Below are 115,343 nucleotides of genomic sequence, written 5' to 3'. Positions count from 1 at the left end.
ACGTGCCGGTCCGGTGCGTGCTGTTCCTCGACACGAGCGACGGGGTGCGGCTGGGGCCGCCCGGCAACACGCTGCTCACGCGGCTGGCCGGGGTCACCGCCGTCGTCGCGCAGGCCACGGCCGCGAACCGCGACCTCGTGGGGCTCACCACCTTCGACGACGAGGCCGCGCACCCGGTGCCGCCGGCACGCACGCAGACGCACATGATCAACGTGCTGCGGAAGCTGGCGGAGGTGTCGGCGCTCCAGCCCGGGACGGCGGGCGTGGAGACCGAGCTGCTCACCGCCCGGGCGTACCCGCTGGCGCACGAGCTGTACCCCGAACTCATGAGCCGCAAGACCAACACGGTGCCGCTGCGGCGGCTGTGGAAGCCGCTGCTCGACAAGTGGTGGGGCTGGCTCGTGTTCGCGCTCGTCGTGGTCCCGCCGGCCCTGCTCGCGTGGAAGGCGGCGTCCGTACTGGACCCCGACGTGGCCCGGCTCCCGCGGCCCGTCAACCGCGTGATCGTCCAGTGGCTCGCGGCCACCTTCGATTTCGGGGTCCGCACCACCGGGGGCCTGGTGGGGCGCGAGCCGCTGGCCGTGCGGGTGCTGGTGTTCCTGATCGTCTGGCCGGCGGCGCTGCTGCTGCCCAGCGTGCTCGCGGGGCTGTTCTGGCTGCTGCACGGGGTCACCGGGTTCTTCGGCGCCGCCGCGCAAGAGCTGAAGAAGCGCAAGCGGCTCGCGGCCCTGTTCTCGCTCCAAGACGGCGCCGGGCCGGACGCGGTCGAGCGCTACGTCCACGACGACGCGGCCTACGCCGAGCGGGCCGGCGCCTTCCTCCAGCACCACCACTTGCGGTGCCCGGTGCCCCTGTACGACGACCAAGGGAAGTACCGGTTCCGGTGCGAGGAGAAGGCCGAGGTGCTAGGCTCGGCGCTGATCCGCGCCGTGAGCCGCGCCCGCGACAACGAGCTGTACGTGATCCTCGCGGACCTCGCGGAACTCGGCCCCGACATCGAGCCGCTCGTCAAGGCGTGCCGCGTGGCGCGGGCGCGGCGGCACCACGTCATGGTGATCGTGCCGTGGCCCGCGGACGTGTCCGCCCCCGACGACGCGCCGGCGGCTCCCGAGCCGTCCGGCGTCGGCGCCCCGCGGCGCCGGTCCCCCGCCGACATGGCGCCCGGGGAGCGGCAGAAGCGGATCACGAAGCTCGTCCGGGACAACCTGACGCGCCAGTACCACGAGTCGTTCCGCCTGACGCGCCGGGCGCTCGCCGGCGTCGGCGCGACGGTGGTGCGGGCCAACGACGGCGACGCGGTGCGGCTGGTGCTGGACCGGCTCGACCGGCTGCGCGGGATGAGGAGCCGCCGATGAGCAACACCGTCAAAGCGCCCGGCGGGCAGCCCGAACTGACCCAGGGCGACGTGATCCGGCTCCTCGCCACCGACGCCGCGGCGCGGCCCTACGTGCTGGCCACGCTGGCCGCGCTGGCGATGATCTTCGTCGTCCTGTTCATGAGCGGGAGCGACCTGGGCGGCATCATCGTGGTGCTGTTCGGCGCCGCGGCGATGGCGCTCCGCTGGACCGCGGCGCCGCCGTTCCTGCTGCTCGTGATCGCGTACTTCCAACTGTTCCCGTTCGGCGTCCCCGACCCCGGGTCCGAGAACCCCTATCAGGTGCGCGAGAGCCACTTCCAGGTCACCGACATGGTGCTGGTCATGGCGATCCTGGTGTACCTGCGGGGCCAGTACCGGCTGTTCGGGCTCGTTCACCAGATCGTGCCGCCGGACAGCGCCCTCAAGCGCAAGGGCGACGTGCCGGTCCGCCGCCCAACGGCGCACATCCGGCCCGATGAACTCGCGTGGATGCTGGCCGTCGCGGGCGCGCTGGTGCTGATCGGCCAGGCGGTCTGGTGGCTCGTGAACGCGCTGGAGTTCGTCCCGATGGAGAGCGGGGTGCCGTTCCGGTGGGCGGACACGCGCTCGCTCCGCGCGTTCAGCCGGGACCAACCGCCGGGCGAGTTCCGCCCCGGCCAGAACCGCTTCTTCGTGCTGCTGGGCATCCTGTTCTTCGGCACGCTGCTGGTGCGGCTGGTGTTCGGGTACTGGCGGCTGCGGGTGATGAACGCCTCTGAGGGGGCGATGGTGCTCGCCGACACGAGCTGGAGCGAGTCGCACCGCGAGCGGGTGCGGCTGGAGAAGTGGCGCGTCTGGGGCCGGCGCCGCGCGAGCGAGCGGGCCGAGGCCGCCGCGCAGGACGCCCAGCGGCGCGAGAAAGAGGCCGCGCGCAAGCGCGCCGCCGAAGAGGAACGGGCCGCGCGCAAGCGTCCGAAGCGAGCGCGCCGCGACGACCAGAAGTGACGCAAAACACCACCGGGCCGCTCCCGCCGTCCGGCCGAGTTCCAAACCCGAGAGAGCGCATCAACATGAGGTTCGCGTACTGGAGCCGGGAGCTGGCCGGCTGGGCACTGATCGGCATCGGCCTGTGGCAGTTCTGGAACACCTACGGGCTGATCTCGAACCGCCGCATCTTCGAGGCCGGGCCGTCCGCGTTCATCGCGTTCATCATCTTCCGCTCGGGGCTGCACCTGCTGAAGGTGGCGGTGGCGGCGCAGGCGGCCCGGTCGCTCCCCGAGGGCGCCCAGCCGGCGACCCGTAAGGCGAGCCGGATGGCGGTGAAGTCGGTCGCGCCGACGCCCACAAAGTCCGTGGTCCCGGGACCGCGGAGCCGTGCCGCGTCCGCCAACGGCGCGGCGAACTGACGCCGTGGCACGAATCCCGTCCGGCGTGCGGGCCGTGTTCTTCGACGCGGTCGGCACGCTCATTTTCCCCGAGCCGTCGGCCCCGGCGGTGTACGCCGCGGTCGCACGCGGGCACGGTCTGGAACTCCCCGCGTCCGAAGTGCGCGAGCGGTTCCTCGCCGCCTACCGGCAAGAAGAGGCGGCCGACGCCGACCGGAACTGGGCCACCAGCGAGGCCCGCGAGCGCGACCGCTGGCGCACAATCGTGACGCGCACCCTCGCCGGCGTGTCCGACCCCGACGCCTGTTTCGCCCACCTCTTTGAGCACTACGCGCGCCCCGGTGCCTGGCGCGTTCATCCCGACGCCGCGGAGGTGCTCGGGGCGCTGTCGGCGCGGGGCATCGTCCTGGGTATGGGCTCCAATTACGACGCCCGGCTGCTCACCGTGCTCGACGGGCACCCGGAACTGGCCCCGCTCCGTGACCGCGTCGTGGTCAGCGCCGCAGTAGGCTGGCGGAAGCCCGCACGCGAGTTCTTTGCGGAAGTGAGCCGCGTCGCGGGCTGCGCGCCCGCGGAAGTGCTGTTCGTCGGGGACGACCTGCGAAACGATTACGAAGGCGCGACCGCGTCCGGAATGCACGCCCTCCTCCTCGATCCGGACGCGCGGCACACACACGTTCCCCACCGCGCGACCGGCCTCGCGGAACTGATCAGCTAGTCCGGGCCAAGTCTTCCGCCACCGCTTCGGCGGCGCGCCGGCCGCTGGTCAACGCGCCGTCGATGCTGGCGGTGTCGCGGTGGTCGCCGCACACGTACAGCCCGCTCCGCAACCGCACCGGGCGCTGCCACGGGTCGAGCGCGCCGGCGGGCTGGGCCGGTAGCGCGTGCGGAATACGGTACGCGCGCAGTAGCTTCCAGCCGGCGACCGCGGGGCCGAACCACTCCGTCAGTTGCTCTCGCGCCCGCCGGTCGAGTTCGCCGTCCCCGCCGGCCGGAACACCCACGACCGACGCAGCGACCAGCGCCTTGCCCGGCGGCGCGTACGCGGGCGCCGCCGCCGACATCACGACCACGTTGTTCACCGGGCCGCGCCCCTCCCCATCGAGCACCAGTATGGGCTCGGTAACGGGTGCGGCGTCGGCGGCGTAGTACAGCGTTACGGTGCCGTTCCAGGCCGGATCGGGCACCGCGGCGCCGAGCAGCCGCGCGGCGGCCGTGCCGTCGGTTGCCACGACAACGGCCCGCGCGCTCAGGCGCTCACCGCCCGTCAAGGTCACCGCCCCGTCGGCGACGGCCTCGACCCGCGCGTTCAGCCGCACCGAGCCGGCGGGCAGCCCCGCCGCGAGTTGTTCCGGGATCGCTTGCATCCCGAGGGCGGGGACCGCCCCAGGGCCGGCCGCGAACGCCTCGAACACGAACCGGAAGAACCGCGCGGACGTGGTGAGTTCGCGTTCGAGGAACACCCCGCCCAGGAACGGCCGGAACAGGCGCTCCACGAGCTTCGGGCCGAGCCCGGCCGCGCGGAGCTGGTTGGTTGTCGTGCGGTCGGGGTTCGGGGCGCCCGGGGCCTCGCGCCGAACGTCGCGGTAGAGCTTCAGGAGCTTCACTTTGTCGAGCGGGGAGCCGACCGCGTTGAACAGCGACGCGACGGCGGCGAACGGCTCGCTCCGCGGGTCCGCGACCCGGTGGAACCGGCCGCCGAACCGTACCAGCGCGCCCCGCGCGAAGGGCTTCAAATCGAGCGCCGGGAGGTCCAGCACCCGCCGCCCCTCGGGGTAGGCGGTCAGGTAGATCTGGAACCCGCGGTCGAGCCGGAACCCGTCTGCGAGGTCCGTGCGGACCCGGCCCCCAACCCCGTCGGCGGCGTCGAGGATGCGGAACGGCACCCCGCGCCGCGCCAGCTCCCGCCCGCACGCCAGACCCGCCAGCCCGGCGCCCACGATCAGCACGTCAGGGTCATTCATTCGCGACCTCCTCGCGACCGGTACGCGTGGCGCAGGATCAGCACGAACGGCGCCCACCAGATCAGATCGTTCGGAACGCAGGTGAGCAAACCTTCGGCGCTCGAGCGGCCGATGAGTACGCCGTAAGCCAGCCCGACCGGCCCGAAGAACTTACCGAGGAACCCGACCAGCACAACGGGCCAGTGGCGCGCGGGGTCGCGGGCCGCGATCAGGTACCCGACCCCGTACACGCCGACGATCATCCCGATGCACTGCCACAGCTCCGGGTAGTGGAGCGGCTGGTCCGGCCGCTGCATCCCCGAGTTGGCGAACGACCGCTCGGGGAGCAATACCGCCCACGCGCCCCACGCGAGGTTGTACACGCCCGCAAGGGCGAGCACGCCGCGCATCCACCGTGGAGCAGTGCCAGTATCAACTTTCATCTTCTTTCTTGGGGGCGATGAGTTGATCCAATAAATTCAGACCGGGATAAAAGTCCGGCTCGCTACACAACAACGTCGCGAGTTCAGTTCCGTCCGTGCCTCGGACACAACAAATGCCGTCATGAACGGCCCAACCAGCGATCTGCTTGTACGGAACGAAGCCGTGCCGACCGGGAACGGACAGGCCCTTGTAGGTGAACGTTACGCCACTGCACCACGCCCGCAACTTTTTATCGAACACTTGGCGGCGCCACTCTGCCGCCAACCGCCGGGCGAGTCGATCGCGGATCATTTCAACCGCGCGGTCCCGCGTCGTCGTGCTGAACTCGTAGCAGAACGTACCTCGGTCCCGCAACCATAAGCGGAAAACGACGAAGGTCCCAACATACGAAGTGACATGGTTCGTGGTAACGTGTTGCCGTACCACGGAATACGCAAACGAAATCACCTCATCAAAACAAACCTCCCGCTCTGCCAATGGCTGAGCTACTCTCAAACCATTGGCATAGGCACGCAAAACGGTTCGACGGGACGCGAACCAATATAGTGAGAGTGCAACACCCAAAAAGCTGGCAATCGCACCGAAAGCAAGTGTACCGGTCGCTCGGCTGTTGATGAGGGCCGTGCCACCCATGCCCAATAACATCAGTGTTCCGAGCCACCACAGCAACAACGATGACGGTGACCAGCGACGCTCGCGTTCGAAGAGTAAGCGGCCGAATCCGCTCTTGAGCTCCGGTTCGAAGTCGCTTGTGCCGATGATTTCAACCAGTATGGCAGCGTTCAAGCTCTCTTCGGGCACCCGAACCAGCGGTTCGGGTGCGCTACGCCCCCACACACAGGCGTGCCGGTCAATCACCTCGGCCGTGACAAGGTGGGCAAACGGAATCTTCCGCTCCGAACCAGCGGCACGCACATAAAGGCCGTCTGCATTCAAACGCCAGCCCGAACCACGAATCTCCCCGCCTGCGGCAAACGTCGCGAGCGATTCTTGGCGTACTTGACCACCCAACCGATCAAACAAAAAACCAAGCGGGTCCGCTTCGGGCTCGAAGCTGTAGCGAACTTCGATCTGCGGCAGAACGGGGTTGTTCGTGGCAATGACTGCCACACGAGCCGCAGAAACAGGTACGCCCGAGGCATATTCGAGGAGAACGTGAGAACCGATACCCACTACTTCGTGATCGTCGAACTTGATGGCACCGTTCACTGAATGATACACGAAACCTGAACCCGTATCGGTCAACCAGCGGCGCCCGCGCCGGGCCAACCGCCACCCGACCGCGAACCCTCCTACCACTATCGCTGTTGTCACAAGGCCGATGCGTCCCCTCGACGAGTTGTCGAGGTGGACGGCAAGCGACATTATCACGCCGGAGACAAGCGAAAAGACCGCCAGCAAGGCGAATAGGACTTCGGCTTTAGGCTCGCGAATCGGTATCTTTTGAGCCACCATCGCCCTCCTACCCTATTATCGCCACAAGATAAACTGTCCGAATGCGACCGACAATTGAGATAATGACCGTGCAAAAAATTCCCAATCATCAGCCTCATTCAACAAATTCATGCGTGGCCGCCTACGCCAGCTTAATCGATCAAATATCGACCGATAGGATCAGCCCGCGGGGACGGCCTCGGTCGGCACGTTGTCGGTCGGCTTGAGCCGGTCGCGGAGCTGGCGCGAGGCGACCCGGTTCACCACCTCCAGGTACGCCAGGGCGCTCGCCTCCACCACGTCCACGCTGACCGCCCGGGCGCGCGACTTCTTGCCCGCGTACTCGATCTCGATGCTCGCCTCGCCCAGCGCGTCCATGTCCTGGCTCACTGACCGCACCCGGTAGTCCACCACCCGCACGGCCGCCCCGGTGACCCGGTTGATCGCCTTGAACAGCGCGTCGATCGGGCCGTTGCCGACGGCGGCGTCGCGCCGCACCGAGCCGTCGAGGTGCTTGAGCGTCACCGCGGCCGAGGTCTGCGACCCGGTGCCCGCGGTGCTGGTGAACCCGACGAGGGTCCACAGGTTCCCCGTGCCCTCCTGGAGCTGGTTCTCCGCGAGCGCCTCGATGTCCGCGTCGTAGATCTCCTTCTTCTTGTCCGCGAGCTTCTTGAACTCCTCGAACACCTTGTTCAGTTGCTCGTCGGACAGGCCGTAGCCCAGGGCGGCGACCCGCTGCTTGAGCGCGTGCCGGCCGCTGTGCTTGCCCAGCACCAGCTCGGTCTGCGGGATGCCCACGTCCTCGGGCCGCATGATCTCGTAGGTGCTGCGCTCCTTGAGCATCCCGTCCTGGTGGATGCCGGCCTCGTGCGCGAAGGCGTTCTGCCCCACGATCGCCTTGTTCCGCTGCACCGTCTGCCCGGTGACGTGCGACAGCTTGCGGCTCACCGGGTACAGGTGCCGGGTGTTGATCCCGGTGGTCAGCCCGTAGTAATCGCGGCGGGTGTGCAGCGCCATCACCACCTCTTCGAGCGAGGTGTTGCCGGCCCGCTCGCCGATGCCGTTGATCGTACACTCGACCTGCCGCGCGCCCTCGCCCAGCGCCGCGAGGCTGTTGGCCACCGCCAGCCCCAGGTCGTTGTGGCAGTGGACCGAGAGCACGCAGTTGTCGATCCCGCGGACGTTCTTCTTGAGGTGCCGGATGATCGCGGCGTAGTGCTGCGGCACCGCGTACCCGACGGTGTCGGGGATGTTAAGCGTGGTGGCCCCGGCCTCGATCACGCGCTCGACCACCTCCGCCAGGAAGTCGAGCTCGGTGCGGGCCGCGTCCTCGGGGGAGAACTCGATGTCGGCGCACCGGTCGCGGGCGCGTTTGACGCCCTCGACGGCCCGCCGCGCCACCTCCTCCGAGGTCATCTTCAGCTTGAACTCGCGGTGGATCGCGCTGGTGGCGAGGAACACGTGGATGCGGGGCTTCTCGGCGTCCTTTACGGCGTCCGCGGCGCGGTCGATGTCCGTGGGGTTGCACCGGGCGAGGCCGGCGATGACCGGCCCGTGGATCTGCCGCGCGATGGCCTGCACGCTCTCGAAGTCGCCCGGGGAGGCGATCGGGAACCCGGCCTCGATCACGTCCACGCCGAGGTCCGCGAGCGCGCGGGCCATCTCGAGCTTCTCGGCGAGGTTCATGCTGCACCCCGGGCTCTGCTCGCCGTCGCGCAGCGTGGTGTCGAAGATGATGACGCGGTTCGGATCGGCCGGAACGGACATAACGCGCTCCTGAAACGAAATCGGCCCCGGAACTTGAGTTCCGGGGCCGCTGTTACCTCGTGGATCGGATCAGCCGACGCGCGAAGGACAATGGCCCCGTGACGGTCCAAGAAGCGGAAGGTTCAGAAGGAGCAGGGACGCGGCCACGGTATTCGTCTCGTGCGAAGGTATCACCGGTAGATTACAGCGCGCCGCGGCCGGGAGCAACTCCGAACGGCCGGGCGGCGGGCAGATTCTCGGCCTCACCCGACGAAGATGCCGCTGAGCACGTCGGCGACGATCTGCGAGCTGAGCACCCGGCCGGCGGAGTCGAACACGCGCCCGTCGCCCGCGGCCCCGGCCCCGCTGCCGGTGAGGATCTCGTCCCGACCGTCCCCGTCCACGTCGAAGCCCGCCACTCGGACGCCGCCGCGGAACGCCGGGGCGTACGCCAGGAAGCTCAACTGGGGCCGGTCCGCGGTGCCGTACACGTTCACCCGCGGGTCGGCCCCGGCGTCGGCCCCCACGAGGATCTCGTCGGTGCCGTCCCCGTCCAGGTCGGCGGCCCCCACGAACACCCCGCCGGTGGACCCGTCGAACGTGAAGAACGAGCGGATCAGGGCGCCGGTGGCCCCGTCGAACACCTTCACGTGCCCGCCCGCCGAGCCCGCACCGGCCCCGGCGACGATGTCCATCACGCCGTCGCCGTTGAGGTCCGTGGTGGCGACCCGCACCTCACCCTGGAACCCGTTAAAAGCCGGGATCGAGGTGCCGTCGCCGCCGGCGATCTGGACCCGCCCGTTGTTCCCGGCCCCCAGCACGAACTTGGGCGGCGCGGCGGCCGCGGCGACCGTGAGGGCGAACTCGCGCGAGCCGCTGGCCCCGCTCGAGTCAGTCGCCGCGACTGTGAACGTGTACGCCCCGACCGCCGTCGGGGCGCCGGTCAGCTGCCCGGCCGCGCTCAGCGTCACGCCGGGCGGCAGCGCCCCGGCGGTGACGGTGTACACGAACGGACCGCTCGCGCCAGTCGCAGTGAGCGCCACCGCGTACGCGGTCCCGACCGTGCCCGCCGGGAGGGCGTCCGGACCGATGGCGACCGCGACGAACTCGACCGCGCCGATGTCCACCCGGCCGCCGAGCACCCGGGTTTGTCCCCGCTGGTCCGTGGGCGGCAGGTTCGAGGCGTCCGGGTCGCCCATGTCGCGGGCCGGGCTGTCCGCCAGAAGGGCGTGCGTGTACGTCAGCCCGCCGTTATTCGCCAGCGGCCCGAGCCGCGGGTCGAGCGGGTTCGCCAATGTCCCGATCTGGTTGCCCGTGCCCACCGGCGGGGGGGCCAGCACCAGACTGTCACCCACGCCGATCAACGAGTAGTTGAAGAGGAACGGGATGCCGGAGTCCACGAACAGGTCGTCCGGGGTGGCTCCGGTCGGGTCCAAGTTGCCGGCGACGATCGAGTTCCGGACGGTGACCGCGATCCAGCCGTCGGCCGACAGCCCGCCTCCGTACCCCCGGTTGGCGGTCACGGTCGAGTTGGTCAGCGTCCCCTCCGCGCCGGTGAAGAGGGCACCGCCCCCGTAAGCGGCGGTGTTGCCGCTGACGGTGCTGTTTACCAGGTCGAGCGTGCCGTCGTTCCCGCCGTACAGAGCGGCGAGCCCGCCCCCGCCGTATGTGGCGGTGTTGCCGCTCACCGTGCTGTTGGTCAGGGTGGTCGCCCCACCGTAGTCAATGGCCGTGCAAACCGCGCCGCCGTAATCTGCGGTGTTCGTACTCAGCGTGCTGTTGGTCACCGACACCGTACCGGCGAAGTCTAAGCCCACCCCGACCGCGCCTCCGTAAAGTGCGGTGTTCGTACTCAGCGTGCTGTTGGTGATCGTCACCGACCCGCCGTAGTACGTCGCGATCCCGCCGCCGAGCAGGGTCGCCTAGTTGCCGGTGAACGAGCTGTCGGTGACCGTCAAGATGCCGCCGTAGAATATCCCGATCCCGCCGCCATATCCGGACTGGTTGTTGGTCACGTTTACGTTCGTCAGGGTCGCGGTGACATTTCCGTTGCCCCCGATGAGCGCGACCCCTCCGCCCAGATCTTGGGCCTGGTTGGCGAACAGATCGACGCCGGTGAGCGCCAGATGAGTTCCCGCGGAGCCGCCGTACGCTACGATGGCACCGCCGATATCGGTGACGTTTCCGCCACTGAGCGTCATGTTCGTGAGCGTCAGGTCGGCGCCGGCTCCGAGCTGGAAGAGGCGTGTGTTCGCGTTCGGCGCTCCGAAGCTGGCCGTGATGGAGGTCTGGCTTGCTCCGGCCCCGCCAATCGTCAGCTTCCCGGTCGTTGCCGCGTCGCCGATGTCCAGGTCGAAGTCCGTGGAGTCGGTGAGCAGGTAGATGCCGGCGGACAGCGTGATGGTGTCGTCGCCCGCCGCTTGCGCGTACTGGACCGCCGCCCGCAGGTTGCTGAACAGGTACGGGTCGTTCTGCGTGCCGCTCCCGGCGGTCGGCGGCCCGGCGGGGCCGTCGTACAACCCGGTTACGGCCAAAAATGCTGGGACACATCGGTCTTCCATCTGTTCGATCGCGAGGCGGCCGAACAGGCTCTTGCGCAGCGAACGGCTGTTATGAAACGCCATGATCTCTCGGTCTCTCCAATTTCGCAGGATGAAAAACACTCAACGGGACGGAAAGCGCCCGGCCGCAGCCGGGTCGTGGGGGGGTGGGTTCCGGCCGGGCGGTCAGGTCACCGCCCCGGCCGGTTGGTCGAGCAGTTCGCGGCAGCGGCCGACGATCGTTCCGAGCGAGCCGTCGGGCCACCGCCGGCGCAGGTCGGCGGCCACCTCGGCCGCCCGGCGGGCGAACGCCGGGTCGTCGAGCAACTGCCGCATCCCTTCGGCAACGTCCGACGCCGGGTACGTTCCGGCGAGGTAGTGGGCGACCCCGAGCCGGTGAGCGGCGGACGCGTACAACTGGTGCTCCAGGTGCTCCGGGAGGAGGAGTTGGGGGCGGCCGGCCAGGAGCGCGGCCTCGGCGGTGCCGAGCCCGGCGTGGTGGGCCACCGCCCGCACGCGGGGGAGCACGTCCGCCAGCGGGGGCGGGGTGTCGTGGACGGTCAGCCCGCGGCCCCGGAGCCGCTCGCGCTGCCCGGCCGTCGCCCCGCGCACATACACTTCCCCGTCAAGCCCGGCGGCCGCCAGCAGGGTCAGCGCCGGTTCGGTGCTGGCCACTTCGGCACTCAGGTACGCGAAGAAGCGCCGCGGGGCGATCCCGTCGGCCGCCACCGGGGAGGCGAGCGGCCCGACCGGCGGGCGGCGCCGGGCCTCCCGGTACGGATCCAACTCCGGAACGGTCGTGACGAACGCCTCGCCCCCCGCCGCGATCCCGGGCAGCGCGGCGGGCGCGGGCCGGCCGCGGGCGACCTGTGCGGCCCGGACCGCGGCCAGCAGGTCCTCCGGCGCGCCCCGCGGGACCCGGGGCAACTGGTCGCGGAAGTACGGCGGGAACGCCGGCAGGTCCGCCGGCGGCTGGCAGAACCCGTTCCCGATGTCCACGGTCGGCACCCGACCGGCCGCGGCGAGCCCGAGGGTGGGGGCGTAGTCGAGGACGACGAGGTCGGGCCGGACCACGTCCAGAATGCCGTCCCACTGCCGCAGCAGCGGAAGGAGCGTGCGGTCGGACGCGTAGCCGTGGAGCCGGAGGATGTCGGCGAAGGAAGCGGCGACGAAGCCCGCCGGGGCCGGCTCCGACCAGACCGGAATAGGGAGCACGGGGAACGAAGCGTCCCGCAAGAGGGGCCACGCCGCCACCGCCTCCCGGGCGGCAAGGACCGGCCGGTGCCCGTCGGCGGCCAACGCCCGGGCCACTCGGAGCAGGTTGTGTGCGTGCCCGAAACCGCCGCCCAGCTCCCACCCGAGCAAAACAGTCCGACCGCGCGGCGACCTTTCCACCGTGTCTCACCTTTCGCGACCGGTCCGGCCCGCGTTCGGGGGACCGTCGTTCACCCGTCCGTGGGGTGGTGCGATTCGCGGGTGCTCGAACCCACGGCGAACCGAGCGGGGCGCTCGCGGTTCACGCCGTAAGCTAATTCACGATTGCAATGCGGCGCGAATCCGGAGCCGAATTGAGGGGTAAAATTGCTCCCGCGCGAGCCGATTTGCTGCGAGCGCTGACAATTGATGCGCCGCGTCACCTCGAGGCCGACGGTCGCGCCCGGTGTCCTGTTCGCCGGGCGCAACTCGGGAAATTGGCAAACTTGATTGCTGGTTGAATGGTGCACCGGCAGACTGCGGCGGCCGGTGCTCGCCCCCGCCCGGTCCGAGAGTCTCAGGTGGTTACCGGTCCGGCGGGGGCGGCGGCAGGAACCCAGGCGCCGACCGGCTCGGGTCGCGCAAGATCAGATCATTGTCGAACAAATCTAGCCAGGCGTTGATCACCGGCTTGAGGCCGCCGTCCGTGATCTTCGGCTGGAACACCTCGAACACGAGCCGATCGCGGTCGCGCCGGACCGTCACCGCCGTCGGCGGCAGTTGGCCGAACGCGACCGTGAGTGCAGCGCGGGCCTTGTCCGCGTCCTTCAAAAGCACATCGGGTGGGATCAGCTCTGTCCCCGTGCCCGGCGCTGGTGCAGGGGGCGCCGGCCGAATCGGGCCGTCGGCTGGTTTCTCGCCAAGAGCACCGACGAGCGCGCCGAGGTCGAACGCGCCGGCAAGCGCCGCTCCCGGGGGAATGGTCGCTCCCTTTTCGCCGACGATCGAGCCGGCGGCGTCCGGGGTCAGCGCCGCCGCCACCAGTTTGCGGTCGAGCCCCCACGCCAGCACGGCGTCTTTGCGCGCGTAGTGGACCGCCGCCTTCCACGGCAGCCCGGTGCCCGCGAGCGAGCGCACCTGCACGCCGCCGACCGTTTCGGTCGACGGCTGGGCCGGCGCGGGCTCGCCCGAGATCTCGGCGATCAGCTTGGGAACAAGATCCTCCAGAGCGGCCGCCGCAGAGACGTCCGCGGCGTGGATCACGAACATCGGGACCGGCGTGGCGCCCTTCGGCAGATCCGGCTTTGCCGGAACCACGACCGTGACCGCGTTCACCTTGGCGAGCACGTCGTTGACGGCCACCTTGTGCTTCACGCCGATGTCTTTCGCGATATCGCTGGGGAGCCGTCCGAGCTGACCAGCACCCTTCGCGAGCGCGTCGAGGAACCCGATCAGCGCCGCGGCGCGGTCCTTCTCGGGCAGGGTCACCGTCGCTGCGAGCGCAGCCGGTTTGCGCGCGTGGTGCAGTGCCTCGACCTTCACCCCCGGCCCGGAGAAGAAGTCCACCAGCGGGCTCTTTTCGGCCGGATCGAACCGTCCGCCGGCCACGAGCGACAGCCCACCGTCACGAACCCGCGCACTCCCGGCAATCGACTTGAGCGCTTTGGGGTTGGTGGTCAGCTTGAGCCACGCTAGAAGGTCGGCGCCGGCGTCGGCCCCGCGGGCGCGGTCGGCCGCAGACGCGGCGGCGAAAAGCCCGGGCGCGGCCGCGTAGAAGAACAGCCCGGGTTTTCGGTACTCGGCCGCGGCCTCTTTGAACCCTGCCGTCGCGCCCAGCGCGTCCTTCTCTTCGGCTCGGAACCGTTTGATAACCGGGGCCAGGGCCGCCTTGCTCGTGCCCACGACGAACAGCCCCGGAGTGTACGCGCAGGTCAAATCGCGCGGCTCCTCCTTCGGCTTCTCGCCGCTCAGTTTTGGAGTGCCGTTCATGTCATACGTGACGACCGGCTGGCGGCGCTGAAACACCGGCACCTTCGACACCTCACCGACCGTCCGCACGTTCGGGGTCGCGGTAACGAACGCGCGGGCCGCGAGCCCTGCCGCGGCGCTGTCCCCGGTGAGCACCGCGAGCGCGAATTCGGGCTCGCCGCGTTCGGTGAACCCGAGCAGCCCGACCGCGACGCCGCCCAGCTTGCGGAACTCCGCGACCACCTCCGGCGACGCGAACAGTGCGAGCGCCGCGAGGTCCTCCTTGGCTCGGAGTTCGGGGAGCGTCTTCGCCTCGTCCTTCTTCCCGTGGATGAACGGCACGCTGTCTTGCAGCGGGGTGCCGTTCAGCGCCGCCGCGACCTGCGGCCCGATTTCGGCGGGGTTGTGCAGTTCGACGTAGGCGAGCGTGTTCGCCGGGAACACATCCGCCACATCGACCGGCCCGGCAAACGCGGGTGCGCCCGAGAGCGCGACGCATACCGCAACCGCGAGAGGATGGAGACGAGTCAAATGAAGCTCCAGATGGTATGGCAAACCGGCCGCCGGGTCACTTCGCCGGCTTCAGTTCGCCCTTCGCGGCCCAAGTCAGCCCGTTAACGAGCAGCCGAACGAAGTTCTCGTCCTTGAAATCGTCCGGGTGGCCCAGGGAGGTGTAAAACACGCGGCGCCCGTCCTTCTCGCGGGTCCACGCCACGGGTTCCGATTCCTTGCCCATAGTCCCCTGGAGCAGAACGTTAACATCGGTCGCGACGTTGGGGTTCTTGTACAGGCTCCCGTTCGTCTTAAACGACTTTACCCCCTTCAGGATAGGGTGTTCCTTCGCCTTCTCCACCGGCTTCACGTCCGCGACGCCGGCCCCGAAGTGCCCCTTGTAGTTGCCTCCGAACACCTCCGCATCCATTTCGAGCCACTTCTGGAACCCGTGGCTGGCGGTTCGGACGCCCACGAGCGGTTTACCGGATTTGACGAACGCCTTCACATGATCCAACGACGCGCCCTCGATCTGGAGCCGCCGAGTGAAGAACAGCGCAGCGTCGCACTTCTCCAACTGCTCCAACCCGGCGATCGCCCGGTCTTTTTCGGCCTTCGCCGAAATGAGCACGCACTCGACCGCGTAGTTCGCCTCCAGGTGCTTCTGGAACGCCGCGAGCGACTCGTCCGATTTGTACTCGAACGACCCGGACACGAGCGCGAGCCTGAGCGTCTTTGCCGCCGGTCCGTCGTTCCGAGGGGCGGGCGTCTTGGGCGCGTCCGCCGCCAGGTACGCGAACAGGTCGGCGATCTCCGGTTCCGTCAGCGAGTCGAGCAGCTTTTCGGGCATCATCGACACCGGCGACGGCTTCAGGTCCGCCACGTCCGCCTTCGCGATCGTGGCCTTGGTAACCTGGCCGTTAACGTAGTTGGTCACCACGATCGCCCCGCTCTGCTCCGTCACGATGCCCGACAGCTTACGGTCGTCGTTCGTCAGTACGGTGTGAACGACGTACTCGGGCCGGATGTAGCCGCTCGGGTCCACGATCTGCGCCAGCAGGTACCCGCGGTTCTTGCGGTCCGCGGTGGTGAGGTCCGGTCCCACCTGCCCCCCCGCTCCATGTAACTGATGGCACGCAGCGCAGTGCTTCGTGAACAGCACCTGCCCTTTCACCGGGTCGCCGGGCTTGGTGCGCCCGAGCGCGGTGCTGAGCCAAGCAATGCGAGCCTGTTTCTCCCCCGCGGTCGCCGGGGCCAGTTTCCCGAAGTGCTTCTCCACCAAAATCGTGACGCCTTTGTCGCCGAGTGCGGCGGCCGCCCGTGCGCCCTCAACCGGGAGGTCGGCCTTGGGGAACGTGCCGGCGTCGAGTTGCTTGAAGAGCGCCAGCGCCCAGGCCGGGCGAGTGAGAAGCAGTTGAACCGCCCGCTTCTTGACCGCGGGGGAGTAGCCGGCGTACCCCTCCAACACCGCCGCACCGACCGCGGGGCCGTCGAACGCCTCCAACCCACCGAGTAACCCGATCCGAACAGCGTCGGACCGCGCGGCGGCTAACTGCTCGAGGAACAGGGGTTCGGCTCTCGGGTCGCGCACGTCGCGCAGTAGCGCCACGGCCTCCAGCCGACCGGCGTCGCCTACCGCCCCGTCGGTCACGAGCCCCCGGAGAGCCGTGCGGGCCGCCTCGTCCCCCATCCGCGCCAGCACCTCCAGCACCAGCAAGTCTTTCGGGCGCTGCTTGCGAAGTTCGGCGAGCGGCTGACGCAGCGCCGGCGGCACCGCGTCGAGCGGCTTGGCCTGAAGCGCCGTCGCGACGCCCCGGAGTACCGGTTCGATGTCGTCGCCGTAGTCCGTCACAAGATTGAACAAGGCGCCGATGCGCTCGGTGCCGCGGGTGATGTTCCCGGACATGAAGCGTCGCGCGACCCGCTCGTTGAAAAAAGCCCTAAGTAGCGGGCTCAGCCCAACCGGGTACGGGAACCGCACCGTGTCGGTCGTATCGCGCCGGTTACTATCCTCCAGCCCCCACCACACGAGCAGCGGCAGTTGCGGGTCGTCGCCGAGGAGCGGGTTCGTCATGACGGCCGCGATGACGGCGGCCTCCTGCTGCGGGGCGAACCGGCGGGCGCTGCACAGGAGTTGGGCCACCACGACGTGGCTCTTCTCCGTGCGTGCGACGTTCGCGAGCACCGCCGGCGTCGCCTCCGACGCGCCCACCTCGTCCGCGATGAGGCGAACCATCCAGGCGCGCACGTACTCGTTGGGGTGCTCGCCGACGTTGTCGAAGTCGCCCTCCGCCCACCCGCCCGAAGCGGCTAGCGCCCACAGCGCCTCCAGCGCGAGCGGTCCCTTCTCGGTCAGCAGCCACTTGCGCAGTTTGGGGTGCGCGGCCGCGGCGTCGGGGCGCTCGGACAGCAGGCGGCGGGCCTCCTTGCGCCACCACATGTTCGGGTGCTTCAGCAGTTCGGCCAGCTCCGCGGCGGTCTTCTTGCGCAGGTCGAACGGCTCGCGTTTCGTGGCACCCCCGTACTCGATGCGGTAGATGCGCCCGGTGGCCTTGTCCCAGTTGTCGACCGGGTCCAGGTGCGCGGCGCGGCGGTCGTAAAAGTCCACGACGTACACGCAACCGTCCGGACCGAGCAGCAGGTCCACGGGCCGAAAGTGGGTGTCGTCGGTTTCCATCAGCTCGCCGCCGTGCCGCGCCTGGAACGACGACTTGCGCGGCTCGAGCTTGTGCCAGTAGACCGCGTTCGACAGGATGTTCGCCGCGATGTACTGCCCCCGGTACGGCTCGGGGTACACGTCCGCCTCGTACAGCACCCCGCCGCAGGTGACGTGACCGCCCTTGAAGCCGGTGTACGGGACGTGCTCGAAGTAGCCGTAGGTGTACGGGTTGTGCAGCGGGCCGTGCTTGCTGAAGCCCTTCACGTGGTAGGCGCCCTGCATCTGGTGCAGGCACGCGAACCCGCCCCAGTTGGTCCCGGCGATCACCTGCCCGTTCTTGTCGAAGTCGAGGCCATAGGTGTTGCCGCCGCCTTCGCTAAACAGTTCGAACCGTTTCGTCTTCGGGTGGTAGCGCCAGACGCCCTGCTGAAACTCGACCACCTCTTTGGGGTTCGCCGGGTTCGCGATCTTGCAGGTGCTGGTGCTGCCGGCGGCGCCGTAGAGCCAGCCGTCCGGCCCCCACTGAAGCGAATTCGCGAGCGAATGGGTGTCGTCCATCCCGAACCCCGAGAGCAGCACCTCCGGGTCGCCGTCGGGAACGTCGTCCTCGTTCTTGTCGGGGTAGAACAGCAGGTACGGCGGCTGCGCCACGTACACCCCGCCGTTCCCGATGCAGAACCCACTGGCGATGTTGAGCCCGGTCACAAAGTCCTTGGACTTCGTGAACACGCCGTTCGCGTCCGGGTCCGAGAGGATGGTGATCTTATCCAGCCCTTTCGGACCCCTGGGCGGCGCCTCGGGCACCTTGTCCCAGACGGTGCGCAGGTACTGGTCCTGCTTAACGGCCTTCAGTCCCGCGTAGTTTGGGTACTGGAGGTACTGGAGCACCCACATGCGGCCGCGTGCGTCGAAGCTGATGCTCGTGGGCTGTCGGACCGTGGGCTCGGACGCGACGAGCCGGGCCGAGAACCCCGCGGGCAGCTTGAACCGCTTCGCCGCCTCCTCGGGCGTGAGGCCGTCGGCCCGGGCGAGCGACGCGCCGGCGAGCAGCGCGCAAAACGAGAGCAGCGAGCGCAGCATGGGGTGGGCTCCGTGCGGGTGCCAGAGGTGCAGGATGAGGCACGGAGCGGCGCATTGCAAGCGCCTAACGGCGGCATGTGACGCGCCCCGCGGCGAGGCGGCGTCCGACCGTTCCTGGCTCGGTCGCGCGGGCTCCGGTCGTGGAACTTGCAACGCCCGGCCCCGATGCCGCGGTCACGTGCCCATCACGTTGTACCCGCAGTCCACGTACATGATCTGCCCCGTCACCGCGCTGGCCAGCGGGCTGCACAGGTACAGCGTCGTGTTCGCCACCTCCTCCGGCTCGATCGCGCGGCGCAGCGGCGAGTGGTCCGCGGCGTGCTGGATCAGCTTGTCGAAGTCCTTGTTGATCGCCCGCGCCGCCCGGCTCCCGTAGGGGCCGGCCGAGATCAGGTTCACCCGGACGTTCTTGTCCCCCACGAACCACGCCAGTTGCTTGGCGTCCATCTGGAGCGCCGCCTTACACGTTCCCATCCCGCCGCCGTAGTGCGGCACCACCTTCTCGCCCGCCACGTAGGTGAGGCCCACCACGCTCGCCCCGCCCGGCCGGTTCGCCATGTGCGGCGCCGCGGCCCGCACCATGCTCACCAGCGAGTACGCGCTGATCCCCATCGCCTCGTGGTACGCCTTGCGGCTCGTCTCGAGCAGCGACTTCGTGATCTCCCGGCTGAACGCCACCGAGTGAATCAGAATGTCGATCCCGCCGAACTCCTGGGCCACCGCGTTCACCGCGCCGGTGATGCTGTAGTCCTCGGTGTACTTCGAGTAGTGACGCCGCTGCGCGTCCGGCATCTCCTCCAGCTTCACGTCGGCCATCGTGTCGTAGCTGGCGTCGCAGCGGACCAGCTTCACCGGCGCGAAGTCCGAGCCGTCCGGCAGCTTCCGGGCCGCCACGTCGTCGGGGTCGCTGGTGGTGCGCAGCAGGTTCTGCACGATGTCCAGCACCCGCGGGTGGACCGCCAGCACCACCTTCGCCCCGGCCGCCTGGAGCGCCTTGCCGATGTACCACGCGAAGCTCTTGTTGTCACCCACGCCGGTAACCAGCGCGACTTTACCCGTGAAATCGATGGGGATCATTAACGTTGACCTCGGAAGCTGGACGGCACGCGAACGCTCGTGTCCGCGTGCCGTTTTATTGATCCCCTGCGCTCACGGCTTGCGCTCCCACACCACCACCGCGCCCGCACCGCCGCCCGCCGGGAGCCGCTCGAACTCGGACGCGCCGTACCCGGCCACGAACGACCGCCCGTCCGGCGCCCACGCAACCGAAGTCACCGGTGCCATCCGCCACAGCCCCGACGCCACCGCTTCGCCGTCCCGCGGTGCGAGCAGAACCACGCGCTGGGGGCACATGCCAGAGAGCATGTCCACGGCTGCCGCGACGGTGCCATCCGCGGGCGACACGGCCAGTGCGTGCACCCGACCGGCCGGCATGTCGCGCCCGTGGAACGTCCGTCGCCAGATCTCCTTGTCGGTCTTTGCGTCCCACGCGATCACGGTTCCGTCTTCATCGCCTGCCACGAAGAACGAGCCGTCCGGCGCCCACGCCACGCAGGTCACGGGCGCCTTCGGACCGGTCAGCACTCGCGTGGGTGCCCCCTCACCTTTGGGGCTGAGGCTGACGCCCCACGCACCCGAGTCTTGGCCCTTGGACGGAACGGCGAGCCACTTCCCATCCGGCGACCACGCGGGCGCGATACGCCGCGCCACCGACTCACCTTTCGGGCGCGGGTGCGACTGGAACGACCACAGTTCCTTGCCGGCGAGCGAGCGGACCCGGGTCACATACCCGTCGGTCGCAGCGAGGCGGGTGCCGTCCGGCGAAAACGCCACCTCGCTCACCCGACCGAATTTGACGTTGTTCTCGCTCCACGCCGCGAGCTTCGTACCCGGCAGTTCGTAGCCCAGAACGCCCGTGTCGCTGCCGACCGCAAGGCACTTGTTGTCCCGGGAAAACGCCACCCCGTACGCGCCCTTCGTGGCCCGGTTCACCGTGGCGAGCACCTTGCGCGTTTTGGCGTCCCAAACCGCAATCACCCCCATGTGATCGGTCGCGGCCAACAGCTTACCGTCGGGCGACACTGCCACCCCGTTCACATTCCCCTTGAGGTCGGTCAGAGTGGCCACTTCGACCCAATCTTGTGCTACCGCGGGAGCAGGTGGCGTCACGTCGTACAGCTTGACCGCCCCGCCCGGTCCCACAGCCGCACTGAACCCGGCCAGGAGCTGGTTGCCGTTGGGGGCGAATGCCAGGTGCAGCGCGGCGCGGTCCCTCCCCACGGCTCGCTCCGCGAACCGGTGCTGCTCTTTCCCGGTGGTCGCGTTGAACACTTGAATCACCGTTTCCCGAACGCGGTTCGCCTTCCCGCCGTCGCCACCCACTTCCTTCCGACTGCCAACCGCGATCCGCGTTCCGTCCGGCGAGTACGCGAGCGAGTCCACCCGCCACGACGATGCAAAGCGGTGAACCGGGTTCTTCGCACCGTTTCCGGTCGCCCAGATTTCGACACGCGTTCCGAACGAGATCGCGACCGTACCGCCCGACGGTGCGGGAACGGCCCACTCCATCTGTTCCTTCCCGTTGGGCACGAACGTGTCGAGCCGTTTGCCGTCCGTCGCCGACCACACACCCGCCCCGAGCGGCCCGTCGGCGGTGAGCTTCACCCGCGACACGATGAGCCCTTTCCCGTCGTCGGTGAACTGGACCGTGGGCGCGATCTGGTGTCCGGAGGACATGCCAGACGCTTCGAGCTGCCCTTCCAGCCAGAACGCTTCGGTGCCGGTCGCGGTATCGTACACCCGCACGTTCTGGCCGAAGTGAAGGGCGTACCGCTTACCGTCCGGGCTGAACACCGCGTGGCCCCACTTGGCCTTCGTGTTCGGGGGCCGCCGCCCGGCGGTCCGGTGGCCCCGCGCGTCGTACAGCGAGATCAGCCGGGGTTCCAGCACAACGAGCCCGTTGCCCGCGAGGAGGCGCCCCGCTTCGCCCTCAGCCGCGTACAGAGACTTTCCGGTGGCGGCGTCGAACACCTCGACAATGCCGTCACGGAAGACGAGGTAGCGCGAGCCGTCCGGGCCGAACGCGACGCCGCGCATGCCCCGCGCGCTCGGCTCTTCGACGTTCAGTAGGCGAAGCGTCTTCGCACCGGCAGGGGGATCGAAACCAATCACATCTGGGAAGTTGCCGGCCCCGCACACGATCCGCTGACCGTCGGGGCTGAACGCGAGCGACATCACCGGCAAATTGTCCGGGAACCCGTCGAACCACTGCAACTCGGCCCCGGTCCGCGCGTCGAGCAGTTGGACGCTGGCGGTGTCTCCCGTGATGACGCCGCCGGTCCGGCCGGGCGGACTGGTGCTGCGTTCGACCCGGCGCCCGGCCGCCAGGCGTTTGCCGTCCGGCGACCAGGCCAGCGCACTGAACCGCCCGGTCATTCGCTCCCACCCCGCGTCGAACCAGCGCGACAGTTTGAGCGTCTTTGCATCGTACACCTCCACGCTGTACCGGCCGACCGCCAGTTCCGTCCCGTCCGGCGACCAGGCGAACGAAAAGGCCGGAGCCTCGTCCTTCGGGAACGCAAGTGTCCCGGCCCGCGTGCCGGTGGCGGCGTCCCAAACGCTCAGAACACCGTTACCGTCTTCATGGGCGTGCTTCCAGTGGATGCCGGCGAACCGCGTTCCGTCCGGGCTGAACGCGCCGCCCCGCCCGGAGATCCGCTTGTACTCCTCCGGGGTGGACACCCTTTGCCCCGCGAGCACCGGCGCCCCGCCCTTGAAATCGCCGCGGAGGTGATGCACGTTGCCGTCGAACTCGACCCACTTCGATCCGTCGGCGGTGAACGCGGCGGTCGCTCCCCGGTAGATCGCCTCGGGCTTGTCCCGCTTCTTCGCGGCCTGCACCTTACCGGTGCCCGCATCGAGCGTGCGGAACTCATCTTCGGCCAGGACGAACAGCGACTTGCCGTCGGCCGAGAACGCCGCGAACTCGGCCGACGCGCTGAACCGTCGCTCCCGCGTTTCGGCCTCCCACACGACCGCGCGCCCGCCGCCGACCGAAACGAACGCCTTCCCACCTGGGGCGTAGGACACCGAATGGATGCGCCCGTCGTGGTCGAGGAAGCCGTTGGCGGCCGGTTCCGGCTTGGGGACCGGCGCGGCAACGGTCGTGAGCGGTGCCGCGGGCAAGCCCGGAACAGGCGGGCGCCCCGGCCACGCGGCAGCCGTCGCAACGGCCGCCAGCAGCGCCCCGACGGCACACACGCCAGCGAACAGCTTTTTCGGAGCGAGCGCGAAGCTTTTCATCACGCTCTCCGCGAGTGCGAGAACGAACGGTGACGCGCCGCGACCGGCTAAAGTGCCGACCGCAACGGAGCTCAGTTCGGCCGACACGGCGGCCGGCACCGCGACCGCCAGGAGCCCCGCGGCGGGCAACGCCACGCCGCGCCGCGAGAGCCGCGCGGCCAGTGCCTTGCGCCCGCGTGCGAGCCACGACGCCACGGTCCCTTCGGCCCGGCCCAACTCGCACGCCGCTTCCGCGCGGGTCTTGCCTTGAAGATCGCACAGCACGACTGCGGCACGGTGCGTTTCGGGCAGCGCGGCCAGTTCTTCGTCGATCACCGCGCGCAACTCGGCGTGATCGAGGTCACCGGCGACACCGCGACCGTCAACATTCGTCGGAGTGCTAACCGCCATCTCGTACCTCCGCCGCCGGGCGGCAGCGACCTTCGCCTTCCGGGCCGTGCGCACCGCAACACCGTACAGCCAGCCACCGACCGCGCCCGGCGGCCGAACCAGTTCCGCCTTCCGGGCGAGTACCAGGAACGCCGCCTGAAACGCGTCCTCTGCCGCGTGCGCGTCGCCGAGCACCCGGCGGCACACGCCCAGCACCATCGGCCCGTAGCGCCCTACCAGTTCCGCGAACGCGGCTTCGCGGTTCGTGCCCGGCGCCACGATCGCGCGGACGAGTTCGGCGTCGGTGAGTACGCCCCCGGGCTGAAGCCGTGAGACGACTCTGCGGACGGCGGTTGCGGACATCGCAGCTCCCTTCGGCGAACGACCGGTTCCGTCATTGTTTGCCCGGCGGCCGGCGAACTGATGCAGGAAATGCGCGATCACATCCGCCCTCCCCTTCCCGTACCCCGTGGTCGAAGCGTAACTACGCGGCGTATTCACGGTGACCTCGCATCATACGGCCGGCAGCACCAGCACTTCCGCACCCTATTTCGTCTCGCGCGGGAGTTCCAAAAACTCGCGCGACCTCGAACAGAGCCCGTGACCCCGATTCCCGTCCGCAGTGGCGAAGCTGCACATCGGACCGTAACCGCCGCAACCGATTTTCCAATAACACCTTACGGCACGTATCCCGCAGTGATTCCGGAAGCACCCTCCGGGCGAACGGGTGCGTTATTCGTGTTTTGCGGGCACGATTCGGTGGTAGCAACGCACCAGCGACCGGGTAGCGAATCGGCAGCGAACCGCCCGCGAATGTCCCGTCGCGCCCCCGTCAGTCCTGCGCGCCATGCTGTAACCTCCGTGACAGTCTCGCGGCTCAAGCTCGCTCGAATCACCCGAGCGGGCGTGGGCCGCGCACGTCGCGCGGATTGGCTCCCACGGTGGTGTGTCTGGCGCGATCCCATACCAGTCCGATGGCACCGAGTTGGTACGCGCGCAGTGTGACGCCGAATCCGGTTGATTCGTATCCACGCCGTATTCTGTAGCCGGCCTCTGTGAGGCCGGTGTGACATCGCTCGTATCGCACCGGCCTCACACAACGAATTTCAATCCTGGGAAGCCGAATCCGGGCAACCACTTAGGAACTGAGGGCCGGCGGGCTATTTGGGCGCTCGATGGCCGGCTTGATCTCGCCCGCGTTAGAGTGCCTCAATCCCCACAGATTTCATGACCATTCGCAACTTCGGCGTCCCAGGATTGAAATTCGCTGACAGAGGCCGGCTACAGAATACAAGCACTCGTCCGCGACCCGGGTGAGGTGCGGTGCAGCCCTGCCTTCCGGCGAACTGTTCCACCTTCACCCTTGACTTTACTTTGCGGTGCAAAGTATACTGCCGCCAACTTCCCTCTGACGGGTGACGAGCGAATGGAAGTCCGCGACGCGCTAGCCCAGCTCGACCGCATCCACGACCAGCTCACCAAGGGCGAGGTGTACCGCGGGTTCCGCGTGCCCGCGGTGGCGGTGATCGGCGCCGTGGGGCTCTTCGCCGCCGCGGCGCAGCGGTGGGTGCTCCCCGCGGGGGTGCCCGCCGCGTTCGCGGGGTACTGGTCGGCGGTCGCCATGCTCGGCGGGTGCGTCGGGTTCGCGGCGGCGGTGCGGTCGTACCTGTTCCGCGAAGACGACTTCGAGCGGCGCCGCACCCGGCGCGTGATGGGGCAGTTCCTGCCGTGCCTGCTCGCCGGCGCGCTGGTCACGGTCGCGCTCGCCCGCACGGACGGCTTCGTGCCGCTGCTCCCCGGTCTGTGGGCGGTGCTGTTCGGACTCGGGTTCATCGCCGTGCGCCCACACATGCCGCGCGCGATCACGCTGCTCGGGACGGGTTACGTGTTCGCCGGCGCAATGCTGCTCGCGTGGCAGCCGCCGGAGCCGCCCGGGTGGTGCGTCGGCGGCGTCTTCGGCATCGGCCACCTGTTAACGGCGCTCGCGCTGCACTCCACGAAGGAATACCGAGATGAGTGACGCCGACAAAGAGCCCGACGGCGACGCGGGCCGGTTCGCCTACGACGGCCTCGACCCGGTGCTGCACTCGAAGGCCCGCATCGGCATCCTCACGGCCCTCGCGACGCACCCGGACGGGCTGTCGTTCTCGGACCTCGCGCGGCTGTGCAGCCTGACCGACGGGAACCTGAGCAAGCACCTCGAAATGCTGGCCCGTGAGGACGACGCCAAGCACCCGCTGGTGAAGATCACCAAGACATTCCAGGACCGCCGCCCGCTCACCACGGTGGTGATTACGACGAGCGGGCGGAAGCGGTTCCGCGAGTACCTGGCCCAGCTCGAGCGGGTGCTGCGCGACGCCGCCCAGGAGGCCGACGCCACCGACACCGCGGGCGGGCCCGCCCGCCCCGGGCTGGCCGGGGCGTAACGCGAAGGAGCCTCCATGCTCGTTCAAGTGCCCGGCACCGCGGAACCCGTTCCCACCTCGACCCGGTCGCCGGGGTCCGAGTGGCAGTGGGGGTGGGCGCTGGTGGTGCTGGCGAACCTGCCGATCCCGTTCGCCTTCGGCCTCGCCGTCACCGCGAAAGGCGGCTTCTTCGGAATGCTCGCGGGCATCGTGGCCCTGTGGTTGGCGGGCGCCGTGACGGTCGCGCGGGTGCCGTGGATACGACGGCCACTTGTCTCCAGCGCCGGAGTGTTCTCTTTATCACAGACCTTACCTATCGCACAATTCATGGCGGGTGGGGCGGCCCTTGAACTGTGCGCGCAGCGCGTGGCCCCACCGCCAGAAATGACTGAATGGATGGGCTTCCTTGTTACCGTCGTGACCGGCGGGTTGCTCCTCGCGACCGCGCTCGCGGGCGGCCTCTTCTTCCGGATGCTCGTTGCGGTGTTCGCAGGGCACCCGCACCGCCACCCGTCGTAGCGCTATTTGGTCCAGTGCGGGCTTTCGCCCGCTTCTTTTTTGGCTTTTAACTTTGCAACGCAAAGTATTCTGCACCGCTATTGGAGTAACACATGCGAAGTGCAATGCTGGAAGCTCTGGGCCTGAGTACCGAAGACGCCGCGACCGCTGTGCCCGTGAAACCGGTCGTGTGGACGTCCGAGGAGTGGGTCGCGTACTTCGAGCATAACGCGACCAACCTCATGCCGATTCCCTGGGGCGCGGGCGCCGGTGCAACGCGCGAGGAGTTGGCCGAGATCATCGAATCGCTGCGGGCGTGGCAGCTCGGCGAAACGTCCGACGGGGCGCGACTGACGCGGGCGGCCGAGCGGCACGCCGCCCAGACCTACGACCCCGCTTACGTCGAAGCGATCAGGCGGTTCATCGCGGAGGAGCAGCGCCACGGGGAAATGCTCGGCCGGTTCCTCGACCTCGCCGGCGTGCCGCGGAAGGGCCGCGATTGGGGCGACTCGATCTTCCGGCTGTTCCGCCACCTGCGGTTGCGAATGGAGGTGTGGACGACGGTGGTCGTCATGGTGGAGGTCCACGCAATGCTCTACTACGCGGCGGTGCGGCGCGCGACGGGCTCCGCGGTGCTGCGCCGCATCTGTCACCAGATCTTGCGGGACGAGGTGCCGCACCTGCGGTTCCAGTGCGAGCGGCTCGCGATCATTCACCGCAACCGCGGGCACGCGCTCCGCGCGCTCACGATGGGGGTTCAGCGGGTGCTGTTCGCCGGGGTAACGCTCGCGATCTGGGCGGGGCACCGGCGGGCGCTGCGGGCCGGCGGGTTGACGTTCCGGCGCTTCTGGGGCGGCGCGTGGGCGCAGATGGGGAAGGCGTGGCGGGCGATGGACCCGCGCGGGTACACGTGGCCGAAGGGGCGCGGAGGCTAAGAACGCACGGCGGAATGCGCCCGCTCGGGGTAACGCGGATGGCCCCACACAATACGTGTAACTACTAAAGCTCAACAGGAAAGGCCAAGAAGATTTTGACAGGATCAACAGGACAAACAGGATTTCAAATCCGATCTGTCTTCATCCGGTGAATCCTGTTAATCCTGTCAAAATTAGTCTTATGAGCATGCACCCAGCACAGATCGGAACGAATCCGTGACCGCCCATTCCGCCACACGTTTCAAGCACGTACACAAGGCTGTTTGTAACGTTTGAAAACGAGCCGCGACCGCCAGGAAGCGGTTTACGTGGCACCGCTCCCTGGCGGTCGCGGCTCGTCAAAAGTGCTGTATGTCCGCGGCCGTCTGCTTAGCTCCCCGCGTGGGCGGCCTTGACACGCGCGGCCGTCGCGACCGGATCGAACGGCCCGACGCGGCCGGCGACCACGTCCTCGTCCGCCTCGTCCAGCGGCGCACGCAGGTCGGCCTCCTTGCCGGCCTCGGACCGCTGGAGCATGCGCAGGCCGGCGGCAATCACCTCTTCCTGGGTTGCAAACTGGCCGGTCGCCAGTTGTGCGTTCACGATCCGCTCCAGCTCCGGAGTCAGCGTCACGGTCATGGCCGTTCTCCTCTTCGGTCCGTGTATTATCCCTGCCGCTGTTTCCTGGTCAAACCGAGTTCCGGCCATGCCGACTTACGCCTGCGATCTGGCCGCCGTTCGCGCCGCCGCCGAGCGCCTCAAGGGGGCCGCCCACCGCACCCCGGTGATGACGAGTGCGACCCTCGACCGCCTCGCGGGCCGGCGGCTGTTCTTCAAGTGCGAGAACCTCCAGAAGGTCGGGGCGTTCAAGTACCGCGGCGCCGCCAACGCGGTGCGCAAGCTGTCCGACGCCGACGCCGCAAAGGGCGTGGTCACGCACTCCAGCGGCAACCACGCGCAGGCGCTCGCCCTGGCGGCCCGCGAGCGCGGCGTGCCGGCGTACATCGTCATGCCGAAGACCGCCCCGGCGGTGAAGCGGGCGGCGGTGGAGGGCTACGGCGGGCAGGTGACGCTCTGCGAACCGAACCTCGCCGACCGCGAGCGCGCGGCGAACGAACTGGTCGCGCGGACCGGGGCCGCCCTGATCCCGCCGTTCGACCACCCCGACGTGATCGCCGGCCAGGGGACGGTCGCACTCGAACTGCTCGAAGACGTGCCGGACCTGGACGCGATGGTCGTGTGCCTGGGTGGCGGCGGGTTGGTCTCGGGGTGCGCGATCGCCGCGACCGGCGTAAAGCCCGGAACCCGCGTGTTCGGGGCCGAGCCGCTCGGGGCGGACGACGCCGCCCGCTCGAAGGCGGCCGGGGAGTGGCTCCCGCAAACCGGCCCGAACACCATCGCCGACGGGCTGCTCACGAGCACCGGTCAGTTGACGTGGCCGGTGATCCGCGACCTCGTGGAGCGCGTCTTCACCGTGTCGGACGACGAGATCCGCGCCGCGATGCGGCTGGTGTGGGAGCGCATGAAGCTGATCGTGGAACCGAGCGGGGCGGTGGGCGCCGCGGTGGCGCTGAGCGAGGCGTTTAAGTCACTTCCGGGACTGGCGAAGGTCGGCGTGGTGTTCAGCGGCGGGAACGTGAACCTCGACAAGCTGTGGTGGTAACCCCGGGCGCGGGCCGGTCACTTGGTCAGTTCGAGCCACAGTTGGTGCGATTCCATTCGCGCGTTCGCCCAGGCGGCCCACACCAGCGACCGAGCTAGGCCGCCGCTCCCGTCGAGCGCGAGCAGCCATTCGAGCGCCGCCGCCTGAGCGGTGGCGAACCGGCCCACCCGCGCGAACTGTTTGTCCAGCGGGGGCGCGCCGACCGACTCGCGCGGCGTCGCCGCGGCCACCTCCTCGGCGACGGCCTTGAGCGCCAGCACCTTCGCGCGCGCCGCCGCACGCTGCTGCGGCGGCGCGTCCGGGGAGCGGCGCAGGGCCAGCAGCTCGCGCTCCTCGGGCAGCAGTTTCACAAGCGTGCGGCTCCTCGTGATGCCGTTCGGGTCGGCCGGCATCAGTCGCGCCAGCCGCGGCCCGATCTGGCGGGCGTAGGTCTCGTGGGCGGCGGCCAACCGCTCCCCGCCCTCCGTCACACTGCGCTCGGCCGCGAGCTGCTGCCGGAGCTTCCGCCAGCCGGGGAGCCCCTCCGCCCCCATCGCGCCGGCCACCCCGGCCACGCAGAGCGCGGGCAGCATCGTCAGCAGCATCCACGCCCCCAGCCGCCGCGGGCGGTCGCCGAACCGCGCCGCGTTCAACAGCCCGGCGGTCAGCAGCCCGGCCAGCCCGCCGCCGAGGTGCCCCTCCCAGCTCACGTTCGGCAGGAAGCTCACCGCCCCGTTCAGCAGGAACACCACCATGAGCCGCCGGAACCAGTCGGCCGCCACGTCCGTGGGGAGCCGGTCGCGGAACGTGTGCAGCCACACGAACAGCGACATCTGCACGCCCCAGATGGCCCCGGACGCGCCCGCGAGCAGCGCGTTGGGCTGGAGCGCCATCGCCAGCGCGCTGCCGGCCAGGCCCGATATCGTATAGATGAGCAGCAGCCGCCAGCGGCCCCAGAGCAGTTCCGCCAGCGGCCCCATCATCGCGAGCGCGAACAGGTTCCCCAGCAGGTGCAGCGCGCCGACGTGGACGAAGCAGCACGTGAACAGCCGCCACCACTCGCCCGCGAGCAGGTCCATCCCGCTGACCGCCCCGAACCGGTGCAGCACCTCGGGGTGCCCCTCGCTCAGGCTGCGCGAGAGCGTCAGCCCCCAGCGGATGCCCCACACCGCGCAGATGAAGAACCACACCGCGTTCGCCATCAGCAGGGCGGGCACCACGACCGGCGGGCGCGTCGCACCGTCTTCGACGCCGACGGCCGGGTGGCCGAGGTCGGCCGGTTCCGCCGTCGCGTCCTCTTCCGCCGGGGCGGCCTGCGCCGCGACGGCGGAGGCCGGTACCCCCTGGCTCAGGCGCTCCAGCGCGCCGGCGTCCGCAACGGTGATCTTCCCGGCGGGCGTCAGCGCGAACCCCTGGCCCACCCCGCGGACCCACTCCGTCGCCAGAACCAGCCCCGCGAGCCGGAGCTCGGACAGGGGCTCGTCGAGGCTGTCGCGCGAGGTGCCACTTTCGGCCGCGAACCGGCCCGGGAACCACGGGCCGGGGGTGCTCGCGATCTGGAGCAGAACGAGCACCGCCGTCGGGGCCGCGGGAACCGGTGCGGGCGCGGCGGCGGGCGGCACCACCAAGCCGACCTGAATCGGCATGGGGGTTTCGTCGACGTTCGCGGGAGTTTGGGTCTCGTGTCCCGGTTCCATAGCTGGCATTATGTGTGCTTCCGCGCGGCCTGTCGATGCGGACCTTTTCAAATTCGCCCGGTGAACGCCTTTGCACCAGACGCAAACGATTCCAGAATGGTTAGCCGTTAGCGACGAGGTACGGGCGGCGGTCGCGGCCGGCGGCCCGGTGGTCGCGCTCGAGTCCACGCTGATCGCCCACGGGCTCCCCTACCCGGTCAACCTCGAAACGGCCCGCGCGGCCGAGCGCGCGTGCCGCGCGGTGGGGGCGACGCCGGCGACGATCGCGGTCCTCGGCGGCCGGCCGACGGTGGGCCTCTCGGGCGCCCAACTCGAGGCCCTCGCGACGCTCCCGTGTGTGCGAAAGGCGGGCCGGCGCGACCTCGGCGCCGCGGTCGCGCTCGGGCACCACGCCGCGACCACCGTTTCCGCCACGATGGCGCTCGCGCACGCCGCCGGCGTCCGGGTGTTCGCCACCGGCGGGTTGGGGGGCGCGCACCGGGAGGCGGAGCCGTTCGACATCTCCGCCGACCTCACCGAACTGGCGCGCACGCCGGTGCTGGTGGTGTGCAGCGGGGCGAAGAGCATCCTCCACCTGCCGCGCACGATCGAGATCCTGGAGACGCTCGGCGTGCCGGTGGTCGGTTACCGCACGGACGCGTTCCCGGCGTTCTACGTGGGCGACCACGCCCCGCCGCTGCCGGTGTCCGCGCGGGTCGATTCTCCGGGCGAAGCGGCCGACCTGTTCGCGGCGCACGTGCGCATGGGCGGCGCGGGCGCCGTTCTCGCGCAGCCGTGCCCGGCCGATGTCGCGGTGCCCGCGGAAGAGTTCGACCGGTGGCTCACCGAGGCGAGTCGCGAGGCGGGTGCCGCGGGTGTGACCGGGGCGAAGGTGACGCCGTTCCTGTTGTCGCGCCTCGCGGCCCTGAGCGGCGGGCGGACGCTGGCGGCCAACCAAGCGCTGATCGTGGCCAACGCCCGGCTGGCGGCCGAAGTCGCCGCGGCGCGGTCAGTCGCGCAGTAGCAGCGGCCGGCGCTCGGCAACCGTCAGCTCGCCCCCGACCACGTCGGCCCGGGCCGCCGCGCGTTCGGCACCGGCCGCGTGCCGGTTGCCGGCGCGCTCGTGGGCCTCGGCCAGGTACACGAGCACGCGGGCGTCGCCGGGCTTGCGGGCCTTCGCCTCGGTCAGCGCGGCGAGCGCCTTGCACAGCAGCTCCTCGCAGAACGCCGCGTCCCGGGCCTTCGCCCCGTCCTGCTCCCGCACGAGCAGCAGCAGCCCCACGCCGCGGTGGAACGGTTCGGCGAACCGGTCCCCGGTGCGCATCGCGATCTCGCGCAACTTGATGTGCGCGGTGACCAGGTGCGGGTACAGGGCCGGCGGGCCGGCCTGTGCGTCGGCGGCGAACCGCTCGTAGTGCCCCCGGGCGTCTGTAACACGGTCGGCCTGAAAGTACAACTCCGCAAGCTGGAGCCGGAACAGGTGCTGGTCCGCGTGCCGGCTCACGTAGGTCTCGAGGTGCCCCGCGGCCCCCAGGTGATCGGCCCGCTCCAGGCACTGCGCGACCAGGGCGAGTTGGTCCTCTTCCGGCGGGTCTTGTGCGACCGCGGACTTTGCGGACGCGCGAAGCACCTCGGCCGCCGTTTTCGGCACGTCCGGGGGCCGGCCGACGACGCGCACCGGTGCCGTGACGGGCGGCGGCTGCTTCGGCGGGTCGGGGGGCGCCGGGGCGTGCAGCGACTCACACCCGACAATCACTCCGAGCAGAACGAATCCTAGTGCCACCCGCATTGCAGCCCTCCGGTCGGCACCGGAGGAATCGACTGCGCGGTTTGTGCGAACCGACACGATCTGGAGAACGGGGCGAAGTCGCGAGCGAAGGTGGGTAATTTCTGCGTGTCGTTCCGCTCGTGCCGAGCGGGTCCGAACCGCCGCACGTGGCGAGGAAGTGATACCTAATCGGGTCGAGTCGTGCCGGCGCCGGAGCGCGGGCCTCTGGCCCGATGGTATGCGCGGGAAGTGAGCCCCAGGTCCCGCAGAGCCGAACCGAACCGCCAACGTCAAGCGGGCCAGAGGCCCGCGCTCCGGCGCCGGCCACAACACCGCCGCACATCAACCAGATCGGGCATGCGTCCGGCGCGCGAGTCGTTCGGACGGGACGCGGTCTCGGTACCGGCTCACTCGCCGCTCAGGTCCTCGCCGAGCTTGGCCAGCGCCTCGCCCTCGATCTGGCGCACCCGCTCGCGGGTGAGGCCGAGGCACTCGCCGATCTCCTTGAGGGTCTTGGGCTCCTCGTCGTTGAGCCCGAACCGCATCCGCAGCACCGTCGCCTCGCGCTGGTCCATCTTCTCCAGCAGGATCAGCACCTGCTTCAGGTCGTCGGTTTCGACCATCTCGGTGTCGGGCGTCTTGGCCCGGTTGTCCATCAGCATCTCTTCGATGCTCCAGCCCTGGTCGCCCTGGTCCGCCTGCGGGGCGGCGTTGTACACCCGGATGGCCTTCTTGATGATCGCGAGCTTCTTCTTCGGCAGCCCGAGCAGCTTGCCCACCTCCTCGTGGGTGGGCGCGCGGCCCAGCTCGTCGCTGAGCTTGTTGGTGGCCCGGCGCCACTTGGCGAGCAGCTCGACCATGTAGGCCGGGATGCGGATCGTCTTCGCGGTGTTCACCAGCGCCCGCTTGATGCTCTGCTTGATCCAGTAGCTGGCGTAGGTGCTGAACCGCGTGTTCATCGTCGGGTCGAACCCCTCCACCGCCCGCAGCAGGCCGAGGTTGCCCTCCTCGATGAGGTCCTGGAGGGCGAGCCCCTTGCCGGTGTACCCGCGGGCGATGTTGACCACCAGGCGCAGGTTGGCGCGGACCATCCGGTCGCGGGCCTCGGTGTCGCCCTGGGCGATGGCCCGGGCCAGCGACTTCTCCTGATCGGCGGTGAGCAGGGCCGTTTCGTTGATCTCGCGCAGGTACGTTTCCAGCGGGGACTGGACTACGTCCGGGCGGTAGCGGCGGAGTCGCGACATGGTAACGAGCATCCTGTCTGCAAAAGGTCCGATTCGGTCGCGGTCGTCGAGCGAGTCCGCAGCCACCTACCGGTAGCGAGCCGGGTCGGGAACCGCCGCGTGCGCCGTTACTCGCCCACGGACGAACCCGCAGGGACGTATCGACCGCTGAAACGATAACCTGGATCGGCGCGCGGGTGGAACGCCCAAGTAAGGGGGATTTCGGGCGTCGTCGAGCGAACCAAAACCACAACCCGACCGCCGCAACAAATCGCTACAGCCGGCAGGCGCCGCGGAACCCACACTGTCGGAGCGCGGGGCGGGCAAAACCCGAGACGGGAGGGAATTGCGACCGCACCGGACGTACAACTCGCGCCGACGCAACGAAACCGTTGCCCTGTTCCGGGCGGGCGTCCACTTGGCAACTAGCACAACCTACTCATCGACCAACGATTTAAAAACCCTCAAAGCCCGAAAAAGTCGCCGAAACCGCTTCGGTTCGTGCGGCGTTCAAGGCCCGGTCACAGGTTTGCAACCGGTATAAAAACACCCCGGCCCCGGGTATTCGCCGGGGCCGGGGTCAACGGATTCCGTATTTCCGCACCGCGGGCGGACGGCCCGCGGATCGGGGAACTCAGCTCTTGTCGCCGGGGAGTTGGAACAGCGGCCCGGCCGAGCCCATGCCGCCGCGCAGCCCTTCGCGCGGCTGCTCCTTCTCCTTGCCGCCGCCGCCGCCTTCCTTCTTGGCTTCCTTCTCGCGGGTGGCCTTCGCCCGCTCTTCCATCGCCTTCTCGGCCTCCGGCCCCTCGATCGGCAGGTCCGGCACGTCGTCCGGGACGGTGTTGTCGTCCACGTTCTTCATGCTCAGGCCGATCTTGCGGTCCTTCGCGTCCACGCGGAGCACCTTCACGTCGACCTCGTCGCCGACCTTCACCACCTCTTCCGGCGACTCGACCTTGGCGTCGGTCAGTTCGGAGATGTGGAGCAGCCCCTCCAGGCCCTCTTCCAGTTGGACGAAGACGCCGAAGTTGGTGAGCTTGGTGACCTTACCGCGGACCTTCTGGCCCGGCATGTAGCGGGCCGGGATGTCGGTCTCCCACGGGTCGTTGCCCATCTGCTTGAGGCCCAGCGCGACCCGCTTGCGCTCCTGGTCCACGCTCAGCACCACGCAGGTGAGCTTCTGGCCCTTCTGGACCACCTCGGACGGGTTCGACACCTTGCGCACGTAGCTCATGTCGCTGACGTGCAGCAGGCCGTCGATGCCCTCCTCGATCTCGATGAAGGCGCCGTAGTTGGTGAGGTTCCGCACCACGCCGGTGATGACCGTGCCGGTCGGGTACTTCTTGGCCACCTCGCCCCACGGGTTGCTCTGGCACTGCTTCATGCCGAGCGAGATTTCCTTCTTGTCGTGGTTGATGTTCAGCACCTGAACCTCAACCTTGTCGCCGATCTGGACGATCTCCTTGGGGTCGGCGATCCGCTTGATCCACGACATCTCGGAGATGTGGACCAGCCCCTCGATGCCCGGCTCGAGCTTCACGAACGCCCCGTAGGGCATGATGTTGACCACTTCCCCGGTGTGGCGGCTGTTGATCGGGTACTTGGCCTCGATGTTCTGCCACGGGCTCGGGGTCTTGTGCTTCAGCGACAGCGCGATCTTTTCCTTCTCGCGGTCGATGTGGAGGATGTACACCTCCAGCGTCTGGTCGATCTGCACCACGTCGCGCGGGTTGGTCACGCGGTGCCAGCCCATGTCGGTGATGTGCAGAAGGCCGTCGATGCCGCCGAGGTCCACGAACGCGCCGAACTCGGCGATGTTCTTGACCACGCCGGTGCGGATCTGGCCGACCTCGAGCTCGCCGAGGAGCTTGTCCTTCTGGATCTTGCGGCGGTCCTCGATGAGCTTGCGGCGGCTCACCACGATGTTGCGCCGCTGCTCGTCGATCTTCAGGATCACGCACTCGATGGTGCGCTCGATGTACTCGTCGATGCTCTGCGGGCGGCGGATGTCCACCTGCGAGGCCGGCAGGAACACGTTGACGCCGATGTTGACGAGCAGCCCGCCCTTGATCTTCTTGAGCACCTTCCCGGCGACCACGTCGCCTTCCTTGTGCTTGGCGAGGACCGCGTTCCACTCCTTCTGCCGCTTCGCCTTGCGGTAGGACAGTTGGATGGTGCCGTCTTCGCTCTCGGCGGTTTCGAGCAGCACCTCGACCGTGTCGCCCGGCTTGGGCGGCGGGGTGTCGGCGCCGTCCTCCTTCCACTCGTCCAGCTTGATGATGCCTTCGGACTTGTAGCCGATGTCGATGACGACGTCGTCGCCGCGGATCTCGAGGACCTTACCGGAAACGATCTTGTTCGCTTCGTAGTCCTGGTCCTCGCGGCCCACCCAGGCCGCGATCTCCTGGGTGAAGATGTCGTCCAGGCCCTCAATGTCTTCGTCGTGGGCTTCGAACTGGCGGAGAAGGTTGCGGTTGACCATAGTTTGGGGAAGGCGGTCGGCCCGAGCGGTCCGGTACGGAGCGGCAGGGACAGGGTTGAAGGTTGCCCCATTCCCGGCGCGCGAAACGCTGCGCGCGTCACACGGAAATGAAGTTTGGGAATTGTATCGACCGTTCGGAATTCGCGACAGGGGGCTTTGATAAAGGATGAAAGATCACGGGCGACGAACGAACCCGAAACCGTGGGAGCAGTAACCCGCGGCGGACGTTTCCGGTATGATTCAGCCGTCATCCTTCACCCGAACTTCCCCATGAACCCGATCCAGTTACTGAAGTTCGCGCTCGGCGGCCTGTGGCGCCAGAAGGTGCGCACCGCGCTCACGCTCATCGGCGTGACGGTGGGCACCTGCGCCCTGGCGTTCAGCATCGCCCTGGGGCTCGGGCTGCGGGCGTTCATCGACACGGAGTTCCAGGGCCGCGACGACTTCTGGCGCGTCCTCGTGCGGGTGGACGAGCCGCCGCCCGACGAGAGCACCATCCCGCCCGAAAAGGTCGCGGTTCAGGGGGCCATGTCGGACGAGCGGCGGGCGCGCATCCGCGAGGGGCTGGTGGACCGGTACCAGAGCAAGAAGGCCCCGAAAGCGCTCTCGCTGCTGACGCGCGAGAAGCTGGACGCGATCGCGGCCATCCCAAGCGTGTCCGAGGTGCGCACGTTCCGCACCGGCGAGGGGCGGCTGTGGGGCGGCACCGCCGACAAGCCCGCCCCGGTGTTCGTGACCAGCGGGCGGCTCGACGACCTCGCGCCGCGACTCATCGCCGGCCGGTTGCCTTCTTCCCCGGAGGCGGACGAGATCGTCGTGTCGGAGTTCGCGCTGTACCTCCTCGGCGTTCACGACGATGCGGACCTCGCGAGCGCGCTCGGCCGACCGGTGCGGCTCGAAGTGGGGGGGGGTGAGGAACAGCTCGTCGCTGGCACTGGCCCGGGCGCTGCTCGGGCAGCGCCCGCCGGAAGAGCTGACCCTGTCTCAGCTTCTGGTGCTGGAGAAGCTCCGCACGAACCTGCCCAACAAACTCGGCGCGTTCAACCTGAGCGCCGCCGAACAGGCGGAACTGAAAAAGCTCCTCGAACCGCCCGCGGAGCCGACCGACGAGCGCCCGGGCGAGTCTGGGAAGACCGCGACCGCGACGTTCCGCATTTGCGGCGTGGTGTCGCGCCTCACCCGGGTCGAGCGCAAGAAGCTCACCCCGCTCGACGCCTGGGAGTTGGGACAGGGGGACGCATTCCTCCCGCCGGCGACAGGCGACCGTCTGTTCCAGCAACTCCCGTGGCACAAGGAAGGCGGGTTCATGTCGGCGGACGTGCGCGTCACGCCCGGCGGGGACCTGCCGACCGTGGTCAAGCGGGTGGAAGATCTGGGGTTCCGCACGCACAGCGGGGCGAAGTGGTTCGCGGCGGCGAAGCGCGAGGTCACGCTGATCGCGGCGGGCCTGAACCTGTTCGCGTTCATCGCCCTGTTCGTGGCCGCCGTCGGGATCACCAACACGCTGGTCACGAGCGTCGTGGAGCGGACGAAGGAGATCGGCGTCCTGCGGGCGGTGGGGGCGACCCGTGGGCAGGTCATGGGGCTGTTCCTGTCGGAGGGCGCGCTGATCGGCGTGTTCGGTGCGGCGGCGGGGCTCGCGCTGGCGCGCGGGCTGGCGGCCTGGGCCGACGGGTGGGTGCAAGGGCTGATCGCCGGGCAGATGGATGGGCAAAAGATGCTCTCCACCACGATCTTCGTGTTCCCGGCGTGGCTGTGGGTCAGTTCGGTGGCGTTCGCGGTCGGCGTGACGACGCTGGCGGCCCTGTACCCGGCCCGCCGCGCGGCTCAAATTCACCCTATCGAAGCGCTGCGCTACGGGTAGCCCTCGACGGAATACGGTAACGCATGACGGAGCGAGGCCCACTCGGAGGGGCCTCGGCCAACCCGAGAAGAGCAAGGAATATTTTGACAGGATCGACAGGATAAACAGGATTTTGAATCCATCGATCTCCATCCTGTTTATCCTGTCGATCCTGTCAAAACCTGTCTTCGTAAAGGTGTGGCCCGCTTGGCCTGAAACGAAGCTGGGATCAGCGGCCCTTCGCCCGAGGTGTTGAGGAGCGAGCGGAACGGCCATAAGTCACCGGTTCCCGTTACGCGGCCGGTCTCACGCCACGAGCCGCTGCTCCGCCTGCTCGGCCAGCTTGATCGTACTCAGCCCGCCCCGCTCGGTCGCCACGTCCACCACCTTCAGCCGGGTGCCGGGGGCGAGGACGAATTCCTCTTCACCGGTGAACGCCGAGAAGGCGCGAATGCCGACCGCCGTGACCGGCGCGACCTCGAACAGCGTCCGCCGGCCCCGCGAGCCGAGGAACGCCCGCGCCACCCCCAACTCCGACGTGCAAGACGACACGCCCCACCACGTCACCACCCGGCCGACCGGGTACTGGCCCCGGAGGTCGAGCGGCACCCCGCGCCACAGGCTCGCGCGCCGCTGCGGCAGCCGCGCGACGGCCGAGAATAACAGTCGCAGGTAGTCGTGGTACGGCGCGACGACCGCCCGGTCGGGGTTCCGCAGCGCGGCGTTGATTTGCCGGTAGAAGGCCGATTCGCACGTGTACAGGTGAACGGCCGCGATCTCGTCGGCGGTCAGCCCGTGGGCGCCGGCCCCGCCCGCGCGGCGGCCCGCGAACTCTTGTGCCCGCCGGAAGTAGTCGTCCAGCCCGCGCAGCGCCGTTCCGACCCCCGCCGCCGCGTCGGCGAAGCTCGGGGGCGGTCCCCCGAGCAGCCCGGTGATGGCCGGCAGTTCGGCCAGCCCTTCGTCCTTAACGCTCTGCAACCGCTCCAGGTACAGCTTGTGGAGTTCCATCGTGGACGTGATGAACGCGCCCATCCGCGCAGCGGTTTCGTCCGCGGGCGCGTCGGCCGCAACCGAGGCGGGCCGGTCCCAGCCGACGCTCGGGAGCCAGTCGACGGGTTCGGCCCCGAGCGCGCGGAGGGCGTCGTTGACGTCGCCGAAGTGGTCGCCGTTGCAAAAGACGTCGCCCTGGGCGGCGGGGTTGGCGTGGTCGATGTGCCGCACCTTCACGTCCGGGTAGTGCCGCTGGAGCCGCAGCACCACTTCTTTCAGGCTGCGGGCGTGCTGCCCCCACCACACGAACACCACCCCGCGGTCCGACGCCGCGGCCGACTGCTTGGCGCGCAGGATGTGGTCCACCACCTTCTCGACGACGGGCCGCCAGAACGCGGTGTGCTGGTCGGTGGCGAGCGCGCCGTCGGCGCTGGCGGTGAGCGCGGCGTTGAGCAGCAGCACGCCCTGGGTGAGCATCGCCTGGAACCAGCCGGGCGGCTGGACGGTGTCGTGCTTCTTGAGCAGCGCACGGATGTCGGCGATCGGCGTGGCCTTGGGGATCTTGTGCTTCCACATCGCCGCTGCCTTGATGATGCAGCGGATGGTGATGACCTTGCCGAACTGGCTGTCCGCCCAGTTGCCGAACGCGTTGTCGAACATGGCGATGCCGGTGGCGCTCTCGGCCCGCGGGTATGGGTTCTGTCCGAACACCACCACTTTCCACTTGTGCGGCGGGTTGGGCTTGAGCGCCTGAAAGGTCAGTTCGCGGACCGGGACGACCTGTTGCCCGCGCTTCGGACCGATGAACGTGTGGGCGGCGGACTGCGACTCGATCACCGGCTTGAGAACGGGCAACCAGTCTTCGCCCCCGCCGGCGAACAGTTCGGCCAGCGCGAGCGGGTCGTTCGGTGGGGCGGGTGCGGGGGGCGTGTCGGCGCTCATTTCTGGGGCTCCTGAGTTGGTGGGTATTGTGCCACCGGCGGCCCGGCGTCGCGATGTCGGGTGGGCCGTCGCGCGCGTGCGCCCCGGCTGCAACCGACCTGCCGCCCCACACCCTGGCGCGGTACCGTTTCCGCACCAAATCCGTCTTCAACCCGGTTCCGCGAAGGGGCATATGACCACTTCTCAACTGCCCGCACTGAAGGTCGTTCTGGTGGACGTCAACCGAGCCGTTACCGACGCCTGGGAAGCCGTGTTCGCAGACGTGCCCAATGTCGAAATCGTCCGCGGGTCGATCACCGCCCGCCGCACGGACGCCTGGGTCACGCCCACCAACTCACTGGGGCGGATGGACGGCGGGGTGGATGCGGCCGTGAATCGCCACTTCCGCGGGCGCATTCAGGCACTGGTTCAGGACGAGATCGCGAAACGGTACGGCGGAACGATGCCGGTGGGCGCGGCGACGTGCGTGCCGACCGGCGGGCTCCGCCCGCGGTTCCTGATTTCCACCCCCACAATGGTGCAGTCCGCCCAGGACATCAGTGACACGTTGAACGTGGCTCTGGCGTGCGCGGCTGCCTTTCAGGCGGTCCACATGCAGAACGCGAAGGAACCGGGGAGCATCGAGTCCTTGGCGCTGCCCGGGCTCGGCGCCGCGACCGGCCGGGTGCCGCCGCGGGTGTGCGCCAACCTGATGTGGACCGCCTTCACCCTGTTCAGCGAGTACGTGTTCAGGGACTACGACACCCTGCGCACGGCGGTGTTGAGCCAGCTCGGCGGACACGACCTGGAAGGGGAAGAGCCGATTCGCGTGTCCGTCCCGAAAGAGTTGGACGCGCAACCGTTCGTCGTCGGGCCGAACGCGAACTGGTGAGGCGGTGCCACTCGGGCGAAGTGACTTCGCCCGTCCGCGTTGAAGGCGCTCCGGATAAGATGTGCGAAGCGCCCCCGAACGAGGAACCGCCATGAAATCGCGCACCGAGTACCTGACGTTCAACCTGCCGACGAAGATGGGGTTCCTGAACATCACCCCGCAGGTCGAGGACGCGATCCGCAAAAGCGGCGTGTCGGAGGGGCTGGTGCTGGTGAACTCGATGCACATCACCGCCAGCGTGTTCATCAACGACGACGAGCGCGGGCTGCACCGCGACTTCGGGGTGTGGCTCGAAGAGCTGGCCCCGTTCAACCCGGACCCGAACCACTACCACCACAACCGCACCGGCGAGGACAACGCCGACGCCCACCTCAAGCGGCAAATCATGGGCCGCGAGGTGGTCGTCGCGATCACGAAGGGCAAGCTCGACTTCGGCCCGTGGGAGCAGATCTTCTACGGCGAGTTCGACGGCCACCGCCCCAAGCGGGTGCTGGTCAAGATCATCGGGGAGTGAACAACGAATTGCCCCTTCCGCGAGCGACCTCATGCCGCAGCGACTTAGCGATGTGCCGATGTCCGAACTGGTTCCAGAGACACAGCAGTGGAACGGCGGTCACGGCATCGACCTCTTGACGTGGTTCGGTTGCGTCGGGAGCATCGAGCACGCCATCGCCTATGGCGAGTTGTTTTGGCCGGATTTCGTGGAGTATGACGGCTGCGTCCTGTTCGCCGGGTTCAACGAAGCCAGCTACCGGGGGTTCATGTCTCAAACGGGCGACGACCGCCGGGCAGTCGAGGCGGTGATGAACCACCGACACATCATTGACATCTTCTCGGGGTCGGGACAGGAGCCGACCCGCCATCAGGTGGTTTACCTCGGTCGCCTGCTCCGTGAGATGTGGACAGCAAAATTGCGCCAAAACTTCCCGACGAAGACCGTTGTGGTCAGCTTTCCTGAAGAACCGTCGGAGCGGCTTCTGGATTACGAGATCACCTTCTACCAAACCGAGCAATAGCCGTGCAGTCGTCCCCAAAAGGTCGGGAACTCCATTGGGGGCTGACGTTCCCATAAAAGGCCCGAACAGTTCGATACCCGCGGGGAGCGCCACAACAAGCTCTCTGTCCGGAGACGGCCCCCAATTAAAAGCGAGGTTTGGTCGAGATCACAGGGAGTAAGCTGAGGGAGGAGCGACAGATGAAAGCAAAGTTCCCCGGCTTCAAGAAGTGCGTGGCAATGATGAGGGCGCGTGACCCGGCGACGCAGGAGGACGGGTTTCACTGGCTCCGACCGCACGCTGGCGAGCATGTTCACGAACTCATCGGGGAGTTCGGCCAGGAGAAGGACCACGGCCTCCGGTGCTGGCTGCTCGAACTCATTGGCCTCGCCAAGTCACCCGCCGCCTTCGAGTTCCTCGCCGGACAACTTCGGAGTGCCGACGAGCGGTTCCGGTTCTGGGCGATCTCGGGGCTGAAGAATCTCGACACCAAGGAAGCCCGGACGCTTCTTTGGGAAGCCCGCTCCTACACCTTCGGGTCGCCGGCGGAAACGGAAACGTTCCGCTCGGAACTCGAAGCCGTCTTGAAGCAGCAATCGTAGCGGCAGTACTCCAGAGCCGCCGTACCAAAGGTCATCAGGGAGTCCCCACTGCCCGCGAACCCCGGAGCCGTGCGGCAAGTCATTCGCACCGAACCGAGACCGGAGGCATTCGGTCATGAATGACGAACAGGCGCTGCTGGCGGCAATCCAATCGCACCCGGACGAGGACGCCCCGCGCCTTGCTTACGCGGACTGGCTCGACGAACACGCGCGTTCCGAAGCCGACCGCGCCAGGGCCGAGTTCATCCGCACGCAGATCGAAAGCGCTCGCCTCCCCGCAGATGACGACTACCGTGCCGAGTTGGAAGCTCGCGCCGAGAAACTGCTACACGCTCACCAGCGTGATTGGCTCCCCCCGGACCCCGTCTGGCTTGCTCTGTTCTACAAATGGCAGCGCGGGTTCGTCGCCGCCCTCGACCCATGCTCGCGAGGCGTCTTCAACGGTGAAAACCATCTAAAAGACCTTGCCGCGTTCCCACTCGCCGAAGAGCTTAACCTCAGCTTTTACGTGGCCGACGCAGAATTCCGTCACATGCCCGATCTTCCTAATCTGCGGTCGCTCGACATCGGCGGGAACGCGCGGATCACCGCGGATTCGGTCCGGCGCATCGGTCGGTGGCGAACGCTCCGTCGGCTCTCCCTCACCGGCGATACCATCACCGATGCCGCTCTACCACATCTAGCGCAGCTTAACGGGCTCGAAGAACTGGATCTGAGCTACACCCGCATAACGGATGAGGGATTACAGCACCTTGCCCCACTCACCGCGCTGCGCGCGCTCAACCTCAGCCGCACCGCTCTCACCGCACGCGGGTTGCGCACGGTAGCGGCACTGCCACGCCTGCGCAAACTGATACTCCGGGATATGCCTTTGGGCGCCGCCGAGCTAAACGAGTTGACCCGAATGCCGGCGCTGGAGGAACTCGATCTGTGGGACGATTTCCCGAATCGACAACTTGATGCCGCGTTTCTCGCTCCGCTGGAAGATGTACCCGCACTTCACTCCCTTGCGCTCAACGGTTGGGGTGATCCGAGTTGGACAGTACCCGAACGCCTCCTATCGCTCCGACGGTTGCGCGGGTTGGAAGAGTTGAAGACCTGGGATCTTGAACTCGGGAACGATGGGCTGGCGGCGGTATGCGAGCTACCACGCCTCGCGCGGCTCCATTACGCCGGCCACTTGGTGACCGGTGGGCTCCACGTACTCGCTGGGGTACCGGGGTTGTTAGCACTGAAACTGGATTGCACCGGAATCACAGACAACGAATTTACGTGCCTTGGTGTGCTGCAATCCCTTCGGTGGCTTGATTTGTCAAACAGCCCAATCACGGACGCCGGTTTGAAATACTTGGAAGCATTACCCGCCCTGCTCACTCTCATCCTCGATCACACCAGTATTTCCGATAGCGGACTCCACGCGATCAAGCTGCCTTCCCTGCGCCGGTTCAGCGCACGGGGAACGTCCGTCACCCAGGATGGGGCCTGGAACCGGCGGGCGGCGTGGGCGCCAGGGCTCCGTGATGCGTGCGGAGAGGGATGGTCCGTCGGCTCGCCGTCGTGGGCGCGCGGCGAGCGGTCGTGGTGAACGCTCCCCGCGCCTACGAATCCCGCACAGGGCTTCCGCCCTGTGCTACGTCCGGCGACCCCTCCGGGGTGCAAGACCAAGGCAAAAGAGTAAAGTCAAAAGGCAAAAAGGATGCAGCACTTTGCCGTTACACTTTCGCCTTTCAACTTGTTCTCCGCCCCGGAGGGGCCGGCGGACGTAGCACAGGGCGGAAGCCCTGTGCCACCAGCCCATCACACCGGCGTGGCCCCCGCCGGCGGGCGGTACAGCTTGAGCCCGTGCCCGCACACCTCCACCCCGCCCACGAGTTCGCTGCACAGGTCGCGCAGCGCCTTCCACAGCGCCGCCGACTCGTAGTGCTCCACCTCCGCCGGGATGTGGTCCAGCAGCGCCCGCGAACACAATACCACGAGCCGGTCCTGAACGCGCGAGAACGCCACGTTCGCCCGGTTCAGGTTCAGCACGAACCCCGCGTTGGCCGCGACCGCGGTGGGGTCGCTCACCGTGCCAGACACAATCACCGTCGGGCGCTCGCCGCCCTGGAGCCGTTCCACGGTGTCGATCACCCCGACCGCGCCGCCCGGCGCCGTGTGCGCCGCCAGTCGCGTCGCCAGCAGGCTCCGCTGTGCCCGGTGCGGAGTGATGACCGCCACCGAACCCGCCGGCAGTGGCGGCGCCGCAGCCAGTAGCGCCTCGATCGCGGAAACTTCAACCTGGTTGCTGCGCCGCGAACCGGCCTCGTCGTGGATCGCGAGGAACAGCCCCACGTTCCAGCGCCACACCTCCGACCACACGCCCCCGCACCCCTCTGCGCCGGCAACGGGCGCGCGTGGCAACCCCGCGAGTTCGATGCGGTCCTTGCGGTAGATGCGCCCGATCAGCTCGCGCACGACGGGCGGAAGCCGGAACGTGAGCCGCAGCCCGGACCACATCGCGCCGCCCGCCGGCACGTGAGCGTCGATGATCCGCCGGACCGCGTCGTAGGCACTGGCGAACGGCTGGTACAGCACCGCGGGCGGGCGGTCCTCGGCCTCCCAGTCGTGCGCCGTGATCGGCGCCAGTTGGCGGTGATCGCCGGCGAGCAGAATCTGCCCCTTCGGGGCCACCAGCGTGGCGAGCGCGAGGAAGTGCGGGAACACCATCATCGACGCCTCATCGACCACGAGCAGCGATGTCTGAAGCCCTTCCCCGCCGTTGTAGGTCTTGAGCTTCTCCACCAGCGGCGCAAGCTTCAGCAGCCCCGCCGTCGTCCCGCCGATCACCGCTACGCCGCCCGCCGACAGCTCCGTCAGCTTCTTCTTGGTGCCCAGCAGAGCAGCCGGAATGTTCTCCACCGCCCCGCCCGCGATGTGCTGGCTCGGGTCGTTGGTGTGAACCTTGACCAACCGTACCGGAAGGAGCCGGAGCCCGGCGCCCGCGGCGTGGGTGCGGAACGGTTCGAGGTAGCGGTCGATGCGCTCGAGCAGGTTGTCGAGCGCGGTGTGCGTGTGTGCCGACAGCAGCACGACATCTCCGGGGCGCCCCGCGACCAGCACCCGCAGGAGCACCGCCAGAGCGGTCGTGGTAGTCTTCCCAGTCCCCGGCGGCCCCTGGATCAATTGCACTCGCGTCGAAAGGCCGTCCACCGCCGCACGCGCCTGGTCGGGCGACGCCGGGTACATTCCCCCGGGCGGGAGCAAGAACGTATCCAGCAGCTTCTGAAGCGCGGCGGATTCCGCGTCCGGAAGCGGCGGCACGACCGGCGGGCGCGGGTCCACCGGGTCGAACCACGCGTACACGTGGCTCGGGCGCTGGAGCCGCTCGTCCACCCGCCCCGCGACGTAGTCCGACACGTTCTCGTCGAGCGTCGCGTACCCGCGGTCGAACAGCACCTCGGCCTTCTTGCTCGCCCCGCTCGACAGCAGGTAACGGTCCTCCTCGGCGTACATCGCGTCGAGCGTGACCTGCCCGGTCTTCCAGTTCACGTCACGCACCACACAGGTGCGCCCGACCGCCGAAGTGAGCTGCGCGACCGCTTGGCCCTGCTTCGGGTCGCCGTTCCAGGGCGAGAGGCGCGCGAACGCGCCCGGCCCGAACTGGCACCGGGCTTCGAGGTCCGCGAGTTTCAGCCCGCCGAACGCGAACAGTTCGATCACGCCCGTGATCGTGCTCTTGTCCGCACCCACCTTCACCTGCTTGAGCGGGAGCGTGCGGCCGGCCGGCACACGCCCGATCGGCGGCACGAGGTGCATCGCCACCCAGTCCGAGCGCCGCACGTGCTGGTCGAGCCGGAGGAAGTCCGTGGCGGCGCGGGCCACCCCGTCGCGGCCGAGTTTGAACGCCGGCAGCGCCTTCGGGTCGAGCGGCGCCTTCTCGATCCCCGGGTTCTTCGGCCCGATGCCCTCTTCGAGCCAGCGGAGCGCCTGTACGCGGGCCAGCAGGTACGCTTCGAGCAGCCCCGGCGCCCCGGCCACGCGGTAGCGCGTAACCGCCTCTTGCGCCCGCGGGTCGCTGTCGGGCAGTGTGCCCCAGACGGCGTGCCAGTACGGCGCCGGTAGCCCGTCGCCGAACCGGGCGCGCACTTCAAAGGTGTGCTTCGCCCCACTCCCTTCTGCGGTCCAGTCGCCGTTGGGGGCGATGTCGAGATCGGCCACGAAGTCGAAGATGCCTTGCGCGAACACCCGGGACAGGTCGCACGCCGCGCCGTTCACCGCGCGCGTCCAGTGGAACCGGCGCCCGGACCACTCCAGCGAAGCGACCACGCCCAGCCCGCGCCCGGTCCAGCCGAGCGCGTACCGGCGGTTCACCTCTTCGCGAACGGCCGAGTACATCTGCTGTTCCAACCCCTCGCGGCAGCCGAACAACTGGCGCACCGGCCCGAGCAGTTCCGGCCCCGCCCGGCAGCACCCCTCAATGAGGTAGCGCACGTCCGACCGCGACCACACGTAAAAGTGAACCGGCGTCGGCTCGCCCCCGGCCACCCGGGCGATCACCCCCGCGAGCCGGTCGAAGAACCGGCGGATCAGCTCGCCCTCGGCGGCGGTGTCGGCCGCGTAGTCCGTTCCGCTCCACGGGACCGGTTGGAACTCCACCACCTCGCCCTCACCGTGGAGCGGGCGGTACTCGTGAACCGGCTTCCCGAAGCGGTCCTTTCCGCTCTCGGTCAGCTCCTGAACACCCGGAACCGGCGCGCCGTCGGCGAACGGCGTGTCGATGCGCTGGGGGCCGCGGGTGACGTGCGCGGCCAGCGCCCCGACCCGGTTCTCGGTGTAGTCGTAATCGACCGCCAGATACACGCGCAGGAGCCGCGTGCCGTTCGCCTCGTGCGGCGGCAGGTGCCCGACGCCGGTGTTCGGAACCGGCTCGACTCCGGAACTCGGCACCGGGCGCGTGCCGGGGAGAACGGGCAGCGTGTGCAGTCGCGCGCGGGCGCGCAGGCGGAGCACGTCCAGGCTTTCCGTGAACCCCGGATCGCGGGCCAGCGCCTCGATCTTCGGCTCGAACATCGGCGGGTTGGCGAGCTGGTCGAGGGTGCCCAGCCCGGCGCCGCGGAGCAATCGCGTGGTCACGGGGTCGATGCCGAGCAGCTCCACCTGGCGCAACCGCGCGCTTTCGGCCATGCAGTGCGGGGCGAACGTGCAGCCGTCGCACTTGGTATCGATCTGGAACCCCAGCTCCGCGAGCGAGTGCGACGCCGCGGAATCGAGCCGCCCGCCCGGCGCCAGCAGGCGCACGAGGTCCGCCTCTTCGTGCGCCAGGTCGAGCGCCGGGAGCGCGAGGATGGACTGCGTGGTGTTGCGTTCGGGGTCGAGGCGCGCGACCACGCACTCGATCGCCTCGGGCGCCACCGCCGCGCCGCCGATCACCACCGGTCGGCCGCCGAGCAGCCCGCGGAGCAGCACCCGGTACGCGGTCACCTGCACGCGGTGGTAGGTGCGGTCGCGGCGGCTGGCTTTGCACTCCACCAGCACCAGCACCGGGCCGGCGCTGGTCCACTTCACGAGCATGAAGTCGATGAGCCCGTACACGCGGAACGCGCCGACGGTGCCCCCGACGGCCACCTGGCGCGCGTACCCCGACGCGCCGGGCGGGAGCGCTTCCAGCACCGCCGCAATGGCGGCCCAGGTCACCTCATCCCGCTTCCCTTTCGGAAGCGGCGCGGCCAGGTCGCGAAACCCCGCGGCGGTCAGCTCCGCTTCCCACTGGTTCTCGCGCTGGCGCCCGAGTTCGGCCAGCACCGGGTCGAGGTCGGTGCGCAGCCGGTCGAAGAACGGGAGCGGTTCCGTCTCGCGCGCGGCGTGGACCGCGAGGTGAAACCGGCGATCGCAGGAGTGGTGGCGGACGTACTCCCCGAGGTCGGTGGCGGTGATCGTGAGCCCGGATGGTGCGTTCAACGGCGATCCCTGCGCGGCGATCCTAGAAAACCAACCAATACCACCGAACGCGCGCGGGTCGCAATCTCAGCCGACGCGCCCCGGACGCGCTATTTCTGCGAGCGGCGGAACTCCTGTTCGAGAAACTTCATCCCCTCCACCTCGCCGTTCGTACCCAGCCGGAACTGTACCTCGAACGTGCTGCGGTCCAGCGAGACGATGTCGCCCTTCGGCTCGACGGGGACCAGCGTGAACGTGTCGAAGTGGTAGTGCTCCGCGCGGAACGTGTACCGCCCCCACTTCACGTGCAGTTTGTCGCCCTCGACCGTCACCTCCGCGCGACCGTACGCGCGTTCCTCGTAGCCCCCAACGAACCGCGACAGTTCCAGGCTCGGCTTCGTATCCCGCTTGCGGGCGGTTTCGCGCCGCTGCTTCGCCGCGGCGGTGTTGAAGTCCGTCAGCGCCAGTTGCGTCTTGTGGAACGCAACCCAGTCCTCCGCGGGCAGTTCGAGCAGCGCGTCGAGGGCGGTCTTGGCCACCGCCTCGCACACCAGCGACGGGCGCAGGTTGCACAGCACCATCACCCCGACCTTTTTCTCGGGAACGAGCATGCACTGGGCGCGGAACCCGGTGAGCGTGCCGCCGTGCGACACGCACGTGACGCCGCGGTAGTCGTGAACGAACCAGCCCAGCCCGTAGCTCGCGAACCGCGTGACCTTCGGCGGCAGGTAGACCGCGAACGGCCCCTCCGGGATCAGCAGCATCTGCGGGGTGTGCGTCTCCTTCAGCGCCCGCTCGGTGAGCAGCCGGCGCCCGTCGAACTTGCCGCCCGCGAGCTGGAACCGCAGCCACGCCGCCAGGTCGCGCGCCGAGCTGTTCACGCACCCGGCCCCGCCCGCGTGGTCGATCTCGTCCCACCCGACCGCCGACACCGACTTGTCCAGCCCGTAGTAGTGCGGGGTGGCGTGGTCCGGCCGCCCGCGGCCCTCCTTCCAGGTGGCGCTGGTGCTCGTCATCCCGAGCGGGGCGAAGATGCGGGCCTTCACCGCGTCCGCCCAGGTGCCCTTCTCGTGCCGCCCGGCGATCACCCCGGCCGTCGTGAACGGGACGTTCGCGTACTCCCACTTCGAGCGGAACGAGGTCGAGGGCGCCGCCCTCCCCCACCGCTTGATCACGTCGGCGCCGTCGGTGCTGAGCGCGGCCCACAGCAGGTCGTGCCGGGGCATCCCGGTGCGGTGACACAGCAGGTCCCGGAGCGTCACGTCGCGGTCCGCCAGTTCGTCCGAGAGCCGGAAGTAATCGAGGTGGTCGCGCACCTTGTCGTCCCACTTCAGCTTCCCGTCGTCGGCCAGCATCGCCAGGAGCGTGGCGGTGAACGCCTTCGAGCACGACGCGATCGGGAACACCGTGTCGGGCGTGACCTTGGCGTCCGCGCCCTTCTCGCGCACGCCGAACCCTTTCAGATAGACCACCTCGCCGTCCTTCACCACCACCACCGCGCACCCGGGCGCGGAGAACTCCTTGAGCGCCTTCTCCGCCACATCGTCGATGATCTTGGGGTCGAACCCGGCGGCCCGCGCCGGGGCCGTAACAAGCAGGAACGCCAGCAGGACAGCGCAATAGCGCATGAGGGTCTCTCCGGAACGTGCGGGAGCCACCATCATTCACGGAACCGCATTCCCCGCAAGAGGCGCCGGGCGAATCGAAGCGGCCGTTTCACCGTTCGAGTACCGGGCAAGACCGCAACCGTTCGCTTCGCAAATCCGGTAATACCCCACCACTATTCCCCTCCACATCGCTACCAGAAGTTTGCCGCGCTCACCTCCGGCATCGGGCGGAGCAGTGGGCACGGAATTTTGGCCCCTACGGCGGAACCTGCGGCGCGATGCGAATCGCCGCAAGAGCCATCCCATAAACAGTTTGCCGCGTTCATTCCGCCCTCCGCCGCGTTACCTCGGTCTTTTGCTGCGACTGAAAGCCGTGCTTGCCGCGCGTGATTCGCGGGTAGCGATGTACCAGCTCGTGACCAGCGAACCGGTATCGAACGTCCCGTACCGGCCCCAGCGGAGCGGCAATGAACCCGAAACACACCCTTCTCAATCAGGGTCAACGCGCGGCAAAGATCCGCACAACACTGCCCTACGCGGTTGCGCAATGGTCCACTTGCAACGCTCCTTACTACCTGATGACAGGCCTGTAACTGATGAGCTCACCGAGTGGGAATGGCGAATTCGAGCATTGCACCGAATTTGCTGATATTTCGTGCGAGAACAGTACACCAGTGGCGCGCCGTTCGCTGCGACTGTCCCAGATACACGGGAGACAGAAATCGCATTTGATAGACAACCAAAGCCACGATCTAATGGGATCATCCGGCAGTCAGGCGCCTTTAGGGTACTGACCGGTCTATCAAGGTCGTGTACGTAGCAGCGTTACAATTGCCGCACTGCTCCCAACAGCAAAATACGGCCCATTCAGTCAGGCCGATACTTCTTAAATACCCCAAACTACTTGAACTGCGCCTTTTTCCGTCTAACGTTAACTGCGGTTGCTATTACTTTCCGACCAAAAGTCACTCCGCTTTTGTCCGGAAAAATGCCGACACGCACTGGCAAATGGTTCCGCGACTCGCGCCCAATGCGACCTGACCGATCGCCCGCCCCCGGCCCCGCGTCGAGGGCTCATCCGTTTGCCCATCCCGAACCCCGCTCATGCCACCTCGCTCGCGGGGCCGGGAACGTTCCACGCACCGCTGTCCGACCTCATGAGGTAAGCCGTAATGCTGTTCTCGACCCTCTCACGCCGGTTCCGCGACACGTTCACGCCCCGTACTCGCATCGGGGCGCGCCCGTGGCTGCAACTGACGGCCCTGGAGGACCGGTCCGTTCCCGCAACGCTCACCTGGACCGGCACAGGCGGGAACCTGCTCTGGTCGAACAGCGGCAACTGGTCCGGAAACGTCGCGCCGGTTACAGGGGACACGCTGATCTTCCCGACCGGGGTGACCGGGCTAACCAACAACAACTACCAAGCGGGCACGCTTTCCCTCAATGACATCCAGATCCAGGGCGATGGCTACACGCTGATCGGTAATGATGTCACTCTGGATGCTGCGCTCACGGACTCGGCCGCTTCAGGCTCTACCACGATTTCATTGAACATCAACGGCGCCGGGAGCATATCGAAGACCGGCGCCGGGGATTTCATACTCAACGCAAGCAGCACGCTCACGGGAGCGGTGACGATCAGCGCCGGCACCTTCACCATCGTCTCCCCCGAATCTCTTGCAGACACGGCGGCGGTGACCGTGGCCAGCGGGGCGAACTTCGTCCTGGACGGCGCCGACGAGACCATCGGATCGTTGACCGGTGGCGGCACGATCAGCCTGGGCACATCCACCCTGACGACCGGGGGCAACAACGGCAGCACGACCTTCAGCGGCACGATCACCGGCAGCGGCAATCTGGTCAAGACGGGCACCGGCACGTTCACCCTCTCGGGCACCAACAGCGGCTACACCGGCGGCACCACCGTCACCGCCGGCGCGCTGGTCGTCGCCAACGACAGCGCCCTCGGCTCCGGCGCGCTGACGCTCGGCGGCGGCACCCTGAGCTTCGACGCGGACCGGACCGTCGCCAACGCCATCACCCTCAACGCCGCCCTCAGCACCATCGTCGTCCCGCCGGCCACCGCGGTCACCCTCTCCGGAGTCATCTCCCAGACCGGCGGCGCACGCGGGATCAACAAGTTCGACGGCGGTACCCTGACCCTGTCCGGGGCCAACACGTTCACCGGCCCGGTCGCGCTCAACGGCGGCACGCTCACCCTCGCCGGCGGGGCCGCCCTGAACGACGCGGTGGCCGTCACCGTCGCCGGCGGCGCCACCCTCGCCCTGAGCGCGGACGAGACGATCGGCTCGCTGGCCGGTTCCGGCGCCGTGTCCCTCGGCGCGTTCAACCTCACCACCGGCGGCAACAACGGCAGCACGACCCTGAGTGGCGCCGTCAGCGGCACCGGCACCGTGTTCAAGAACGGCACCGGCACGTTCACCCTCTCCGGCACCAACACCTACGGGAACACCACGGTTCTCGGCGGCACGTTGAGCGTCGCGACCGACGCGAACCTCGGAACCGGTCCGATCGTCTTGAGCCCCGGCAGCACGTTCCAAATCACCGGGACGACCAACATCAACAACCCCATCGCAATCGGCGGGGGCACCGCGACGATCGACAACGCGCTCGCCGTCGAGCTCTCCGGTGTGATCTCGGCCCCCGGCGGCCTGACCAAAACGGGGGCCGGCACGTTGACACTGTCGACCAGTTCGTCCTACACAGGCGCGACCACGGTCGCGGCGGGCACGCTGCTGATCGACGGCAATTTCAGCAGCAGTTCCGGGTTCCAGGTGGCGAGCGGTGCGGTTCTGGGCGGCACCGGCGACCTCCCGGCGGTTTCGGTGGCGAGCGGCGGCACGCTGGCCCCGGGCGGGACCCCGGGGCTGCTCGCGACGGGCAACCTGAACCTGGCTCTCGGCTCGACGCTCGGCGTCGAACTGGTGGAGAACGCCCCCGCCACGCCCGTCGATCCGAACGACCGGGTGGACGTGACGGGAACGGTCACACTGACCGCTGCGACGCTGGCGGTGACGCTCGGGTTCATCCCGGCCGCGAGCACCAGTTACACGCTCATCAGCAACGACGGCTCCGACCCGGTGGTGGGCACGTTCCTGGGCCTGGCCGAAGGCGCGACGTTCTTCTCCAACGGCGTGGGCTTCACGATCACCTACGCCGGGGGCGACGGTAACGACGTGGTCATCACCACACTGCCCTCGGTGGCCTCGATCAGCGGCGCGACGACCGTCGAGGGCAACGAGGGCACCCGCGCGGTGACCTTCACGGTGACCTTGGAAAAGCCGAGCGCCCAGACGGTCACGATCAACTACGCGACGGTCGACGAGACGGCGGTGGCCGGCAGCGACTACGTGGCGGCCTCGGGCACGCTGACGTTCGCCCCGGGCGAGACCTCGAAGACCATCACCGTGCTGGTGAACGGGGACACGCTGGCGGAAGCCAACGAAACGTTCGCGGTGGTGCTCTCGAACCCGGTGAACGCGACCCTGTTCGGGCTCCGGGGGATCGGCACCATCATCAACGACGACACGGCCACGTCAACGGTGGTGAGCGTGAGCAGCGGCGGCGGCACCGCGGGTACGGTGCGCCTGGTGGACCCGGTGACGGGGGCGCCGGGGCAGGAGGTCGTGGCGTTCGCGGGGTTCGGTGGTGAGATCCGGGTGGCGTCGGGGGACGTGAACGGCGACGGCCGGTCGGACACGGTCACCGGCGCGGGCGCCGGGGCGCCCGGCGGGCACGTGAAGGTGTTCTCGCCCGACGGCACGCTGATCCGCAGCTTCCTGGCGTTCGACGGGTTCACCGGCGGTGTGTTCGTGGCGACCGGGGACGTGAACGGGGACGGGTTCGACGACATCGTGGTGTCGGCCGACGCGGGCGCGGCCCCGCACGTGAAGGTGTTCAGCGGCAAGGACGGGTCACTGCTGCGGAGCTTCCTGGCCTACGACGCGGGCTTCCGGGGCGGCGTCCGCGTGTCGGTGGCGGACGTGGACGGCGACGGGTTCGACGACATCGTGACCGGCAACGGCGCGGGCGCGGTGGGGCACGTGAAGGTGTTCAGCGGCAAGGACGGGTCGGTGCTGCGCAGCTTCTTCGCGTACGACGCATTTACCGGCGGGGTGTACGTGGCGGCGGGCGACCTGGACGGGGACGGGCGGGCGGACATCGTGACCGGCGCGGGCGCGGGCGCGGCCCCGCACGTGAAGGTGTTCAGCGGCCGGACCGGGGCGCAGCAGCAGAGCTTCTTTGCGTACGACAGTGGCTTCACGGGCGGGGTCCGCGTGGGCGTCGGCGTGATCGGCAACAAGACGTACGTGCTGACCGGCGCCGGCCCGGGCGCCGGCCCCCACGTGAAAGGGTTCGTGAACGGCGTGCAGGAGCTGAGCCTACTGGCCGGCGCCCCAAGCCTCACGGGCGGCGTCTACGTGGGATGAGGTCAGAAGTCGTCAGGTCAACAAGTCGTAAAGTCACAAGCATTTTCATCTAATGAATTTGTGGCTTTACGGCTTTCGACGAGCGGACATGTGACGGGAAGTTCTCAGCGATAGGCTCTGACGACACTACACTTCGTTTCTGGCCTTCCGTGCGGCCCGCTCGTTCCGCGAGCGGGCCGCACGCATTACGCTGGTGCGCCGTCGGCGAACGCGAAACGGCGATCGAGTCCACCTTGGCCTTCCCCGGGCAGCCGGTCGAGTCTGACGACGGTGAAAGCGTGCAGCACCGGGCCTCACCCGAGCGCCCCGGGCGCCCGCCCGGGGGTTGAGCACCGGAATGCAGTACGCGGTGCCGGTCGCGCTCCCGCCGGACAAGTAATCGGCGAGTTTCTCGGGCAGTACGGACGGGTCGGCGCCACCGAACTCGGCAAGCGCGTGTTGGGCGCCTTCCCGCACGTTGTTCAGCGTCACTCGCATCCCGCCCGTCATCGTCTCTCCGCACCGGGCGATGTAACGATAAGGATTATCGACCCGGGCGGCGGAGTTGCGACGCCGGCGCCCACCACACAGCCATCATCCCAAGCGATCCACGTCCCCTTCGCGCCGCCCGCTCCTTCGGGTAACCTTGAGAACTCAAGCACCCGGTGCGCCCTATCGTGCGAAGTGCGCGCACCGCGTATCGGGAGGACTTGCCGTGCTCCGAGCGCTCGTGATTCTCGCGACCGTCGCTGCGGCGCTGTCGGCCGGGGCGGCCCCGGTACCGACGCACCTGATGTCGAAGGCGCCACCGGTTTATCACGCCAGGACGCCCGGCACCCGGTTCGTATGGGACCACAAATACAGTTGGACGGCTCCGGAGGAGACGACCGTGATCATCACCGCCGCCGACGAGCAGCGCGAGGGGCACTTGGTGACCCTGGATTTCATCGCCGGCCAGCGCGAGCCTGCGGCCCTTCAGAAACTCAGCGCATCGGACCGCGGGCTCGCGCTTGTCGAGTACGGCGGGTGCAAGGTCGATCCCCCGCTGTGGCTCCTGAAGTTGCCGATCCGGCCCGGTGAACAGTGGGAAAGCACCACTTCGGTGCAAGACGAAGAGCAGAAGTTCCGGCACACCGTCGGGAAGCCCGAGTGGGTGGAGGTGCCCGCCGGCCGCTTCCACGCGGTCCCGGTGGTTCAAGAGCTGCTGTGGGCGGCCAGTGACGGAGACACGGAGTTCAAGCGGCCCCCGGAAACGAACTGGTACGCGCCCGGTGTCGGGTGCGTCAAAACCACCATCACGACCTCCCGAACGAGTGTGCTGCGATCCGTCACACACGACAAGAAATAGTCTCACACATGAACCCATTTGCGGCGTCGCTTTCCTGACGGCCGCGGCCGTCAAGAAAGCAGCCATACCGCCGGGTACGTGTATCAGAAGCGGAGGCGGCCCGGCGTCCGGGGTAACAACTGTTTCCCGGGACGAAGCGCGGGTCGCGGCGCCTCTCATACCGACTCCAGTCGTTCCCAGTTCGCGCAGCTGTTTTTTGTGGCACATACAAGAACGCCTGTGCCACAAAGGCAAAAATCAAAATGGGCAACAACAGTCAGTTCGTGAATCAGCTATGTCGCACCGGGCTCACAAAAGCTAGCTACAGGAAGCAGTTACTCTTCAATTAGATTGAATATCATTTCCGTCCGTTGCTCACTGGACCCGGGCTCGCAACTGTGCGAGCGGGCGTGCCCGGCTCTCCGGCGTCTCGCACCGAATCTAAACGAAGTGCGCAACAATAACGCAACCAACGATTATCTAACATGGGCAACGGGATCGCGAGTGGGTTGGAGCGACCGGGGCCACTCGCGGTGGTTTTACCAGGACCGCCCCGGCGAAACGCGGGACGGCCGTTCTCACCGGTTTCCGAGTCGGGCTTGCGGGCGCCGGGGCAGAGCGGGTAAAGTCCCCGCCCCCCCGCAGACGAAATACTTCCGTCAGGGAGGACGGAGGACCCATGCGCGCGGTCATTCTCGCCGGCGGTCTCGGCACCCGGCTCGCCGAGGAAACGGAGACGCGGCCCAAGCCGATGGTGGAGATCGGGGGGCGCCCCATCCTCTGGCACATCATGAGCCACTACGCGGCCCACTGGGTCACGGAGTTCGTGGTGGCGCTCGGGTACAAGAGCGACGTGATCAAGCAGTTCTTCGTGGAGTACGCGCGGTTCACCGGCAGCCTGTCCGTGAACCTGGCCCGCGGGGAGGTCACGCACCACGAGGCCGCCGGCGTGGACTGGACCGTTCACCTCGTCGACACCGGGCTGCACACCAACACCGGCGGGCGGGTGCGGCGCGTCGCGCCGTGGCTGCGGGACGAGACGTTCATGCTCACCTACGGCGACGGCGTCAGCGACGTGGACGTGCAGGCGCTGCTGCGGTTCCACCGCTCGACCGGCAAGCTCGCCACGGTGACGGCGGTCCGCCCGCCGGCCCGGTTCGGCGGGCTGGAGTTCGACGGCGACCTGGTGCGGTGCTTCACCGAGAAGCCGCAGACCGGCGAGGGGTGGATCAACGGCGGGTTCTTCGTGGCCGAGCCACAGGTGCTCGACTACATCGGCGGCGACGCCGAGAGCTTCGAGCACGACGTGCTCCCGCGGCTCGTGCGGGACGGCCAGCTCGCCGCGTACAAGCACGACAAGTTCTGGCAGTGCATGGACACGCTCCGCGATAAGCGGCAACTGGAGGCGCTGTGGCTGGAGGGCCGCGCGCCGTGGAAGGCCGCGTGAGGAACGGCGGTGGGCCTGATACCGATTCCGGCCGAAGAGCGCCTGTATTCTGTAGCCGGCCTCTGTGAGGCCGGTGCTACTTGAATGGTGTCGCACCGGCCTCACAGAGGCCGGCTACAGAATACGGCTTGGATACGAACCAACCGGATTGGGTATGAGGTGCGCGGGTTCACGTGCCCTTGTGCCACAAAGGCTGAGATCGGACCTGCTATTTGGGGTACGGGCCGACCGCATGTGACCGACCGCGGGGCAAGCAACCAGGAACGGAGGGCCGCATGAGCGGGTTCTGGCTCGATCGACCGACGCTCGTCACCGGCGCCACGGGGTTGGTGGGCGGGTGGGTCGTTCGCCGGCTCCTGCGCGCGCAGGCGGACGTGGTGTGCCTGGTCCGGGACTGGGCGCCGGACAGCGAGTTCGAGCGCAGCGGGCTCTCGAAGCAGGTGAAGTCCGTCCGCGGCGACGTGTGCGACCAGGCGCTGCTGGAGCGGGTGTGCGGCGAGTACGAGATCGACACCGTCATCCACCTCGCGGCGCAAACGCTGGTGCCCGTGGCGAACCGCAACCCGGTCGCGACCTTCGAGAGCAACGTCCAGGGCACCTGGGCGCTGCTGGAGGCGTGCCGCCGCAGCCCGAAGGTGCGGCAGATCGTCCTCGCCTCTTCCGACAAGGCCTACGGCGACGCCGAGAAGTTGCCCTACGACGAGAGCACCCCGCTCCAGGGCCGCCACCCCTACGACGTGAGCAAGTCCTGCGCGGACCTGATCGCGCAGAGCTACGCCACCACCTACAACCTGCCCGTCGCGATCACCCGGTGCGGCAACTTCTACGGCCCGGGCGACCTCAACTGGAACCGGATCGTCCCCGGCACCATCCGCTCCGTGATGCGCGGCGAGCGGCCGGTGATCCGGTCCGACGGGACCCACATCCGCGACTACTTCTACGTCGAGGACGGGGCCGCCGCGTACCTGATGCTCGCGGAGAAGTTGGCCGCCGACCCGACCCTCCGGGGCGAGGCGTTCAACTTCTCGAACGAGACCCAGGTGACCGTGCTGGACCTCGTGCGACTGCTGCTCGACCAGATGGGGACGCGCCTCACGCCCGACGTGCGGAACGAGGCGAGCCACGAGATCAAGCACCAGTCGCTCAGCGCCGCGAAGGCCCGCGCCCGGCTCGGCTGGGCGCCGCTGTTCACCCTCGAGGAGGGGCTGAGCCGGACGGTGCCCTGGTACCGCAACTTCCTGGGAGCGAGAAAAGCCGCATGACCGCGACCGCCGCCTCCCCGTCCTGCCGGTCGTGCGGGGCGGGCGCGCTCTCCCCGGTGCTGTCGCTCGGGAGCACGCCCCTGGCCAACGCGCTGCGCGACCCGGCGGCCCCGGCCGCGCCCGAGCCCACGTTCCCGCTCGACCTCGCGGTGTGCCCGCGGTGCTCGCTGGTGCAGATCACCGCCGAGGTGCCGCCCGACGACCTGTTCCGCGACTACGTCTACTTCTCGTCGTTCTCCGACACGATGCTGCGGCACGCCGCGGAGCTGGCGCAGCGGGTCACGCGCGACGAGCGCCTGGGCCGCGACAGCCTCGTCGTGGAGGCCGCGAGCAACGACGGGTACCTGCTCAAGAACTACCAGAGCGCCGGCGTGCGGGTGCTCGGGGTCGAGCCCGCGCGGAACGTGGCGCGGGTGGCCGTGGAGCGCCACGGCATCCCGACCCGGACCGAGTTCTTCGGCCGCGCGTACGCGCACCAGCTCGTTTCCGAGGGCTACCGCGCGGACGTGTTCCACGCGCACAACGTCCTGGCCCACGTGCCGGACCTCAACGGCTTCGTCGCCGGCGTCCGCGCCCTCCTCAAGCCGAGCGGCGTGGCGGTGATCGAAGCGCCCTACGTCAAGGACATGCTCGACGGGTGCGAGTTCGACACGATCTACCACGAGCACCTGTGCTACTTCTCGCTCACCGCCCTGGACGGGTGCTTCCGGCGGCACGGCCTGACCATTCGTGACGTGGAGCGGGTGCCCATTCACGGCGGCACGCTCCGCATCTTCGCCGCGCCCGCCGAGGGCGTGGCCGCGGTGTCGGCCCGCGTCACCGACCTGCTCGCCGAGGAGCGCGCGTGGGGCGTGAACACGTTCGAGCCGTACCGCGCGTTCGCGGAGCAGGTGTCGGCCATCAAGAAGGGGCTCCGCACGCTCCTCGCGCGGTTGAAGGGCGAGGGCAAGCGGATCGCCGCTTACGGCGCCTCCGCGAAGGGGAGCACGCTACTGAACTTCTGCGGGATCGGCGCGGAGACGCTCGACTTCGTGGTGGACCGCAGCACGGTGAAGCAGGGCAAACTCACCCCGGGCACGCGGCTCCAGATCCACGCCCCGGACAAACTGCTCGCGGACATGCCGGACTACACGCTGCTGCTCACGTGGAACTTCGCGGACGAGATCCTGCGCCAGCAGGCCGAGTACCGCGCGCGGGGCGGGAAGTTCATCCTGCCCGTCCCGCTCCCCCGCGTGGCGTGAGGTGGAGCAGAAGAGGTTTCACCGCAGAGGGCACGAGAGGGCGCAGAGAGTAAGACATTGAAATTTAATTCGCCCGCACACTTGGGTCTTTTTCTCTGCGCCCTCTCGTGCCCTCTGCGGTGAAACCTCTTCTGTATTGTCGGATCTTTGCCATGCTGTTCCTTCCCACCGAGCTGCCGGGCGTGTTCGTGATCGAGCCCGAGCCGACGGGCGACGACCGCGGGCTGTTCGCGCGCACCTACTGCGCGGAGGAGTTCGCCCGCCACGGGCTCTGCACGCAGTGGGCGCAGTGCAACGTGTCGTTCAACACCCGGGCCGGCACGCTCCGCGGGATGCACTGGCAGGCGGCCCCGGACGAGGAGGTGAAGCTCGTGCGCTGCACCGCCGGGGCCGCGCTCGACGTGGTCGCCGACGCCCGGCCCGACTCGCCGACGTACCGGAAGTGGGTGGCGGTGGAGCTCACCGCCGCGAACCGCCGGGCGGTGTACATCCCCGGCGGGTACGCGCACGGGTTCCAGACGCGCGCCGACGGCACGGAACTCTTCTACCAGATGTCGGCGTTCTACGTGCCCGGGGCCGCCCGCGGCGCCCGCTGGGACGATCCCGCGCTCGGGATCGCGTGGCCGCCGTGCGACCGGCGCGTGATCGCGCCGCGCGACCTGTCTTTCCCGGACCTGCCGACATGAACCGCCTGCTCATCACCGGCGCGACCGGCTTCATCGGCGCCCCGGCGGTCCGCGCCGCCCGCGGCCACTTCGAGGTCCACGCGACGGCCCGCGCGCCCCGGGCGCCGGTCCCGGACGGCGTGCGGTTCCACCGGTGCGACATCCTGAACGCGGCCGAGGCCGAACGGCTTGTTGCGGACGTGCGGCCCACGCACCTGCTCCACCTCGCCTGGGTCGCGACCCCCGGCGTGTACTGGACGACGCCCGAGAACCACCGGTGGGCGGAGGCGTCGAAGCGGCTGCTGTCCGCGTTCGTCCGGAACGGCGGGCGGCGCGCGGTGGTGACCGGGTCGTGCGCCGAGTACGACTGGGCGGCCGCCGGGGCGTGCCGCGAGACCGACCCGCCCGCGCGCCCGCATACCACCTACGGGCGGTGCAAGCTCGCGTTCGGGCGCTGGGCCGAAGCGCTGGGCGCGGCGCGGGGGGTGAGCGTCGCGCGGGCGCGGCTGTTCTTCCTGTACGGGCCGCACGAGCACCCGGCGCGGCTGGTCCCGTCGGTCGCCCGGGCGCTGCTCGCGGGCGCGCCGGCAGCGTGCTCTGCCGGCACACAGGTGCGCGACTTCCTGCACGTGGACGACGCCGCCGACGCACTCGTCGCGCTCACGCGGGCCGGGCTGACGGGCGCGGTGAACGTCGGCTCGGGAACGCCGGTCGCGGTCCGCGACGTGATCGGGCGGGTGGCCGCCGCGTGCGGGCGGCCCGAACTGGTCCGGCTGGGCGAGCGGGACACGCCCGCGACCGAACCGCCGCTCCTGATCGCCGACGTGACCCGGCTCCGCGACGAACTCGGGTGGCGGCCCCGGATCGACCTCGAGACCGGGCTGGACGAGACCGTGGGCTGGTGGAGGGCGAACCGTGCCGCGTGAGACCTGCCCGGTGTGCGGCTCGGCCGGCACCGAACCGTTCCTGTCCCGGACCGGCGTACCCGTTCACCAGAACCTACTGTTTGACGCGGCTGCGGCCGCCCGCGCGATCGCCCGCGGCGACCTGGAAATGCGGGCGTGCGGCGGGTGCGGGTTCGTGTTCAACGCGGTGTTCGACCCGGCTCTCGTGGAGTACGGGCCGAACTACGAGAACAGCCAGAACCACTCGGCCGCGTTCAACACGCACCTCGACCAACTGGCCGACCACATCGTCGTCGGGCGCGGGGTTTCGTCCGGACGCATCGTCGAGGTCGGGTGCGGGAAGGGCGCGTTCCTTCACAAGCTGCTCGCGCACCCGCGGAGCGCGTGCGACGCGATCGGGTTCGACCCCGCATATACCGGCCCGCTGGAGGCGCCGGGCGGGCGGGTCCGGTTCGTCCCCGACTTCTACGGCCCGGACACGGCGGTGCCCGCCGACGCCGTCGTGTGCCGGCACGTGATCGAGCACATCCCGGACCCGCTGGCCCTGCTCCGCACCGTCCGGGCCGGCGTGGGCGCGTCGGGCGCGACCCGGGTGTTCTTCGAGACCCCGTGCGCTGAGTGGATCCTGCGGAACCGCGTGCCGTGGGACTTCTTCTACGAGCACTGCTCGCTGTTCACGGCGGAGAGCCTCGCACTGGCGCTCGCGCGCGCCGGGTTCGGCGTCACCGACGTGCGGCACATCTTCGGCGGCCAGTACCTCTGGGCCGAAGGCACGGCGGTGCGGGGGGGCGAGCCTCCTCACGAAGCGCGGGAGCTGAAGAGCGGGGCGCACTCGGTCTCGCTCGCCCGCGCGTTCACGGCCGAGGAGCAGAACCTTCGCGCCGCGTGGGGCGCCCTGCTCGAAGAGGCGGGCGCGCGGGGGCCGGTGTTCGCGTGGGGCGCGGGGGCGAAGGGCGTCACGTTCTGCAACCTCGCGGACCCGGACGGGACGCGGGTCGCCGGGGTGGTGGACGTGAACCCCGCCAAGCAGGGCAAGTACCTCCCCGGGACCGGGCACCCGATCGTCGGCCCCGGGGCCGCCGCCGGGGCCGCCGCGGTGCTGGTGTTCAACCCCAACTACCTCGCCGAGGTGCGGGACCAGCTCGCCGCCCTCGGGAGCCGCGCCGAGGTGATCGACCCGATGCAGGAGGCCGTGACATGCGACTCGTGATCGACACCGACGCCCGGACCGTGACCGCCGAGCGCGGCGCGGCGCGGGAGGAGCACCCGCTGGACTCGCCCGCGGCGTTCGACCTCATCACCGAGCACTGGGTCACCGTCGGGTGGACGCAGAAGTACGCCTACGGCTTCACCTGGCTCGGCCGCCCGGTCATCCAACTGCCCGAGGACATGATCCGGATTCAGGAGGTGCTGCACCGGGTGAAGCCCGACGTGATCGTGGAAACCGGCGTCGCCCACGGCGGCTCACTCATCTACTACGCGAGCCTGTGCAAAGCGACCGATAAGGGGCGCGTGATCGGGGTGGACATCGAGATCCGGCCGCACAACCGGGCCGCGATCGAGGCGCACCCGCTGGCCGGGTACATCACGCTCATCGAGGGCAGCTCCACCGCCCCCGAAACGGTCGCGCAGGTGAAGAGCCTCATCCGCCCCGGCGAGCGGGTGCTGGTGCTGCTCGACTCGAACCACTCCAAGGCCCACGTCCGCGCCGAACTGGACCTGTACGCGGAGCTGGTCAGCCCCGGGTCGTACATCGTGGCGACCGACGGGATCATGGGCGCGCTGGCCGGGCGGCCCGGGTCGCAGCCCGGCTGGGAGTGGGACAACCCGACCGAAGCGGCCCGCGAGTTCCAGGCCGCCAACCCGCAGTTCACGCTCGAAGAGAACGTGTTCGCGTTCAACGAGGGGAAGATCGCCCGGCACGTCACCTACTGGCCGTCGGCGTACCTGCGCCGGGCGGCATGAGCCGGGCGCCTACTTCGCGGGCCGCAGCACGATCTGCCGCAGGTCCATCACCGCGGCCCCGGGCTTGGTCTTCGCCTTCACGGTGAGCGTGTGCCGCCCGGCCGCCGCGACCTTGAGCGTGCCCACGTCGCGGGCCTCGAACGCCTGGAACCCGCCGGTGTCCTTGACCGTAAAGGTAAGCTTCTCGGCCCCGACCGCGAGTTCCACCTCCGCGCCGCCGCTCCCCTTCCCGCACCCCTGGAGCACCTCGACGGCAAACGTGCCGCCCTTCTCCGTGGTGAAGTCGAACGCGGCGGAGTCGTCCCGGTTCACCCAGAACCCGAGCGTGTTCTTGTGCGGGAGCGGCTCGAACCGCAGCATCGTGCCGGTCACGAGCGCGGTGCGCGCGTGCAGCGTGATCGCCCCGTCCTTGTCCGGCGGGTTCGGCCGGTAGTCCGGGTTCGGGGTCGGCATCTTCGCGCCCACGTCCGCGCGCCAGGCGTCGAGCTTCGCGGCCAGGTCCCTCACCACGTCCGGCTTGTCCGCGGCGAGGTTGCGGCTCTCGGACAGGTCCTTCGCCACGTCGAACAGCTCGCGCCGCCCATCCTCGTAATACTCCACCAGCTTGTAGTTGCCGGCACGGACCGCCCCGCCGGGCCGGCTCCCCTGGTTCGCGTAGTGCGGGTAGTGCCAGTACAGTGACCGCGGCTTCAACTTCTCGCCCCCGAACGCCGGCACCAGCGAAACGCCGTCGCGCCGGGCCGCGCTCGTCGCCCCCGTCGCTTCGAGGATCGTGTCGAAGAAGTCGATGCTGCACGCGACCTGATCCGTAACGGTCCCGGGCTTGACCTTGCCGGGCCACTTCGCGATCAGCGGCACGCGAACGCCGCCCTCGTACAGGTAGCCCTTCCCCTCGCGCAGCGGGGCGTTGATCGTCGGTGCGAACGGCATCCCTTCGAGCGTCGCGAGGCCGCCGTTGTCGCTCGTGAAGAGCACCAGCGTGTTGTCGCTCAGCTTCAGGTCGTCGAGCCGCTTGAGCACCCGCCCGACGGCGGCGTCCATGCTCTCGACCATCGCGGCGTACACGGGGTTGCTCTGCCGCCCGTGGACGGCCTGAGTTTTGTACTTATCGACCAGCGGTTGCGGCGCCCGCAGAGGGGTGTGAACGCCGTAGTGCGGCAGGTACAGGAAGAACGGCTTGTCCTTGTTCGCGGTGATGAACGACTCGGCCTCCGCGGCCAGCCGGTCCGTGAGGTACTCGTCGGGCGCGGCCTTCTCCAGCCCCGGCATCGTCGCCCCGGCCTTGTTCGCGAAGGGGGCGAAGTAGCTCAGCGGGGTGCCGGTGTGGTCGCCGGCGACGTTCACGTCAAAGCCCTGCTTCTCGGGCTCGAACCCTTTCCCGCCCAGGTGCCATTTGCCGATGTGCGCGGTGACGTACCCGTGCGGCTTCAGCGCCTCCGCGATGGTGACTTCTTCGAGCGCGAGTTCGTTCTTCAGTTCGGGCCGCTTGAGCCGCTGGCCGGGCAGGTCTTTGCGCCCCGGGAGCCAGTCGGTGATGCCGACGCGCTGCGGGTACTTGCCCGTCATGATGCTCGCGCGGGTGGGCGAGCACACCGGGCATGCGGCGTAGAAGTCGGTGAACCGCACGCCGTCTTTGGCCATCCGGTCGATGTTGGGGGTCTTGTAGAACGTGCTGCCGTAGCAGCCGAGATCCCGCTGCCCGAGGTCGTCAATCACGATCAGCACGACGTTGGGCTTGCCCGCGGCCGAAGCCGGGAGGGCGAAAAAGCCGAGCGCCAGAACCGCAAACGCGCGTAACACGAGAGAGTCTCCAGGAGAGGCGGAAGGGGCCGCGAGAGCCGCGCCGGCTACGCGATGATTTCCTTGATGACGGCCCCGTGGTCGATGTCGAGGCGCTTGCGGCCCGGGATCTCGAGCTTCCGCGAGTCCAGGCCGAGTTGGTGCAGGATCGTGGCGTGAACGTCGGTGACGTAGTGCCGGTTCTCGACCGCGTGGAACCCGATCTCGTCCGTCGCGCCGTGAACGACCCCGCCCTTCAAACCGCCGCCGGCCATCCACACGCTGAACCCGTAGATGTGGTGGTCGCGACCGTCGCTCCCCTGCGACCCGGGGGTGCGGCCGAACTCGGTGCAGAACACCACGATCGTCTCTTTGAGCAACCCGAGCCGCTTCAGGTCTTTCAGCAGCCCGCCGACCGGCTGATCGACCGCGAGGCAGTTCTTCGCGTGGTTCGCCTTGAGGCCGCCGTGCGCGTCCCACACGCCCGCGCCGCCGGCCCCGTGCTGGATCTGGATGAAGCGGACGCCGCGCTCGACCAGCCGCCGCGACGCCAACAACTGCATCCCGAAGGGGCGCGTCTCGGGCCGGTCGATCCCGTAGAGCTTCTTGGTTTCCTCAGTTTCCTTCGAGAAGTCGAGCAGTTCGGGCAGCGACTTCTGCATTCGGAACGCCAGCTCGTAGCTCTTGATGCGGGCGTCCAGCGCGGGGTCGTTGGGGTAATCCTTCTCGCGCAGCTTGTTGAGCCTGCCGGACAGCGTGAAGCCGGCCTTCTGTTCGGCGGCGGTCACCGCCACCTCGGGCTTGCCGTAGTCGAGCGGGTTCGCCGGGTCCACGCGGACCGGGACGGCGTCGTGCGCCGGGCCGAGGTAGTGGCCGTCCTTGAGGTTCCAGTACTCGCGGCTGCCCATCGACACGAACTGGGGCAGGTTCTCGTTCAGCGTGCCGAGCCCGTAATGCGCCCAGGCGCCGAGCGTGGGGAACTCGCCGTCGAGCATGTGGCGGCCGGTGTGGAACTGCGTCTGGGCGCCGTGGTTGTCGTCGGTCGTCCACATCGAGCGGATCACCGCCAGGTCATCGACGCAGGAGCCGATGTGGGGCACCCAGTCGCTGAACGCGACGCCCGCCCGCCCGTACTGCCGGAACCCCACCTGGAGCGGGTACAGCTTGTTCCGCTGCTGGCCGTTCGCGTCGTTGACCACGGTGACGCGGGCGAGCTTGAGCTTCTCGGGGTCCTGCGCGTCGGGCACCGGACCTTCCTTGATGGTCTTGCCCGCGAACTTGGTGAGCGCCGGCTTCGGGTCGAACGTCTCCATGTGCGAGACGCCGCCGTTCATGAACAGCCAGATCACCGACTTCGCCTTGGGGGCGAAGTGGGGCTTCCCGTCCGGCGGCGCCCACGTTGTGTCGGAGGAGTAGCCGTCGCGGTGGAGCATCGCGGCGAGAGCGAGGGAGGCGAAATCGCGACGGTTCATAAGGCACCGGGACGGAAGATAAAGGGCCGCAAAAAGACCACAGAAGAGTTCAAAAAGGCAAAAGAGGAATGGCCGCAAAAAAGCACAAAAAGCACAAAAGAAAACCAAAGACATTGAGCGGCGAATCAATTAAGAGCGTCGGCCAGGATGTACTTCTTGATGTAGTAGCGCGGGCCACCGAAGTTGATCAGTAAACCGTGTTCGACACGTGAGCAGCGGAGGTATCCCAAAAGTTGGGCGGCGTGCTCATCGACGATGTGCCGAACGGCCTTCAGTTCGACCAAAAGCACGTTTTCAACGAACAGGTCCGCGAAGAACTCGCCCAGAACGGTACCGTCTTCGTCACGCACCGAGAGCGGGTGCTGAGCGACGACTGAAACGCCCTGCTTACGGAGCCGGTGAACGAGAGCGTTCTCGTACACCTTTTCGAGGTGCCCGTTCCGCAGGTACTCGTGGATCGCGAACCCTGTTTCGCGGACGATGTCGCACAGCTCGAACACGCTGCTCCAAGGTTTTATCGTGTTCATTCGCCACCTCATTTTTGCGACCGTTCCTCTTCTGTCTTTCGACGCTCTGTGGTCTTGGCTTCCTTTTGTGCTTTTTGTGCTTTTTTGCGGCCATTCCTCTTCTGATTTTTGCGGCCCGGCACCATTACACGCATCACCGCACGGTGACGAAGTCGTTGTGGTTGAGGAGCGCCTGCACCAGTTGGAGCCGTGCCCGTTTGCCCCGTTCGGGCTCCTTCACGTCCTTCAGCGTGCCCCGCAGTTCCGCGAGCGCCTCCAGGCAGGTTGCCAACTCGTCCTTCGTGGGAACGGTCCCCAGCACCGTCTCAAACGCGCGTGTCACGAACGCCGCGTCGGCGGCGCCGGCGAGCGTCGCATGAAGCCGGTCGTTGATCTTCGCGGCGCTCACCTGCGCGAGCTTGCTGTTCCAGAGCGCCAGCGCCTGCTGCGGCACGATGCTCTCGGTGCGGCGGTAGCAGTCCAGCACGTTGGCGTTGTCGAAGATGTCAAGCAGCTTGTTGTGCTCGTTGTGCGAGTGGAAGAAGTACAGCGACCGCCGCGCCGAGCCCTCCTGCTGCGCCGCCGGCACCGGCGGCCCGCCGCGGGTGAGGTCGAGGGCGCCGGAGAGGTGCAGCAGACTGTCGCGCACCGCGTTCGCGTCCATGCGCACCGGGTTCATCCGCCACAGGTAGCGGTTCTCGGGGTCGAGCTTCACGGCCTCGCCGGCGCCCGAACTTGAGGACGAGAGGCGGTACACGTCGCTCGTCACGATGAGCGTGTGCAGGTGCTTGAAGCTCCAGTTGCGGGCCGTGAACTCGGACGCGAGCCAGTCCAGCAGTTCCGGGTGCGTGGGGGGGCCGCCCTTCCGCCCGAACTCGAACACCTGGGGCGCGAGCGGCTGCCCGAAGTGGCGCAGCCACACGTGGTTCACCGCGACCCGGGCCGTGAGCGGGTTCTTCGGGTCGGCGATCCAGTTCGCCAGCGCGGTGCGGCGGCCGGTGCTCGTCGCCGGCAGCGGGCGGGCCTTCGATTCGGCCGTCTCGGCGTTCGATTCCGGCGCCTTCGTGTACCCGCGGAGGTGCGGTGGGAGCTTGCCCGGGTCGTTCTTGATCTTCTCGAACGCGACGTGCTCCGCGCGTGCCGCGTCGCTGCTGATCCGGGCCGCGACCATGACCCAGGGAGCATGGGCCTTCTTTCCGGCGGCGAGATCGGCGGTCAGGTCCGCCAGCGCCCGCGTCTGCCGGTTCGCCTTCTCGATTAACGCGCGTGCGTGCGCCTCCGCGAGCGGTTCGTGGGGCTTGTGAGCCGCTACCGGAAGTTCGACCGGTTGCACCTTCAGCCCGCCCGGGGCGAGGAACTTCGGCACCCCGGGCGTGACCACCTTGTCCTTGTCCGGGGTGCGCTCGTCGCCGCGAATGTGGAACGGCGTGCGCACATCCAGGTTGCCGTCGAACGCGCGCGGAATACCGTTCTTCGCCACGTCGGGCTCACCCGGAACTTGGTCGGTCCGCACTTGGTACGGCTCGAAGATCGCACGGAAGGCGTAGTAATCGGTCTGCTTGACTGGGTCGTACTTGTGGTCGTGGCACTTCGCGCAGTTCAGCGTGAGGCCGAGGAACCCCTTCCCGCTGTGCTCGATGACCTCGTCGAGCCACGTGGTGCGGTTGAAGAGGAAGTACGACCGGGCGAGGTAGCCCGTCGCCCGGAGCTTCTGCGGGTCGGTCGGGTGGAGTTCGTCCGCTGCCAGCATTTGGCGGATCATTTCGGCGTAGCTCAGGTCCGCGTTGAAGCTCTCCACGGTCCAGTCGCGCCAGTGCCAGATGTGGCGCTGGCTGTTCCGCAACTCGGCGCCCAGCCCCCACCAGTCGGAATAGCGCCAGATGTCGAGGAAGTGCCGGCCCCAGCGTTCGCCGTACTGCGGGGACGCGAGCAACCGGTCCACCACCTTCTCGTAGGCGTCCGGCGCCGGGTCGTTCACGAACGCGTCGATCTGTTCGGCCGTTGGTGGCAGCCCGATCAGATCAACGTACAGGCGGCGCAGCAGTACCCGCTTGTCGGCCGGGGCGACGGGCTTCAGCCCCTTCTCACGCCACTTCGCGGCGACGAACGCATCGATCGGGTGCGCGGCACCAGCGCCAGGCACGGCGGGGCGCGTGACCGGACGGAACGCCCAGTGGTCGCGCGGGTCCGGTTCGGGTGCGTCGTCGGCGGGCACCCTGGCGCCCTGTTCGATCCACAGCCGGATCTTCGCAACCTGTTCGGGCTTCAGCGGGTGCCCTTCGGGCGGCATACGGGTCGCGTCGTCGGTCGATTCGACCCGCAGCAGCAGTTCGCTGGCGCCGGGCTTGCCGGGCACGACCGACCCGGCCTTCACCATCGCGGCCGCGGTGTCCACCCGCAGCTTCGCCTTCTGCGCGAGCGCCCCGTGACAGGAGTAGCACCGCTCCTGGAGCAGCGGGCGAATGTCCTTGCGGTAGTCAACGGCATCGGCAGCCGGCGTGAGCGCGGGGAAAACGAGAGCGGCGCAGGTTGTGAGGGAGAATCGCATGGGAGTCGCGTTCCGGCGAGACGATGAGACGGCGGGACGGCGCGAAAGGCCAAAGGCGGTTGAGCACAGGCTAAACGACCCGAACGCCGCACGCAAGCGCCCGGCGTGATTGCGTGATTGAATCCAGGAGCGAAAGCCCCTGGGTCGATCGCCCCACCGCGCCCGTACCGCCCAACCTTTCCGGCTGGGTAATTTTGACCGGACGGAACGGATTGAATTGACTCCGGCCGGACAACCGACTATCCTCTACTACCTGCGAGAATGTTTTCTGCTGCCACAGCGTTCTCGCCGCACTGCCTGCCTACAATCAATCGCTGCCCGCCCTCCAGGCCCCGCCCTGCGCCAGCCGTATTGTCTCAACCGCACGAATTAAGCCCACAAAATAACCCACCAGTCCCGACGGGAGTAACCGCCGATGAATCTGCTGTCGCGTTGCATCGGATCGCATTCCACGCGGGGGGAACCCCTCCTGTTTAACCGCCGGAACTTCTTGCACGTGGGAGCCATCGGCGCCCTCGGTCTCACGCTGGACCAGTACCTGCGGCTCCAGGCCGCCGAGCCGCCCGCCAACAAGAAGAAGCCCAAAGCCGAGGCGTGCATCCACATCTTCCTGCCGGGCGGCATGGCCCACCAGGAGAGCTGGGACCCGAAGCCGTTCGCCCCGGTCGAGTACCGCGGCGAGATGGGCACGGTGAAGACCAAGATCGAGGGCGAGGTGTTCAACGAGTGCCTCGCCAAGACGGCGGCGGTCGCGGACCAGATCGCCGTGTGCCGGGCGATGACCCACGGCGAGGCGGCCCACGAGCGGGGCACGCACAACATGTTCACCGGCTACCGCCCCAGCCCGGCTCTCAAGTTCCCCAGCATGGGGAGCGTGGTGAGCCACGAGTTGGGCGTCCGCAACAACCTGCCGCCGTACGTCGCGGTGCCCACCATGCCGGCCCAGGAGGCCGGCAGCGGCTACCTGTCCTCGTCGTTCGCCCCGTTCAGCCTGGGCAGCGACCCGGCCAACGGCGGCTTCAAGGTGCAGGACCTGGCGCTGCCCGGGAGCGTCACCCCGGACCGGTTCGCCACCCGGCGCAACATGCTCGACGCGGTCAACGCCCACTTCGCCGGCAAGGAGAAGTCCGACAACCTGGACGCGATGGACACCTTCTACCAGCGGGCGTACGGCCTGATCTCGAGCGAGAAGGCCCGCGACGCGTTCGACATTAACAAGGAAGACGCCAAGCTCCGCGACGCCTACGGCCGCAACGCCGCCGGCCAGCGGATGCTCATGGCCCGCCGGCTCATCGAGGGCGGCGTGCGGTTCGTGACCCTCACCTACGGCGGGTGGGACCTGCACAACGGCATCGTGCAGGGGACCAAGAACCAGCTCCCGCAGTTCGACCAGGCGTTCGCGGCGCTGATCACCGACCTCAAGACCCGCGGGCTGCTGGACAGCACCCTGGTCATGGTGTCGAGCGAGTTCGGCCGCACCCCGAAGATCAACGGCACCGCGGGCCGCGACCACTGGCCCAAGGTGTTCAGCGTGGTGCTCGCCGGCGGCGGCATCAAGAAGGGGCTCATCTACGGCAAGTCCGACGCCACCGCGACCGAGCCCGAGGAGGACGCGCTGACGGTCGAGGACATGGCGCACACGGTGTACACCTGCCTCGGCATCGACGCCGACAAGCGGCTGATGTCGCCGGGCGACCGGCCCATCGACATCGTCCGCGAGGGGCACACCCGCAAGGACCTGCTGGCGTAACGCGGGAAGAGAAGGCGTGTTCACCGCAGAGAGCACAGAGAGCGCAGAGAGAAAGACCAGAACCCGGAGTTTCCAGCTATGACGTTCCGCTTCCTGTTCTCCCTCTGTGCCCTCTGCGCCCTCTGCGGTGAATCGTTTTCGGCGTCCCCGGCGCTCGGGGCGATCCAGCCGCGCGGGGCGCAGCGCGGCACCGAGGCCACGCTCACGTTCCAGGGCGGGCGCCTCGCCGACGCGCAGGAGGTGCTCGCGTACTACCCCGGGATCAGCGTCAAGAAGCTCGAGGTCGTCAACGACGCGACCCTGAAGGTCGCGGTGGCGATCGCCCCGGACTGCCGGCTCGGCGAGCACGTGTTCCGGGTCCGCACCGCGACCGGGATCTCCGACGCCCGCACGTTCTGGGTCGGCGCCCTCCCCGTGATCGACGAGGTGGAGCCGAACAGCGAGTTCGAGAAGCCCCAGCCGATCCCGATGAACGTGACCGTTCACGGGGTGGTACGGGCCGAGGACCAGGACTACTTCGTCGTCGAGGGCAAGAAGGGCCAGCGCCTGTCCGTCGAGGTGGAGGCGATGCGGCTCGGGAGCGCGTTCTTTGACCCCTACGTCGCCATCCTCGACGCCAAGCGGTTCGAGCTGGCCACCGGCGACGACTCCGCGCTGAGCGGGCAGGACGGCGGGTGCTCGGTGGTGCTCCCGGCCGACGGCAAGTACATCGTCCAGGTCCGCGAGAGCGCCTACGGCGGCAACGACGCGTGCCAGTACCGGCTCCACATCGGGAACTTCCCGCGCCCCACGGCCGTCGTGCCCGCGGGCGGCAAGCCGAACGAGGAGCTGGAAGTCACCTTCCTGGGCGACCCCGCGGGGCCGATCAAGCAGAAGGTGAAGCTCCCGGCGAGCGACGCGAACGCCTGGCGGCTCCACTGCCAGACGCCGGACGGCGTTCACCCCGCCGGCTTCAAGTTCCGCGTCGCCGACCTCCCGAACGCCTTCGAGACGCCGAACAACGGCGGCCCCGCGACCGCCAGCCCCGGCCCCGCGCCGGGCGCGTTCAACGGCGTGATCGCGCGGCCCGGCGAGACCGATTACTTCAAGTTCGCGGCCAAGAAGGGGCAGGTGCTCGACCTGCGGTGCATGGCCCGGGCGCTCGGCTCCCCGCTCGACCCGGTGCTCTACGTCGGCAACGCCCAGGGCGGCACGCTGGCGGGCAACGACGACAACGGCGGCCCGGACAGCTACATCCGGTTCACCGCCCCGGCCGACGGCGACTACACCCTCTGGGTCCACGACCACCTGCGCAAGGGCGGGCCGGACTACTTCTACCGCGTCGAGGTGGCGCCGGTCGCGGCGTCGGTCACGACCACGATCCCGAAGGTGGACGGGAACAACCTCACGAACCAGGACCGGCAGACGTTCACCGTCCCGAAGGGCGGGCGGTACGCGTCGCTCGTCATCGCCAACCGCGCCGACGTGGGCGGGCCGCTCGCCATCGGGTTCGACAAGCTCCCGGCCGGGGTGACGGTCAGCGCCGAGCCGATGGAGCCGGGGCTCAACGTCGTCCCGGTGGTGTTCGAGGCCAAGCCGGACGCGCCGACCGCGGGCACCCTGGTCGCGATCAGCGCGACCCACCCCGACCCGAACGTGAAGGCCCCGAGCCGCACCGCCCTCGACGCGGCGCTCACGCTGGGGCCGCCGAACCAGACGATCTACGCCCGCCACGAGCTGGACCGCACCGCGATCGCGGTCGCCGAGGCCGCCCCGTACTCGATCGAGGTGATCGAGCCGAAGGTGCCGCTGGTGCAGAACGGGACCGCCAACCTCCGCGTGGTCGCCAAGCGGGCCGAGGGCTTCAAGGGGGCGATCACGGTGTTCCCGCTGTGGACCCCGCCGGGCATGGGCATCCAGGGCTCGGCGGTGATCCCCGAGGGGCAGACCGAGTGCGTGCTGCCGATGAACGCCGCCCCCGACGCCGGCGCCCGGAAGTGGAAGACGGCCGTCCACGCGGTCGCGGACGCCGGGAAAGGTCCGGTGTGGACCGCGAGCCGGCTGTTCGCGCTCGAGGTCGTGGCCCCCATCGTCACGCTCACGATGGAGCGCCCGGCGGTCGAGCAAGGCGGGCAGACGCAACTGTTCTGCAAGGTCGCCGTCGGCGCGCCGTTCGAAGGCAAGGCGAAGGTGAACCTGATCGGGCTGCCCGCGAAGACCACCTCGCAGACGGTGGAGATCACCAAGGACACGAAAGAGTTCGCGTTCCCGATCACCGCGGACAAGACCAGCCCGGTGGGGCAGCACAACGTGTTCGCGCAGGTGATCGTCGAGCGCGCGGGCGAACAGATCGCGGGCAACACCGGCGGCACGCAGCTCCGCATTGATGTTCCGCTGCCGCCTAAGGTGGCCGCCACGCCCCCGCCGAAGCAGGAGGCCCCCAAGACGCCGACGCCGGCCCCGCCCGCCAAGGCGCCCGAGAAGCGGCTCACGCGGCTCGAACAGCTCCGCAAGGAGGCCGAGGAGCGCGAGAAGGCCGCGGCGGGCGGTGCACCGGCCCCCAAGAAGGAAGAGCCGAAGAAGCCGTGATATGATGGGCGCGTCCGCCCGCACGGAGAGAGCCATGAGTGAAGCCGCCGAAAAGCTGAAGCCGCTGCTGGACGCCCTGAGCGCCGCCGAGCGAACCGAAGTGGCCGCGTACCTCCGTTCGCTCACCGGCGGTCACGCCGAGCCGGACGCAGACGACGACGAAGAGCCGCTCACCCAGGACGAGTGGGAAGCGGCCTGGCTCCCGGAAATCGAGCGCCGCATCGCCGACTTCGAGAGCGGCAAAACGCAGGGTGTACCGGCCGATGAGTTCATGAGGCGCATGAAGGAGAAGTACGGGTGATTCCGATCGTCTCGCCCGACGCGCAGACGGAAATTGAAGGCGCACTCCTCGCGTCGCGCGACCCGGCGCGACTTCAGGCAGCCGTCACCGCTGCGCTCGCAACGATCGGCGCAAACCCGCGGATCGCCGCGCGCGTCGGAAAGTCACAGGTGAGGCGGTACATCTTCACCAACTTCCCGTACTCGATCATTTACACCGCGACGGCGACCGAGGTTCGTGTGTTTGCCTTCCCACACAGCAGCCGCAAACCCGGCTACTGGAAGAACCGCTTGCCGAAGACTTGAAGCCGGCCCTACCGCACGAGGCTCACCAGCATGCGCTACGCCTATCTGCTCGCGACGCTCGCCCTCGCCCTCGGCGGCCCCGCCCGCGCGCAGACGATCGCCGTCTACCCGCCGGACGTCAACCTCGAAACGGCGCGGGACCGGCAGTCGTTCGTCGTGCAGCTCACGCAACCCGACGGCATCACCCGCGACGTGACCGCCCAGGCGCAGGTCACCTTCGCGAACCCGGCGCTGGTGAAGCGCGAGGGCGTGTTCGTGCTGCCCGTCGCCGACGGCGCCACGGACATGCTCGTCGCGTTCGGCGGCCAGACGGTGAAGGTGCCGGTGAAGGTGACGCGGGCGAAGGAGGACCGGCCCGTCTCGTTCAAGCAGGACGTGATGCCGGTGTTCATGCGCGCCGGGTGCAACTCCGGCGGGTGCCACGGCGCCGCCCGCGGCAAGGACGGGTTCCGGCTGTCGCTGTTCGGCTTCGACCCGGACGGCGACCACTTCCGGCTCACCCGCGAGGTCAACGGCCGGCGGGTCAACCTGGCGGTGCCCGCCGAAAGCACCCTGCTGGAAAAGGCCACCGGGAAGGTGGCCCACACCGGCGGCGGGAAGATCAAGGAGGGGGACGAGTACTACCAGACGATCACGCGGTGGCTCGAGGCCGACGCCCCGACGGACGCCCCGACCGTGGCGCTGCCGGTGGGCCTGGAGGTGTACCCGCCGTCCGCGGTGCTCGACGGCCGGGACGAGAAGCAGCGGCTCGTCGTCCGCGCGAAGTACAGTGACGGCACCGACCGCGACGTGACCGCGCTGGCCCTGTTCCTCAGCAGCAACGACAGCGCCGCGAAGATCGCCCCGGACGGCGACGGCACCGCCACCGCGGGCGACCGCGGCGAGGCGTTCCTGATGGCCCGGTTCCACACGTTCACCATCGGGGTGCCGTTCATCACCCTGCCCAAGGACCTGAAGTTCGCCTGGACCAACCCGCCCGAAGCCAACTACATCGACACGCTGGTCCACAACAAGCTGAAGAAGCTCCGCATCGAGCCCTCGGGCGTGTGCGACGACCAGACGTTCGTGCGCCGGGTGTACCTCGACATCGTCGGCGGGCTGCCGACCCCCGAAGAGTTCGCCCGGTTCATGGTCTCGACGGTGCCGAACAAGCGCGAGCTGCTCGTGGACGAGCTGCTCGACCGCAAGGAGTTCTCGGAGCTGTGGGTGCTGAAGTGGGCCGAGCTGCTCCAGATCCGGTCGTCGAACGAGGTCAGCTACAAGGCGATGCTCCTCTACTACGGCTGGCTGCAGGAGCAGATCTCCCGGAACGTGCCGACCGACGTGTGGGTGAAGGAGCTGCTGGGGGCCAACGGCGGCACGTTCAAGAACCCGGCGACGAACTACTACCAGCTCGAGCGCGACGTGCTGAAGGTGACGGAGAACGTGGCCCAGGTGTTCATGGGCATGCGCATCGGCTGCGCGCAGTGCCACAACCACCCGTTCGACCGCTGGACGATGGACGACTACTACGGGTTCGCGTCGTTCTTCACGCAGATCGGCCGCAAGGGCACCGACGACGCCCGCGAGCTGGTGGTCTTCAACTCCGGCGGCGGCGAGGTGAACCACCCGGTCCACAAGCGGCCGATGCCGGCGAAGTTCCTCGGCGGCACCGCCCCGGCGGACGTGGCCGGCAAGGACCGCCGGGTGGTGCTGGCGAACTGGCTCGCCTCCCCGGAGAACCCGTACTTCGCGAAGAACCTGTCGAACATCGTGTGGAACCACTTCTTCGGCCAGGGGATCGTGAACGAGGTGGACGACGTGCGCATCTCGAACCCGGCGAGCAACCAGGAGCTGCTCGACGCGCTCGGGAAGAAGTTCACCGAGTACAAGTACGACTTCAAGAAGCTGGTGCGCGACATCTGCACGTCGCACACCTACCAGCGCGCCACGCAGCCCACCAAGACGAACGAGAGCGACACCCGGAACTTCGCCCGCGGCCCGATCCGCCGCATCCGCGCGGAGACGATGCTCGATGTCATCACGCAGGTGACCGACACGAAGAACAAGTTCCAGGGGCTGCCGCTGGGCGCCCGCGCGGTGCAGATCGCCGACGGCGGGGTGAGCACGTACTTCCTGACCACCTTCGGCCGCCCCACGCGGGAAACGGTGTGCGCGTGCGAGGTGCGGCTGGAACCGACCCTGTCGCAGAGCCTGCACCTCCTGAACGGCGGCACGGTGGAGCCCAAGATCGCGCAGGGGAACCTGGTGGGGCGGATGCTGCAAGAGAAGAAGCCGCACGCGCAGATCATCGAGCAGATCTACATCCGCTGCCTGAGCCGCGGCCCCAAGCCGGACGAGCTGAAGAGCCTGCTCGCCGTCGTGGACGCGGCGAAGGACAAGAAGCAGGCGCTGGAGGACGTGTTCTGGGCGGTGATGAACTCGCGCGAGTTCATGTTCAACCACTGAGAAGACCCTAAAAACCTGGGGTGACACCCCGGGCAATGATCCCGGGGTGAAAACCCCGGGCAATGATCCCGCGCCCCGTTGGGGCGAAAGACCCCGGGGTTGTCACCCCGGGATCATTGCCCGGGGTGAAAACCCCGGGACCACAGAAGACCAAATGCCTTCGCCCCAACGGGGCGCGGGATCATTGCCCGGGGTGACAACCCCGGGATCATTGCCCGGGGTGACAACCCCGGGACCACCAACCCGGCGCGCGGCCCCGGTTTGCACCCCGGGGTTGTCACCCCGGGCTATGAACAGCCGCCCCTCCGGGGCGAAGGCAGTTGGTCTTCCGCCCCAACGGGGCGCGGGATCATTGCCCGGGGTGACAACCCCGGGATCATTGCCCAGGGTTTTCACCCCCTGGGCTCGGCTGAAGACAAAGGCACCGTGAGGCTTCCTGATATGCGGCATCTGACTCTGCTGTGTGGGCTGGTGGCGCTGCTCGGCGGCGGGTCTCGCGTCCTCGCCGACGCGAAGAACCCGACCTTCGACGACGACGTGCTGCCCATCGTCAAGCAGCACTGCGTCAACTGCCACAGCAACGACAAGCAGAAGGGCGACCTCAACCTCGCCACCTACGCCGCGCTCCAGAAGGGCGGCTCCTCGGGCGCCGCGGTGAAGGCCGGCGACCCCGGGAAGTCGCGCATCTACACGCTCTCGGCGCACATCGAGGAGCCGAAGATGCCGCCGAACGGGAACAAGATGCCCGACGCCCAGCTCGCCACCCTCAAGCTGTGGGTCGAGCAGGGGGCGCGCGAGAACTCCGGCAGCAAGGTCGCGGCCGCGCCGAAGGCCAGCACCGAGATCGGCCTGAAGTCGCTCGTCAAGGGCCGCCCCGAAGGGCCGCCGCCGATGCCCGCGCTCGGGAAACTGAAGCTCGAGCCGGTGCTGACCGCGCGCCGCCCGGGCTCGATCCTGGCGCTGGCCGCCAGCCCGTGGGCGCCGGTCGTCGCCATCGGCGGGCAGAAGCAGGTGATCCTCTACAACACCGACACCGGCGCGCTGGTCGGGTTCATCCCGTTCGAGCACGGGCAGATCAACAGCATCAAGTTCTCGCGCAACGCCCAGCTCCTCCTCGTGGCCGGCGGCAAGGGCGGGCAGTCCGGCAAGGCGGTGCTGTACAAGGTGGAGACCGGCGAGAAGGTGATCGAGGTCGGCATCGAGTCCGACGCGATCCTGTCCGCCGACATCTCCGCCGACCAGACGCAGATCGCGGTCGGGAGCCCGTCGAAGCTGGTGCGCATTTACTCCACCGCCGACGGCAAGGTGGTCCGCGAGATCAAGAAGCACACCGACTGGGTGACGGCGGTCGAGTACAGCCCGGACGGGGTGCTGCTGGCGACCGGCGACCGCAACGGCGGGGCGTTCGTGTGGGAGGCGTTCACCGGGCGCGAGTACTTCGCGCTCCGCGGACACACGGCGGCGGTCACCGACATCGCGTGGCGGGACGACTCCAACGTGCTCGCGACCGGCAGCGAGGACACCACAATCAAGCTGTGGGAGATGGAGAACGGCGGGAACATCAAGAGCTGGGGGGCGCACGGGGGCGGGACCGCGAGCGTGCGGTTCACCCACGACGGCAAGCTCGCCAGCACCGGCCGCGACAAGGTCACGAAGCTGTGGGACCAGAACGGCACCGCGCTGAAGTCGTTTGAGGCGTTCCCGGACCTGGGGCTCAAGGTGGCGGTGACGCACGACAACGCGCGGGTCATCGCCGGCGACTGGGGCGGGGTGGTGAAGGCGTGGAGCGCGGCCGACGCCAAGGCGGTCGCCGTGCTGGACGCGAACCCGCTGCCGGCCGCCGAGCGGCTGAAGCGGGCCGAAGCGACCCTCGCCGCCGCCGCGACCAAGCTCCAGGTGGTGCAGGCGGCGTTCGACGCCGCAGCGCTCAAGGCGAAGCAGGCGACGGACGCGCACACCGCCGCGGTCGCGAACGCCAACAAGATCAGCGCGGACCTCGCGGCGGCCCAGAAGGCCGTGACCGATTTCACCGCGGCGGCGAACGCGGCGAAGCCCCTCGCCGACGCCGCGAAAGCGGAGGTCGATAAGGCCGCGCCGGCCGTGGCCCCGGCGGCGAACAAGGTGGCGGCCCTGGAAGCGACGGTGACGGCCGAGGCCGCCGCCGCGAAGGCGCTCGCCGCCGCCGCCGCGAAAGCGCCCGGCAACCCGGACCTCGCGGCGCAGTCGAAGAAGAAGGCCGACGCGGTCGCGGCCCTGAGCGCCGAACTGGCCGCCGCGAAGAAGGCCCACACCGACGCCGCCGCGGCGCTGAAGGCCGCCCAGGAGAAGTTCGCGGCGCAGTCGAAGGCCCATGCCGACGCGACGGCCCAGATCGCCGCGCACCAGCAAAAGGTAGCCGCCCTGACGCCGACGGTGAAACCGGCCGCGGACGCGGTGCCGCCCGCGAAGGCCGCGATGGACGCCGCGAACGCCGCGGTGGCCCCCGCGAAGGCGGCGCTCGACGCGGTCAACGCCGAAGTGGCCGGGGCGAAAGCCACGATCGAACAGCTCAAAGGGACGGCGCCGAAGAAGTGACGTTCGTGAGAGTCGGTTCCTGTGTTTCGGTACGGCTCACCCTCAGCGCGTCCCGATCGCGCGCCGAGGGGTCGGTGTCCCCTTAGCAAGCCCGGGCGGCCCGATATATTGTTCGCCCCGCGGACGAGCCGCACGGGGAGTGCGGAGCGTTACGGCCGCCCTGCCGGCCCACTTCGGCGGGGCGAGTTCGGACACAGATCAGCGAATCTCACGCTTCCCGAGCGCATGCGCCGCCCCATCTCCCGATAATTATCCACGAGCAAACAACTCGCAGTTGTGAACAGCGGAGTGGCCCCAAGGGCCGCGCAGCCAAGACGCAACCCCGGTCAGCCAACAGCCTGCCAACGGATAACGGCGTGAAGTACTTGCGCGTCCTCGCGCGCCGCCGCTCACTTCGATTCGGCAACCGTGACCAGCCAGCATACCGAGTATCGTATCAGCTCAATCTCACATGCGACAGCGACACGTAGTGGACAATTATCGCCCTTACGTGAGCACCCATTGGCCATACGCTCGGCGCGAGTCCGGGGTCGCCGATGTGGTCAAGCAGGGCTCAAACACTCTACGGGCCGAGGTCGGGCCAGTCGGATCAAGGCCACGGCCCCCCGATGCCTCCAGTACACCACGCCAGCAACCCGCAAAAATAAATCGATTTGACAATTAACATAATAACTCCGATTATCTTTTACCGATTCACTTTGACACGTTACACCATTAATCTTTAGCATGACACCCACTTAGTACAGGACAAGGCAAAGCGGGTGTAGCATTCACTCTCCAAGCCGATCTTGCGCGACGCCTGAGCTTGCCCAAAAGTCCTAAGTGCTGTCGGCAACAGCCGAACCGATCGCGTCTCAGCCACGGGTATGGCCCGTGATCTTCATCAGTGCCCCGGAGACCTCTCCCATGCGGTTCCTGCGTCTGCGGTCCAAACAGCGTCAGTCGTTCGGAGCGTCCCCGTCCCAGAAGCGCCCGGCCCCACTCACCCTGACCCAACTGGAAGCGCGTGACAACCCGGCCATCCCGGTCGGGTTGGCGGTCACGCCCCTCTACGCTTGGGGCATCGGATCGGCCCCTTCTGGGTACGTCGAAACACACACCGTGAGTCAGTCCGAGGCAAGCACGGTGACGGTGGACCAAGCGGGAAGCGGTTCGGCCGGCACGTTCACCATCGACGTGGTCGGGTCCGGATCTGCGAGCGACACCGCCAGCGGGTCGGGTAGCGGCAGCGGGGCGGGCAGCGGCAGTGGATCGGGCAGCGGTAGCGGGTCGGGAAGTGGCGGCAGCACCATCGTAAACGACGTCGGCGCGCGTCAGTCGTGGGTATCGTACCACCTGACGATAAGCGGTACTTACGCCAACGGCGTATACACTGTGTCTGCGGAGACGTATACGGAAACGGGCGGGGCCACTTCATCCGAGACGTACGACTGGACGTACCCGTTCGGGGTTGTAACTAGGAATGAATACTCCGGTTCGAAGAACTACTCGCTCTCGTGGTCAGCCGTCGGAGACGGATCGGGTGGGCTAACGTATACGTCTTACTCGTACTCGACGACTAGTAATTACCACACGTTCTATCGATACATCGATGCGTCGGGCGCAAAAAACGAATACACAACTGATCAGCAGGGCTCGACCTCTACGACTGGGTCCGGTGTTACAGCAACCGGTTCCGGCACGGTGTTGACGCAGACGACATCGGTCACTTACGCCGCCAACGGAACGTTAACCTCTTCGGCTCAGAACAGTTCGGCCGCCCCATTCTCCGGCACAGTCCCGTTAAACACCTCCACGTCGATCTCGATACCGTGGCAGGCAGGGACCAGCGCGGCCACCAACTTTAGCTTCCGTGGGGTCTCGTCCGAATCGGCGTCCTTAACCGAGTCTGCTTCCTTCGGAGCAACGAGCGCCGGGTTCGACGTGAACTCGTTCACTTCGACTTACCAATCGCTCATCTCGGTCCATACGATCGACGACGAACCAAGCCTGTCCGGTTCTGGGACTGGGACCGAGTCGTTCCACCGGGACGAAGCCTTCACGGAAGGCAATGACGTGACCGGAAGTGGGTCGTACGTGGGTGGATCGGGCAACGCGAATTATCACGCGGTGGAGACGACATCGTTCGAGACCGACGATCAGCTCACCGTCAGTGGTGACTATTCCACCGGCTACAACGCGGCCGGTGAGGCATACGACCTTGTGTTCAACTATTCTCTGGATCTATCAGGCAGCGGAAGCACTTCCGTCACGCACGATTATCACGACGGCGGCACCGGTCCGGCGCTATCCGGAGAGATCTTCACGGCGTCTGCGTCCAGTCAGGCTGATTCCTCGTGGTGGGGTTCGCTCGACGGACAATCGTTCTAGGACTCATCAAACACTCCGGACAGTCTGTCCGTCTCGCTCTCGTTGCCGGGTCAATCCGGCTCGGTGGCCGCTCTGGACGGGGCTCAAGGCACGTTTCCCCTCGCTGCAACGATCCCGAATCTCGGGGGCTTCGTACTGGCTGAAAAGAAAGACAACATACCCTGGTGGCTCCCCACGACCGTCGTCCCGGGTTTCCCGGGTATGGCCCAAAACATCTACAACAAGAAAGTGATTGCGCTCGGTCAGAAGGGTTTGAAGAAGGGGGCCAACGCACTCGTGACCGAGACAATTCTTCAAGATGTCTACAGCACCGCAACCCCGCGAGGCTATGGCGTCGTTACCCTCGGTCCGACGCCGCAAACCCCAACGGGATCGGGCCAGATGTTTGCTCTTTCCGTTGGACGTGCCAGGGACCAGGCCGACTACGAAAAAGATATGCTAAAAACGTTTAAAACATCAAAATACACAAACATCAAACTTGTTTCACGAGAAGTGCAACTCGGCTACCAACTCGACTCGATTAACACGAACCCCCGCTCCGGCGATTTCATCGTCGAGTACAGGGTCTGGTATAACTGGACCGCCACAACAAACACGGGCCAAAATATCGCTTTCCAGCGGCCATCTATAGCGGGCTCATTGTACTTGCACGATGCGAAACTTGAGAAGATGAACCTTTTCCCGTAACACGCAATGGCTCCGGAACCAACAATGGTCCCGGAGCCGCTGTTCGATCCAGCCGAATCACAGGTGACGTATGCCCTTCTTACGGTTCGATAGCATCGTTGCAGCCGGGCTGGTGGCACTGGTGACGCTGGCGCCCGGTCGGAACACCGGGCTCATCACGGCCGCCGACGCCCCCAAGCCTCGGTTCACCCGCGCTGGCGAGGTGCGCGTGGCCGACCTCAGCGTGCAGGCCGGGGCGGTGATCGACGAGGACGCGGTGGTCGTGGTCGGCACCACACACTGTGACGCGGAGTCCGACGACCCGAACAAGCACGATGCCAACCGGCTCGGCCCCAACGGAGCGATCGTCGACCTGCGCGGCAAGAAGGCCAAGCCGTTCACGAACGGGCACACGGCGGGCATCTTTAGCGTGTCGGTCGGCCGTGACCGGATCGTGACCACGAGCAACAGCCGGGACCCGATGCTGCGCGCCTGGGACCTGAAAGCCGGCCGTACAGCACCGGCGGTCGAGATCGAAACGCCGCCACCCGATCGGAGCAACCAACGTTACCGGGCCACCCTATTCCACAAGAGCAACCGGGTGGCGATTGCGTTAGACGATCACGTACTGGTTTTGGACCCGGCCAAACCGAACGCTCGGGCGAAGTTCGCCATCCCGGAAGCCGAATGGTGGCCCGGGGAACTGGCCATCAGTCGCGACGACACCCGGATCGCCTGCACCGCCGGAAAATGCGGCCTCGTGGTGTGGGACACCGCGACCAAAAAGGCGACCTCCGTTCCACTCATGCCGGCGAACGCCGACGAGGCCGATTCGTGGGTCTCGGGTCACGCCATGTTCGGGCCGACCGGGGCGCTGTACGCGCTGCGCCACGGCCCCACCGAGGTGCCGGAGAAGACGGCCGAGAAGGACGTGCCTGCGGACCGCCGGTCCGTGGTCGGCATCGACCTCCCCGACGGCAAGGTGCTCCCGCTCGGCCTGGGCACGTCCGTCTATACCCTCCACGCCGCGATCGACCCGGCCGGCACGTGGCTGGCCGTCGTGGGTACCGCCCACGCCGACAAGCGGCTCCCGGACGGCACCGTCACCGGCGCGGAACTGCGGGTGTACCGGCTCGGCACCTGGGAGCTGGTCCACCGCGAGCAGATGGACGGGCTGGGAGAGGTGTGGGTGGCGTTCACACCCAGCGGCAAGCGCCTCGTCACCGCCAACTACGACGGCCGCGTCCGGTGGTGGGATGTCCAGGGGAAGTGAACGTGTAACATTCTGAGGCGCGAGCGGCGAAATAACGGGCCGGCTCTTCCGAACACTCCGCTGACTGGTGATTGCCTTCACGATGCCGGCCGCGGTGTACCGAGCCGATAGGTCTTTTCCCGTCCGGCCCAAAAACGGGTGACTGATGCGCGTGTTGCGGTTACCGGCCGTCGTTTTAGCGGCCCCGGTGTTGGCTCTTCTTCCCACACCGGCTCGGCCCGCTCCGGTCCCGAACCGGCCTACCCTCCGGCTCGAACCAGCCGGCGAGGTGAAGGTTCCCGACCTGGGGAGCCATGCAGTTGCACTGGTTGACGAGGCGACCGTGGTCGTGGTCGGAACCAAGGGCGTCGCTCCGCTCGGCGACCCGAACGAGTTGCCCCCAAACGCGGCATTCGTGGACTTGGCCACCAAAGCGGTGCGTCCGTTCCCGACCGGGCACACGGCGCGGGTCAACAGCGTGTCGGTCGCCCACGGGCGGGTGGCGACGACGAGCATCAGCACCGATACGAGCCCGAACCGGGACCGGACCGTCCGGATCTGGGATTTGAAGGCCAAGAAGACAACTGCCTCGATCACGATCGAGAAGCCCGCCGATAATACCACGTCGTTCTATGAGGCCACGTGGTTCCGGAAGTCCGAACGGATCGCGGTGCTCGCGGGCGAGCGAGTGCTCGTGTTCGACCCGGCCAAGCCGGACGATCGGATCGAACTCGCCTGCCCGCCGGCCCCGAAGCGATGGTTATCGGGGCCAGTGGCCGTCAGCCCGGATGACGGCCGGGTAGTCGGCTCCACCGGCGGAGGCGAGCTGATCGTTTGGGATATGGCGACCCGAAAGGCAACTGTGATTCGGGACGTAACCCCGCCCGAGGAACGACCGTTTGAATGGAACTTCGGACCCCTGGCGTTCGGGCGCAACGGGCACGTATTCGTCTGCCGGACGCGGAGTGACGACGAAGTGCCGGAAAAGACGGCCGAGAAGGACGTGCCGGCGGACCGCCGGGGGCTTGTTCAGGTCGACGTTGAGAGCGGGCGCCTCACCGCTCTCGGGTTCGGGCACACGATCCGCACCCACGCCAGCGCGACCGACCCGACCGGGGTCTGGGTAGCAACGGTCGGTTTCGCCCGGCCGGACCAGCCGAACTCGGGCAAATCAACTACCGCAGGGGAGGTGCGCGTGTACCACCTCGCGACGAAGGAGTTGGCGTGCCAGAAGCAGGTCGGGACAAATCCGCTCATCTGGGTGTCGTTCACTCCGAGCGGAAAGCGACTCGTCGCCGCAACTGCGTATGGAGAGGTAATGTGGTGGGACGTTCGGGCGAATTGACCGGGAACCGGCCGAACCACAGGTGTTCCATGGACTTGTTACGGTTGTATAGCATCGTCGCAGTCGGGCTGGTGGCACTGGCGGCGCTGCCCGGGTCGGTCCGTTCGGCCCCGGTCAAGGAGCGCCAGGTCTTCCCGCTGGTCGCGGGCGGGTCGGTCCGGCCCGACGACCTGTCCGTCCGGGACCTCGCCATCGTGGACGAGAACACGGTGGTGGTCGTCGGAACGACGTTCGACAAGGATGATGACACCAACCCCATCAACCTTGGCCCGAACGGGGCCATCGTTGACCTCGCCAAGAAGACCTCGCGGCCATTCACTAACGGGCACAAGGGGTGCATCTGCACGGCCGCAGTCGGCCGGGGGCGAGTCGCCACCATCAGCACGACCCGCGACCCGTTCCTGCGGCTATGGGACCTGAAATCCAGCAAGTCCGCCGGTGCAGTCCAGATCGACGAGCCGGATGGCGGCGGCAGCGCATCAGGTCATGAGGTTGGGTGGTTTCACAAGAGCGATCGGGTCGCGGTGTCGGTCAAAGACACGCTGCTCCTGTTCGACCCGGCCAAGCCGGACACGCGCACCGAATTGGCTGTTCCGGATAAGCGCCACTGGCCCCATCGCCCGATCGTGAGCCCGGACGATGCTCGCATCGCAGCCACCGCTTCGTCCGACCTCGTCGTCTGGGACGTGGCGACCGGGAAGGCGGAGGCCATCTCAGTGCGGCCCGAGAAGGCGGACCCCGAGGACGACTGGTCCGCGGGTCGATGCGCCTTCGGGCCGAACGGGTTGCTGATCGCGTGCCGGTCGGACGGCAAGGACGTGGTGCCACAGGGGAAAGACGAGGCGGACGTGCCGGCCGACCTGTGGGGTGTCGTGAAGATCGAGCGCGGGAAGGTGGTCCCGCTCGTCCTCGGCTGCACGGGCACGACCTTCGACTGCGCCCTGGACCCGTCTGGCATGTGGCTAGCCGTCTGCGGCTCGGCGCACCCGGACAAGCCGCTGAAGGACGGCTCGACCTCGGTCGGCGAGTTGCGGGTGTACCACCTGGGGACCAAGGAGCTGGCGTTCCGCGATCAGGTGGAGGGGCTGCCCCTGACCCACGTCGCGTTCGCCCCGAGCGGCAAGCGGGTGGTGTGCGCCACCTACGACGGACACGTCCGGTGGTGGGACGTAAAAGGGAAATGAACCGGCCTGCCAAAGCCCTGTGGGCCAGATGATGCACGCCCCAGGGATGGGGCGAACCCGTCGAACGCCTCTCCCGATTACCGTTTCGCCGGGAGAGCGGCGGGCGTTTCGTTCCGACAGACCCGCCTGACGTGAGCCCGGCCCGTGAAACCGACCCACCCTGTCGTCCTCGTCCCCGTTGGCACATCCATCGACCCGGCCTGCGACGACGCCCTCCGGGGACTGGAGCAGCGCGGGTACACGGTCCGCCGGGTCCGGGGGCACTCGGCCGCCGACTCGGCCCGCAACCAGATGGCCACCGACGCCCTGGCCGACGGGTTCGATGAGCTGATCTGGATCGACCCGGACGTGGTGTTCCGGCCCGACGACGTGGACGCCCTCCGCGCCAACGGCTGGCCCTTGGCCTGTGCCCTGTACCCGAAGCCGGGGCTTCGGGAGTTCGCCTGCACGTTTCTACCGCGCACCCCGACCGAGCGCGGCCGAACGTGCGCCGCGTGGTCGATGAGTACGCGCTCCGCCTCGGCTGGGAGCGGATCGTTCGAGCGGACTACTTGGGGGTGTTCCAAACCCTGGCGCGAGAGGTGCGCGGAGCGTGAACACACGCCGGGCCGATTTCCCCACCCGGCAACGGCCGCGGGGCCGCTGGTCTAGCGGGTCGAAGAATGAGAGTTCCAAGAGAAGTCAACCGGTGCGGTTGCGGTGCCCGTTCCGTGCGGATAGTGTCGAGAGCGTCGCCCTCACTCTCTGGGACACCGCCGATGTCTCGTCTCGCCGCCCTCGCCCTGCTCTGCGGTCTGCTGCTGCTCAACGATGGCAGAGGCCAGGAACCCAAAGGGAACCCCTGGGGCAAATCCGCACCGGCGCCGAAGCTCCAGCGCGCCGTTTACGCCGTCAAGAACGCCGACCCGGCCGTGCTCGCCCAGGTGATCGGACAACACTTCAAGGGCGAGGCCAGCGCGTTCGCCGCACCGCCCGGGTCGGGCAACGCGGTGCTCGTCAGCGGTACCGCTGAAACCGTGCCCGAGGTGGTCAAACTGCTCGAACTGCTGGACCGCAAGCCGCGCACGGTCGAGATCGAAGTTACCATCGCCGAGGTGCCGGCCAAGGACTGGAAGGAAGCCGAGCCGAAGCCCGAGGAGCTGGCCAAGTGGGGGCAGCAGATCAAGCTGACGGCTATCGAGGGGCAACCGGTGTCGACCCAGATGGGCGCCAGCAAGCCGATCGTGACCAGCACCGCGGTCGCTCCCGGCGGGTTCGGCGGACCGGCGGGAGCCGGCGGACCGGGAGGAGCGGCCGGGGGCCGTGGCGGGTTCCAACAGCGATCGATCAGCTACCGCGATGTCGGGACGACCGTGAAGGCGGCGGCGCGGGTCGGGGCCGACGACATCGTGGCCGTCGAGTTGAGCGTGGAGGGCACCCGGGTCCGAACGGCGGACGCGGCCGATGAGCCGGCCGCGCCATCGGTGGAGACCGGCTCACTGACCACGAAGGTCAGCGTTCCGGCCGGAAAAAGCGTGGTGGCCCAGGCGGTGCGGACCGAGGGGAAAGGCGGGGCGACGATATCGGTTGTGGTCGTCACCGCGCGCCCGACTGCCAAGTAACCGCGCCGCCCGCCGCTCGCGCAGTCACGAACTCGTCCCAGGGAACCAGGACAAGTCACCTCCGGCCGGCTACCGCCAGTGCCGGTGATGATGGTGGTGCGGGTGGCAGCACCCCGCGGCCGACAGGAGCAGCACAGCGGCGAACACGGCGCAGCAGATCGAACGCATCGCATCACCTCGCGGACGAACGCAACCGTCCAATTGTACCCGCGTCACCAAGGCGCTGTGCGCCTTCACAACAAGCCGACGCGCCGTTCGCGGCCGTGGTCACGTTGCCCCGGCCCCGAAGCGCAAACCCCGATTGGCCGATCGACCGCTTCTTCACCTTTCCGAGCCGCAATCACCGAGAAGCGGGGCGGCCTCAACGTGCCCAAAGCCCCCATGTTCCGTACACGAACCGTCCGACATTTTCCTTGACGCCCGAGCTCGTTCGGGTATAGCCGCCGGTTCTCTGCGCCAGTCCGTGTACACTTGGGGGAGTACCGCATGGACGCGGTCCACACATCGGCCCGCGGCCGCACGCCCGCCGGGCGCCCGCGCCGCACGAAGGCGGGGCGAGCGGCTTTTCTGTTCCTGCCGGTTCTCCTGGCGCTGGTCGTGTGCGCTGCGGTTGCTTATGCCAAGCAGCCGCCCGCGCCGAAGCACCCGACCAACCCGGTCCTCCCGGCCGCCGGCGACGGCACCCGCGACCCCAAAGACCCCAAATGGTCCACCGACCCGTCTGACCCGTTCCCCATGCCGCCGGAACTGGCCAACGTCGAGCTGATGAAGCAGACGCCCGCGGAGGCCTACGCCAAGTCCGCCGGGTGCATGGCGTGCCACAAGGGGGTGGGCGACCCGCACGGCAAGGACACGCTCCGCATCGGCTGCACCGACTGCCACGGCGGGGACGCCACCACCACCGACAAGAGCCGGGCGCACGTGCTCCCGTCGATGCCGCAGTTCTGGCCGTCGTCGGGCAACCCGGTCCGCTCCTACACGCTCCTGAACAACGAGTCGCCGGCGTTCGTCCGGTTCATGAACCCGGGCGACTTCCGCATCGCGCACATCTCGTGCGGCACCTCCGGGTGCCACCCGAAAGAGGTGCAGACGAACCGCAAGCAGATCATGGCCACCGGGTGCATGCTGTGGGGCGCCGCGGCGTACAACAACGGCACCCTGCCGGTGAAGCGCGCGATCGTGGGCGAGGCGTACGGCATGAACGGCGCGTCGCTCATGCTCAAGACGTACCCGCCGCCCACCCCCGAAGAGGAGAAGCGCGGGGTCGTCGCGCAGCTCGTGCCGCTGCCGCGGTTCGAGATGAGCCAGCCGGGCAACGTGCTCCGCATCTTCGAGCCGGGCGGGCGGTTCCTCCCCGAGATCGGCATCCCCGAGCGGATGGACGAGCCGGGCCGCACCCGGGTGCGGCTGAGCCTGCGCGGGCTGGGCACCAGCAACCGCACGGACCCGGTGCTCGTCAGCGCCGGCAAGACCCGCCTGTTCGACCCGACGCTCAACTTCCTGGGCACCAACGACAACCCCGGCGACTACCGCTCGAGCGGGTGCAGCGCGTGCCACGTGCCCTACGCCAACGACCGGTCGCCGGTCCACTCCGGGTCGTACGCCAAGTTCGGCAACCGCGGGCTCACCGCCAACCCCGACCCGGCCATCCCGAAGAACGAGCCCGGGCACCCGATCGACCACAAGTTCACCAACGCCATCCCGACCAGCCAGTGCATGGTGTGCCACATGCACCCCGGCACCACGGTCATGAACAGCTACCTCGGGTTCATGTGGTACGACGAGGAGTCGGACGGGCGCCACATGTACCCCGCCAAGCAGAAGAACCCGACCGCCGAGGAGCTGATCCGCTCGATGCTGCGGAACCCGAACGAGTCGGCCGCCCGGGGGCACCTCGCGGACCCCGAGTTCACCGCCAACCTGGCCGACCTGAACCCGCACCTGTCGAAGGTCCACTTCGCGGACTTCCACGGCCACGGGTGGGCGTACCGCGCGGTGTTCAAGAAGGACAAGAAGGGGCACTGGACCGACCACCAGGGGCGGTTCGTCGGCCCGCCCACCGCGGCGAAGATGGCCGCGGCGGTGGACTGGTCGAACAAGGCCCGGGCGTTCCACCAGGACCACCGGTTCCCGGACCCCAAAACCGGGTCGGCGGAGGCGAAGAAGGCGGAACAGGCGCTCGGCGACTCGTGCCGCAGCGGCCAGCCGGTCCACATGCTCGACATCCACCTGGAGAAGGGGATGCACTGCGTGGACTGCCACTTCTCGCAGGACATGCACGGCAACAACCGGCTCCACATGGAGGTCCGCGCGGCCACCGAGATCGCGTGCATCGACTGCCACGGCACCCCGGCCCGGCACGCCACCCTGAAGACCAGCGGCCCCGCGAGCTACACCTCCGCGCCGGACGGCCTGGGGCGCAACCTGCTCGCCATGAAGACCCCGTTCGGGGTCCCGCGGTTCGAGGTCCGCGAGGCCCCGGACGGCACCCGGCGGTACTTCCAGAACAGCTCGGTGCAAAAGGGGCTCCAGTGGGAGCTGGTGCAGACGAAGGACGTCATCACGAAGGGGCACCCCCGGTACAACGAGAAGGCCGCGCACGCCAAGACGGTGCGGGTCGATAAGGCGACCGGGAAAATGGTGTGGGGCGAGCTGCCGGCCGACGGCCAGTGCGCCCACTCGAACGACAACATGACCTGCATGACGTGCCACTCGGCCTGGAACCCGAGCTGCTTCGGGTGCCACCTGCCGCAGCGGGCCAACGTCAAGGCCCCGACCCTGCACGCCGACGGGGACACGCAGCGGAACTACACCGCGTACAACTTCCAGACGCTCCGGGACGACGTGTACATGCTGGCCCGCGACGGCGACGCCACCGGCAACAAGATCAACCCGGCCCGGTCGAGCTGCGCGATCCACGTCACCTCGGCCAACGGGAACCGCGAGTCGATCTACGTCCAGCAGCAGACGCTGTCGGCCGAGGGGTACAGCGGGCAGGCGTTCAGCACCAACGTGCCGCACACGGTCCGCGGCAGCGGGGTGGGCGAGACCAAGCAGTGCAGCGACTGCCACCTGTCGAAGAAGAACGACAACAACGCGTGGATGGCCCAGCTCCTGATGCAGGGCACGGGCGTCATGAACTTCATGGGCAAGTACGCGTGGGTGGCGGCCGGCGAGGAGGGGCTGTTCGGCGTCCAGGTGACCGAGAGCAGCGAGCCGCAGGCGGTGTTCGGCAGCGACCTCCACTACTACGCGTACCCGGACCACTACAAGAAGCACGCCGCCGCCGGCGGGCTCCTGAAGAACGCCCACGAGCACCCGGGCCGCGACATCGCCAAGGGCATGACCCGGCCGCTCAAGAAGTCCGAGGTGCTGATGGTGCAGAACCGCGGCGAGTACTGCTACGCCGCGTGCGGCGAGGGCGGGGTCCGAGTGTTCGACATCGCGTTCATCGACGATAAGGCGTTCGCCGAGCGGATCACCACCGCCCCGGTGTCGCCCCTGGGCCAGAAGTTCTACGTGGACACGAAGTACGCGACCTACGTCGCGGCCCCCTGCACCCCGGCGGTGGACCCGACGCGGAAGATGATCCCGGGCAACAAGGAGCAGCCGATCCACCCGCTGTTCGGGTACCTCTACGTCTGCGACAAGTACGAGGGGCTGATCCTGATCGGCGCGGCCACCACGCTCGACGGCAACCCGGTCAACAACTTCCTCAAAAAGGAAGTGTGCTTCAACCCGGACGGGCTGCTGTACGGGGCCAAGCACGCGCACGTCGTCGGGCACTACGTGTACGTGTCGTGCGACGCCGGGCTGGTGGTGATCGACATCGACGACCCCAAGAAGCCGAAGGTGACGAGCGTCGTCGGCGAGAAGCACCTGAAGCACCCGCACATGGTGGCGACCCAGTTCCGGTACGCCTACGTGTGCGACGAGGAGGGCCTCAAGGTGCTCGACATCACCGACCTGGCGCGGCCGGTGCCGAAGTCGAAGGTCCTGCTCCCGGACGCCCACAGCGTCTACCTGGGCCGCACCTACGCCTACGTGGCGGCCGGGCCGCGCGGGCTCGTGATCTTCGACATCCAGAACGCCGCGGAGCCGAAGTTCGAGACGGCGTTCACCGCCGGCGGCCACATGAACGACTGCCACGACGTGAAACTGGCGATCACGTACAACAGTCTGTTCGCCTACGTCGCGGACGGGAAGAACGGGCTGCGGGTGGTGCAACTGTTCTCGCCCGAGACGCCCGGGTATGAGGGGTTCAGCCCCAAGCCCACCCCGCGCCTGGTGGCGACGTACCGGCTGCCGCACGGCGGGCACATCCTGAACGTGGCCCGCGCCCTTGACCGCGACCGCGCGGTGGACGAGAGCGGCAACCAGATCGGCGTGTTCGGCCGCGTCGGCGCCCGCCCGCTGAACGAGAAGGAGCAGCACAAGATGTACCTGCGGAACGGTGCCCCGTGGTACGTCAGCGACGACCCGAAGGACGCCCTCTACGAGGAGCGCCGGCAGAAGTAAGCAACGGCCAAGATTGAAGACAGGTTGGCCGCAAAAAAGCACAAAGGGCACAAAAGAAAACCAAGACAGAAGAGTGAGTTCAGACACTTCTTCTGTCTTGGTTTTCTTTTGTGCCCTTTGTGCTTTTTTGCGGCCAATCGTCTTCAATCTGCCGCATTCCGCGGCCGGTCACATTACTTCGGGGACACGTCGAAGTCGGTCGGCTTCAGTTCGGTGGTCGGGCCGGTGACCTCGATCGTCTCTCCGGCGCGGCCCTTCACGCCGCCGCGGAGGCCGTTCTCGTGCCAGTACACGATGCGCACCTTGCCGGCCGGGACGTTCTTGATCTCGAAGTTCCCGTTCTCATCGGTGACCGCGTAGTACGGGTGGTCGAACACGCGCACGTAGCCGGTCATCCACGGGTGGACGGAGCACTTGTACTGGATCGGCGCGGACTCCTTCACGAGCGGGGTCGGCATCGTCCAGTCGGTCTGCTTGGGGAGGTTCGGGTTGTGGGAGCCGTTGTTGCCGCTCTCCCAGTAGAAGTTGTGCGCCACCGGGGACGGGTTCTTCACCACCAGCTTGTCGCCCACCCGGGCCGCGGTGACCCGCTTCACGAACACGCAGCACGGCTGGTCGATCACCACCTCCCCCGGCTTCCGCTTGGCGTCGTCCGGGTGGAACTGGTCCTTCTTGAACTCGGCCTTCAGGTCGGTGTCGTCCGGGCGTAGGTACACGACCACGTTCTTGACGCCCCGGTTCTTCGGGTTCACCAGGACCGACTCGTCGAGCAGCGCGCCCTTGCTCAGGCAGTGCTCCTTGTCCTGGGTGACGTTGAGTTCACCGCGCTTGGGCAGGTCCTTGTCCTTCGGGAACAACACCTGGCCCTTGACCGTAACCCACTTATCGTCGGCCGAGGCGGCGAAGCCGGTGCCGGCGAGTACGACCGCCGCGCACAGGGAGGCAAACGCGAAACGTTGCATAACTGGAGCAACTCCGTCGGGAAAGGTAAGTGAGGCAGGGTGGCGAGAACCGACCCTGGTATTGTTCCCGCGAAGTGTCCGTTCGTCCAGAGGAGGAACGGAAGGCCGCCGCAAAGGCACAAGGGAAACACAAAGGCGCACAAAGGAGGCGGAGATGGGGTGTAAAAGAATAAAGACCGTTGGGCACCAAGAAGGAGGCCAATTCGCCCTGCTTCTCGGTGCCCAACGGCGCCACTTGCTTCGGTCCTAACCTGTTACTTGGAATCTCTTTGTGCGAATTCGCACCACTCTTCCCCAGCCCGTGGCGTCTCTTCTGCGGTCCGCTTTTTCGGCCTACCCCCGGAGGATAGCCAGCACGTCGGAGTGCAGCTTGCCGTTGGTGGCGACGACGTCGGGAGTGTGGATAGTGGGCACGCCGCCCCAGTCGGTGAACGTGCCGCCGGCTTCCTCGACGATGGATTTGGTCGCGGCCACGTCCCACGGGTTCACCCCGTGCTCGATCATCACGTCCGCGGCGCCCTCGGCCACCAGCACGAACCCGTAGAAGTCGCCGTGCCCGCGCTGCCGCTGGGTCTGCTTGTACAGGTTGTGGAACGCCTGCTCCCGGCCGGACCGGGTGAACCACCCCATGCTCGAGTAGCACAGCGAGCACTCGGCAAGTGTGGACACGTCCGACACCCGGATGCGGCGCTCGTTGTGGTACGCGCCGTCGCCGCGGAGGGCGCGGTACGTCATCCCGAACACCGGGATGTAAACCACGCCGCCGATCTGCTCGCCCTGGTACTCGAGCCCGACCAGCGTCGCCCAGATGGGCACGTGGCGGATGAACGACTTGGTGCCGTCGATGGGGTCGATGATCCACCGGTACCCGCTGGTGCCGGGCTGGTCGCCGAACTCTTCGCCCAGGAACCCGTCGTCCGGGAAGGCGGCGGTGACCGCCTCGCGGATCAGCTTCTCCGCGTTCTTGTCGGCCTCGGTCACCGGGCTGCTGTCGGCCTTGTGTTCCACCTGGAACGTGGACTCGTAATAGGCCCGGGCGAGGTCGCCGGCCTTTTGGGCCGCGTTCACGGCCAAGTCGTACCGGTTGCGCCAGTCCGCGTTCATCAGCACCTACTCCCGCCCCTCACCGCTGGGGAGGGGCCAACCCGTACCTTCGCGCCGCCGCAACACGGCCCTCCGGCGGCTCGCCCCGCGCGACAGGGAGAACCAGGGCATTGCGCACACTCAGGACTTCGGGTCAAAAGTCGTAAAGTCACAAACCATTATTAAAACTGAATTTGTGACTTTACGACTGTTGACCTGACGACTTTTGACCCGAAGCCTTTAAACCACTTCCGCCGGCGCCACGACCGGCGTGCGGCTCTTGGCATAGGCCGCGCAGCCGACGATCCCCGAGTCGTCGCCCAGTTGTGCCGCGACGCACCGCACGCCGGCCGCGGCGCCCGGGAGCGTGTACCGCTGGGCGATCTCCCAGATCCGCTCGATGAAGTTGTCGCCCAGCGCGCCGGCCACCCCGCCGCCGAGGACGATCACCTCCGGGCTGACGAAGTTGATGAGCCCGCCCAGCGCGGCCCCCAGCGCGCGGGCGGCGTCGTCGACCAGTTCGACCGCGACGGGGTCGTCCTTCTGGTAGTACTCGGCGAGCTGCGAGCTGCGGACGGCGCTCAGGTCCACGCCCTTCCACTCTTTGCGCACCCGCTTGGGCGAGTCGTCGAGCTTGTCCTTCGCCCGCTTCATCATGTACTTACGGCCGGCGATGCCTTCGAGGTGCGTCCCCCGCCGCCAGTGGACGACGAGGTGCCCGATCTCGCCGGCGTTCCCGTTGAACCCGGTGAACAGCTCGCCGTTGAGGATCAGCCCGCCGCCCACGCCGGTGCCGACGAACACGCCGAGCACGTTGCGGGCGCCTTTGGCCGCGCCGTAGGCGAACTCGCCGTAGGTGCCCATCCGCACGTCGTTCTCGACGACCAGCGGCCACCGCCACGACTCGGGCATCAAAGGCCGCACATCGACGTCGCGCCACTCGAGGTTGGGCGCGAACTTGACCCGCGTGGTGCCCAGCTCGATCTGCCCCGGGACGCCGATCCCCATCCCGCGGATCTGGGCCGGGTCGACGTTCGACTCGCGGACCACGGCATCAACGGCTTTGACGATGTTGCCGAACACGCCCGCCGGGCCGGTGTCGGCGGCGGTGGGCTGTTTGGAACGCGCGAGTAACCGCAGGTCGTCGTCGAACAGCCCAGCGAGAATCTTGGTTCCGCCGAGGTCGACGCCGAGCCAGTATCCGGTGCTCATGCCGGGCTTCCGTGAGGGTCTGTCCGGTCGTGGGCCGCGAGCCGTCCTGGCGCCGCTATTGTAAGACCGGGTTGCGCTTCCGCAACGAGAAACAATGCCGCAGTCATGTGCGAACGGCCGCGGTGGCGCGCCGCACGTTCTGGACGAACCGCGCCACCTTGTCCGGGTCTTTGACGCCCGGCGCGCGTTCGACCCCGCTGGCGACATCGACGCCCCACGGCCGAACGGTGGCAACCGCCTCTTCCACGTTTTCCGGCGTCAGGCCGCCTGCGAGGATGAGCGGCACGCCGACATCGAACTGTTGTAGCAACTGCCAGGGGGCGCGGTGCCCGGTGCCGCCCATCTGCCCGACCACAAACGAGTCGATCAGCACCGCCGCCGGGGGGCGCCCCGCGGCCACTGCGGCGTCCACGAACCGGCGCACTGAGTCCAGTCCCTCCCGATCCTTTACCCGGAACGCGGGGACGTGCGCGAAGGGGAACGTGTCCTCGGTCGGCGGGTGGTCGTCGTAGCTCTGAACGCCCCGCAAGCCGAGTTGGAACGCGATCGCACACGCCTGCCGCATCGGCGTACCGACGAACACCCCGACGGCGGATGTGAACGCGGGCAGCGCGCGGACGAGCGCGGCGGCCTGCTGGGGCGTGATGTAGCGCGGCGATTGGGGGTAGAAGTTCAGCCCGACGGCGTCGGCCCCGGCGTCGGCCGCGAACCGGGCGTCCTCGGGGGTGGTGACGCCGCAGATCTTGATGCGAACCATGCTGCTGTTGTATCTGGCGAGCGGGGGGCGTAAGCCCCCCGAGAAAAAGCCCGGAGCAAAGAGAACGATCCGGCGCACTTCTGCGGGCGTGAAGTCCGGAGTAACGCGCGCCCCGCACTTCCGCTGATCTTTGCTCGTCGCCGTTCGTCGAATCCGATTCGCTCGTGAAACCGCCCCACGCACGCCGCGCACTTCTGCTGACCTTTTGCTCGTGATCTGCCGTTGTTTGGTGGAAAATGTGACAGCCCAAACCACGCACGCCGCGCACCTCCGCTGACCTTTTGCTCGGGGGGCTTACGCCCCCCGCTCGCCGGGCAACTTGAAGATGTCCGCGACCTTGGCGACCAGCCCGGGCAGACCGTCCCCGCCGGTCGCACAGGTTACCCGCCGAGCTTCTGTCGCGCCAACGCCAGCGCGCCGTGGATCACCACCTCCTCGCCCAGCGCCGCGGGCACGATGTCGGTTAGCCCAGCGAACGGCGGGAACGTGCGCGCGGCGACCTTCTCGCGAATTGGTTTAAAGAACAGTTCCTCGCCGATCAGTGATACGCCGCCTCCGATCACGACGCGGGCCGGGCACAGAAAGGTAATCATCTGCGCGATGGCAGTCGCGAGAGAATCCGTTGCCCCTTCGAAAACCCAACGCGCGGTGGCAACGCCTTTACGTGCCAGATTCGCAATCTCTTTGGCCGTTAATTGCCCGTTGCGACACAGATCCGTGTGCCTGACGGCCCAATCCTCGATTCCACGGCCCGATGCAACGTCTTCAGTTGTGAGGTGCGGCCCTTCGGGCGCTTCCACGCTCGTCTCTTCGTCCGCTTGGTTGTTCCACACATGAACGTAGTGCCCGATCTCCGCGGCCCCTCTTCCGACGCCGCGGTAGATCTGGCCGTCGATGATGAGCCCGCCGCCGACACCTGTGCCGACTGTGATGTAGAAGATCGGCGACAGCCCCCTCCCCGCGCCGAACAGCGCCTCGCCGAGTCCGGCCACGTCGGCGTCGTTGCACAGCACCGCGGGGGCGCCCACAAGGTCACTGACCCAGTCCGCGAGCGGGAAGCCGTCCCAGCCTTGAATTTGATGGGATTTGATGACCGTCTGGCTGCGGTCGTCGGTGGGGCCGCCGAACCCGATCCCGACGCCCTTCAGCGCGCCGCGATCGGTGTTCGCTTTCGTGAGTAGTTCCGGAACGGCGCTGATGATCTGCTTGCGGATGCCTTCGCCGCCCTCCGCGGGGTTCACGGTGCCGCGCCAGAGGGCGTGAATGTGACCGTCGCCGTGGCCCAGCCCGAGTTGGAGCTTCGTTCCGCCGATCTCGATCCCGAGGAACATGCGTAGCCTCCCTGTACCCGTGGATACAGGGAGACCCTACCGACTTCCTCAATCGTCGTCATCGTCATCGTCGTCGTGATCTTTCTTCGCGGCCTTCAGCGGCACGAAGAACGCGGCCCGCACCGGCGGCGGCATCGGGCTCCGCTGGCCCCGCACCGCCTTCCAGATGATCTCACTGAACAGGATGTCGTCCAGCGTGTCCTCCTTCGCGAGGTCCTGCTTCTCCATCCACGCGGCCCCGAACCCGCCCGGCTTGTTCTTCTCGGTGAGGTCCACCTTCGGCGCCTCGTGCGTGTAGCCCGACAGGTCCGGCTTCGCGGTGAACGAGTTGTACATCGGCCGCGCCGCGGCGTCGAACTGGCTCATCGGCTTGACGCCGAGGATCAGTTCCATCGTCCGCAGCATGCTGGTCGTGGAGTAGAGCGTGCTGTCCACGAACTTGCGCTTGGTGTACGGCGACACCACCAGCGCCACGGAGCGGTGCGCGTCCACGTGGTCCGGGCCGTTCTGGGTGTCGTCCTCGATCACGAAGATCGCGGTCTCCTTCCAGAACTTGCTCTTGCTGACGCCCTCCACCAGGAGCCCGAGGGCGAGGTCGTTGTCGGCCACCATCGCGGTGACCGTGGGCGCCCCGACCTTCGTTCCGGCGGTGTGGTCGTTGGGCAGCCGCACCACCTGCATCCGCGGCATCTCGCCGGCCTGCTCAAACCGCTTCAACTCGCTGATGAACCGCTCCGCGCGTTTCACGTCGGTGTATTCGAGGTCGTAACCGCGGAACCGCGGGTCGATTTTGCCCTCGAGCGCCGGGACCGCGGGGATGCCGTCCTCGAACCCGCCGTCCGGCCGCCGCTTCCCGTTGTTGACCCACTCGCCGTAGGCGCGGTAGCTCACCTTGGCCTCCGCGCACTTGTCCCACAAGTAGCCGCCGCTGGGTCGGGCGATCAGGTCCTTGGCCCCTTCGCTCGGGTAGCCGAAGATCTTTCCGCCGCGGTAGCTGAGCGGCCAAATCTTCTCGACGAAGTCGGTCGCGTAGGCGCCCATCGTCCACTCGTGCCCGTCCGCGGACACCTCGCCGTCCACGTACAGGTTGTCGAGCAGCACGAACTGCTTCGCGAGCTTGTGGTGGTTCGGGGTCACGCTCTCCGGGAACAGGCACAGCGAGGCGTCGCCGTTGCCCTCCTTGATGTCGCCGAACACCTGGTCGTAGGTGCGGTTCTCCTTCACGACGTAGATGCAGTACTTGATCGGCGACGCCTCGCCGAGCTTCTTCGGGATCGGGTTGCCGGGTTCGACGGCTTCGGCCCGCACGGCGCTCTCGGTGCGGAGCGGGCTGCACGCGTAGGCGGTCTTGCTGTGCGTGGCCATTTGGTCGGGCGTCGGCACCCGCATCACCGTCAACGAACCCTTCAGAAGCTGGCCGATGTACTCGTTCAGGTTCCGCGACTGCGGCACCAGGGGGTTCGGGCCGTTGCGGTTCGACTTCGACGACAGGCCCTTACCGTTCGCGATGTAGAGCTGCTTGTCGCTGGCGTTGTACCGCACGCTGGTGGGGTACCAGCCGGTGGGGACGAACCCGAGCGAGACGGCTTTGGTGCGGTCCTTGACGGCGAACACGCTGAGGTTGTTGGCGTCGGCGTTGGCGACGAACAGCATCTCGCCGTCGGGCGTGAGGGTGAGGCTGTTGGGGGTGTTGCCGTTGGGCGCGTTCGGGTACAGCGCGCAGTTGATCGTTTGCAGCCCCTTACCGGTGGCCGGGTCGATCACACTCACCTTCGTGGAGTTCGCGCACGCGACGTAAAGCGCGTCCCCCTTCGGCGCGAGGGCCATCTCCGTCGGGTGCTCGGCGGTGGGCCAGGTTTCGACCACCGCGTTCGTCTCCAGGTCGATGACGGCCACGCCCGCCCGCGCCCACAGCGACACGAAGCACCGCTTCCCGCCCGGCTCGACGAGACAGGTGTACGGGTACACCTGCGGCTCCGGCTCCTTCGGCTCCTCGGCCGGGGCCTTCGCTTTGGGCTTCTCCTCCTTGCGCCCGTCCGGCGGGGACGGCGGCTCGCCCTTGCCCGGCTCCTTTTTCACCGGCTCGGGGTTGAACGGGATCACCTTCTTGTTGTCCGGGTTCACGAGCGGGACGCGGACCACGGCGTCGGCCCACGGGACCGCGACGAACAGGTCCTTGCCGGTCGGGTCGAACGCCAGCCCGCCCACGACGCCCTTCTTCTTGGGAACGCTCGCGTCAAGCGCCTTGCCCTTGGTGAGGTACCCCTTGTCGAAATCAAACACGTGAACGGTTTCGTCCTCGCCGCCGCTGGCGAAGACCTGCCTCCCGTCGGGGCTCCACGTCAGACCGTAGAACGCCTGATGGACCTGCACGCGCGACAGCACGCGGGTGCGTTCGGGGTTCAGGTCCACGATCACGATCTCGTGCGGGCCGTACCCGGCGCACAGCACCGCGGCGAACTCGCCGGTGGGGTGGAGGGCGACGTTCACCGGGAAGTCGCCGGTCTCGATGTGCCGGCCGGCGGGCTTCAGGGACCACTGGTTCGGGAGCTGCACGAACCCGTCGCGGCGCAGCCCGGGCAGCACCCGGTCGAGCGGCTTGGATTCCGTTTTCGGCGCGTCCTTGGCCGGCGGCTGGGCCGGCGCGGTGACGCCGAACAGTCCGACCCCGGCCGCGAGCAGCAGCCCGGCGGCCCACAGCGATTGCGCGTGCATGTAGATGTCCCCGGGAGGATGAAGGGGGCGGTTATTGTGCGAAGTCGCGGCCGGCGCGGCGCGAAGATGGCGCGAAGGTGCGTCCCGACGAACCGAACGCGCGCGGGCGGCCGATGTTGCCGGACCGCGACAGCCCCCAGGGCGCTCGGCCCGAGCGGGTGGCGGCAGCACCAGGATTGGGCGAGGTTTGGAACACCAGTCGCTTCCAGTTGGTGTGGCGTGCCCCGCACTGGTCTTTGAGTGTGGTCCGCTCATTCCGTGAGCGATCGCTCATTCACGGTCCGACTAGTTGTGTCTGTTTCTTGTGGCGCAGACATTTCTGTCTGTGTGGCCTTATCGCGCCGCGCAGGCAGGAATGCCTGCGCCACTAAGACAAAAACCAAAACGATCAGCAACAGCCGGTTCGTATATCAGGGTATCGGGTGAAAGCAGCGCATAACAAGGGGTTGCAAGCCTGCGGAGCGAATCGGACGCGCGGGCCGACCGCTCACGGAGTGAGCGGACCGCACTCAAGGGCGGGACCACGCTGCGCGAACTGGAAACGCGCTGGAACACCGAAAAGCGGCTCGCGGCCCAAAGGAAATGACGGCAGCGCGACTCACACAGGGGCGCCGATGGCCGGAAAGCCACTCACCACCCGGCGTCCTCGTCGTCGTACAGCGAGGGCCGGTCGGTGATCGAGTTCTCGCTGGCCCCGAACACCCCCACTCGTATCCCGTTCCTCCTCAGCTCGGCGCTGGCGTAACTGTTCACCAGCGTCAGGATGATGAGGCCCATACACGGTAGCACCGTCGCCGCCGCGAACATGAACGCCGCGAACGGCCCCTTCAGTTCCCACGACAGCAGGAACACGAACACCGCGCCAACGGCGCCCAATATGAACGTCAGGACCATCGGGAACTGCACGGCGGGGCCGCGCCGGCTCACGAACGCCAGCGCCACGAACCCGGCCCACAGGATGAGTTGCCCCAGCACCACCGCGATCAGCCACCGCTGGTAGCGGGCGATCCGCTTCAGCGCCGCCACCGGGCGTTCCGGCGGGCCGAACTCGTCGTCGAATGTGGACATCCGCTCCCCCCCGGAAAATGCCCCGAGCCGAGGTCACCTAGTCGCGCCGCCGCGCACCGCGGGAAGCGGAACAGGGACCCAGAACAGCTCTCGAACGCGCGACAGAATGGCCCCCACTTCGGTTGGCACGGCGGCCCCCGGGCGAGGGAGTGTACCACCAAAGCTCAATAGAGTGGCCCAGAAGATGTTGACAGGATTAACAGGATAAACAGGATCTATCTTTATCCCGTTCATCCTGTTAATCCTGTCAAAACCTGTCTTCATGAGCACGAGACTCGTGTGGGCCGGAACGAGCCGCGACCATCCGCCCACGCTCTCACCCGTTCTTAGCTCATTTACCGCGGGCGAGCAGCCGGGCACAGCCGGCGGCGCCGATGAACCCGGCGTCGGAGCCCAGGCTCGCGAACGTGATCTTGACCGACTTGGTCGGGAACGGCAGCCCGAACCGCTTCACGTAGTTGTCGATCTTCGAGCGGAACCACTCGCCTGCGGCCACCATGCCGCCCCCGAACACGATCACCTGCGGGTCCACGGTGGCGATCACCGCGCACGCGCCCAGGGCCAGGTAGTACGCGGTGTCGTCCACCACCTTGAGCGCCAGCTCGTCGCCCTCGGCGGCGTGCTGGAAGATGACCTTGGCGGTGAAGTCCTCGTCGTTGGCGGTGTAGTAGTTGCGGAGCTTGCTCGCCGGGCCGCGCCAGCACGCCATGTCCTCGCGGGCGCGGCGCACCACGTTGGTGGCGCTGCCGTAGGCCTCGAGGCACCCGCGGGCGCCGCACCCGCACTGCCGCCCGGTGTCCGGCATGGCGATCCGCAGGTGCCCGAGCTCGCCCCCGTGGCTGTGCTCGCCCTCGATGATCCGGTCGTCGATGATGATCCCGCCGCCCACCCCGGTGCCGAGGGTGAACAGCACCATGCTCCGCGCGTCGCTCGCGGCCCCGACCCAGAACTCGCCGTAGGCCGCCGCGTTGGCGTCGTTCTGGTACGCCGTGGGCTTGCCGAACGCCTGCGCGACGTGGTGGCGGACGGGGACGTTCTTCCACGGCTTGAGGTTCGGCGGGTCGAGGATCAGGCCCGCCTTGATGTCCATCAGCCCCGGGGTGGCGACCCCGATGGCGGCGATGTCCGCGAGGGTCAGGCCGGCGGCGGCGACGGCCCGGCGGATCGTCTCGCACATCGTCTCCAGCCCCTCCTCCTGCCCGCGCTCGGGGTTGGTGTCCATCACCACCGGCTTCGACAGCGGCACCCCGGCCCCGGTCACCACCGCGGCCTTCATGGTCGTGCCGCCGACATCGAGCCCGACGTAATTTTCCGGAGCGGCCATCGTTACCTCGTGGGTGGGTGTGCGGTGCCGGTGCCGACGGCCCGTGCGTTGCCCCGGTCCCGGAACGGAACACGAGACACCAAACGCCGCACACGTTCCACCCGTTTTACCGACGGCGCCACGGTTATGACAGGTGAAGCGCTAACGGCGGTTAACAGCGGTCGCCGGCGCTAACGCCCGGCCGCGGCCGGGGCAAATTGCCCGGTTCCGCGCGCCCCGGCCGCGGCCGGTGACCTACGGTTGGGGGGAGAACGTAAGCCCACCCGCGACCCGCTCAGCGGTCGCCCCGCTCGGAAGCTCCGGCACATGGAACCGCTCACCCCGCACGTGATGCACAAGCTGGTCTTCACGATACTCGTCCACGGCCTGCCGGACGCGCAGACCAACGTGGCATACGAGGTACTCATCGAAGCCCAGAACAACCCGAACCCGCAGGTGCGGGAGCTGGCGGTGGTGGCCCTGGCGGAACTGCCGGTGCCGGCCCCGAAGCGGGTGGCGGCGCTCTCGAAGGGGCTGCGGGACACCTCCTCCCGGGTGCGCCGCCGGGCCGCCCGGGCGCTGGGCGACTTCGGGGTGCAAGCGATCCCGGCGGTGCCCGCACTCGTTACCGGGCTGCGGGACGGCGACACGAGCGTGCGCCGCGACTGCGCCGGCACCCTCGGGCGGCTCGGCCCGGCCGCCGGCCCCGCGGTGACGTGGCTGGTGGCGCTGCTGTCCGAGCCAGAAACCCGGAGCCGCGTGGTGGCCGCGACCGCGCTCAAGCGCGTGGGGCGTGCGGCGGTCCCGGCGCTGCTCGACGGGCTGCGGGTCGCCGACCCGGACGTGCGGGACCGTTGTACCCGGCTGCTGAACCACCTCGCGCCCGACGACGACGAGGTGGCCGGCGCCATTCGGGCCGCGGCCGAGGACGCGGCCCGGATCGACCCGGGCGCCACCACCATCCTGCCCGCCCTCGCGATGGCCGGCGGCTGATTTCGGCGCGCGGCACGAAAAGAGCCGTTCCTGACGTGGCGTGACGAACCCGCCCCGGCCCCTACCCGATTGGGGAGGCGCCGAGGCGGGTTCGTCACTTCCACGTTCAACACGAACTCCTCAACCAGCCCGGCGCCGGAGCATCAGTTTCACGGCGCGGATCACGGCCCCCCGCGGCGCGAAGCGTTCCAGGAGCAACAGCAGCCGGTTCCGCCAGCCCGGGACAACCATCCGCCGACCGGCCTTCATTGCGCGGAGTCCCACCTCTGCAACCGCGCGAGCGCTGAGCGCCTGCCCGGCGCTGAACCCACCGGTCTCCGCGCCTGCGACGGTCAGGAACTCCGTCGCCACCGGCCCGGGGCACAGCACCGTCACCGTCACACCGGTCCCGAGCAGCTCGCTGTGCAGCGCCTCCGAGAACGAGTTCACGTAAGCCTTGGTCGCGTAGTACACGGCCATGAACGGCCCCGGCTGGAACCCGGCGACCGAGCCCACGTTCAGCACGTGCCCGCGGCCCCGCGCGACGAGTTCCGGGAGGAACAGGGCGGTGAGTTCGGTCAGCGCGGTCACGTTCACCTGAACCATCCGGAGGAGCTTCCCGGGTTCGGCGCCCGCGAACGCGCCCACGTCGCCGAACCCGGCGTTGTTCACCAGCACCTCGATCCCGCCCCCTGCGGCCCGCACCGCCTCGAACAGGTGCCGCGCCGCCCCCGGCTCGGACAGGTCCGCGGGGAGCACGCGACACGCGGCCCCGTGCGCTCGTGTCAGCTCCTCCGCGAGCGCCTGGAGCTGTTCGGTCCGGCGGGCGGTGAGAACGAGGTCGTGATCCGGCGCGAGGAGCCGCGCCAGCTCGGCGCCGATCCCGGCGCTGGCGCCGGTCACGAGGGCGACCGGGCGCGCCGCGGGTGCAGTGGACATAGGGGTGGTTTCGGGTGAGTGCTGTCGCGCGGGCGTTACGACACATTAGCCGGTTCGGGCGCCGGCGGCTCGTCTTCTGGTGATCCGTCTGCCGGTGGTTCGTCGTCCGGCGCGGGCGGCAGGGACGAAGCCGCGACGAGGAAGATGTCGCCGACCGGGTCGGGCTGGTCGAGCCCCAGCCCGTGGTGCCGGATCAGTTCGAGGACGGCGAGGAAGACGCCGATGAGCCGCGGTTTGGTGTGCGGCGGCGGGAACGCGTCCCGGAACGGCAGCCGCCCGCCGGCCGCCGCAACCCGTTCCAGGAGTTGCGCCTCGTGAACGTGCTGCGGGGTGTCGTCCACCGCGATCGTGGCGGGCTGGAGCGCCTGGGTCTCGCGCATGAGCCGCGCGAACGCGCTGACCAAGTCCCACAGCTCGACCGGGCGCACGTTCGGCGTGCGGTCGCGGACCGGGTTAGGGTCGGGCGGCTCAACGCGCGCGAGCCGCTCCGCCGCCTCCTCGGCCCGCGCCTCGAGCGCGGCGGCGGCGTCCTTGAACTTCCGGTACTCCAGCAGTTGCCGGACGAGCTCGCGCCGCGGGTCCGGCTGGTCGTCGGGCGCGAACTGCGCGTCGGCCGGGAGCAGCGTCCGGCTCTTGATCTCCATAAGTGTCGCGGACATCACCAGGAACTCGCCGGCGAACTCGATGTCGAGCTCTTTGACCGCCAGGACGTAACCAAGGAACTGCTCGGCAATGGTGGCGATCGGGATGTCGAGAACGTCCACCTCGTTCCGCTTGACCAGGTACAGGAGCAGGTCGAGCGGGCCGTGGAACGCGTCGAGCCGGACGAGGTGCGACATACCGCCGCAACATAACACCCCGCGCCGGAATGTCCAGGCGGGTAGGAATCGCGCTTCCCGCGTCGGTTATTCTTCCGCCTGAGCCGGCGCCCGAGCCCCGACTGCGTCACTTTGGTAATTGTAAAAGATTAACGCATGCGACCGGCTCATGAGTGCGAGACCGGACCGTTCTCGTTCACTCCGGTGAACGCGGTTACGCCGGTCGCTGAATTCCGGCGCGGGCGCAAAGAAGTTCTAACCCGTTCTTACTTGCCGGGCCTGAAATTCGCTCCGACGAGTTCTATGGTCCCAGTGAACGGATACGTCACCTGTCCCCCTCAGGCGTACACTCATGAACCAGCTCCTCGACGCGGTCCCGACCCGAGCCCACGAGCGCCGCCGCTCGGCCCGCTTCCAGCCCGCGTTCGGCACCGTGTGCCGGGTCGGCCCCGCCAACTCCCGCCGCACCAGCGGACTCGTGTGGGACCTGTCCGCGACCGGCGTCAGCATGTTGATGGCGGACCCGCCCGCGGAAGGTGAAATCGTCCCCGCCGAGCTGGTCATGGAAATCGGCACGGAGCGGCTCGCGGTGGAACTGATGATCGTCCACGTGCGCCCGGTTTCGACCGGCGACTATTTCGTCGGCGCCCGGTTCGAGCGGTCCCTGTCGGCCGACGAGATGGCCCCGTTCGTGACGCCGGACGCCTCGCGGCCCCTGCCCGCAGCGCCACTGAGCGCCTAACCCGCGAACCGGCGCGCCCGTGTTCTTCGGGTTCGGCGTACCGCCCGGCCGCCCCCGGCCGAGCGGGTTCAACGTGCCACACGGCCGTTTCCGGGGCGAAGCGCGCCCGCTTCTGCGTTCGGTCGGGCCGGACGCGCGGCTTCAGTTGTTGTCGCCGAGCCCGGCCGCCAGCGCGGACAGCGCGGCGCTCTCGATCTGCCGCACCCGCTCTTTGGTGAGCCCCAGCGCCTCCCCGACCTCTTTGAGCGTTTTGGGCTCTTCCCCGCTCAGCCCGAACCGCAGCCGCAGCACGTCCGCGTCCCGCGGGTTCAGCCGGCCGAGTTGCTCGAACACGAGTCTGAGTTGCTCCGCCGCGTCCGCGTCCGAGCCCGAGTCGCGCGTGTCCGGGATGAGCCCCTCCAGCCCGCCGTCGGCGTCGTCCGCCTGCGTCCCGGCGCCGGCCACCTTGAGCGCCAGTTGCACCATCACCAGCTTCCGCCGCGACAGCCCGAGGTGCCCCGCCACCTCCTCCGGGGCGGGCGCCCGGCCCAGCTCGTCGCCCAGGGCGGCGGTGGCGCGGCGCCAGCGGGCCACCAGCGCGGCCATGTACGTGGGCACCCGGATCGTGCGGGCGGTGTTCACGATCGCCCGCTGGATGCTCTGCTTGATCCAGAAGCTGGCGTAGGTGCTGAACCGGGTGCTCATGCCCGGGTCGAACCCCTCGACGGCGCGTAACAGCCCCATGTTCCCCTCGGCGACCAGGTCGTCGAGGGAGAGCCCGCGGCCGGTGTACCCGCGGGCCAGGTTCACGACCAGCCGCAGGTTGGCGCGCACCATCCGGTCCCGGGCCGCGGGGTCGCCGTCCAGAATGCGCCCGCCGAGCTCGCGCTCCTCGGTGGCGGACAGGAGCGGGGTACGGTCGATCTCGCGCAGGTAGGCGGACATGGCGGTGCCGCCGGGAGCAGAGGTGCCCATCGCTTTCTCCGGACCGTCGCGGGCGCATCGGGCGCCGCGCGGCAGTTGATTGAACCAGAGCGGGTCGCGCCACGCAAGGGGCCACCCCGCAGCATTCTCCGTGCCCGGGCCGCGGTCACGCGCCCGGCGCGCGGGTCACCCACGGCCGCACGTCCACCCCGAGCATCCTGGCCCGCCGGGCCGCCTCCAGCCCGATGTCGGTGTCCTCGAACACCACGCACCGCGGCGGCTCCGCGCCCAGCCGCCGGGCCGCCTCCAGGAACACGTCCGGGTCGGGCTTGTGGCGGGCCGTGTCCTCGGCGGTCACGATCGCGTCGAACCAGTCCCGCACGTTCAGCCGGTCCAGGGTCCGGGTGATGGTGTCGCGGTACCCGCCGCTGGCCACCGCGATCGGCACCTTGCCGCGGTGCGCCGCCGCGATCATCAGCACCGCCTCGACCGGCTCGACCGCGTCCAGGAACGTCAGGAACGTGGCCTCCTTTTCTCGCACCATGCCGTCCACGTCCGGCACCGCGACGCCGGCCTCGCCGGCGAGCACCCGGATGATGCTGGCGGTGGGCATCCCGCCCATCGCGTAGAACCGCGGCTCGGGGAACGGGATGCCGTACCGGCCCAGGAGCGCGAGCCACGCCTTGTAGTGCGCCGGCATCGTGTCCGCGAGCGTCCCGTCGCAGTCGAAAATGAGGGCGGCGGTGCCCGGGGGCGGGGTCCAAACGTGGGTCTGCATGTCGCGCTCGTGGCGTGCGTGGTAAGGCGGTCCTACGGACCAGTTTACCCGCCCGCGCCAACTTGTCGGGCCGGTTCGGCGTCATATCATTGTGATTCGTCCAACTCGGCGAAGCCGCCCGCTCTGCATCCACACAGGCCGCAACACGAACGGACGAACATGCAGACGCCCGCGATCGACGTTCAGAATCTGTGCAAGAACTACGGCCCGGTCCAGGCCGTGGACAACATCACCTTCCAGGTGCCGCACGGCGAGCTGGTCGGGTTCCTCGGGCCGAACGGGGCCGGGAAGTCCACCAGCATGCGCATCCTGACCACGTGGCTGCCCGCGTCGAGCGGGTACGCGCGGCTCAACGGCTACGACGTGATGTACGAGTCGATGCAGGTGCGCAAGCACATCGGGTACCTGCCCGAGAGCGTGCCGGTGTACGGCGAGATGCGGGTGAAGGAGTACCTGACGTACCGCGCCAAGCTGAAGGGCGTGGACCGCCGCGGCCGCGCCGCCAAGATCGACGAGTGCATGGCCAAGGGCCGCGTGCAGGGCGTCGCGAACCGGCTGCTCAGCACCCTCTCGAAGGGGTACCGGCAGCGCGTGGGGCTGGCCGACACGCTCCTGGCCGACCCGCCCATCCTGATCCTCGACGAGCCGACCAGCGGCCTGGACCCGGTGCAGATCGGCGAGACGCTGGCGACCATCAAGGCGCTCGGCGGCCGGCACACCATCCTGTTCTCGACGCACGTGCTGCCGGAGGTCGAGCGGGTCTACGACCGCGTCATCATCATCGACAAGGGCCGGATCCGGTTCGACGAGACGAAGAAGGCGATCGAGGGCCGCGAGGCCACGTACCTGCTGGAGGTGCGCGGCCCGGCCGACGCGGTCGCCGGGTTCCTCCGGGAGCAGCCCGAGCTGGCGGCCGTGGAGGCCAAGCCCGTCGAGCCGGACCTGACCGCCTTCGAGCTGAAGGCCCGAGACCGGAAGGACCCGCGCGAGCTGCTGGCGGCGCGGGTGGCGGCGAAGGGCTGGGGCCTCCGCCGGGTGGAGGTGCAGCGGCCGAGCCTGGACGCCATCTTCAACGACGTGGTCCGCCGCCGCGAGACGGTCGCGGTCGCCCCGGCGACCGAACCCGACGCGGCCCCGGCGGCGTAACAGGTTCGGCGGCGGGCGCCGCCGCCCGGTTCTTGGGTTCTTGAGTCTTGGTTTTCGATCCCGTCGGGGGGCCGACGCCCCCCGCTCGCCGGTTCGCAAGCAGCGGAGCACTATGAGCAGCACCCCGCCCGCGACGACCGACTCGCCCGCGCCGCCCCCCGCCGCGGCGGTGCCGCTGCCCGGCCCCGTCGAGGTGTCCGGCCCGTCCGAGCTGATGGCCGAGGGGCCGGCGCTCGCCCGGCTGGTCGGGTTCGTCGGCCTGTTCCTGCTGGTGCTCGGCACGGTCGTGGTGGTCGCCACCCGCGCCACCGGGCAGGCCCGGCTCCTGCCCGAGGGGTGGGGGTTCCTGTTCGCCGGCCTCGGCGTGGCCATGATGCTGTACCACGCGGTCACCGACGGCGAGCAGGAGGTGCGCCGGATGTACGGCCTCCTGGCCGCGACGCTGTTACTGGTGGCGCTGGTCGCGGCCGTGCTGCCGGGCGCGCCCAAGGGGAGCCCCGACAAGGTGATCGGGCACTACCTGCTCCCGTGGGGGCTCACCGGCGGGTTCCTGGCGCTGCTGTTCGCGATCCCGTTCGTGCGGCACGAGACCGACGAGCTGTTCCGCTCGATCGGGCTGAACGGCATCCTCGCGGTCGGCGCGCTGCTGTGCGTCGGGGTGCTGGTGAAAGGCGTCCAGGACCCCGACTGGCTGGCGGGCACGGGGCTGGCCCTGGCGGTGCTGGGGCTGAGCTTCCTCGCGGCGTACCTGGGGCAGGTGAACACCGACGAGGGCACCGGGTACACGGTCGCGTTCGCGCTCGGCGCGGTGGGGGCGGCGGCGGCGCTGTACGCGGCCGGCCGGGCGGCGTTCCCGGCGGTGCTATACGACGGCCCGTCGGTCTTGCGGAACGAGTTCCAGGCGCTGGACGCCTGGAAGGTCGCGGGCCGGGCGGGCGTAGTGCTGGCGGCCCTCGGGCTGGTGGCGCTCGGCGCCCTGGGCAAGTTCCCGGGCTGGCTCCGCGCGTCCCTGGCGGCCGTGGGGCTGACCACGACGGCCGTGTTCGTGCTCGCGAGCACGAAGGCGGTGCTGACGCAGCCGCCGGCCCCGTTCCTGGTGCCGGGCGGGCTGCTCATCGGCGGGATCGGGCTCACGTACCTGATGCTCGCCCTCGGGGTGTGCTCGGACGCCCAGTTCGTCACCCTCACCCGGCGCGAGTTCTCGACGTACTTCTACTCCCCCATCGGGTACCTGGTGCTGGCCGGAATGGCCCTGATCCACTGGGCCGGCTACGTCCTGTTCGTGAACCTGCTGTCGAGCGCGACGATGGGCGGCCGCGAGGCGATGCCCGAGCCGATCGTGCGGAACTACATCTTCGCGCTGTTCCCGGTGATCGGCGTCACGGTGCAGGTCGCGGCGCTGACGATGCGGCTGTTCGCCGAGGAGAAGCGGAGCGGCACCCTGGAGGTGCTGTTCACCGCCCCGGTGAACGAGTGGGTCACGGTGGCGAGCAAGTTCGTCGCCACGTGGGCGTTCTTCATGCTCTGCTGGCTGCCGGTCGGGCTGTTCCTGATCGCGCTGCGGATGGAGGGCGGGGCGCCGTTCGACTACCGGCCGCTGCTGGGGTACTACGTGGCGCTCGGGGCCACCGGGGCCGCGTTCGTGGCGATGGGGCTGCTCCTGTCGGCCCTTACCAACAACCAGATCATCGCCGCCATGCTCACGTTCCTGGGCATGCTCGGGTTCCTGCTGAACTTCGTCGGGGCGGCCATGAACATCGGCCTGAACCCGACCCTGATGGCGTTCCTCAACAAGCTGTCGTACCTGCGGCTGTGGGGCACGGCGCTGGGCGGGCAACTGCCAGTGCGCGACGTGGTCCTGTGGCTGTCGCTGGCCGTCTTCTTCCTGTTCACCTCGGTCAAGGTGCTCGAAGTGCGGCGGTGGCGCTGAGCCCCCCGCCCCGGACCCGAAGTGCCCCGAACACCCGACACCCCTGAACCGCCATGCAACCGACCAGCCCGACCCCGCCCGCGGCGCGCTCCGAACCGGTGATTGAGCTGGTCCGCACCCAGCGGCAGAACGTCGGCTACGCGCTACTCGTCGCGTCCGCGGTGTGCCTCGCGCTCACCGGCTGGCTGGCCCTCAAGACCAGCCGCATCTCCGCCCCGGCCGAGGCGCCGAAGAACGAAAAGGGCAAACTCGACGACCCGTTCGCCCGCACGGCCGAGCTCTCGCAGCCGAGCCGCTTCGACTACGTGATCGGCGCGCTGGGCGCGTTCGAGTGGTGCGTCACGTTCGGCGGCATCGGCGCGGCCCTGCTGGCCCGGCGGCCGAAGCTGACCCTGGCGGAGCAGCACACCGAGGCCCGGCTGGTGGTGCTGGTGCTCGGCTCCTCGCTCGGCTCGGCCCTGATCGTGCTCGGGGCCACGTACTTCTACAACTGGAGCGAGAGCGTCACCAAGTGGCTCGACCAGGGCGAGCGGGCGGAGGCCAGGTGGGTGCTCACGCCGCTGCTGATCGTGGTCGTGGGCGGCGCGCTGACGTTCGTCGCGGCGCAGCCGGCCCGGGCCGAGGAGCGCAACAACGCCCGCGTCCGGCAGTTCATCTACGGGTCGAACTTCGGGCTGACGGTGCTGATGCTGTTCGTGGTGCTGGTCATCGTCAACGTGGTGGTCGCGCTGCGGGTGCCGAACAAGCTCGACACCACCCAGACCGGGATGTACACGCTCAGCCCGCAGACCAAGCAGCTGCTGGAGACCCTGGAGCAGCCGATCCAGGCCTACTCGATCTTCCAGGAGAACGACCCGGTCGCCGAGGACCTGAACCGGCTGCTCGCCAACTGCCAGGACGCGGCCCGGGGCAAGTTCCGCGTGACCCTGCTCAACCCGGCGCTGAACAAGGCCGAGATCGCCAAGCTCCGCTCCGACTACCCGCAGGCCGAGCTGAGCCGCGAGGGGCTGCTGCTGGTGGCCGGCGGCGAGGGCGACCGCAACCGGCACTCGTTCCTCCGGGCCGACGAGTTCGAGGAGAGCAAGCCCGACGCCCAGGGGCGGCAGGTGCCGGTGTTCAACGGCGAGCCGAAGCTGCTCCGCGAGCTCCTGTTCCTGGCCGAGAACAAGCAGAAGCCGAAGGTGTACTTCACGCAGTCGTCCGGCGAGCTGGCGCTGGCCGGCGGCGCGGACCGGCGGCGGTCGGCGGCCGGGCTCAAGGCGTACCTGGAGAAGAACTACTTCGAGGTGGTGCCGCTGAAGGCCGACCCGGGCGCCCCGGCGCGGGTGCCCGACGACGCCACCGCGGTGGTGATCGCGGACCCGACCGCGACGCTCCCGCCCGCCCTCTCTGACGCGATCCGTGACTACATGACGCGGACGCTGCCGGACGGCCGCAAGGGCAAGCTGGTGGTGCTGGCGGGGCAGCAGCCGGGCGCCGACGGCAAGCCACTGGTGACCGGCGTGGAGCCCGTCCTCCAGAGTTTCGGCGTGCGGCTGTCGGACCGGTTCCTGTACGCCGCCCCGAACGACGAGCTGGGCGCGCTGGACCGCGCCCGCGGCACCCGGGTGATGCTGGGCCGGCTGACCCAGGAGGCGGTGGACGCCCGCAACCCGGTGGCCCTCGGGTTCAACCGGATGTCCGCCCTGGCGCTGCTGGACTGCCGCGAGCTGGCCGCGGCCCCCGGCGGCAACGCCAAGACGGTCACCCTGTTCCTGAGCGACCCCGGCCGGGAAACGTGGTCCCCGCCCCGGTACGAGCCCGACCCGGCCCGCGCGTGGGGGGAGTTCACCCAGCGGGTGAACCGCATCTTCGCGGGGGCGGGCACGCTGGACGAGAAGCGCCGGGCGGCCCAGCCGCTCGTGGCCGAGATGCAGATCAGCGACGAGCCGCGCCCCCTGGTGGTGTTCGCGTCCGAGGGGCCGACGGCGCGGGTCGCGGTGTTCGGGTGCGGGTGGTTCGCCAGCGACGACGCCGAGCGCACCGCCAGCGACCGGTTCGGCGCCCGCAACGCCACCGTCTGGCTGGACCTGATGGGCTCGACGCTCGACTGGGTGCGGGACCGCCCGACCGTCAGCGGGCCGAGCGAGAAGCAGTACACGGTGTACCAGTTGCAGCCCGGGTACAGCAGCCTGCGGCTGATCTGGGTGCCGCTCGGACTGGCGCTGGTGTCGGTCGCCGGGCTCGGCGCCGGCGTGTGGGTGATCCGCCGCAAGTGAGCCGCGCCCGGGGCACCGCTCTCCCGCGCCCCGCCGCGCAACACCACGTCGTCCGGGCGACAGACGAAGCCGAGCCGAGCACGGACCGGTCGTGCGTTCCCCCTCACGCGAGCGGGTAAAGGGGAACGCGGGGCCGAGCCCCGCCCGCGCCGCGGGGCCGAGCAGTAGCAGCGCCGCGGGCGGAACGCGCCCCGGCCCGACCATCTCCTGGTGACACGAAGCCGCAGCGCCAGACGCACCGACCGCCACGGGGGCAACCGCCGATGAACTTCCGCCTGACCGCCATCCTGTTCGGGATCGTTTTTGTAATCGGGGTGGTCCTGCTCATCCTGTCGTTCGACGCCCCCGACACGTCCCCCGCCGGGGTGCTGGTGGCGGAGCTGGACACGGCCGGCAAGAAGTCCGACGACGTGGACGAGATCGAGTTCGAGCGCCCGGGCGCCGAGCCGCTGCTCATCAAGCGCACCGACAAGGACCGCAACACCTGGCAGATCCAGAAGCCGATCGCCGCGCCGGCGGACGCGTCCCGGGTGCAACCGGTGATCGTCGCGCTGCTGAAGGCCAAGCCCACCACGTACGCGGGCAACACCGGCAACCCGGCCGCCCACGGGCTCGAACCGGTGGGCCTGAAGGTGACCCTGCGGGCCGGGGACAAGTCCTCGACCATCAACCTCGGTGACGTCACCCTGGGCGACAAGGGCGTGGTGTTCGTCACCACGTCCGCGCAGCCGAAGCGGTCGATGGCGGTGCGCCGGGACGACCTGATGGCGCTGTTCCGCGAGCCGAAGGACGGGTCGGCCGCGGCGCTCGCGAAGTGGACCGCCGATTACCGCGCCACCAACGTGTTCCCGGCGAACCCCCAGTCCGTCGGCGAGGACGTGGCGAGCGTGCGGCTCGAGCTGCCGAACAAGAAACAGGCGCTGGCGCTGACCCACACGACGAGCGGGCCGTGGACGTTCGACGCCCCGGCCAACTGGGGCGACGCCGACGTGGAGGGGGACGCGGTCCCGCTGCCGGGCACGTTCACCGGCGTGCGGCGGCTGCTGGGCGCGCTCACCAGCCTCAACGCGGCGACCCCGGCCGACTTCATCGACCAGCCCAAAGACCTGAAGGAGTACGGGCTCAACGCCGACAACCCGGACCTCGTGAAGGTGGAACTGAAGACGCGCGACGGGCAGTCGGCGACGGTCTTCCTGGGCAAGCGCGAAACGGCCCCGGCCGCTCCCGCGATGCCGGGAGCGGCGCCGCAGCCCAACTCCAAGGTCTACGTTCGGGTGGAAGGGCTGCCGGGGGTGATCCGGGCCACCGCGGGCGACCTGACCGGGCTGAACGGAGTGATCGCCGACCCTGCGCCGCTCCGCGACCGCACCCTGGTGACGGTGGACCGGAGCAAGGTGGACGGGATCGACATCGCGCTGCCGGGCCAGCCGGCGGTCACGAAGCTGCGCCGGGCCGGCGGGCCGGTGTGGCGGCTGTACGGTGCCCCGAACGACCCGCAGCCGGCCTACGGCGCGGCGGTGGACAAGTTCCTCGACGTGGTACTCGCCCGGCGCACGGTCAAGGACTTCCCGGCCGCAGCGAACTTCCCGGTCGCGGCGACGGTGTCCGTGTGGGCCGACGGGTTCTTGCCCTCGGCCGACCCGAAAACCGAACCGACCAAGAAGGGGGAGCCGATCAAGCTGGAGTTCGGCCCGCGGGAGGGCGACTCGGTGCGCGTCCGTCGCACGGCCCCGGGGCAACCGCCGGTGGAGTTCATCCTGCCGGCCCAGGTGCGGGTCGGGGCCGGGCTGGACGCCGCGGACGTCGAAGCGTCGGTGAAGAAGACGCGGCTGGATCTGCTGGACCCGTCGCTGCCCACCTTCGGCTCGGACGCGGTCACGACGCTGACCGTGAGCGGCGCGAACGGGTTCACCGTAACGAAGGACGAGAAGCCGGACCCGACCACGAAGGAAGTGCTGTGGCGGTACACGCCCCCGGAGGCGAAGAAGGGGCAGGTGGCCGACGCCAAAACCCTGGACGGGTTGCTGCAACTGCTGAGCACGACGCAGTCGGTGACGCGGTTCGTGGACGAGTCGCTCGACGCCGCCAAGCCGGACGAGGCCAAGAAGCTCGAGGAGTACGGGTTCGTTCCCGGCCCGCGGATGAAAGTGGTCGTGGGTCTGAGCCCGACATCACCGGACAAGGAACGGGTGTACGAGTTCGGAAAAGACGCCGCGGACCCGAACTTCGTGTACGCCCGGGTGGGCGGCCGGAGTGCCGTGTTCACGCTCCCGCGGCTGGTGTTCGACCGGTTCGTGAACCCGGACCTGCGCGACCGGCTGGTGCTGCGGGCGGTGCCGGCGACAGTGAACAAGGTGGAGTTGCGGGGCTGGGGCGACGCCGGGTTTGTGACCGAACTGATCTTCGAGAAGAGCAAGGAGGGCGGCTGGGTCGCGACGAAGGCGCCGCCCGGGTACACGGCGGACCCGGCCAAGGTGAGCGCGTTCGTGGACATCCTGACCCGCGAGCGAGCGAAGACGTTTGAGAAGGGTGTTCCGGAAGGTAAGCACGGCTTCGGCGACCCGAAGGCGTCGTTGCAGGTGGTTCTGCACTGGCCGGGCGGGGCGGTGCCGCTGACCTTCGGCTCGTCGCCGGATAACGGCGCGTCGTATTACATGTGGTCCGGCTGGTTGCCGAAGAGCGACCCGGTGTTCACGTTCGACGCCGCCCTGCTCAAGCCGTTCAAGGAGAAGCCGGGCGGGTTCGCGAAGTG

The 115,343-nt window shown here is 68.6% G+C and carries 83 protein-coding genes and 1 pseudogene (1 of these 84 running past the window's edge); 46 read left to right on the top strand and 38 right to left on the bottom strand.

What is annotated here, in order from left to right; genetic code table 11:
• The 4 genes from R5W23_RS01655 to R5W23_RS01640 all read left to right on the top strand — a co-directional run.
• A protein-coding gene (locus R5W23_RS01655; protein WP_320684830.1) for a DUF58 domain-containing protein crosses the window boundary here: on the top strand, positions 1 to 1,355 show its 3' portion. 727 nt of this gene lie to the left of the window's left edge; the window shows 1,355 of its 2,082 coding nt (coding positions 728-2,082); the start codon falls outside the window, past its left edge; it ends in the stop codon at positions 1,353 to 1,355.
• On the top strand, positions 1,352 to 2,341 hold the full coding sequence (locus R5W23_RS01650; RefSeq protein WP_320684829.1) for a hypothetical protein: 990 nt from the start codon (positions 1,352 to 1,354) through the stop codon (positions 2,339 to 2,341). Before R5W23_RS01655 ends, R5W23_RS01650 begins: the two co-directional genes overlap by 4 nt.
• Positions 2,342 to 2,406: 65 nt before the next feature.
• Positions 2,407 to 2,742: a hypothetical protein gene (locus R5W23_RS01645; protein WP_261189333.1), complete on the top strand. Its 336-nt coding sequence runs from the start codon at positions 2,407 to 2,409 to the stop codon at positions 2,740 to 2,742.
• 4 nt (positions 2,743 to 2,746) lie between these two features.
• The gene (locus R5W23_RS01640) at positions 2,747 to 3,439 is read left to right on the top strand and encodes an HAD family hydrolase (RefSeq protein ID WP_320684828.1); all 693 of its coding nucleotides are present in this window, start codon (positions 2,747 to 2,749) and stop codon (positions 3,437 to 3,439) included.
• On the opposite strand, the gene R5W23_RS01635 is transcribed toward R5W23_RS01640, so the two are convergent.
• The 11 genes from R5W23_RS01635 to R5W23_RS01585 all read right to left on the bottom strand — a co-directional run bounded on the left by R5W23_RS01635 (position 3,432) and on the right by R5W23_RS01585 (position 23,255).
• Positions 3,432 to 4,685, bottom strand: a complete 1,254-nt coding sequence (locus R5W23_RS01635; protein WP_320684827.1) for a protoporphyrinogen/coproporphyrinogen oxidase — start codon at positions 4,683 to 4,685, stop codon at positions 3,432 to 3,434. The genes R5W23_RS01640 and R5W23_RS01635 overlap by 8 nt on opposite strands.
• The gene (locus tag R5W23_RS01630; RefSeq protein WP_320684826.1) at positions 4,682 to 5,107 is read right to left on the bottom strand and encodes an alkyl hydroperoxide reductase; all 426 of its coding nucleotides are present in this window, start codon (positions 5,105 to 5,107) and stop codon (positions 4,682 to 4,684) included. The genes R5W23_RS01635 and R5W23_RS01630 overlap by 4 nt, the downstream gene beginning before the upstream one ends.
• Complete coding sequence (locus R5W23_RS01625) at positions 5,097 to 6,563, bottom strand: hypothetical protein (RefSeq protein ID WP_320684825.1); 1,467 nt, start codon at positions 6,561 to 6,563, stop codon at positions 5,097 to 5,099. Before R5W23_RS01625 ends, R5W23_RS01630 begins: the two co-directional genes overlap by 11 nt.
• Positions 6,564 to 6,722: 159 nt before the next feature.
• On the bottom strand, positions 6,723 to 8,309 hold the full coding sequence (locus tag R5W23_RS01620) for a 2-isopropylmalate synthase (RefSeq protein WP_320684824.1): 1,587 nt from the start codon (positions 8,307 to 8,309) through the stop codon (positions 6,723 to 6,725).
• Between the two features lie 242 nt (positions 8,310 to 8,551).
• The gene (locus R5W23_RS01615; protein WP_320684823.1) at positions 8,552 to 10,165 is read right to left on the bottom strand and encodes a choice-of-anchor Q domain-containing protein; all 1,614 of its coding nucleotides are present in this window, start codon (positions 10,163 to 10,165) and stop codon (positions 8,552 to 8,554) included.
• A gap of 45 nt (positions 10,166 to 10,210) precedes the next feature.
• A complete protein-coding gene (locus R5W23_RS01610; RefSeq protein ID WP_320684822.1) occupies positions 10,211 to 10,912 on the bottom strand; it encodes a hypothetical protein in 702 nt (233 codons plus the stop codon).
• 102 nt (positions 10,913 to 11,014) lie between these two features.
• On the bottom strand, positions 11,015 to 12,223 hold the full coding sequence (locus R5W23_RS01605; RefSeq protein ID WP_320684821.1) for a glycosyltransferase: 1,209 nt from the start codon (positions 12,221 to 12,223) through the stop codon (positions 11,015 to 11,017).
• A 384-nt stretch (positions 12,224 to 12,607) separates the two neighbouring features.
• Positions 12,608 to 14,521 (bottom strand): hypothetical protein, encoded by a 1,914-nt coding sequence (locus R5W23_RS01600; RefSeq protein ID WP_320684820.1) that lies wholly within the window; start codon positions 14,519 to 14,521, stop codon positions 12,608 to 12,610.
• Positions 14,522 to 14,558: 37 nt separating this feature from the next.
• Positions 14,559 to 18,221 (bottom strand): PVC-type heme-binding CxxCH protein, encoded by a 3,663-nt coding sequence (locus R5W23_RS01595; RefSeq protein ID WP_320684819.1) that lies wholly within the window; start codon positions 18,219 to 18,221, stop codon positions 14,559 to 14,561.
• 174 nt (positions 18,222 to 18,395) lie between these two features.
• The gene (locus tag R5W23_RS01590; protein WP_010046490.1) at positions 18,396 to 19,298 is read right to left on the bottom strand and encodes an enoyl-ACP reductase FabI; all 903 of its coding nucleotides are present in this window, start codon (positions 19,296 to 19,298) and stop codon (positions 18,396 to 18,398) included.
• Positions 19,299 to 19,370: 72 nt separating this feature from the next.
• Entirely contained in the window at positions 19,371 to 23,255 is a 3,885-nt protein-coding gene (locus R5W23_RS01585; protein WP_320684818.1) for a sigma-70 family RNA polymerase sigma factor, read from the bottom strand.
• Positions 23,256 to 24,318: 1,063 nt separating this feature from the next.
• Here R5W23_RS01585 and R5W23_RS01580 point away from each other — a divergent pair.
• The 4 genes from R5W23_RS01580 (at position 24,319) to R5W23_RS01565 (ending at position 26,730) form a co-directional block, all read left to right on the top strand.
• Positions 24,319 to 24,912 (top strand): hypothetical protein, encoded by a 594-nt coding sequence (locus R5W23_RS01580; protein ID WP_320684817.1) that lies wholly within the window; start codon positions 24,319 to 24,321, stop codon positions 24,910 to 24,912.
• Positions 24,905 to 25,318: a transcriptional regulator gene (locus R5W23_RS01575; protein ID WP_320684816.1), complete on the top strand. Its 414-nt coding sequence runs from the start codon at positions 24,905 to 24,907 to the stop codon at positions 25,316 to 25,318. Before R5W23_RS01580 ends, R5W23_RS01575 begins: the two co-directional genes overlap by 8 nt.
• 15 nt (positions 25,319 to 25,333) lie before the next feature.
• Complete coding sequence (locus R5W23_RS01570; protein WP_320684815.1) at positions 25,334 to 25,816, top strand: hypothetical protein; 483 nt, start codon at positions 25,334 to 25,336, stop codon at positions 25,814 to 25,816.
• Between the two features lie 92 nt (positions 25,817 to 25,908).
• Positions 25,909 to 26,730 (top strand): ferritin-like domain-containing protein, encoded by an 822-nt coding sequence (locus R5W23_RS01565; RefSeq protein WP_320684814.1) that lies wholly within the window; start codon positions 25,909 to 25,911, stop codon positions 26,728 to 26,730.
• Between the two features lie 369 nt (positions 26,731 to 27,099).
• Here the strand turns inward: R5W23_RS01565 and R5W23_RS01560 are convergent, their stop codons facing one another.
• Positions 27,100 to 27,348: a ribbon-helix-helix domain-containing protein gene (locus tag R5W23_RS01560; protein WP_320684813.1), complete on the bottom strand. Its 249-nt coding sequence runs from the start codon at positions 27,346 to 27,348 to the stop codon at positions 27,100 to 27,102.
• A gap of 67 nt (positions 27,349 to 27,415) precedes the next feature.
• Between R5W23_RS01560 and R5W23_RS01555 the strand changes: the two genes are divergently transcribed.
• On the top strand, positions 27,416 to 28,372 hold the full coding sequence (locus R5W23_RS01555; RefSeq protein WP_261189672.1) for a pyridoxal-phosphate dependent enzyme: 957 nt from the start codon (positions 27,416 to 27,418) through the stop codon (positions 28,370 to 28,372).
• 17 nt (positions 28,373 to 28,389) lie between these two features.
• Here the strand turns inward: R5W23_RS01555 and R5W23_RS01550 are convergent, their stop codons facing one another.
• A complete protein-coding gene (locus tag R5W23_RS01550) occupies positions 28,390 to 29,997 on the bottom strand; it encodes a rhomboid family intramembrane serine protease (protein ID WP_320684812.1) in 1,608 nt (535 codons plus the stop codon).
• A 121-nt stretch (positions 29,998 to 30,118) separates the two neighbouring features.
• Between R5W23_RS01550 and R5W23_RS01545 the strand changes: the two genes are divergently transcribed.
• Entirely contained in the window at positions 30,119 to 31,051 is a 933-nt protein-coding gene (locus R5W23_RS01545; protein WP_320684811.1) for a pseudouridine-5'-phosphate glycosidase, read from the top strand.
• Here R5W23_RS01545 and R5W23_RS01540 read toward each other — a convergent pair.
• From R5W23_RS01540 to R5W23_RS01525, 4 genes are all read right to left on the bottom strand, one after another.
• A complete protein-coding gene (locus R5W23_RS01540; RefSeq protein ID WP_320684810.1) occupies positions 31,037 to 31,816 on the bottom strand; it encodes a tetratricopeptide repeat protein in 780 nt (259 codons plus the stop codon). The two genes, R5W23_RS01545 and R5W23_RS01540, sit on opposite strands and share 15 nt — an antisense overlap.
• A gap of 386 nt (positions 31,817 to 32,202) precedes the next feature.
• Entirely contained in the window at positions 32,203 to 33,039 is an 837-nt protein-coding gene (locus R5W23_RS01535) for a sigma-70 family RNA polymerase sigma factor (protein WP_261189676.1), read from the bottom strand.
• A gap of 613 nt (positions 33,040 to 33,652) precedes the next feature.
• Positions 33,653 to 35,500, bottom strand: a complete 1,848-nt coding sequence (locus R5W23_RS01530) for a 30S ribosomal protein S1 (RefSeq protein WP_320684809.1) — start codon at positions 35,498 to 35,500, stop codon at positions 33,653 to 33,655.
• Between the two features lie 254 nt (positions 35,501 to 35,754).
• Entirely contained in the window at positions 35,755 to 35,916 is a 162-nt protein-coding gene (locus R5W23_RS01525; protein ID WP_320684808.1) for a hypothetical protein, read from the bottom strand.
• Between R5W23_RS01525 and R5W23_RS32555 the strand changes: the two are divergent.
• Together R5W23_RS32555 and R5W23_RS01515 are read left to right on the top strand one after the other, a co-directional pair.
• Positions 35,852 to 36,340 (top strand): annotated as a pseudogene (locus R5W23_RS32555) (hypothetical protein); the annotation flags it as partial. The gene R5W23_RS01525 and the pseudogene R5W23_RS32555 sit on opposite strands and share 65 nt — an antisense overlap.
• Before the next feature lie 16 nt (positions 36,341 to 36,356).
• The gene (locus R5W23_RS01515) at positions 36,357 to 37,364 is read left to right on the top strand and encodes an ABC transporter permease (protein WP_320684806.1); all 1,008 of its coding nucleotides are present in this window, start codon (positions 36,357 to 36,359) and stop codon (positions 37,362 to 37,364) included.
• A gap of 285 nt (positions 37,365 to 37,649) precedes the next feature.
• Here the strand turns inward: R5W23_RS01515 and R5W23_RS01510 are convergent, their stop codons facing one another.
• Positions 37,650 to 39,275 carry an ADP-ribosyltransferase domain-containing protein gene (locus R5W23_RS01510; protein ID WP_320684805.1) on the bottom strand — a complete coding sequence of 542 codons (1,626 nt, stop codon included), beginning with the start codon at positions 39,273 to 39,275 and terminating at the stop codon, positions 37,650 to 37,652.
• A gap of 172 nt (positions 39,276 to 39,447) precedes the next feature.
• On the opposite strand from R5W23_RS01510, the gene R5W23_RS01505 reads away from it, so the two are divergent.
• The 5 genes from R5W23_RS01505 to R5W23_RS01485 all read left to right on the top strand — a co-directional run bounded on the left by R5W23_RS01505 (position 39,448) and on the right by R5W23_RS01485 (position 43,328).
• A complete protein-coding gene (locus tag R5W23_RS01505; protein WP_320684804.1) occupies positions 39,448 to 40,146 on the top strand; it encodes a macro domain-containing protein in 699 nt (232 codons plus the stop codon).
• 91 nt (positions 40,147 to 40,237) lie between these two features.
• Positions 40,238 to 40,660 (top strand): secondary thiamine-phosphate synthase enzyme YjbQ, encoded by a 423-nt coding sequence (locus R5W23_RS01500; RefSeq protein ID WP_261189679.1) that lies wholly within the window; start codon positions 40,238 to 40,240, stop codon positions 40,658 to 40,660.
• Positions 40,661 to 40,691: 31 nt separating this feature from the next.
• The gene (locus tag R5W23_RS01495; protein WP_320684803.1) at positions 40,692 to 41,162 is read left to right on the top strand and encodes a hypothetical protein; all 471 of its coding nucleotides are present in this window, start codon (positions 40,692 to 40,694) and stop codon (positions 41,160 to 41,162) included.
• A 179-nt stretch (positions 41,163 to 41,341) separates the two neighbouring features.
• Complete coding sequence (locus R5W23_RS01490; RefSeq protein ID WP_320684802.1) at positions 41,342 to 41,743, top strand: HEAT repeat domain-containing protein; 402 nt, start codon at positions 41,342 to 41,344, stop codon at positions 41,741 to 41,743.
• Between the two features lie 115 nt (positions 41,744 to 41,858).
• Positions 41,859 to 43,328: a TIGR02996 domain-containing protein gene (locus R5W23_RS01485; RefSeq protein WP_320684801.1), complete on the top strand. Its 1,470-nt coding sequence runs from the start codon at positions 41,859 to 41,861 to the stop codon at positions 43,326 to 43,328.
• A gap of 212 nt (positions 43,329 to 43,540) precedes the next feature.
• On the opposite strand, the gene R5W23_RS01480 is transcribed toward R5W23_RS01485, so the two are convergent.
• The gene (locus R5W23_RS01480; RefSeq protein ID WP_320684800.1) at positions 43,541 to 47,680 is read right to left on the bottom strand and encodes an AAA domain-containing protein; all 4,140 of its coding nucleotides are present in this window, start codon (positions 47,678 to 47,680) and stop codon (positions 43,541 to 43,543) included.
• An 89-nt stretch (positions 47,681 to 47,769) separates the two neighbouring features.
• A complete protein-coding gene (locus R5W23_RS01475; RefSeq protein ID WP_320684799.1) occupies positions 47,770 to 49,287 on the bottom strand; it encodes a serine hydrolase in 1,518 nt (505 codons plus the stop codon).
• A gap of 1,151 nt (positions 49,288 to 50,438) precedes the next feature.
• Between R5W23_RS01475 and R5W23_RS01470 the strand changes: the two genes are divergently transcribed.
• The 9 genes from R5W23_RS01470 to R5W23_RS01430 all read left to right on the top strand — a co-directional run bounded on the left by R5W23_RS01470 (position 50,439) and on the right by R5W23_RS01430 (position 62,508).
• A complete protein-coding gene (locus R5W23_RS01470; protein ID WP_320684798.1) occupies positions 50,439 to 53,717 on the top strand; it encodes an autotransporter-associated beta strand repeat-containing protein in 3,279 nt (1,092 codons plus the stop codon).
• 694 nt (positions 53,718 to 54,411) lie between these two features.
• Positions 54,412 to 55,044, top strand: coding sequence for a hypothetical protein (locus tag R5W23_RS01465; protein ID WP_320684797.1), 633 nt, complete (start codon positions 54,412 to 54,414; stop codon positions 55,042 to 55,044).
• 658 nt (positions 55,045 to 55,702) lie between these two features.
• A complete protein-coding gene (gene rfbF, locus R5W23_RS01460) occupies positions 55,703 to 56,470 on the top strand; it encodes a glucose-1-phosphate cytidylyltransferase (RefSeq protein ID WP_320684796.1) in 768 nt (255 codons plus the stop codon).
• 275 nt (positions 56,471 to 56,745) lie between these two features.
• Positions 56,746 to 57,732: an NAD-dependent epimerase/dehydratase family protein gene (locus tag R5W23_RS01455; protein WP_320684795.1), complete on the top strand. Its 987-nt coding sequence runs from the start codon at positions 56,746 to 56,748 to the stop codon at positions 57,730 to 57,732.
• Entirely contained in the window at positions 57,729 to 58,973 is a 1,245-nt protein-coding gene (locus R5W23_RS01450) for a class I SAM-dependent methyltransferase (protein WP_320684794.1), read from the top strand. Before R5W23_RS01455 ends, R5W23_RS01450 begins: the two co-directional genes overlap by 4 nt.
• Before the next feature lie 152 nt (positions 58,974 to 59,125).
• Positions 59,126 to 59,659 carry a dTDP-4-dehydrorhamnose 3,5-epimerase family protein gene (locus R5W23_RS01445; protein WP_320684793.1) on the top strand — a complete coding sequence of 178 codons (534 nt, stop codon included), beginning with the start codon at positions 59,126 to 59,128 and terminating at the stop codon, positions 59,657 to 59,659.
• Complete coding sequence (locus R5W23_RS01440) at positions 59,656 to 60,564, top strand: NAD-dependent epimerase/dehydratase family protein (protein ID WP_320684792.1); 909 nt, start codon at positions 59,656 to 59,658, stop codon at positions 60,562 to 60,564. Before R5W23_RS01445 ends, R5W23_RS01440 begins: the two co-directional genes overlap by 4 nt.
• Positions 60,554 to 61,753, top strand: coding sequence for a class I SAM-dependent methyltransferase (locus R5W23_RS01435; protein WP_320684791.1), 1,200 nt, complete (start codon positions 60,554 to 60,556; stop codon positions 61,751 to 61,753). The genes R5W23_RS01440 and R5W23_RS01435 overlap by 11 nt, the downstream gene beginning before the upstream one ends.
• Positions 61,741 to 62,508, top strand: a complete 768-nt coding sequence (locus tag R5W23_RS01430; protein ID WP_320684790.1) for a cephalosporin hydroxylase family protein — start codon at positions 61,741 to 61,743, stop codon at positions 62,506 to 62,508. The genes R5W23_RS01435 and R5W23_RS01430 overlap by 13 nt, the downstream gene beginning before the upstream one ends.
• A 9-nt stretch (positions 62,509 to 62,517) precedes the next feature.
• On the opposite strand, the gene R5W23_RS01425 is transcribed toward R5W23_RS01430, so the two are convergent.
• The 4 genes from R5W23_RS01425 to R5W23_RS01410 form a co-directional block, all read right to left on the bottom strand.
• Positions 62,518 to 64,308 carry a sulfatase-like hydrolase/transferase gene (locus R5W23_RS01425; RefSeq protein ID WP_320684789.1) on the bottom strand — a complete coding sequence of 597 codons (1,791 nt, stop codon included), beginning with the start codon at positions 64,306 to 64,308 and terminating at the stop codon, positions 62,518 to 62,520.
• Between the two features lie 47 nt (positions 64,309 to 64,355).
• Positions 64,356 to 65,759: a DUF1501 domain-containing protein gene (locus tag R5W23_RS01420; protein ID WP_320684788.1), complete on the bottom strand. Its 1,404-nt coding sequence runs from the start codon at positions 65,757 to 65,759 to the stop codon at positions 64,356 to 64,358.
• Positions 65,760 to 65,884: 125 nt separating this feature from the next.
• The gene (locus R5W23_RS01415) at positions 65,885 to 66,286 is read right to left on the bottom strand and encodes a GxxExxY protein (protein ID WP_320684787.1); all 402 of its coding nucleotides are present in this window, start codon (positions 66,284 to 66,286) and stop codon (positions 65,885 to 65,887) included.
• A 133-nt stretch (positions 66,287 to 66,419) separates the two neighbouring features.
• Entirely contained in the window at positions 66,420 to 68,813 is a 2,394-nt protein-coding gene (locus R5W23_RS01410) for a PSD1 and planctomycete cytochrome C domain-containing protein (protein ID WP_320684786.1), read from the bottom strand.
• A gap of 415 nt (positions 68,814 to 69,228) precedes the next feature.
• Between R5W23_RS01410 and R5W23_RS01405 the strand changes: the two genes are divergently transcribed.
• The 6 genes from R5W23_RS01405 to R5W23_RS01380 all read left to right on the top strand — a co-directional run bounded on the left by R5W23_RS01405 (position 69,229) and on the right by R5W23_RS01380 (position 78,738).
• On the top strand, positions 69,229 to 70,563 hold the full coding sequence (locus tag R5W23_RS01405; protein ID WP_407936097.1) for a DUF1501 domain-containing protein: 1,335 nt from the start codon (positions 69,229 to 69,231) through the stop codon (positions 70,561 to 70,563).
• Between the two features lie 78 nt (positions 70,564 to 70,641).
• A complete protein-coding gene (locus R5W23_RS01400; protein ID WP_320684784.1) occupies positions 70,642 to 73,131 on the top strand; it encodes a PPC domain-containing protein in 2,490 nt (829 codons plus the stop codon).
• A 34-nt stretch (positions 73,132 to 73,165) separates the two neighbouring features.
• Positions 73,166 to 73,432 carry an addiction module protein gene (locus R5W23_RS01395; RefSeq protein ID WP_320684783.1) on the top strand — a complete coding sequence of 89 codons (267 nt, stop codon included), beginning with the start codon at positions 73,166 to 73,168 and terminating at the stop codon, positions 73,430 to 73,432.
• Positions 73,429 to 73,716: a hypothetical protein gene (locus R5W23_RS01390; RefSeq protein WP_320684782.1), complete on the top strand. Its 288-nt coding sequence runs from the start codon at positions 73,429 to 73,431 to the stop codon at positions 73,714 to 73,716. Before R5W23_RS01395 ends, R5W23_RS01390 begins: the two co-directional genes overlap by 4 nt.
• Positions 73,717 to 73,746: 30 nt before the next feature.
• Complete coding sequence (locus R5W23_RS01385) at positions 73,747 to 76,164, top strand: DUF1549 and DUF1553 domain-containing protein (protein ID WP_320684781.1); 2,418 nt, start codon at positions 73,747 to 73,749, stop codon at positions 76,162 to 76,164.
• 441 nt (positions 76,165 to 76,605) lie between these two features.
• Positions 76,606 to 78,738 (top strand): c-type cytochrome domain-containing protein, encoded by a 2,133-nt coding sequence (locus R5W23_RS01380; RefSeq protein ID WP_320684780.1) that lies wholly within the window; start codon positions 76,606 to 76,608, stop codon positions 78,736 to 78,738.
• A 1,106-nt stretch (positions 78,739 to 79,844) separates the two neighbouring features.
• Here R5W23_RS01380 and R5W23_RS01375 read toward each other — a convergent pair.
• Both R5W23_RS01375 and R5W23_RS01370 read right to left on the bottom strand, forming a co-directional pair.
• Complete coding sequence (locus tag R5W23_RS01375) at positions 79,845 to 80,030, bottom strand: hypothetical protein (protein WP_320684779.1); 186 nt, start codon at positions 80,028 to 80,030, stop codon at positions 79,845 to 79,847.
• A 450-nt stretch (positions 80,031 to 80,480) separates the two neighbouring features.
• Positions 80,481 to 80,675, bottom strand: a complete 195-nt coding sequence (locus R5W23_RS01370; protein ID WP_320684778.1) for a hypothetical protein — start codon at positions 80,673 to 80,675, stop codon at positions 80,481 to 80,483.
• Between R5W23_RS01370 and R5W23_RS01365 the strand changes: the two genes are divergently transcribed.
• The 8 genes from R5W23_RS01365 (at position 80,662) to R5W23_RS01330 (ending at position 91,674) form a co-directional block, all read left to right on the top strand.
• Positions 80,662 to 81,108: a hypothetical protein gene (locus R5W23_RS01365; RefSeq protein ID WP_320684777.1), complete on the top strand. Its 447-nt coding sequence runs from the start codon at positions 80,662 to 80,664 to the stop codon at positions 81,106 to 81,108. The two genes, R5W23_RS01370 and R5W23_RS01365, sit on opposite strands and share 14 nt — an antisense overlap.
• A gap of 63 nt (positions 81,109 to 81,171) precedes the next feature.
• Positions 81,172 to 81,795 carry a hypothetical protein gene (locus tag R5W23_RS01360; protein ID WP_320684776.1) on the top strand — a complete coding sequence of 208 codons (624 nt, stop codon included), beginning with the start codon at positions 81,172 to 81,174 and terminating at the stop codon, positions 81,793 to 81,795.
• Between the two features lie 70 nt (positions 81,796 to 81,865).
• Positions 81,866 to 83,047, top strand: a complete 1,182-nt coding sequence (locus tag R5W23_RS01355; RefSeq protein ID WP_320684775.1) for a WD40 repeat domain-containing protein — start codon at positions 81,866 to 81,868, stop codon at positions 83,045 to 83,047.
• Positions 83,048 to 83,315: 268 nt separating this feature from the next.
• Positions 83,316 to 84,371: a WD40 repeat domain-containing protein gene (locus R5W23_RS01350; RefSeq protein ID WP_320684774.1), complete on the top strand. Its 1,056-nt coding sequence runs from the start codon at positions 83,316 to 83,318 to the stop codon at positions 84,369 to 84,371.
• Between the two features lie 29 nt (positions 84,372 to 84,400).
• Positions 84,401 to 85,555, top strand: a complete 1,155-nt coding sequence (locus R5W23_RS01345) for a WD40 repeat domain-containing protein (RefSeq protein ID WP_320684773.1) — start codon at positions 84,401 to 84,403, stop codon at positions 85,553 to 85,555.
• A 144-nt stretch (positions 85,556 to 85,699) separates the two neighbouring features.
• The gene (locus R5W23_RS01340; protein WP_320684772.1) at positions 85,700 to 86,206 is read left to right on the top strand and encodes a hypothetical protein; all 507 of its coding nucleotides are present in this window, start codon (positions 85,700 to 85,702) and stop codon (positions 86,204 to 86,206) included.
• A gap of 107 nt (positions 86,207 to 86,313) precedes the next feature.
• Positions 86,314 to 87,156 (top strand): secretin N-terminal domain-containing protein, encoded by an 843-nt coding sequence (locus tag R5W23_RS01335; protein ID WP_320684771.1) that lies wholly within the window; start codon positions 86,314 to 86,316, stop codon positions 87,154 to 87,156.
• Between the two features lie 486 nt (positions 87,157 to 87,642).
• On the top strand, positions 87,643 to 91,674 hold the full coding sequence (locus tag R5W23_RS01330; protein WP_320684770.1) for a hypothetical protein: 4,032 nt from the start codon (positions 87,643 to 87,645) through the stop codon (positions 91,672 to 91,674).
• 173 nt (positions 91,675 to 91,847) lie between these two features.
• Here R5W23_RS01330 and R5W23_RS01325 read toward each other — a convergent pair whose 3' ends face one another.
• The 8 genes from R5W23_RS01325 to R5W23_RS01290 all read right to left on the bottom strand — a co-directional run bounded on the left by R5W23_RS01325 (position 91,848) and on the right by R5W23_RS01290 (position 102,126).
• Positions 91,848 to 92,636: a hypothetical protein gene (locus R5W23_RS01325; RefSeq protein WP_261188062.1), complete on the bottom strand. Its 789-nt coding sequence runs from the start codon at positions 92,634 to 92,636 to the stop codon at positions 91,848 to 91,850.
• A gap of 333 nt (positions 92,637 to 92,969) precedes the next feature.
• Entirely contained in the window at positions 92,970 to 93,740 is a 771-nt protein-coding gene (locus R5W23_RS01320) for an inositol monophosphatase family protein (RefSeq protein ID WP_261188064.1), read from the bottom strand.
• A 219-nt stretch (positions 93,741 to 93,959) separates the two neighbouring features.
• Positions 93,960 to 94,931: an ROK family protein gene (locus R5W23_RS01315; RefSeq protein ID WP_261188065.1), complete on the bottom strand. Its 972-nt coding sequence runs from the start codon at positions 94,929 to 94,931 to the stop codon at positions 93,960 to 93,962.
• Between the two features lie 103 nt (positions 94,932 to 95,034).
• Positions 95,035 to 95,688 carry a phosphoribosylanthranilate isomerase gene (locus R5W23_RS01310; RefSeq protein ID WP_320684769.1) on the bottom strand — a complete coding sequence of 218 codons (654 nt, stop codon included), beginning with the start codon at positions 95,686 to 95,688 and terminating at the stop codon, positions 95,035 to 95,037.
• 380 nt (positions 95,689 to 96,068) lie between these two features.
• Complete coding sequence (locus R5W23_RS01305; RefSeq protein WP_320684768.1) at positions 96,069 to 97,019, bottom strand: ROK family protein; 951 nt, start codon at positions 97,017 to 97,019, stop codon at positions 96,069 to 96,071.
• A 48-nt stretch (positions 97,020 to 97,067) separates the two neighbouring features.
• A complete protein-coding gene (locus R5W23_RS01300; protein ID WP_320684767.1) occupies positions 97,068 to 99,734 on the bottom strand; it encodes a bifunctional YncE family protein/alkaline phosphatase family protein in 2,667 nt (888 codons plus the stop codon).
• A gap of 630 nt (positions 99,735 to 100,364) precedes the next feature.
• Entirely contained in the window at positions 100,365 to 100,802 is a 438-nt protein-coding gene (locus R5W23_RS01295) for a hypothetical protein (RefSeq protein WP_320684766.1), read from the bottom strand.
• Between the two features lie 331 nt (positions 100,803 to 101,133).
• Complete coding sequence (locus R5W23_RS01290) at positions 101,134 to 102,126, bottom strand: ROK family protein (protein ID WP_320684765.1); 993 nt, start codon at positions 102,124 to 102,126, stop codon at positions 101,134 to 101,136.
• Between the two features lie 306 nt (positions 102,127 to 102,432).
• Here R5W23_RS01290 and R5W23_RS01285 point away from each other — a divergent pair, with 306 nt between their 5' ends.
• Positions 102,433 to 103,098 carry a HEAT repeat domain-containing protein gene (locus R5W23_RS01285; RefSeq protein WP_320684764.1) on the top strand — a complete coding sequence of 222 codons (666 nt, stop codon included), beginning with the start codon at positions 102,433 to 102,435 and terminating at the stop codon, positions 103,096 to 103,098.
• A gap of 120 nt (positions 103,099 to 103,218) precedes the next feature.
• On the opposite strand, the gene R5W23_RS01280 is transcribed toward R5W23_RS01285, so the two are convergent.
• Positions 103,219 to 104,016, bottom strand: coding sequence for an SDR family NAD(P)-dependent oxidoreductase (locus R5W23_RS01280; protein ID WP_320684763.1), 798 nt, complete (start codon positions 104,014 to 104,016; stop codon positions 103,219 to 103,221).
• 35 nt (positions 104,017 to 104,051) lie between these two features.
• On the bottom strand, positions 104,052 to 104,855 hold the full coding sequence (locus tag R5W23_RS01275; RefSeq protein WP_320684762.1) for a segregation and condensation protein A: 804 nt from the start codon (positions 104,853 to 104,855) through the stop codon (positions 104,052 to 104,054).
• A 331-nt stretch (positions 104,856 to 105,186) separates the two neighbouring features.
• On the opposite strand from R5W23_RS01275, the gene R5W23_RS01270 reads away from it, so the two are divergent.
• Positions 105,187 to 105,576, top strand: a complete 390-nt coding sequence (locus R5W23_RS01270) for a PilZ domain-containing protein (RefSeq protein WP_261188080.1) — start codon at positions 105,187 to 105,189, stop codon at positions 105,574 to 105,576.
• A gap of 141 nt (positions 105,577 to 105,717) precedes the next feature.
• Here R5W23_RS01270 and R5W23_RS01265 read toward each other — a convergent pair whose 3' ends face one another.
• Together R5W23_RS01265 and R5W23_RS01260 are read right to left on the bottom strand one after the other, a co-directional pair.
• Complete coding sequence (locus tag R5W23_RS01265) at positions 105,718 to 106,530, bottom strand: sigma-70 family RNA polymerase sigma factor (protein WP_320684761.1); 813 nt, start codon at positions 106,528 to 106,530, stop codon at positions 105,718 to 105,720.
• A gap of 115 nt (positions 106,531 to 106,645) precedes the next feature.
• The gene (locus tag R5W23_RS01260) at positions 106,646 to 107,257 is read right to left on the bottom strand and encodes an HAD family hydrolase (protein ID WP_320684760.1); all 612 of its coding nucleotides are present in this window, start codon (positions 107,255 to 107,257) and stop codon (positions 106,646 to 106,648) included.
• Between the two features lie 159 nt (positions 107,258 to 107,416).
• Between R5W23_RS01260 and R5W23_RS01255 the strand changes: the two genes are divergently transcribed.
• The 4 genes from R5W23_RS01255 to R5W23_RS01240 all read left to right on the top strand — a co-directional run.
• Positions 107,417 to 108,403, top strand: a complete 987-nt coding sequence (locus tag R5W23_RS01255) for an ABC transporter ATP-binding protein (RefSeq protein ID WP_320684759.1) — start codon at positions 107,417 to 107,419, stop codon at positions 108,401 to 108,403.
• A 112-nt stretch (positions 108,404 to 108,515) separates the two neighbouring features.
• Positions 108,516 to 110,333: an ABC transporter permease gene (locus tag R5W23_RS01250; protein WP_320684758.1), complete on the top strand. Its 1,818-nt coding sequence runs from the start codon at positions 108,516 to 108,518 to the stop codon at positions 110,331 to 110,333.
• A 53-nt stretch (positions 110,334 to 110,386) separates the two neighbouring features.
• Positions 110,387 to 112,591 carry a DUF7088 domain-containing protein gene (locus R5W23_RS01245; RefSeq protein ID WP_320684757.1) on the top strand — a complete coding sequence of 735 codons (2,205 nt, stop codon included), beginning with the start codon at positions 110,387 to 110,389 and terminating at the stop codon, positions 112,589 to 112,591.
• 263 nt (positions 112,592 to 112,854) lie between these two features.
• Positions 112,855 to 115,343: DUF4340 domain-containing protein (locus R5W23_RS01240; RefSeq protein ID WP_320684756.1), on the top strand; the 2,489-nt coding region annotated here is incomplete at its 3' end.

Source organism: Gemmata algarum (assembly GCF_034097035.1).
GTDB classification, from domain to species: Bacteria; Planctomycetota; Planctomycetia; order Gemmatales; family Gemmataceae; genus Gemmata; species Gemmata algarum.
The sequence above is the reverse complement of the archived record's forward strand: the minus strand, read 5'-3'. Positions and strand labels throughout refer to the sequence as shown.

Coding starts and splice junctions, on each gene's coding strand:
- R5W23_RS01255 (WP_320684759.1), top strand. CDS start 107,417: ATGCAGACGCCCGCGATCGACGTTCAGAATCTGTGCAAGAACTACGGC.
- R5W23_RS01315 (WP_261188065.1), bottom strand. CDS start 94,931: ATGAGCACCGGATACTGGCTCGGCGTCGACCTCGGCGGAACCAAGATT.
- R5W23_RS01415 (WP_320684787.1), bottom strand. CDS start 66,286: ATGAACACGATAAAACCTTGGAGCAGCGTGTTCGAGCTGTGCGACATC.
- R5W23_RS01380 (WP_320684780.1), top strand. CDS start 76,606: ATGCGGCATCTGACTCTGCTGTGTGGGCTGGTGGCGCTGCTCGGCGGC.
- R5W23_RS01485 (WP_320684801.1), top strand. CDS start 41,859: ATGAATGACGAACAGGCGCTGCTGGCGGCAATCCAATCGCACCCGGAC.
- R5W23_RS01565 (WP_320684814.1), top strand. CDS start 25,909: ATGCGAAGTGCAATGCTGGAAGCTCTGGGCCTGAGTACCGAAGACGCC.
- R5W23_RS01575 (WP_320684816.1), top strand. CDS start 24,905: ATGAGTGACGCCGACAAAGAGCCCGACGGCGACGCGGGCCGGTTCGCC.
- R5W23_RS01580 (WP_320684817.1), top strand. CDS start 24,319: ATGGAAGTCCGCGACGCGCTAGCCCAGCTCGACCGCATCCACGACCAG.
- R5W23_RS01445 (WP_320684793.1), top strand. CDS start 59,126: ATGCTGTTCCTTCCCACCGAGCTGCCGGGCGTGTTCGTGATCGAGCCC.
- R5W23_RS01400 (WP_320684784.1), top strand. CDS start 70,642: ATGACGTTCCGCTTCCTGTTCTCCCTCTGTGCCCTCTGCGCCCTCTGC.
- R5W23_RS01405 (WP_407936097.1), top strand. CDS start 69,229: ATGAATCTGCTGTCGCGTTGCATCGGATCGCATTCCACGCGGGGGGAA.
- R5W23_RS01535 (WP_261189676.1), bottom strand. CDS start 33,039: ATGTCGCGACTCCGCCGCTACCGCCCGGACGTAGTCCAGTCCCCGCTG.
- R5W23_RS01355 (WP_320684775.1), top strand. CDS start 81,866: ATGCCCTTCTTACGGTTCGATAGCATCGTTGCAGCCGGGCTGGTGGCA.
- R5W23_RS01440 (WP_320684792.1), top strand. CDS start 59,656: ATGAACCGCCTGCTCATCACCGGCGCGACCGGCTTCATCGGCGCCCCG.
- R5W23_RS01650 (WP_320684829.1), top strand. CDS start 1,352: ATGAGCAACACCGTCAAAGCGCCCGGCGGGCAGCCCGAACTGACCCAG.
- R5W23_RS01450 (WP_320684794.1), top strand. CDS start 57,729: ATGACCGCGACCGCCGCCTCCCCGTCCTGCCGGTCGTGCGGGGCGGGC.
- R5W23_RS01525 (WP_320684808.1), bottom strand. CDS start 35,916: ATGAACGCCCGCAGCCCGAGCCCCAGGGCGATGCTGAACGCCAGGGCG.
- R5W23_RS01325 (WP_261188062.1), bottom strand. CDS start 92,636: ATGCAACGTTTCGCGTTTGCCTCCCTGTGCGCGGCGGTCGTACTCGCC.
- R5W23_RS01630 (WP_320684826.1), bottom strand. CDS start 5,107: ATGAAAGTTGATACTGGCACTGCTCCACGGTGGATGCGCGGCGTGCTC.
- R5W23_RS01430 (WP_320684790.1), top strand. CDS start 61,741: ATGCGACTCGTGATCGACACCGACGCCCGGACCGTGACCGCCGAGCGC.
- rfbF (WP_320684796.1), top strand. CDS start 55,703: ATGCGCGCGGTCATTCTCGCCGGCGGTCTCGGCACCCGGCTCGCCGAG.
- R5W23_RS01470 (WP_320684798.1), top strand. CDS start 50,439: ATGCTGTTCTCGACCCTCTCACGCCGGTTCCGCGACACGTTCACGCCC.
- R5W23_RS01270 (WP_261188080.1), top strand. CDS start 105,187: ATGAACCAGCTCCTCGACGCGGTCCCGACCCGAGCCCACGAGCGCCGC.
- R5W23_RS01310 (WP_320684769.1), bottom strand. CDS start 95,688: ATGGTTCGCATCAAGATCTGCGGCGTCACCACCCCCGAGGACGCCCGG.
- R5W23_RS01550 (WP_320684812.1), bottom strand. CDS start 29,997: ATGCCGATTCAGGTCGGCTTGGTGGTGCCGCCCGCCGCCGCGCCCGCA.
- R5W23_RS01610 (WP_320684822.1), bottom strand. CDS start 10,912: ATGGCGTTTCATAACAGCCGTTCGCTGCGCAAGAGCCTGTTCGGCCGC.
- R5W23_RS01290 (WP_320684765.1), bottom strand. CDS start 102,126: ATGGCCGCTCCGGAAAATTACGTCGGGCTCGATGTCGGCGGCACGACC.
- R5W23_RS01275 (WP_320684762.1), bottom strand. CDS start 104,855: ATGTCGCACCTCGTCCGGCTCGACGCGTTCCACGGCCCGCTCGACCTG.
- R5W23_RS01645 (WP_261189333.1), top strand. CDS start 2,407: ATGAGGTTCGCGTACTGGAGCCGGGAGCTGGCCGGCTGGGCACTGATC.
- R5W23_RS01245 (WP_320684757.1), top strand. CDS start 110,387: ATGCAACCGACCAGCCCGACCCCGCCCGCGGCGCGCTCCGAACCGGTG.
- R5W23_RS01345 (WP_320684773.1), top strand. CDS start 84,401: ATGGACTTGTTACGGTTGTATAGCATCGTCGCAGTCGGGCTGGTGGCA.
- R5W23_RS01375 (WP_320684779.1), bottom strand. CDS start 80,030: ATGGTGCTGCCGCCACTTCCCGACCCGCTACCGCTGCCCGATCCACTG.
- R5W23_RS01570 (WP_320684815.1), top strand. CDS start 25,334: ATGCTCGTTCAAGTGCCCGGCACCGCGGAACCCGTTCCCACCTCGACC.
- R5W23_RS01555 (WP_261189672.1), top strand. CDS start 27,416: ATGCCGACTTACGCCTGCGATCTGGCCGCCGTTCGCGCCGCCGCCGAG.
- R5W23_RS01285 (WP_320684764.1), top strand. CDS start 102,433: ATGGAACCGCTCACCCCGCACGTGATGCACAAGCTGGTCTTCACGATA.
- R5W23_RS01510 (WP_320684805.1), bottom strand. CDS start 39,275: ATGAGCGCCGACACGCCCCCCGCACCCGCCCCACCGAACGACCCGCTC.
- R5W23_RS01490 (WP_320684802.1), top strand. CDS start 41,342: ATGAAAGCAAAGTTCCCCGGCTTCAAGAAGTGCGTGGCAATGATGAGG.
- R5W23_RS01505 (WP_320684804.1), top strand. CDS start 39,448: ATGACCACTTCTCAACTGCCCGCACTGAAGGTCGTTCTGGTGGACGTC.
- R5W23_RS01385 (WP_320684781.1), top strand. CDS start 73,747: ATGCGCTACGCCTATCTGCTCGCGACGCTCGCCCTCGCCCTCGGCGGC.
- R5W23_RS01635 (WP_320684827.1), bottom strand. CDS start 4,685: ATGAATGACCCTGACGTGCTGATCGTGGGCGCCGGGCTGGCGGGTCTG.
- R5W23_RS01560 (WP_320684813.1), bottom strand. CDS start 27,348: ATGACCGTGACGCTGACTCCGGAGCTGGAGCGGATCGTGAACGCACAA.
- R5W23_RS01330 (WP_320684770.1), top strand. CDS start 87,643: ATGGACGCGGTCCACACATCGGCCCGCGGCCGCACGCCCGCCGGGCGC.
- R5W23_RS01590 (WP_010046490.1), bottom strand. CDS start 19,298: ATGATCCCCATCGATTTCACGGGTAAAGTCGCGCTGGTTACCGGCGTG.
- R5W23_RS01410 (WP_320684786.1), bottom strand. CDS start 68,813: ATGCGATTCTCCCTCACAACCTGCGCCGCTCTCGTTTTCCCCGCGCTC.
- R5W23_RS01260 (WP_320684760.1), bottom strand. CDS start 107,257: ATGCAGACCCACGTTTGGACCCCGCCCCCGGGCACCGCCGCCCTCATT.
- R5W23_RS01530 (WP_320684809.1), bottom strand. CDS start 35,500: ATGGTCAACCGCAACCTTCTCCGCCAGTTCGAAGCCCACGACGAAGAC.
- R5W23_RS01500 (WP_261189679.1), top strand. CDS start 40,238: ATGAAATCGCGCACCGAGTACCTGACGTTCAACCTGCCGACGAAGATG.
- R5W23_RS01250 (WP_320684758.1), top strand. CDS start 108,516: ATGAGCAGCACCCCGCCCGCGACGACCGACTCGCCCGCGCCGCCCCCC.
- R5W23_RS01475 (WP_320684799.1), bottom strand. CDS start 49,287: ATGCGCTATTGCGCTGTCCTGCTGGCGTTCCTGCTTGTTACGGCCCCG.
- R5W23_RS01295 (WP_320684766.1), bottom strand. CDS start 100,802: ATGTCCACATTCGACGACGAGTTCGGCCCGCCGGAACGCCCGGTGGCG.
- R5W23_RS01320 (WP_261188064.1), bottom strand. CDS start 93,740: ATGAACGCGGACTGGCGCAACCGGTACGACTTGGCCGTGAACGCGGCC.
- R5W23_RS01515 (WP_320684806.1), top strand. CDS start 36,357: ATGCGGACCTCGCGAGCGCGCTCGGCCGACCGGTGCGGCTCGAAGTGG.
- R5W23_RS01265 (WP_320684761.1), bottom strand. CDS start 106,530: ATGGGCACCTCTGCTCCCGGCGGCACCGCCATGTCCGCCTACCTGCGC.
- R5W23_RS01335 (WP_320684771.1), top strand. CDS start 86,314: ATGTCTCGTCTCGCCGCCCTCGCCCTGCTCTGCGGTCTGCTGCTGCTC.
- R5W23_RS01540 (WP_320684810.1), bottom strand. CDS start 31,816: ATGCGGGTGGCACTAGGATTCGTTCTGCTCGGAGTGATTGTCGGGTGT.
- R5W23_RS01305 (WP_320684768.1), bottom strand. CDS start 97,019: ATGTTCCTCGGGATCGAGATCGGCGGAACGAAGCTCCAACTCGGGCTG.
- R5W23_RS01595 (WP_320684819.1), bottom strand. CDS start 18,221: ATGCTGCGCTCGCTGCTCTCGTTTTGCGCGCTGCTCGCCGGCGCGTCG.
- R5W23_RS01585 (WP_320684818.1), bottom strand. CDS start 23,255: ATGTCCGCAACCGCCGTCCGCAGAGTCGTCTCACGGCTTCAGCCCGGG.
- R5W23_RS01395 (WP_320684783.1), top strand. CDS start 73,166: ATGAGTGAAGCCGCCGAAAAGCTGAAGCCGCTGCTGGACGCCCTGAGC.
- R5W23_RS01495 (WP_320684803.1), top strand. CDS start 40,692: ATGCCGCAGCGACTTAGCGATGTGCCGATGTCCGAACTGGTTCCAGAG.
- R5W23_RS01280 (WP_320684763.1), bottom strand. CDS start 104,016: ATGTCCACTGCACCCGCGGCGCGCCCGGTCGCCCTCGTGACCGGCGCC.
- R5W23_RS01625 (WP_320684825.1), bottom strand. CDS start 6,563: ATGGTGGCTCAAAAGATACCGATTCGCGAGCCTAAAGCCGAAGTCCTA.
- R5W23_RS01420 (WP_320684788.1), bottom strand. CDS start 65,759: ATGAACCGTCGCGATTTCGCCTCCCTCGCTCTCGCCGCGATGCTCCAC.
- R5W23_RS01620 (WP_320684824.1), bottom strand. CDS start 8,309: ATGTCCGTTCCGGCCGATCCGAACCGCGTCATCATCTTCGACACCACG.
- R5W23_RS01455 (WP_320684795.1), top strand. CDS start 56,746: ATGAGCGGGTTCTGGCTCGATCGACCGACGCTCGTCACCGGCGCCACG.
- R5W23_RS01300 (WP_320684767.1), bottom strand. CDS start 99,734: ATGCACGCGCAATCGCTGTGGGCCGCCGGGCTGCTGCTCGCGGCCGGG.